This window comes from Burkholderia puraquae, from assembly GCF_002099195.1.
In the GTDB taxonomy this organism is placed as follows: Bacteria; Pseudomonadota; Gammaproteobacteria; order Burkholderiales; family Burkholderiaceae; genus Burkholderia; species Burkholderia puraquae.
Window position 1 is genome coordinate 170,208 of record NZ_NBYX01000011.1, and the last position, 84,239, is coordinate 254,446.

The 84,239-nt window shown below is 69.2% G+C and carries 79 protein-coding genes and 4 pseudogenes (1 of these 83 only partly in view); 31 read left to right on the top strand and 52 right to left on the bottom strand.

Annotated features, from left to right (window positions below):
• Both ctlX and B7G54_RS21655 read right to left on the bottom strand, forming a co-directional pair.
• A protein-coding gene (ctlX, locus tag B7G54_RS21650) for a citrulline utilization hydrolase CtlX (RefSeq protein ID WP_085040938.1) crosses the window boundary here: on the bottom strand, positions 1-76 show its 5' portion. Its footprint begins 926 nt before the window's first position; only the first 76 of its 1,002 coding nucleotides appear in the window; the start codon lies at positions 74-76; its stop codon lies beyond the left edge, outside the window.
• 59 nt (positions 77-135) lie between these two features.
• Positions 136-1,215 carry an ornithine cyclodeaminase gene (locus B7G54_RS21655; RefSeq protein ID WP_085040939.1) on the bottom strand — a complete coding sequence of 360 codons (1,080 nt, stop codon included), beginning with the start codon at positions 1,213-1,215 and terminating at the stop codon, positions 136-138.
• Positions 1,216-1,616: 401 nt separating this feature from the next.
• On the opposite strand from B7G54_RS21655, the gene B7G54_RS21660 reads away from it, so the two are divergent.
• Positions 1,617-2,048 (top strand): Lrp/AsnC family transcriptional regulator, encoded by a 432-nt coding sequence (locus tag B7G54_RS21660; RefSeq protein WP_006479718.1) that lies wholly within the window; start codon positions 1,617-1,619, stop codon positions 2,046-2,048.
• A 49-nt stretch (positions 2,049-2,097) separates the two neighbouring features.
• On the opposite strand, the gene B7G54_RS21665 is transcribed toward B7G54_RS21660, so the two are convergent.
• From B7G54_RS21665 to B7G54_RS21680, 4 genes are read right to left on the bottom strand one after another with little or no spacing between them, the layout of a single operon-like run.
• Positions 2,098-2,691, bottom strand: coding sequence for a peroxidase-related enzyme (locus tag B7G54_RS21665; RefSeq protein WP_085040940.1), 594 nt, complete (start codon positions 2,689-2,691; stop codon positions 2,098-2,100).
• A complete protein-coding gene (locus B7G54_RS21670; RefSeq protein WP_085040941.1) occupies positions 2,688-3,218 on the bottom strand; it encodes a CMD domain-containing protein in 531 nt (176 codons plus the stop codon). The genes B7G54_RS21665 and B7G54_RS21670 overlap by 4 nt, the downstream gene beginning before the upstream one ends.
• A gap of 45 nt (positions 3,219-3,263) precedes the next feature.
• On the bottom strand, positions 3,264-4,688 hold the full coding sequence (locus B7G54_RS21675; protein WP_085040942.1) for an NAD(P)-binding domain-containing protein: 1,425 nt from the start codon (positions 4,686-4,688) through the stop codon (positions 3,264-3,266).
• The gene (locus B7G54_RS21680) at positions 4,685-5,701 is read right to left on the bottom strand and encodes a LysR family transcriptional regulator (RefSeq protein WP_085040943.1); all 1,017 of its coding nucleotides are present in this window, start codon (positions 5,699-5,701) and stop codon (positions 4,685-4,687) included. Before B7G54_RS21680 ends, B7G54_RS21675 begins: the two co-directional genes overlap by 4 nt.
• A gap of 355 nt (positions 5,702-6,056) precedes the next feature.
• On the opposite strand from B7G54_RS21680, the gene B7G54_RS21685 reads away from it, so the two are divergent.
• From B7G54_RS21685 to B7G54_RS21705, 5 genes are all read left to right on the top strand, one after another.
• Complete coding sequence (locus B7G54_RS21685; protein WP_085040944.1) at positions 6,057-7,250, top strand: ABC transporter substrate-binding protein; 1,194 nt, start codon at positions 6,057-6,059, stop codon at positions 7,248-7,250.
• Between the two features lie 38 nt (positions 7,251-7,288).
• The gene (locus B7G54_RS21690; protein ID WP_085041022.1) at positions 7,289-9,100 is read left to right on the top strand and encodes an ABC transporter permease; all 1,812 of its coding nucleotides are present in this window, start codon (positions 7,289-7,291) and stop codon (positions 9,098-9,100) included.
• An 11-nt stretch (positions 9,101-9,111) separates the two neighbouring features.
• On the top strand, positions 9,112-9,969 hold the full coding sequence (locus B7G54_RS21695; protein ID WP_085040945.1) for an ABC transporter ATP-binding protein: 858 nt from the start codon (positions 9,112-9,114) through the stop codon (positions 9,967-9,969).
• Positions 9,966-10,730: an ABC transporter ATP-binding protein gene (locus B7G54_RS21700; protein WP_043178306.1), complete on the top strand. Its 765-nt coding sequence runs from the start codon at positions 9,966-9,968 to the stop codon at positions 10,728-10,730. Before B7G54_RS21695 ends, B7G54_RS21700 begins: the two co-directional genes overlap by 4 nt.
• Positions 10,731-10,881: 151 nt before the next feature.
• A complete protein-coding gene (locus B7G54_RS21705; protein ID WP_085040946.1) occupies positions 10,882-11,328 on the top strand; it encodes a hypothetical protein in 447 nt (148 codons plus the stop codon).
• A 37-nt stretch (positions 11,329-11,365) separates the two neighbouring features.
• Here B7G54_RS21705 and B7G54_RS21710 read toward each other — a convergent pair whose 3' ends face one another.
• On the bottom strand, positions 11,366-12,787 hold the full coding sequence (locus tag B7G54_RS21710; RefSeq protein WP_085040947.1) for a sensor histidine kinase: 1,422 nt from the start codon (positions 12,785-12,787) through the stop codon (positions 11,366-11,368).
• Positions 12,774-13,439 carry a response regulator transcription factor gene (locus B7G54_RS21715; RefSeq protein ID WP_011356119.1) on the bottom strand — a complete coding sequence of 222 codons (666 nt, stop codon included), beginning with the start codon at positions 13,437-13,439 and terminating at the stop codon, positions 12,774-12,776. The genes B7G54_RS21710 and B7G54_RS21715 overlap by 14 nt, the downstream gene beginning before the upstream one ends.
• Before the next feature lie 289 nt (positions 13,440-13,728).
• Between B7G54_RS21715 and B7G54_RS21720 the strand changes: the two genes are divergently transcribed.
• Positions 13,729-14,745: an ABC transporter substrate-binding protein gene (locus tag B7G54_RS21720; RefSeq protein WP_085040948.1), complete on the top strand. Its 1,017-nt coding sequence runs from the start codon at positions 13,729-13,731 to the stop codon at positions 14,743-14,745.
• Positions 14,746-14,857: 112 nt separating this feature from the next.
• Positions 14,858-16,168: an MFS transporter gene (locus B7G54_RS21725; protein WP_085040949.1), complete on the top strand. Its 1,311-nt coding sequence runs from the start codon at positions 14,858-14,860 to the stop codon at positions 16,166-16,168.
• Between the two features lie 12 nt (positions 16,169-16,180).
• On the opposite strand, the gene B7G54_RS21730 is transcribed toward B7G54_RS21725, so the two are convergent.
• The 3 genes from B7G54_RS21730 to B7G54_RS21740 all read right to left on the bottom strand — a co-directional run bounded on the left by B7G54_RS21730 (position 16,181) and on the right by B7G54_RS21740 (position 19,599).
• Entirely contained in the window at positions 16,181-16,861 is a 681-nt protein-coding gene (locus tag B7G54_RS21730; protein WP_085040950.1) for a hypothetical protein, read from the bottom strand.
• A gap of 306 nt (positions 16,862-17,167) precedes the next feature.
• On the bottom strand, positions 17,168-18,958 hold the full coding sequence (locus B7G54_RS21735) for a sensor histidine kinase (protein ID WP_085040951.1): 1,791 nt from the start codon (positions 18,956-18,958) through the stop codon (positions 17,168-17,170).
• Complete coding sequence (locus tag B7G54_RS21740; RefSeq protein ID WP_085040952.1) at positions 18,955-19,599, bottom strand: response regulator; 645 nt, start codon at positions 19,597-19,599, stop codon at positions 18,955-18,957. Before B7G54_RS21740 ends, B7G54_RS21735 begins: the two co-directional genes overlap by 4 nt.
• A 322-nt stretch (positions 19,600-19,921) precedes the next feature.
• Between B7G54_RS21740 and B7G54_RS21750 the strand changes: the two genes are divergently transcribed.
• Together B7G54_RS21750 and B7G54_RS21755 are read left to right on the top strand one after the other, a co-directional pair.
• Positions 19,922-20,374, top strand: a complete 453-nt coding sequence (locus tag B7G54_RS21750) for a hypothetical protein (protein ID WP_085040953.1) — start codon at positions 19,922-19,924, stop codon at positions 20,372-20,374.
• A 102-nt stretch (positions 20,375-20,476) separates the two neighbouring features.
• Positions 20,477-22,495 carry an LssY C-terminal domain-containing protein gene (locus tag B7G54_RS21755; protein ID WP_085040954.1) on the top strand — a complete coding sequence of 673 codons (2,019 nt, stop codon included), beginning with the start codon at positions 20,477-20,479 and terminating at the stop codon, positions 22,493-22,495.
• Between the two features lie 16 nt (positions 22,496-22,511).
• On the opposite strand, the gene B7G54_RS21760 is transcribed toward B7G54_RS21755, so the two are convergent.
• The 5 genes and pseudogenes from B7G54_RS21760 to B7G54_RS21780 form a co-directional block, all read right to left on the bottom strand.
• Positions 22,512-22,841: a helix-turn-helix domain-containing transcriptional regulator gene (locus B7G54_RS21760; RefSeq protein ID WP_085040955.1), complete on the bottom strand. Its 330-nt coding sequence runs from the start codon at positions 22,839-22,841 to the stop codon at positions 22,512-22,514.
• Positions 22,838-23,137: pseudogene (locus tag B7G54_RS21765) on the bottom strand (type II toxin-antitoxin system RelE/ParE family toxin); the annotation flags it as partial. The pseudogene B7G54_RS21765 and the gene B7G54_RS21760, both read right to left, overlap by 4 nt.
• A 3-nt stretch (positions 23,138-23,140) precedes the next feature.
• Positions 23,141-23,695: an arsenate reductase/protein-tyrosine-phosphatase family protein gene (locus tag B7G54_RS21770; protein ID WP_085040957.1), complete on the bottom strand. Its 555-nt coding sequence runs from the start codon at positions 23,693-23,695 to the stop codon at positions 23,141-23,143.
• A 212-nt stretch (positions 23,696-23,907) separates the two neighbouring features.
• A complete protein-coding gene (locus B7G54_RS21775) occupies positions 23,908-26,358 on the bottom strand; it encodes a flavin-containing monooxygenase (RefSeq protein WP_085040958.1) in 2,451 nt (816 codons plus the stop codon).
• Positions 26,345-28,060, bottom strand: coding sequence for a GMC family oxidoreductase (locus B7G54_RS21780; RefSeq protein WP_085040959.1), 1,716 nt, complete (start codon positions 28,058-28,060; stop codon positions 26,345-26,347). Before B7G54_RS21780 ends, B7G54_RS21775 begins: the two co-directional genes overlap by 14 nt.
• Positions 28,061-28,373: 313 nt before the next feature.
• On the opposite strand from B7G54_RS21780, the gene B7G54_RS21785 reads away from it, so the two are divergent.
• Positions 28,374-29,405, top strand: a complete 1,032-nt coding sequence (locus B7G54_RS21785) for an AraC family transcriptional regulator (protein ID WP_085040960.1) — start codon at positions 28,374-28,376, stop codon at positions 29,403-29,405.
• A gap of 55 nt (positions 29,406-29,460) precedes the next feature.
• Positions 29,461-29,970 (top strand): GNAT family N-acetyltransferase, encoded by a 510-nt coding sequence (locus tag B7G54_RS21790; protein ID WP_085040961.1) that lies wholly within the window; start codon positions 29,461-29,463, stop codon positions 29,968-29,970.
• Positions 29,971-29,986: 16 nt separating this feature from the next.
• On the opposite strand, the gene B7G54_RS21795 is transcribed toward B7G54_RS21790, so the two are convergent.
• The 3 genes from B7G54_RS21795 to B7G54_RS21800 form a co-directional block, all read right to left on the bottom strand.
• The gene (locus B7G54_RS21795) at positions 29,987-30,940 is read right to left on the bottom strand and encodes a CgnE/CgnB domain-containing protein (RefSeq protein ID WP_085040962.1); all 954 of its coding nucleotides are present in this window, start codon (positions 30,938-30,940) and stop codon (positions 29,987-29,989) included.
• A 58-nt stretch (positions 30,941-30,998) separates the two neighbouring features.
• Positions 30,999-31,121, bottom strand: a complete 123-nt coding sequence (locus B7G54_RS40015; RefSeq protein WP_006766865.1) for a hypothetical protein — start codon at positions 31,119-31,121, stop codon at positions 30,999-31,001.
• A 404-nt stretch (positions 31,122-31,525) separates the two neighbouring features.
• Positions 31,526-31,981, bottom strand: a complete 456-nt coding sequence (locus B7G54_RS21800) for an Lrp/AsnC family transcriptional regulator (protein WP_085040963.1) — start codon at positions 31,979-31,981, stop codon at positions 31,526-31,528.
• Positions 31,982-32,104: 123 nt separating this feature from the next.
• Between B7G54_RS21800 and B7G54_RS21805 the strand changes: the two genes are divergently transcribed.
• Together B7G54_RS21805 and B7G54_RS21810 are read left to right on the top strand one after the other, a co-directional pair.
• The gene (locus tag B7G54_RS21805; protein WP_085040964.1) at positions 32,105-32,650 is read left to right on the top strand and encodes an RBBP9/YdeN family alpha/beta hydrolase; all 546 of its coding nucleotides are present in this window, start codon (positions 32,105-32,107) and stop codon (positions 32,648-32,650) included.
• 226 nt (positions 32,651-32,876) lie between these two features.
• The gene (locus B7G54_RS21810; protein ID WP_085040965.1) at positions 32,877-34,145 is read left to right on the top strand and encodes a YbfB/YjiJ family MFS transporter; all 1,269 of its coding nucleotides are present in this window, start codon (positions 32,877-32,879) and stop codon (positions 34,143-34,145) included.
• An 11-nt stretch (positions 34,146-34,156) separates the two neighbouring features.
• Here the strand turns inward: B7G54_RS21810 and hpaC are convergent, their stop codons facing one another.
• A complete protein-coding gene (gene hpaC, locus B7G54_RS21815; protein WP_085040966.1) occupies positions 34,157-34,702 on the bottom strand; it encodes a 4-hydroxyphenylacetate 3-monooxygenase, reductase component in 546 nt (181 codons plus the stop codon).
• 354 nt (positions 34,703-35,056) lie between these two features.
• Between hpaC and B7G54_RS21820 the strand changes: the two genes are divergently transcribed.
• Positions 35,057-35,689, top strand: a complete 633-nt coding sequence (locus tag B7G54_RS21820; protein ID WP_006479687.1) for a response regulator transcription factor — start codon at positions 35,057-35,059, stop codon at positions 35,687-35,689.
• A 39-nt stretch (positions 35,690-35,728) separates the two neighbouring features.
• On the opposite strand, the gene B7G54_RS21825 is transcribed toward B7G54_RS21820, so the two are convergent.
• The 5 genes from B7G54_RS21825 to B7G54_RS21845 form a co-directional block, all read right to left on the bottom strand.
• A complete protein-coding gene (locus B7G54_RS21825; RefSeq protein ID WP_085040967.1) occupies positions 35,729-36,472 on the bottom strand; it encodes an SDR family NAD(P)-dependent oxidoreductase in 744 nt (247 codons plus the stop codon).
• A gap of 59 nt (positions 36,473-36,531) precedes the next feature.
• Complete coding sequence (locus tag B7G54_RS21830; protein ID WP_085040968.1) at positions 36,532-37,656, bottom strand: amidase; 1,125 nt, start codon at positions 37,654-37,656, stop codon at positions 36,532-36,534.
• 38 nt (positions 37,657-37,694) lie between these two features.
• Positions 37,695-38,216, bottom strand: a complete 522-nt coding sequence (locus B7G54_RS21835; protein WP_085040969.1) for a nuclear transport factor 2 family protein — start codon at positions 38,214-38,216, stop codon at positions 37,695-37,697.
• Between the two features lie 8 nt (positions 38,217-38,224).
• The gene (locus B7G54_RS21840; protein ID WP_011356094.1) at positions 38,225-38,602 is read right to left on the bottom strand and encodes a hypothetical protein; all 378 of its coding nucleotides are present in this window, start codon (positions 38,600-38,602) and stop codon (positions 38,225-38,227) included.
• 101 nt (positions 38,603-38,703) lie between these two features.
• Positions 38,704-39,897 carry an acyl-CoA dehydrogenase family protein gene (locus B7G54_RS21845; RefSeq protein WP_085040970.1) on the bottom strand — a complete coding sequence of 398 codons (1,194 nt, stop codon included), beginning with the start codon at positions 39,895-39,897 and terminating at the stop codon, positions 38,704-38,706.
• 166 nt (positions 39,898-40,063) lie between these two features.
• Between B7G54_RS21845 and B7G54_RS21850 the strand changes: the two genes are divergently transcribed.
• Complete coding sequence (locus tag B7G54_RS21850; RefSeq protein WP_085040971.1) at positions 40,064-41,617, top strand: ATP-binding protein; 1,554 nt, start codon at positions 40,064-40,066, stop codon at positions 41,615-41,617.
• Positions 41,618-41,658: 41 nt separating this feature from the next.
• On the opposite strand, the gene B7G54_RS21855 is transcribed toward B7G54_RS21850, so the two are convergent.
• The 3 genes from B7G54_RS21855 to B7G54_RS21865 form a co-directional block, all read right to left on the bottom strand.
• Positions 41,659-42,045, bottom strand: coding sequence for a 2-hydroxymuconate tautomerase family protein (locus B7G54_RS21855; protein ID WP_085040972.1), 387 nt, complete (start codon positions 42,043-42,045; stop codon positions 41,659-41,661).
• Positions 42,046-42,110: 65 nt separating this feature from the next.
• The gene (locus B7G54_RS21860) at positions 42,111-42,614 is read right to left on the bottom strand and encodes an aromatic-ring-hydroxylating dioxygenase subunit beta (RefSeq protein ID WP_085040973.1); all 504 of its coding nucleotides are present in this window, start codon (positions 42,612-42,614) and stop codon (positions 42,111-42,113) included.
• Positions 42,611-43,894: an aromatic ring-hydroxylating oxygenase subunit alpha gene (locus B7G54_RS21865; RefSeq protein WP_085040974.1), complete on the bottom strand. Its 1,284-nt coding sequence runs from the start codon at positions 43,892-43,894 to the stop codon at positions 42,611-42,613. The genes B7G54_RS21860 and B7G54_RS21865 overlap by 4 nt, the downstream gene beginning before the upstream one ends.
• 140 nt (positions 43,895-44,034) lie before the next feature.
• Between B7G54_RS21865 and B7G54_RS21870 the strand changes: the two genes are divergently transcribed.
• Entirely contained in the window at positions 44,035-44,955 is a 921-nt protein-coding gene (locus B7G54_RS21870; RefSeq protein ID WP_085041023.1) for a LysR family transcriptional regulator, read from the top strand.
• 183 nt (positions 44,956-45,138) lie between these two features.
• On the opposite strand, the gene B7G54_RS21875 is transcribed toward B7G54_RS21870, so the two are convergent.
• Complete coding sequence (locus B7G54_RS21875) at positions 45,139-46,122, bottom strand: PDR/VanB family oxidoreductase (RefSeq protein WP_085040975.1); 984 nt, start codon at positions 46,120-46,122, stop codon at positions 45,139-45,141.
• A gap of 157 nt (positions 46,123-46,279) precedes the next feature.
• Positions 46,280-47,677, bottom strand: coding sequence for a spinster family MFS transporter (locus tag B7G54_RS21880; protein ID WP_085040976.1), 1,398 nt, complete (start codon positions 47,675-47,677; stop codon positions 46,280-46,282).
• A gap of 411 nt (positions 47,678-48,088) precedes the next feature.
• Here B7G54_RS21880 and B7G54_RS21885 point away from each other — a divergent pair, with 411 nt between their 5' ends.
• Positions 48,089-49,207, top strand: a complete 1,119-nt coding sequence (locus tag B7G54_RS21885; RefSeq protein WP_085040977.1) for a porin — start codon at positions 48,089-48,091, stop codon at positions 49,205-49,207.
• A 44-nt stretch (positions 49,208-49,251) separates the two neighbouring features.
• Here the strand turns inward: B7G54_RS21885 and B7G54_RS21890 are convergent, their stop codons facing one another.
• Entirely contained in the window at positions 49,252-50,286 is a 1,035-nt protein-coding gene (locus B7G54_RS21890; RefSeq protein WP_085040978.1) for a LysR family transcriptional regulator, read from the bottom strand.
• Positions 50,283-51,257 carry an AraC family transcriptional regulator gene (locus B7G54_RS21895; protein WP_085040979.1) on the bottom strand — a complete coding sequence of 325 codons (975 nt, stop codon included), beginning with the start codon at positions 51,255-51,257 and terminating at the stop codon, positions 50,283-50,285. Before B7G54_RS21895 ends, B7G54_RS21890 begins: the two co-directional genes overlap by 4 nt.
• A gap of 149 nt (positions 51,258-51,406) precedes the next feature.
• Between B7G54_RS21895 and B7G54_RS21900 the strand changes: the two genes are divergently transcribed.
• Complete coding sequence (locus B7G54_RS21900) at positions 51,407-52,522, top strand: NAD/NADP-dependent octopine/nopaline dehydrogenase family protein (protein ID WP_085040980.1); 1,116 nt, start codon at positions 51,407-51,409, stop codon at positions 52,520-52,522.
• Positions 52,519-53,529 carry a 3-hydroxybutyryl-CoA dehydrogenase gene (locus B7G54_RS21905; protein WP_085040981.1) on the top strand — a complete coding sequence of 337 codons (1,011 nt, stop codon included), beginning with the start codon at positions 52,519-52,521 and terminating at the stop codon, positions 53,527-53,529. Before B7G54_RS21900 ends, B7G54_RS21905 begins: the two co-directional genes overlap by 4 nt.
• Positions 53,530-53,657: 128 nt before the next feature.
• On the opposite strand, the gene B7G54_RS21910 is transcribed toward B7G54_RS21905, so the two are convergent.
• From B7G54_RS21910 to B7G54_RS21945, 8 genes are all read right to left on the bottom strand, one after another.
• The gene (locus B7G54_RS21910) at positions 53,658-54,995 is read right to left on the bottom strand and encodes an MFS transporter (RefSeq protein ID WP_085040982.1); all 1,338 of its coding nucleotides are present in this window, start codon (positions 54,993-54,995) and stop codon (positions 53,658-53,660) included.
• A 166-nt stretch (positions 54,996-55,161) separates the two neighbouring features.
• Complete coding sequence (locus B7G54_RS21915; RefSeq protein ID WP_085040983.1) at positions 55,162-56,208, bottom strand: ABC transporter substrate-binding protein; 1,047 nt, start codon at positions 56,206-56,208, stop codon at positions 55,162-55,164.
• Positions 56,205-57,356: an NAD(P)/FAD-dependent oxidoreductase gene (locus B7G54_RS21920; protein WP_085040984.1), complete on the bottom strand. Its 1,152-nt coding sequence runs from the start codon at positions 57,354-57,356 to the stop codon at positions 56,205-56,207. Before B7G54_RS21920 ends, B7G54_RS21915 begins: the two co-directional genes overlap by 4 nt.
• On the bottom strand, positions 57,349-58,782 hold the full coding sequence (locus B7G54_RS21925) for an FAD/NAD(P)-dependent oxidoreductase (protein WP_085040985.1): 1,434 nt from the start codon (positions 58,780-58,782) through the stop codon (positions 57,349-57,351). Before B7G54_RS21925 ends, B7G54_RS21920 begins: the two co-directional genes overlap by 8 nt.
• Positions 58,779-59,123: a (2Fe-2S)-binding protein gene (locus tag B7G54_RS21930; RefSeq protein ID WP_085040986.1), complete on the bottom strand. Its 345-nt coding sequence runs from the start codon at positions 59,121-59,123 to the stop codon at positions 58,779-58,781. The genes B7G54_RS21925 and B7G54_RS21930 overlap by 4 nt, the downstream gene beginning before the upstream one ends.
• Positions 59,124-59,125: 2 nt before the next feature.
• The gene (locus B7G54_RS21935; protein WP_085040987.1) at positions 59,126-59,920 is read right to left on the bottom strand and encodes an ABC transporter permease; all 795 of its coding nucleotides are present in this window, start codon (positions 59,918-59,920) and stop codon (positions 59,126-59,128) included.
• Positions 59,917-60,891 (bottom strand): ABC transporter permease, encoded by a 975-nt coding sequence (locus tag B7G54_RS21940; RefSeq protein ID WP_085040988.1) that lies wholly within the window; start codon positions 60,889-60,891, stop codon positions 59,917-59,919. Before B7G54_RS21940 ends, B7G54_RS21935 begins: the two co-directional genes overlap by 4 nt.
• On the bottom strand, positions 60,892-61,974 hold the full coding sequence (locus tag B7G54_RS21945) for an ABC transporter ATP-binding protein (protein WP_085040989.1): 1,083 nt from the start codon (positions 61,972-61,974) through the stop codon (positions 60,892-60,894).
• 294 nt (positions 61,975-62,268) lie between these two features.
• Between B7G54_RS21945 and B7G54_RS21955 the strand changes: the two genes are divergently transcribed.
• Together B7G54_RS21955 and B7G54_RS21960 are read left to right on the top strand one after the other, a co-directional pair.
• On the top strand, positions 62,269-63,156 hold the full coding sequence (locus B7G54_RS21955; RefSeq protein WP_047851761.1) for an IclR family transcriptional regulator: 888 nt from the start codon (positions 62,269-62,271) through the stop codon (positions 63,154-63,156).
• A 102-nt stretch (positions 63,157-63,258) separates the two neighbouring features.
• The gene (locus tag B7G54_RS21960) at positions 63,259-63,738 is read left to right on the top strand and encodes an amidohydrolase family protein (RefSeq protein WP_244289400.1); all 480 of its coding nucleotides are present in this window, start codon (positions 63,259-63,261) and stop codon (positions 63,736-63,738) included.
• Between the two features lie 48 nt (positions 63,739-63,786).
• Here B7G54_RS21960 and B7G54_RS21965 read toward each other — a convergent pair whose 3' ends face one another.
• Both B7G54_RS21965 and B7G54_RS21970 read right to left on the bottom strand, forming a co-directional pair.
• The gene (locus B7G54_RS21965; protein ID WP_085040990.1) at positions 63,787-64,308 is read right to left on the bottom strand and encodes a GNAT family N-acetyltransferase; all 522 of its coding nucleotides are present in this window, start codon (positions 64,306-64,308) and stop codon (positions 63,787-63,789) included.
• Between the two features lie 146 nt (positions 64,309-64,454).
• A complete protein-coding gene (locus B7G54_RS21970; protein WP_085040991.1) occupies positions 64,455-65,198 on the bottom strand; it encodes an SDR family oxidoreductase in 744 nt (247 codons plus the stop codon).
• A gap of 488 nt (positions 65,199-65,686) precedes the next feature.
• Here B7G54_RS21970 and B7G54_RS21975 point away from each other — a divergent pair, with 488 nt between their 5' ends.
• Positions 65,687-66,070, top strand: coding sequence for a hypothetical protein (locus tag B7G54_RS21975; protein WP_085040992.1), 384 nt, complete (start codon positions 65,687-65,689; stop codon positions 66,068-66,070).
• 177 nt (positions 66,071-66,247) lie between these two features.
• Here the strand turns inward: B7G54_RS21975 and B7G54_RS21980 are convergent, their stop codons facing one another.
• Positions 66,248-67,105: a helix-turn-helix transcriptional regulator gene (locus B7G54_RS21980; protein ID WP_085040993.1), complete on the bottom strand. Its 858-nt coding sequence runs from the start codon at positions 67,103-67,105 to the stop codon at positions 66,248-66,250.
• Positions 67,106-67,200: 95 nt separating this feature from the next.
• Here B7G54_RS21980 and B7G54_RS21985 point away from each other — a divergent pair, with 95 nt between their 5' ends.
• Positions 67,201-68,094 carry an SDR family oxidoreductase gene (locus B7G54_RS21985; RefSeq protein ID WP_085040994.1) on the top strand — a complete coding sequence of 298 codons (894 nt, stop codon included), beginning with the start codon at positions 67,201-67,203 and terminating at the stop codon, positions 68,092-68,094.
• 52 nt (positions 68,095-68,146) lie between these two features.
• On the opposite strand, the pseudogene B7G54_RS40135 reads toward B7G54_RS21985, so the two are convergent.
• The 4 genes and pseudogenes from B7G54_RS40135 to B7G54_RS22005 all read right to left on the bottom strand — a co-directional run.
• Positions 68,147-68,413 (bottom strand): annotated as a pseudogene (locus B7G54_RS40135) (helix-turn-helix domain-containing protein); the annotation flags it as partial.
• Between the two features lie 91 nt (positions 68,414-68,504).
• Positions 68,505-69,884, bottom strand: coding sequence for an FAD-containing oxidoreductase (locus B7G54_RS21995; protein ID WP_085040995.1), 1,380 nt, complete (start codon positions 69,882-69,884; stop codon positions 68,505-68,507).
• 240 nt (positions 69,885-70,124) lie between these two features.
• Complete coding sequence (locus tag B7G54_RS22000; protein WP_085040996.1) at positions 70,125-70,703, bottom strand: hypothetical protein; 579 nt, start codon at positions 70,701-70,703, stop codon at positions 70,125-70,127.
• A gap of 49 nt (positions 70,704-70,752) precedes the next feature.
• Positions 70,753-71,217 carry a GNAT family N-acetyltransferase gene (locus tag B7G54_RS22005; protein WP_085040997.1) on the bottom strand — a complete coding sequence of 155 codons (465 nt, stop codon included), beginning with the start codon at positions 71,215-71,217 and terminating at the stop codon, positions 70,753-70,755.
• Between the two features lie 151 nt (positions 71,218-71,368).
• On the opposite strand from B7G54_RS22005, the gene B7G54_RS22010 reads away from it, so the two are divergent.
• The gene (locus tag B7G54_RS22010) at positions 71,369-72,007 is read left to right on the top strand and encodes a LysE family translocator (RefSeq protein WP_085041024.1); all 639 of its coding nucleotides are present in this window, start codon (positions 71,369-71,371) and stop codon (positions 72,005-72,007) included.
• 87 nt (positions 72,008-72,094) lie between these two features.
• On the opposite strand, the gene B7G54_RS22015 is transcribed toward B7G54_RS22010, so the two are convergent.
• Complete coding sequence (locus B7G54_RS22015; RefSeq protein ID WP_085040998.1) at positions 72,095-73,306, bottom strand: DUF1444 domain-containing protein; 1,212 nt, start codon at positions 73,304-73,306, stop codon at positions 72,095-72,097.
• A 614-nt stretch (positions 73,307-73,920) separates the two neighbouring features.
• Here B7G54_RS22015 and B7G54_RS22025 point away from each other — a divergent pair.
• Genes B7G54_RS22025 through B7G54_RS22040 form a run of 4 tightly spaced genes read left to right on the top strand, consistent with a single transcriptional unit; the run spans position 73,921 to position 79,005 of the window.
• Positions 73,921-74,688 (top strand): DUF3348 domain-containing protein, encoded by a 768-nt coding sequence (locus B7G54_RS22025; RefSeq protein WP_085040999.1) that lies wholly within the window; start codon positions 73,921-73,923, stop codon positions 74,686-74,688.
• A 10-nt stretch (positions 74,689-74,698) separates the two neighbouring features.
• On the top strand, positions 74,699-77,746 hold the full coding sequence (locus B7G54_RS22030; protein ID WP_085041000.1) for a DUF802 domain-containing protein: 3,048 nt from the start codon (positions 74,699-74,701) through the stop codon (positions 77,744-77,746).
• Positions 77,747-77,749: 3 nt separating this feature from the next.
• Positions 77,750-78,394, top strand: coding sequence for an OmpA family protein (locus tag B7G54_RS22035; protein WP_085041001.1), 645 nt, complete (start codon positions 77,750-77,752; stop codon positions 78,392-78,394).
• Positions 78,391-79,005, top strand: a complete 615-nt coding sequence (locus B7G54_RS22040) for a DUF2894 domain-containing protein (RefSeq protein WP_085041002.1) — start codon at positions 78,391-78,393, stop codon at positions 79,003-79,005. The genes B7G54_RS22035 and B7G54_RS22040 overlap by 4 nt, the downstream gene beginning before the upstream one ends.
• A 32-nt stretch (positions 79,006-79,037) precedes the next feature.
• Here the strand turns inward: B7G54_RS22040 and B7G54_RS22045 are convergent, their stop codons facing one another.
• Together B7G54_RS22045 and B7G54_RS22050 are read right to left on the bottom strand one after the other, a co-directional pair.
• Entirely contained in the window at positions 79,038-79,610 is a 573-nt protein-coding gene (locus B7G54_RS22045) for an NADPH-dependent FMN reductase (protein WP_085041003.1), read from the bottom strand.
• Between the two features lie 73 nt (positions 79,611-79,683).
• On the bottom strand, positions 79,684-80,274 hold the full coding sequence (locus B7G54_RS22050; protein WP_085041004.1) for a histone acetyltransferase: 591 nt from the start codon (positions 80,272-80,274) through the stop codon (positions 79,684-79,686).
• A 537-nt stretch (positions 80,275-80,811) separates the two neighbouring features.
• On the opposite strand from B7G54_RS22050, the pseudogene B7G54_RS22055 reads away from it, so the two are divergent.
• Positions 80,812-81,075 (top strand): annotated as a pseudogene (locus tag B7G54_RS22055) (CmlA/FloR family chloramphenicol efflux MFS transporter); the annotation flags it as partial.
• A 201-nt stretch (positions 81,076-81,276) separates the two neighbouring features.
• On the opposite strand, the gene B7G54_RS22060 reads toward B7G54_RS22055, so the two are convergent.
• On the bottom strand, positions 81,277-82,560 hold the full coding sequence (locus B7G54_RS22060) for an isoprenylcysteine carboxylmethyltransferase family protein (protein ID WP_085041005.1): 1,284 nt from the start codon (positions 82,558-82,560) through the stop codon (positions 81,277-81,279).
• Between the two features lie 120 nt (positions 82,561-82,680).
• Positions 82,681-83,973 (bottom strand): collagen-like triple helix repeat-containing protein, encoded by a 1,293-nt coding sequence (locus B7G54_RS22065; RefSeq protein ID WP_085041006.1) that lies wholly within the window; start codon positions 83,971-83,973, stop codon positions 82,681-82,683.
• Here B7G54_RS22065 and B7G54_RS40140 point away from each other — a divergent pair.
• Positions 83,867-84,239, top strand: a pseudogene (locus B7G54_RS40140) (highly repetitive protein); the annotation flags it as partial. The gene B7G54_RS22065 and the pseudogene B7G54_RS40140 sit on opposite strands and share 107 nt — an antisense overlap.

Below are 84,239 nucleotides of genomic sequence, written 5' to 3' on the forward strand. Positions count from 1 at the left end.
TCTGCGGGTTCGGCAGGAAGCGGTGCGGCCGGATCATCACGACGGCGGCCGGCGCCTGGATCGATACGAGATTCATGGAAGGCGGGAGCGAAAGGCAACGGGCCGGGCGGTGCACGGGCCGCCCGGGCGTGACGATCAGCGCGCGAACGCGGCGACGGCGTCGGTCACGTACGCCGCGTGGCCGTGCGCGATCGCTGCCGGGTCGTCGATCAGCGCGAACAGGTTCTTCGGATCGACGGCTGGCGGAATCAGCGCGATCTCGACGCCCGCGTTGTGCTGCTGCGCGAGCGCATACAGGTAGCGCAGCGCCGAGTAATCCTCGAGCGCGAAGCCGACCGAGTCGAACACCGTCACTTCGTCCGCGCGTTCGCGGCCGGCCGTCTCGCCTTGCAGCACGCGCCACAGCTCGGTGACGGGGAAGTCGGCCGGCATCTGCTGGATCTCGCCCTCGATACGCGATTGCGGCTCGAATTCGACGAACACGCGGCCCGCATGCAGCACGCCCGCCTCGAGTTCGGTCTTGCCTGGGCAATCGCCGCCCACGGCGTTCAGGTGCATGCCGGGCGCGATCATGTCGGCCGTGACGATCGTCGCGTACGCCTTGTCGGCGGTGACGGTCGTCACGATGTCGGCGCCGCGCACGGCGTCGGCGGTCGATGCGGCGCGCACGACGCGCAGCGCCGGGTACGCGGCGAGGTTTTGCACCAGCTTGTCGGTCGCGCGCGGATCGACATCGAACACGCGGATTTCGTCGATGCCGAGCAGCGTGTGGAATGCGATCGCCTGGAATTCGCTTTGCGCGCCGTTGCCGATCAGCGCCATCGTGCGCGAGTCGGGGCGCGCGAGCGCTTGCGCGGCGAGCACCGACGTGGCGGCCGTGCGCAGCGCGGTGGTCAGCGTGAGCTCGGCGAGCAGCAGCGGGTAGCCGGTATCGACTTCGGCGAGCGCGCCGAACGCCATCACCGTGTGCATCCCGCGCGCGGCGTTGACGGGGTGGCCGTTCACGTACTTGAACGCGAATAGCGACGCGTTCGCGACGGGCATCAGTTCGATCACGCCGTCGCGGGAGTGGCACGCGATGCGCGGCGACTTGTCGAAATCGGCCCATTGCAGGTAATCGGCGCGCAGCGTGTCGACGAGCTCGCGGAGGAACGTCGTGACGCCGGTCTTGGCGATCAGTCGGGCGGTGGCGGGAACGTCGAGGAAGCGGGTCATAAGTGTGTCTCCTGTCGACCCGAGTTAGCGCTTTAGCGCTTACTCGGGTCCCATGCCTTGCGCGGTCGACCCGAGTTAGCGCCTTAGCGCTTACTCGGGCCCCATGCTTTGCACTGTTCTCTCGGTGCCGGTATGGATGTCCCCGGCGTCCTGGTCGACCGGGCGGTGCTTCGACGCGCGTCCGAGCTTTCTGAAAAGCGGCGGCGCGGCTTGTTCGGCCGGTCGATAGAGGCATTATTTCCGCGAGTCGAGCCAACAAAAAGACAGCAAAAGTGGCAGATTTATCGATAGACTTGTCAAATTGCCAGCCAGATCCGGCAATTTGCCCAGTTTGTGCAGGTCGGAATGCGCAGCCTCCGGCTCGCTGGCGGCCGGTTCACGTTCAACAGGAAGCTCAGCACATGATCACGCTCGACGACGTCGACCGGCAGCTCATCGCACTGTTGCGCGACAACGCGCGGCTGCCCGTCGTCGCGCTGGCGAAGGAATTGCGCGTCGCGCGCGCGACCGTGCAGAACCGGCTGACGCGGCTGGAGAAGAACGGCGTGATCGTCGGCTATACGGTGCGGCTCAAGCCGGCGGCGGAACGGCACCGGATCCGCGCGCTGATGTCGATTGCCGTTCAAGGCAATCGCGGCGCCGAAGTCGTGAAGGTGCTGCGCGGGCATCCGAACGTCGCGTCGATCCACAGCACCAACGGGCGCTGGGATCTCGTCGCCGAGCTGCATGCCGATTCGCTCGAGCACTTCGATCGCGTGCTCGGCGCGATCCGGTTGATCGACGGGATCGCGAATACGGAGACGAGTATTTTGTTGTCGACGCACAAGGCGTGACGCGGGCGGCGGCGCCCGCGTCACGCCTGCGTTCAGGTTTGCCCGGGCATCAGGCGCTGGCCGCCGGCTCCGGAAACACCGGTTCGCCGAGCGTCAGCATCAACCGGTTCGCCCATGCGAAGATCGCGATTGCGTGCGACAGGTCGAGAATTTCTTCATGCGTAAGCCCTTCGGCTTCGAGCGCGGCGATATCGCTCGCGTCGACCGTATCGGGCCGTTCCGTCAACGCGATCGCATAGCGGACGATCGCGCGTTCGCGCGGTGTCGTACCGGCCGTCGCCGGATCGTCGAACACCTGCTCGATCGTGTCGGTGCGTTTCGCCAGCTGCGCGAAGCGCTGCGCGTGCACGGACGCGCAATACACGCAGCCGTTCACGCGCGACACGGCCGTGCTCGCGAGTTCACGTTCCGCGCGCGACAGCCCGCCAGGGCCGTACATGATCGCGTTGAATACGCCCGAGCGTTGCCGCAGGATCTCGGGAAGATGGACGAGCAGCAGGTAATAGTCGGACGTCTTCGCGTGCGGGTGGCTGGCTTCGAGCACGGCAAGCTGGTCGGGCGTCGCGGCATCGAGCGAAACGGTGTCGAGCCAGGCACGCCAGCCGAGCGTGTCGGACGTGAAGCCGTGGGGTGTCGTCGTCATGCGGCCTCCCTGGTCTTGCGTGCCTGAAGCGCCCGGGCGGCAATGGCGACGCGCAACTGATACGCGACGAACGCCACGAGCTGCGACAGCGCAACGATCGCGGGTGTCGTGAGGCCAGCCGACTTCAGCGCGTCGAGATCGGAAGCGCGTGCATCGACGGGGGAGCGCGTCAGCACGCGTGCATGCGCGAGGATCGCACCGATGCGTCGAGGCAGCGCGTCGAATGCATCGGCGTCTGCGTGCGCGATATCGTCGAGCGCGCCGCCTGCGTCGACCAGTCGATTGCGATAGGTGTCGGCCAATTCCCGTGCATTCGATTTTTGTGCGACATACCGAGCCGCGTGCAATCGTTCGGTTAGCGAAAGATCGGGCAGTGCGGGATCGAACAGCGCAGCTTCGCTCAGCCGCGTATGAAGCAGCACCTTGTCGCGTGCGCGGCGCAGCGCGGCGACCGCATCGCCTTCGCGCAGGCCGGCCACCGCATCGATCGTGTCCGGCGCATCGGCCGGCGTGATGGGTTCAATCATGGTTTCGGATTCCCTTCGTCGTCAATGTGATCGATGCACGCGCGCTCACGCGTCGGCATCGCGCCATTCGTCGCCTTGCAATTCGGCGTTCGCATACGCGACGAGCGCGTCGTAGTGGCGATCGCGGTCCGCGTCGAACAGCCGGCTCGCGATACCGCGCGCCAGCCGCTTCGCGCCCGCACTGATCGCCGGGATGTCGCCGGACAGCTTGCCGTGGCTCAGGCTCGCCGCATGGTTGAAGCAGTGGATCCGCGTGATGGCCGCACACGCGCCGGGCTCACGCTCCCGGAATGCGAACGCGGGGCCGAGATCGGGCGACTCGGCGAGTTCGTCGAGCCACATGCCCGGCTCCGGGCGATAGCGGTCCTTCCAGCGCCGAACCTGCGAGCCGAACGATGCGAATTCCGCGCGGGTCGTCCAGTCCGAATGAAAGCCGGTCGCGAAGATCAGGAAGTCGACCGTGTAGCGCCCGCGCGGCGTCGTCACGTCGAGGCCATCCGCGTGGCCGGCGAGCGTCTCGATCGGGCTGCCCGCATGAAAATGCGCATGTTCATGACGCGATACGCGCAGCACGCTGTCGCGCGGCGGCGGCGTCTGCGACGTCAACGCGTAGTGCATGAAGCGCCACTTCGTCGCGTCGTCGAGATCGGCATAGCCATGCACGAGCCCCGGGCTGCCGATGCCGGTCAGCTTGTTGATGCGCGGAATGTCCGCGCGGCGGAAGAACAGGTCGACACGCGCGGCGCCGGCCTCGAGCGCGGTACCCGCGTTGTCGAACGCGGACGCGCCCGCACCGACCACGCCGATGCGCTTGCCCGCGAGCGCCGCGAAATCGATCGGCTCGGACGAATGAGCCCAGCGCGTGCGCGGCGCGCGTTGCGCGACGGGTGGTACGTACGGGCCGCCGAGCCCGTCGCGGCCGGTGGCGAGGACGACGTGTCGCGCGAGCAGCGTCTGCGCTTCGCCGTTGCCGCGCACGTCGAGCGCGAGTAGCCCGTCGTCGCGCGGGCGCAGCGCGACGAGCGTCGTGTCGTTGCGCACCTGCAGGTCCAGCACGCGCCGGTACCAGCGCAGGTAGTCCATCCATTGCGTGCGCGGAATCTTGTAGAGCGCGTCCCACGCATCGCGGCCGTATTGCGCTTCGAACCATGCGCGGAACGTCAGCGCGGGCAGGCCGAGCGCGGGGCCCGCGAGCTGTTTCGGCGAGCGCAGCGTCTCCATCCGCGCGAACGTGACCCACGGGCCTTCGTAACCGGCCGGCGCGCGATCGATCACGCACTGGTTGTCGACGCCGAGCAGGCGCAGTTCGGCGGACGCCGCGAGCCCGGCCATGCCGCCGCCGACGATCGCGACGTCGAGCACGCGCGTGCCGTCGGCCTCGCGCGGCGGCACCCACGACGGTGCAGGCAGGTCGAGCCAGCGCAGGTCCTGCGCGAGCCGTGCTTCGAGTGCGTCGAGCGGGGACGTCATGCGGCCTCCGGGCGCGTGCGGCGCGCACGTGTCGTGCGGGCTGCACCACGCGGCGCGCGGTCGCTGCGCAGCCGGTCGCCGCGCAGCAGCGCGTCGTGCGCGGCGGCGTCGTGAAAGATCACGTCGTCGAGCAGTGCGCGCGTCGTGCGGTGCAGCGCGTCGAGCAGCGCATCGACGGCTGCCGTGCGCGGCTTGCCGGCCGGCGTCGCGACTCCGAACGCAAACGGGATGTCGACGTCGAGCGGGCGCGCGACGACGCCGTCCACCGGCAGCGCGACGCCCGTCGCCGGATCGACGATGCCGATCCCGATGCCCGCGCGCGCGGCCATCACCGCATTCAACGACGCATTGGTTTCGATGAATACACGTGCGTCGACGCGCGCGGCGGCAAACGCCGCATCGATCCGCTGGCGCAGCCGGTGCCGGTTCGCGACCGTCACGATGCGGCGGTGCGCGAGATCGCGCAGCGCGATGCGCGGCTGCGCCGCGAGCGGGTCGCCGGCGGGCAGCACGGCGACGCACGGCGTCTGCGCGATCCAGTGCACGTCGAGCCCTGCGTGTGCCATCGGCAGCGTGACGACGCCGAGGTCGGCCGTGCCGGCCAGCACTTCGTGCACGACGTGCTCGGCCGATTCGCTGCGCAACTGGTAGTGCGGTGCCTGTGCGCCGTCGGGCAGCGCGGCGAGCGCGGCCGGCACGAGCGTGGCGGCGAGCGAAGGCGTCGCTGCGATCCGCACGGGTTCGGCGGTTTCATCGCCGAGCGCCCGTGCGCGTGCCTCGATCGCACGCAGGCCGACCAGCGAGCGTTCGACCTCCTCGTACAGCAGGAAGGCGCGCCGCGTCGGCGTGACGCGCGGGCCGTTCCGGTCGAACAGCGCGTAGCCGAGATCGGCTTCGAGCTCCTGGATCTGCCGCGTGACGGCCGGCTGCGAGCGGCCGAGCAGTTCGCCCGCGCCGGTCACGCTGCCGGCCGACATGACCGCGGAAAAGGCTTCGAGTTGATGCAGCTCCATGACACCTTCCGATGATGCGATTTGCGCATTGTAGGAGGTCGACCATGCACGATTCATATAATGATTTTTGCTATCGACAGCGCAAAAACTGCGTAGCGCACGATCGGCGCGGCGGCTGATCGTGCGCGCATGCACATCGGTTGCGAGCGTCGCCGTGACGGAAACGCCAATCGAATCAACGCGATGCGACGCGTGCCGATGCTTCGTGCATGGCGGTGCGAACGGATGGCCCTTCGCAAGCGTGATCCGCTTCGCGCCGCGCACGATAACGATATGCGCAAAACTTCGTTGGATCGTCCTGAACCGGATGGTTACATGCCCTCACTCTTTTCGACTGACTGAAGCTGGGGGACGCATGAACGTTTCGGGGAACGACGCACGCGGCGCATGGCGGCGCGTGCTGGGCACGGTGGCGGCGCTCGCGGCCGCATGGGGCTTGTCGACGGGCGGTGCGCTTGCGGCAGGTGTGTCGGGCGAGCCGGTGGTGATCGGCGTGAGCGGGCCGCTCACGGGCCAGGACGCGCAGTACGGCGAACAATGGAAGCGCGGCTTCGATCTCGCGCTCGACGAGATCAACGGCAGCGGCGGCATTCACGGCCGGCCGCTCGCCATTGACTTCCAGGACAGCCGCAGCGACCCGCGCCAGGCAGTCGCGATCGCACAGAAGTTCGTCGCCGATCCGCGCATCGCGATCGAGCTGGGCGATTTCTCCAGCGCGACGTCGATGGCCGCGTCGCCGATCTACCAGCGCGGGCAGCTGATCCAGTTCGGCTTCACGAACTCGCATCCGGACTTCACGAAGGGCGGTGACTATCTGTGGAGCACTGCGCTGAGCCAGGCCGAGGAGCAGCCGCTGCTCGCACGCTACGCGGTGAAGGAACTCGGCTTCAAGCGGATCGCGGTGCTGTACCTGAACACCGACTGGGGCCGCACCAGCAAGGACATCTTCGCGAAGGCGGTGGCCGGGCTCGGTGCGCAGGTCGTCGCGGCCGAAGGCTACCAGCCGGCGGAGAAGGATTTCCGCTCGACGCTCGTGCGGGTCGGCGCATCGAAGCCCGACTCGATCGTGCTGATCTCGTACTACGCGGACGGCGCGCAGATCGTGCGGCAGGCGCGTACGTCGGGCGTCACGCTGCCGATCGCGGCGGTCGGCTCCGTATATTCGCCGAAATTCCTCGAGCTGGGCGGCGCGGCCGTCGACGGCGTCTATACGGAATCGAACTTCTTCCCGGCCGAGCCGCGCCCCGAGGTGCAGGCGTTCGTGCAGCGCTATCGCGCGAAATTCCACGCCGATCCCGATTCGTTCGTCGCGCGAGCGTACGACGCACTGATCCTGTCGGCCGAGGTGCTGCGCCGCTACGGCACGACGCGCCAGGCCGCTCACGACGGCTTCGCGAAAATCAGCGACGTGCCGAGCGTGATCTTCGGCAAGGTGCGCTTCGATCCGCAGACACGCCGCGTCGCGGGAGCACGCACCGTGTATCTGGTCGTGAAGCAGGGGCAGTGGGCGCTGTGGGATGGCGCGAAACCGCAGCTCGCCGCACGCTGAATCCGAATGAACCGCATGCACGTGACGGACGCATCGTGATGGCTTCCTGGCTCGACTACACGCTCAATGGCCTCATCGTCGGCAACATCTACGCGCTGCTCGCGGTCGGGCTCGCGCTGATCTTCGGCGTATCGCACCTGATCAACTTCGCGCACGGCTCGGTCTACATGGTCGGCGCGTTCATCGGCTGGCTGTGCCTGACGCGCTTCGGGCTGCCGCTGCCGGTCGCGCTCGCGGCAGTCGTCGTCGGCTGCGGTGCGCTCGGCGTCGCGATCGAGCGGATCGGGCTGCGGCCGCTGCGCCACGCGGCTCGCATCGCGCCGCTGCTCGCGACGATCGGCATCAGCTTCATCCTCGACCAGCTCGCACAGCTCGCGTTCGGCGCGGACCCGCGCGCGGTACCGACGCCGCTGCCCGACTGGCACCTGCGGATCGCCGGCGCGACGCTCGGCGCGCTCGACCTGCTGATCGCGGGCATCGGCATCGCGGCCGCTGCGCTGCTGTATGGCTTCCTGCGCTTTACGCGGCTCGGCTGGGCCGTGCGCGCGACCGCGCAGGATCGCGACGCGGCGCTGCAGATGGGCGTCGACGTCGACCGCGTGAACCAGACTGTGTTCGCGATCGCGTGCGCGCTCGGCGGCGTGAGCGGGCTGCTGGTCGGCATGTACTACAACAGCATCGATCCGGCGATGGGCTTCCAGGCGACGCTGAAGGGCGTGGTTGCGCTGCTGATCGGCGGGCTCGGCAACGTGCCGGGCGCGATCGCGGGCAGCCTGCTGCTCGGCCTCGTCGAAAGCTACGGCGTCGCGCTGTTCGGCACCAGCTATCGCGACCTGTTCGCGTTCGGGCTGCTGATCGTGTTCCTCGTATGGCGGCCGAACGGGCTGTTCAGCGCGAACCGCGCGCTGCCGCCCGAGCCGATGACGGGTACCTTCCTCGCGGCCGCGAAGGCCGTGCGCGTGCCGCGTCCGGCACTCGTCTTGCTGATCGCGCTGGCGGCCGTGCTGCCGTGGCTCGGCGCGTCGCCGTACGTGCTGCAGACGCTCACCAACGCGTGGCTGTACGGGCTGCTCGCGCTGAGCCTCACGCTCGTCGCGGGCACGGTCGGCCAGATCTCGCTCGGCCACGCGGCGCTGCTCGTGATCGGCGCGTATGCGTCGGCGCTGCTGTCGTCGGATCTCGGCTGGCCGCCGGCCGTGACGATCCCGTGCGCGGGCGTCATCACCGCCGTGCTCGGCACGCTGCTCGTCTATCCGGCGTTCCGGCTGCGCGGGCATTACGTGTCGATCGCGACGCTCGGCATCGGCGAAGTGGTGAGCCTCGTGATCCTGAACTGGGACGGCCTCACGCGCGGCCCGCTCGGCATCACCGGCATTGCGCCGCTGCCGTGGGCGACGACCGCGCGCGCCGCGTACTGGTTCACGTTCGCGGTACTCGTCGTGTTCGCGCTCGTGCAGGTGCGGTTGCTGCGCTCGCATCTCGGCCGCACGCTGCGCGCGGTGCGCGAGGACGACGTTGCCGCGCGCGCACACGGCATCGCGCCGAACCGCTACAAGGCGATCGCGTTCGCGGTCGGGGGCGTCGCGGCCGGCGTGAGCGGCGGAATCGCCGCGCACCTGTACAGCTACATCAATCACCAGACCTTCGATTCGCAGGTGTCGATCCTCGCGCTCACGATGGTGATCCTCGGCGGGCTCGGCAACGTGCTCGGCGGCATCGCCGGCGCGATCGCGTTGATCGGCCTGCCCGAGCTGTTCCGCTGGGCGGCCGACTACCGGATGCTGATCTACGGCCTCGTGCTGCTGCTGCTCGTCCGGTTCCGGCCGCAGGGCCTGCTCGGCACGGTGTGAGGAGACAGGCGATGACCACGACCCGACCCCTGCTCGACGTGCAGGGCCTGACGCGCCGCTTCGACGGCGTGACCGCGCTCGACGGCGCGAGCCTGACACTTGCCGACGGCGAACTGCTGAGCGTGATCGGGCCGAACGGCGCGGGCAAGTCGACGCTGTTCAACCTGATCGCGGGCGCCGACCGGCCCGATACCGGCCGCGTGACGTTCGACGGCCGCGACATCACGGGCACGGCGCCCGAACGGCTTGCGGCGCTCGGCATCGCGCGCACGTTCCAGCACGGCCGCGTGTTCGGCAACCTGAGCGTGCTCGACAACGTGCTGATCGGCGCGCATGCGCGGCTGCGCGCGGCGCGGCCGGGCTGGCCCGCGCTCGGCGCGGCGGCGGAGGTGTGGCGCGCGCTCGTGCGGCCGGCGTCGGTGCGGCGCGAGGAAGCCGCGCTGCGCGAAGAGGCGCGCGCGATCGTTGCCGGGTTCGGCGAACGGCTCGCGCCGCGCATCGATCATCCGGCACACAGCCTGTCATATGCGAACCGGCGGCGCGTGGAGATCGGCCGCGCGCTCGCGCTGCATCCGCGCCTGCTGCTGCTCGACGAACCGACGGCCGGGATGAACGAGACGGAAACGGCCGAGATGCTGCAACTGATCCAGTCGCTGAAGGCGCGCGGCCTGACGATCCTGCTGATCGAGCACAAGCTCGAACTCGTGATGCGCGTGTCCGATCGCGTGATGGTGCTCGACAACGGCGTGAAGATCGCCGAAGGCGCACCGCGCGACGTGCGGCACGATCCGCGCGTGATCGAGGCCTATCTCGGCCGCCGCCATGCGGGTGGCGCGCCGGCCAACCGCACAGCACCGGCGGCTGCATGACCGCACTTTCTTCCGGGCCCGACACGACCATGACCGATGCGCTGCTGAAACTCGAACATCTCGACACGTTCTACGGGCCGGTGCAGGTGCATTTCGACGTGAACTTCGAAGTCGGCCGCGGGCAGATCGTCAGCCTGCTCGGCGGCAATGCGAGCGGCAAGTCGACGACGATGAAGCTGATTCTCGGGCTGATGCGGCCGCGTCGCGGCGTCGTGCGCTTCGACGGCGACGACGTGACGGCGCTCGCGACGCCGCAGCGCGTGCGGCGCGGGATCGCGGCCGTGCCCGAGGCGCGGCGGCTGTTCGGCGACATGAGCGTGCGCGAGAACCTGCTGATGGGGGCGTACACGCGTGGCGACCGCACGGCGGTGGCGGAAGACTACGAGCGCGTGCTCGACCTGTTTCCGCGTGTGCGCGAACGGCTGACACAGCGCGCGGGCACGCTGTCGGGCGGCGAGCAGCAGATGCTTGCGATGGCGCGCGCGCTGATGGCGCGACCGAAGCTGATCTGCATGGATGAGCCGACGATGGGGCTGTCGCCGCTCTACGTCGACAAGGTGCTCGAACTGATCGACGCGATCAACCGGCAGGGCGTGACCGTGTTCATGGTCGAGCAGAACGCGAGCCTCGCGCTGGAGATCGCGCATTACGGGTACGTGCTGCAGACGGGGCGCGTCGTGCTCGAAGGGCCTGCGAAGGCACTGCTCGACGATGAGCGTGTGCGCGATGCGTATCTCGGCGGGGAGGCGGTGGCGGCGTAGCTGGCACAGGGGCACCGGGGACACAGGGGGCATAGTAGGCGTGGCTGATGGCGGCACCCGAGTGCGGGCATCGCGAAAAAGTGCGATGTACACCGAATTGTCGGGTAGATTAGCGCTCAGTCACCGTCACTGCCATCGGGAGCGCCGCGCCATGTTGACCTACGCCATTCAGAAAGCCGGCTACGAATTCGATCGACTCGATCCGCAAGGTGCGACGGACTATGCGTCGTTCGTGCGTGCATTCGACGCATTCCCGTGGGCGGCGCAGCATGCCGAACGGGACGACACGCAGGAAGGCCCGCTGCCGGCCCTCGTGCTGCAGCACGCTGGCGACCAGCGGGAATTATGGGTGACCGCGCTGAGCGACGCGCACGCGGACGGTTTCCAGCTGAATGCCGTATCGATGCGGATGAAGAAGGGGCTTTTCGGGATCGGCAAGGGAAAGCTGGAGCAGCATGTCGACACGATCGACGTCGGCTCGCGCGCGGACGTCAACACGTTGTGCCGGCTGTTTTGCGATCGTCAGTACGACGAGCTGGACCTGCTGGTGGCGCGGCATGTGGAGCGCAACCGCTTCGACGGCGGCAGCGGCGAGTGATTGCCTGCCGCGCATGAGCCCGAGCGGGTTCGCCGGTTTATGCCTTTTCTGCTTCAGCCCCCGCCGCGCGCGGAAACGTCAGCACTACCGCAAACCCGCCCGCCTCCGGAAACGCAAACCCGATGCGTCCGCCGTGCGCCTTCATCACTTCCTGCACGATCGCGAGCCCGAGGCCCGACCCGGTGCGCCGCTCGCTGCCGTCCGGTGCGATCCGAACGAACGGCTGCAGCGCCGCGTCCCAGTGTTCGCGCGGAATGCCGCGGCCGTTGTCGGTGACGGTCAGCGTCACGCTATCGCCGGCGTTGCCCTGCGTTGCGACCGACACGACGATGTCGTCCGCATGACCGTGCAGCAGCGCATTGTGCAGCACGTTCGACAGCGCTTCCTGCAGGCTGATCGCATCGCCGTCGATCCAGGCGAGCGGCGCGTCGCTCGCGAACGCGACGGCCACGTCGCGCTCGCCCGCGAGCGGAATCGTGCGGCCGAGCACCTCCTTCGCGAGTGCGACGAGTTCGACGGGTTGCAGCGGCACGGCCTCGGTACGATGGATCACCATCGCATGATTGAGGAGCTGCCCGGTGAGCCGCCCGACGTCCGAGCTGGTCGCGCGCAGCGCGTCGAGCCTTGCCGCGTGACGCGCGGGATCGGCTTCGCCGTCGAGCAGCTCGATCTGAGCGTCGAGCCGCGCGAGCGGCGTGCGCATCTGGTGCGCGGCATCGGCGATGAAGCGCTGCATCGCGTTGATCCGCTCGGCGAGGCGGTGCATCAGCCCGTTGATCGACCCGATGATCGCGTCGATCTCGCTCGGGGTGTCGACGGCCACCGGCCGCAGGTCGGCCGGATCGCGCGCGGCGATGATCGTGCCGATCTGCGCGAGCGGCCGCAGGCCGCGCCGGATCGCGAGGCCGCTCGCGCCGATCGCGAGCACGCTCATCAGCAGGATCAGCGTCCATACCTTGAAACTCATGTCGTTCGTGAGCTGCTGGCGCGCATGGGTGGTTTGCGCCACCGTCACGAGCGCCCAGCCCGGCGTGCTCTCCTCGGGCATGTAGCGTGCGATGGTCGCGGTGCGGATCCGGTGCCCCTGGTAGATGCCGTTCGCGAACGCCGGGCCCTGTTTCGCGGCGGCGAGCGTCGCGGGGCTCGCGAGATCGTTGTAGCCGGCCACGACGACGCCGCGCGAATCGACGACCTTGTAGTAGACGAGGTCGTAGCGTGACAGCGTCGACAGCGCGGCCACCGGCGGATTCAGCGCGAGCACGCCGCCTTGCACATAGAGGTTTTCCGCGACCTGGATCGACGCGCCGGCAAGCAACTGGTCGTACGCGCGGTCGGCCGCGACGCCCGCGTAGTAGCGCGCGATCGCCGCGAGTGCAAGCGCGCCGGTTGCGACGACGAGCGCGATGAAGAGCAGCGTGCGCCCGAACAGCGTCTTCGGGAACCAGTCAGTGCGCGGCAATCTGATACCCCATCCCGCGTGCGGTGCGGATTTCGACCGAGCTGCCCTGCAGCTTCTTGCGAACGCGTGTCACGTACTGCTCGACCGCGTTCGCGGTCGGTTCGTTGCCGAAGCTGAACAGCTGGTTCAGCAGTTCGTCCTTCGAGAAGATCCGCTGCGGGCGGCTCGCGAGGATTTCGAGCAGCGCGAATTCCTGGCGCGACAGCGACAGCGGCTGGCCGTCGAGTTCCGCGAGGCGGCTGCTGCGGTCGATCACGAGGCCGCCGAGCGTCAGCACGTCGTTCGCGTGGCCGCTATTGCGGCGCAGGAGCGCCTGCACGCGCGCATCGAGCTCGCGGTAGTCGAACGGCTTCACCAGGTAGTCGTCGGCGCCGAGGCCGAGGCCGCTCACGCGGTCGTCGATCGCCGAGCGCGCGGTGACGAGCAGCACGGGCGTCGTGCTGCCCGACGCGCGCAGGTGGCGCAATACCGTGAAGCCGTCCATGCCGGGCAGGTTCGCGTCGAGCACGACGAGGTCGAAGCGCTCCACGCGCAGCAGCCCGTTCGCGGTCGCGCCGTCGGTTTCGAGATCGACGGCGTGGCCGAGCCGCGCCAGGCGGTTGCGGATCGCCGCGCCGATTTCGGCATCGTCCTCCACGACGAGAATGCGCATGGTGCCGTTTCGCAGGTGGGTGGGTTAGGGGTTTTCCCGGGGCCGGGATGTCAGCATTTTCTCAGACTCGGTCGATAACCTGTGTCGAGCCGGATGTAGCGAAGACGGCCATTAATACCAGAACCACAGGAGACGGCAACATGCAGCAGCAAACGGGCGCGACGAACGCGCGGCGGCGCAGCGCGCCGCCGGCTTGCGCTCGCCGGTGCGGCGAAGCGGGCCGCAGCCGCATGGCGGTCGATGCGATGGCGTTCGCCGTTCATGCCGCGCGTGCCGGGAAGGCCGGCGCATGACGACGTCGCCGCGCCGCCGCGCATTGATCGCCGCCGGGCTCGGCGTGCTGGCCGCGCCGTCGCTCGTGCGCGCGAAGCCGCGCACGGTGCGGATTTCCAAAGGCTATGGCGTGCTGTACCTGCCGCTGCTCGTGATGGAGAAGCAGCGGCTGTTCGAGCGGCATGCGGCGCGCCACGGCGTGCGCGACGTCGCGGTCGACTGGGTGCTGCTCGACGGCGGCAATTCCGTCAACGACGCGATGATGGCCGGCACGCTTGATTTCGCAGGTGCCGGCGCACCGGGGTTCATCGAGCTGTGGGCACGGGCGCGCGGCATTCCGAATGTCGAGGTGATCGGCATCAGCGGGCTATCGACCACGTCGCTGTCGCTGAACGCGAACCGGCCGGGCCTCGTGTCGCTGCGCGACTTCACGCCGTCCGACCGGATCGCGGTGCCGGGCATCCGCACGTCGCTGTCGGCGGTCGTGCTGCAGATGGTCGCGAGCCGGCAGCTCGGCCCGAAGCATTTCGCGCAGCTCGATTCGATCACCGTGAACCTGCCGCATCCGCAGGCGATGCAGGCACTGATCCGCCGCGAGAACGGCGTCACCGCGCACTTCACGTCGCCGCCGTTCTCGACGCTCGAGCTGCGGCAGCCGGGCATACACCGCGTCGTGAATTCGGTCGACGTGCTTGGCCCGATGACGCTCGATGTCGTGTTCGCGCCGAAGCGGCTCGTCGATACGGAGCCCGCGCTGGCCATCGCGTTTCTCGGTGCGCTCGACGAAGCGAACCGCCTGATCGCGCAGGACCCGCGCGCGGCCGCCGCGCTCTATGCGGCCTCGTCGGGCGTCGGCGTGTCGCACGACGACGTGATGCGGATGCTCGCCGCGCCGGACACGCGCTTCTCGGTGCTGCCGACCCAGCTGATGGACTACGTCGAATTCCTGTACCTGGCCGGCACGATCAAGGCGAAGCCGCGCGCGTGGCACGAGATGTTCGCGCCGATGCTCGACGGCTACCGGTCGGGCTGATGCCGGCCGCTTCCTTTCATCGAAACACCCCGCGCCCGCCCGATCGTCGCGCGCGGCGCCGATTCAACCGCCATGCAACCGCTGTGCAACCGATTCACGCAAGGAGCCTGAAGTGAACGCTACCGATACCCTGGACCCCGCGTCCGCCGAAGAGCAGCGCATCATGTCGAAGATGGCGCGGCGCCTGATGCCCATCCTCGTCGTGATGTTCCTGATCGCGTTCATCGACCGGCAGAACGTCGGCTTCGCGAAGCTGCAGATGGTGCACAGCCTCGGCATGACGGAAGCCGCGTTCGGGCTCGCGTCGTCTCTGTTCTTCATTGGCTACCTGCTGTTCGAGGTGCCGAGCACGCTCGCGCTGCATCGCTACGGCGCACGCGTGTGGCTCGCGCGGATCATGCTGACGTGGGGGCTCATCACCGTGCTGATGGGCTTCACGACGTCGATGCCTGCGTTCTGCGCGCTGCGCTTCGTGCTCGGCATCGCCGAGGCCGGCTTCTATCCGGGCGTGATCTACTACCTGACGCTGTGGTTTCCGCAGAGCTATCGCGCGAAGGTGCTCGGCATCTTCACGCTCGGCAGCGCGCTCGCGAACATGCTCGGCTCGCTGGTCGGCGGCGTGCTGCTGAGCCTGAACGGCGTGTGGGGGCTCGCGGGCTGGCAATGGGTGTTCGTGGCGACGGGCATCCCGGCGGTGATCGTCGCGATCGTCGTGTTCCGCGTGCTGCCCGCGTCGGTGCGCGACGCACGTTTCCTCGACGACCGCGAGAAGCAGATCGTCGAGGCCGCGCTCGAACGCGAGAAGCCTGCGCAGGCCGAGCACGGCCAGCCGTGGAAGGCGTTGCTCGATCCGCGCGTGATGCTGTTCGCGGCGACCTACATGCTGATGTCGACGTCGCTGTACGGCGTCACGTACTGGCTGCCGACGCTCGTGAAGTCGTTCGGCGTGTCGAGCAGCACGAACGGCTTCCTGAGCATGCTGCCGTGGGCGCTCGCGGTGCTGCTGCTGGTGTGGCTGCCGGCGAAGCTGCGCCGCGCGAAGAGCATCCTGCGCACGATCGCGATCGTCGCGGCGCTTGGCGCGCTCGGCTTCCTGCTGAGCCTCGTGCTGCCGTCGACGCCGCTGCGCTTCATCGCACTGGTGCTCGGCGGCGCATGCATCCCGCTGCTGTATCCGTGCTTCTGGTCGATGCCGCCGCGCTACTTCACCGGCGCGCGGGCGGCGGCGAGCGTCGCGGCGATCAACTCGATCGGCAACCTCGGCGGCTTCTTCAGCCAGAACCTGATGCCGTTCGCCGGCAAGGTGACGGGCACCGCGTTCGGGCCGATGATCGTGCCGATCGTGTGTCTTGCGCTGCTCGGGATCGGCGCGCTGGTCGCGTGGACGCGGTCGGAGCGGGGGATGGTGGCGGCGCGGGCGTAACGGAGCGCGGCGTTACCGCTTCATCAACCGGTTTCCGACGATCGAGAAGTTGGCCGATGCGTGCGTGTTCGACAGCAGGTACTTGAGCGCGTGGATGTCGGGTGCAGTCGTCGTGAAGTGCCTGTCGCCGTCGAAGATGAAGTTCCACGTGACGATGCCGCGGCTGGTGCCGGGGTCGTCCACGTGGATCGCCTGCAGCGATGCGAGCGGATATGCGCGCTCGTGCCAGTCGAACAGGTGTCGTACGTAGAGGTGATCCGGCGTGACGATTTCGTAGCGCCGCAGGAAGGGCGTCGCGATGAGGAGGAGCACCGTCGTGAAGATCAGCCACGAGCGGGCGCCGCGCCACAGGACGGCCCGCGCCGAAGGGCGGCCGCGCACCATGACGCGGTAGCGCGCGTAGGTGGGCTGCACGATGACTGCCGTGCCGAACCACCAGGCGATCGCGATGAACCCGAGCGGCACGTTCATGAACGGCACCGAAAACGCGCCGACGAAGCTCGTCGGAAAATCCACGAGCCGCGCGGTCGATACGAACCCGAGCCCGACGTAGCTGCCGGCCGGATGCGGGATGAACACGGCGGTCGTCAGGGCCTGCAGCGCGAGCAGGACGGGCCAGCACAGCAGCGATACGGCAAGCCAGCCGGCTGCGACTGCGCAGAAGATGAGTACGTAGCTGCGGAGTGTTTTCATCGTGGCGAAGGGGAACGCGATCGGCTCGCGCGTTGGCGCGCAAGGAACGCAGGACGGTGATGGCGAAGGATTGTAGCGCCACGCCGATGCTGTCACCGGGCGCGGCCCGCGGGGATTTGAGGATGGGTCGAAAACGACTTCGTAGGCCGACCATCCGAACGGCCGACTGCTCGCGAGGATGTCTGCGCGGTACCGGGCATTACATCTGTCATTCCTCGCCGTCCGCCATCGACGCGAAGACGACTACCCCTGACGCGTAGGCGGCGGGGCATCGCGGCAACCGCTGGCACCACCGCCTTCGCCGGCCTACCCGCGCGCACCGCGATCCCCGCCATGCGCAACCGTCACCTGCGCATGCGACAGCGGAATCTCCACCTCGACCGTCGTCCCCTCGCCGAGCGTCGTCGCAATCCGCAGCGTGCCGCCGACGAGATACGCGCGCTCGCGTAACCCGACCAGCCCGAACGATCCCGACTTGCGCGGCACGCCGGGATCGAATCCCGCGCCGTCGTCGCGAATCGTCAGCTCGATCGCATTGTTCGCATGCACGAGTTCGACGTTCGCATGCGATGCGGCCGCGTGCCGCGCGACGTTCGCGAGCGCTTCCTGCGCGATGCGGAACACCGCCGTCGCATACGGCTCGTCGAGTTGCAGCTCGGGCGGGTCGACATGCAGCGTGCATTCGATGCCGTGACGGTGCCGGAAATCCTCCACGAGCCATTGCATTGCCGCGGCGAAGCCGAGATCGTCGAGCATCAGCGGGCGCAGGTCCGACGCGATGCGGCGCGTCGCGGCCACCGCGCCGCGCGCCAGCGCGTGCATCGCCGCGATCTTGCGCGCCAGTTGCGCATCGTCCTGCGGCACGCGGTCGATCAGCCATTCGAGGTCGTTCTTCAGCGTCGCGAGCGTCTGCGCGAGTTCGTCGTGCAGCTCGCGTGCGATGCGGCGCTGCTCGGCTTCGCGTGCGCTCGCACTGATCGCGGCGATCTCGCGGAGTTCCTCGCGCGACGACTGCAGCGCCCGCTCCGCGCGCACGCGGTCCTCGACTTCGCGCCGCAGGTCGCGGTTCGACGCGCTCAGTTGCGCGGTGCGCGCGGCGACGCGTTGTTCGAGCCGCTCGTTCGCGTCGTTCAGCTGCGCACTCTTCTGCACGACGAGCAGATGCTGGTAGCGCGCGCCGGCCAGTGCGCGCACCGTCTGCGCATGCAGCCGGCCGTTCTCGAACAGCATCGCGAACAGTACGACGCCGGACGCGACGAGGCCGTACGCGCGCCCCGCGTAGAAGCCGAGATCGTAGCGCCCGTGATTCAGCATCGACGACAGCGCGATGTCGAACAGCCACGCGACGAGCACCGTCATCACCCACAGGTCGAGCACGGAATGGCGCCGCCGCCGCTGCCACATCAGCATCAGCGCCACCAGGTTCAGCCCCCAGACGACCGTGATCGCGTTCGTCATCGTCGCGGCCATCCGGTTGCCGTTCATGATGCGCGGCAGCAGGTCGTGGCCGGCCGTCGCGAGCAGGGCGAGCGCGACCGTCGCGCCGACTGCGGCCGCGATGCACAGCACCACGGGAATCGCTGCACGGCGCCGTGGGGCCGGGATCGGGTCCGTGGCACGCGATGTCGCGCGCAGCAGCGCGTACGCGGCGACCGCCAGCGGAAAGCCGCCGTGCCAGAACAGGTACAGCCAGGCGGTGGTCTGGTCGCCGGCGCCGAGCAGGCCGGTCGGCGCGAACAGCCCGGGAAAGGTCAGCATGTGGGTGCCGGCCATGAAACCCGTGAACAGGTAGCCGCCCGCGAGCACGAGCAGCGGTTTCTCGCGCAGGATCGCGTACTGGCCGAGCAGCAGGCCGGCCGTCACCATGTCGTTGACGACGATCGCCGACTGGTACACGGGGATGAACGCCCAGCCCGGCGCGAGCGGCCTGCCCGCGAACGGCGCAAGCGCGGCGAAGATCACGGCGGACACGAGCACGGTCGCGAGCGCGAGCCGCCGCTCGCGGCGGCCCGGCGGCAGCGACGACATGAACAGGCGCGATGCGTCCGGGTGATCGTCGTCCGGGGGCGACGGCGGGAAGCGGAAGACGGCCGTCATGCGTCACCGCCGAGGTCGAGGTCGTGGCGCACCGCGTAGCGGACCAATGCGGCGTCGTGCGGCAGCGCCATCTTCTCGAGGATCCGTGTCTTGTACGTACTGACCGTCTTCGCGCTCAGCGCGAGTTCGGTCGCGATCTGTGTGACGGTCTGGCCCGCGACGATGCGGCGCATCACGTCGAGCTCGCGCGCGGACAGCCGTTCGTGCGGCAGCGCCGCGGCCGGCGCGCGCAGCGTCAGCGCGAGGCTTTCGGCCGCCGACGGGCTCACGTAGACGCCGCCCGCCGCGACCTTGCCGACCGCTTCCACGAGCTCGGCGGTCGCGCTGTCCTTCGTCAGGTAGCCGGTTGCGCCGGCCTTGAACGCGCGCGCGGCGTACTGCGCCTCCGCATGCATCGTCAGCACGAGCGTGCGCAGCGACGGTGCATGGTGCTTCACCAGCCGGATCAGCTCGATGCCGGTCGGCGCGGGCATCGACAGGTCGAGCAGCAACACGTCGGCGGCGCTGCGCTCGACCAGCGCGAGCGTGCCCGAGCCGTCGCTCGCCTCGCCGACGATTTCGAAACCGCCGGCCGTTTCCAGGATGTAACGCAGTCCGTCCCGCATGACTGCGTGATCGTCAGCCAGAATTACCCTGATCATCTAGCGATCCTCTTCGGGACGACGCCGCGCACGGTTTGTTCGATGGTCGCCGCGACCGTTCTTCTGATCAATATATTCCGCCGAATCGGAAAACGGTACACATCCGGGAAATTTTCGAGATGGCCGATCGCGGAATGTGCACTGAAGCGAAATAATCCCGGGGAAAAAGTATGCGGCGGAGCAGGCGTGAATCAGGGTATTCCCCGATGACGACGACGGCCGGAACAGGGCGGCGGCGCGGGTCGCGAGCTGCGCCGCGAACCGTCCCGATTCGGGGCTAAACTGGTTCCCGATGCCACGACACCACCCGAGGAGCCCCGCGATGATCGATCTTGCCGATATCCTGGCGTCCGCACTGCCCGCCGCCGTCGCATGGGCCGAAGCGGAGGCGGCGCGCGGGATCGCGCAGGGCGAGCCACTGACGCCCGCGCAAGCCGACGACGCGCGCACGGTGGGCGTCGCGCAGCCGGAGCGGATCCGCGTGGTGATCGTCGACCGCATGCCGTTTCCCGAGGTGCCTTCGCTCGCCGCGATCGCCCGCGACACGGGGCTCCTGTCGCCGGGGACGATCGGGCTCACGCTCGGTCATGCGGTGTACGTGCTGCGTGGCCAGGACACGCGCCGCCTGCTGACCCACGAATTCCGCCACGTACATCAGTACGAGGCCGCCGGATCGATCGGCGCTTTTCTCGCGCGCTATCTGCAGGAGATCGCAACGCTCGGCTACCACGACGCGCCGCTCGAGGCCGACGCGCGGCATCACGAGTTCGATTGACCCTTCACGCCGGCGCGACCGCGCGCACCTCCCGATGAACGTTCCCCATGCCATCGCCGGCCCGGTGTTCGCACGCCGGGTCGCCCCGCCGTGGAGCGTGCAATGAGCAACACGATCCACGCGTGGATCGGCGCGATCGGCGCGCATCCGCTGCTCGTGCTCGCGATCGTGTTCATGGCCGCCTGTGCCGAGGCGATCGCGCTGATCGGCACGGTCGTGCCGGCCGGCGCGGTGATGTTCGCGGCCGGTGCGCTGATCGGCGCGGGCGCGCTCGACGGCTGGACGACGATCGGTGTCGCGGCGGTCGGCGCCGTGGTTGGCGACGGGATCAGCTATGAACTCGGGCGGCACTACCGCGGGGTGATCCGCAACGCGTGGGCGCGCTTCGGCTATGCGGCTGCCTACTCGCGCGGCGAGGAGTTCGTGCTGCGTCACGGCATGAAAAGCATCGTGCTCGCGCGCTTTCTTGCGCCGGTGCGCGCGGTCGTACCGGTCGTCGTCGGCTGTGCGACGCTGCCGCGCCGGTCGTTCTATCCGGTCAACGTCATCTCGGCGCTCATCTGGGCGCCCGTGCACGTCGCACCGGGCATCCTGTTCGGGGCATCGGCCGTGCTGGCCGCGGCGATCAGCGTGCGGGTCGCCGTGATCCTGCTGGTCGTCGCGGCGCTGGTCGCGCTCGTGTGGATCGGCGTGCGCGTCGCATTGCGGCGCGGCTGGCCGCTGCTGCGTCGCGCGCTCGTCGAAGGCGTGCACGCATGCGCGCGCCGCTGGCCGCGGGTCGGCGCGCGGCTGCACGACGCGATCGCTTACGTGCGCGGCCTGCCGGGCGCGGTGCCCGTCCTCGCGCTGCTGTTCATCGGCTGCGTGTGGCTGTTCGCGGGCCTCGTGCAGGATGTCGTCGCGAACGATCCGCTGATGCAGGCGGACATCGCGCTGTACGCGTTCCTGCAGAACCTGCGCACGCCGCCGGTGGACGCCGCGATGCGCGCGCTTGCCGTGCTGCACGGGCACGATACGGGGCTGATCGTCGCGGCCGCGTTTCTCGTCTGGCTGCTGATCCATCGCTGCTGGCTGACGGCCGCCTGGTGGCTCGTGACGGTCGGCGCTGCCGTCGTGCTCGTGCCGGTGTTCGGCGCGGGCGTGCCCGGCGCGACGCCCGCGAGCCTGCCGCCCGGCGCGCTGCACGTGGCGCTGCCCGATGCCGAAGCCGCGTTCGCGATTCTCGCAAGCAGCGGCCTCGGCTGGGTGCTGACGCGCGACCGGCCCGTGCGGTGGCGGATTCCGGTCGTGACGGCGGTGGTGCTGTGGATCGTGCTCGGCGGCTTCGCGCGGCTGTATGTCGGCGACACGTGGCTGTCGGGCCTGCTTGGCGGCTGGAGCCTCGGGCTGGCGTGGTTCGCGGTGCTGGCCGGCGCCTATGCATACTGGCGCGTGCGCGAGCATGTGCAGCCACGGGGCGCGCTCATCGCAGTGATCGTGGTGCTCGCAACGGCCGGCGTATGGACGGTTCCCGCGCAATGGCAGCTCGACCGTGCGGCGCACCCGCATGTCGGCGACGTGGTCGCGATGACCGTCGACCAGTGGCTGCGCGGCGGCTGGCAGCGCGTGCCGGTGCGGCGCACCGAGATCGGCGGCGACCGCGAGGAATATCTGCCGCTGCAGTGGAGCGCGACGTCGGATACGCTCGACCGGCATCTCGCGCAGGCCGGCTGGCAGCGTGCGGTGCCATGGTCGCCGGCCACCGCGCTGCGCTGGCTGTTGCCGCAGGCGCCGGCCGATGCGCTGCCGGTGCTGCCGCGCTACACGCACGGCGAAAGCACGCATCGCGTGTTCGTCCGCGTCGATCCGGGCCAGCCGGAAAGCCGCCTCGTGCTGCGGCTGTGGCGTTATCCGTACGTATTGCAGGACGCGCTCGGCATGCGGCCGCTGTGGTACGGCGCGCTGTATCGCGAGACGCTGCACCGGCCCGCGCGGCTGATGACGATCGTGCGCACGACGACGATCGACGATGCGGGGACGATGGCGAAGGCGCTGGCGGTCGAGCCGACGATCGAGCATCCGCCGGCGGGGATGACGGCCGCGCCGGCAGAGGTGCTGCTGGTGTGGATGGTTCGGCCGTGAGGGGGTTGTGAGCCGCTTACGCGTGCGCCGGCTGTGCGGGGACGACGGACAGGCGCAGGCCGATGGTCTTGAGCACCGCGAGCAGGGTTTTCAGCGTCGGGTTGCCGTTGGGGGACAGCGTGCGATACAGCGATTCGCGGCTGATGCCGGCTTCGGCCGCGACGGCGCCGAGCCCGCCGTACGCTTCCGCGACCGTGCGCAGCGCGAGCAGGCCGGCCGCGCGGTTGTCGGGATCGTCGAGCGACTCCATCGCGACGCGCAGGTAGGCCACCGCGAGTTCGCGGTCGGCGCCGAGTTCGGCGACTTCCGCGTCGTGGTGCGATACCGCACCTTTGAGCTTGGTCATGTGTTCCTCCGTTTCCAGTTCGCCCCGTGTTCCTTTGCGCGCCTGATGTCGTCGGGTTGACTGCGCTTGTCGCCGCCTGACAGCAGCAGCACCAGTGCGCTGCCGTACCGCCCGAAATACACGCGATAGCCGGCGCCGATGTGGACGCGCAGTTCGATCACGCCTTCGCCGACAGGCTCGCAATCGCCGAAATTGCCTGTCTGCACGCGGCGCAGGCGTTCACGAATCCGAGCCTGTGCAAGCTTGGCGCGCACGGCGTTCAACCATTCGGTGAAGGGTTCGCGACCGTCGTCGCGCTATTACGGCTTCGCCGGCGCAGCGGTCGCGACCTTGTCGAGCGCGGCCGGGATGTACGTATCGAGCTGCGCGGTCACCGATTCGTAGAAGGCGATCGGCTTGCCCCACGCGTCGGGCACATCGACGTGCTTCCCGGACGCATACTCGGCGAGCGTGAACACCTTGCCGGCGGCCGACGGATAGAGCGCGAGCACCTTCTCCTTGTGTTTGTCAGTCATCGTCAGGATCACGTCGGAATGCTTGACGTCGTTTGCGTTCAACTGCACCGAACGGTGCGCGGACGTGTCGATGCCGCGGCGCTTCATCAGGATCACGCCGTTTTCTTCGGGCTTTTCGTCGTACGGATCTTCGTCGACCGCGCGCGAAATCACCGCGACGTGCGCGTGGCGCTGCGCGATCCACTGGCCGGCGATCGCCTCGGCCATCACGCTGCGCCCGGTGTTGCCGGTGTCGACGAACGCCACCTTCTTCGGCTCGTCGGCGAACGCCGAAGTTGCGCACTGGATGCCGACGCAACAGAGCAGTGCAAGCGTGTTGAGGGTGTGCCTTCTTTTCATGATGTCTCCGCGATGGTGGGGGAGCCCCGGCGGTGCGCCAGGGCTTGCGGGAGATCATGACGGCCGCATGCGACGGAAAAAAATAATCGGCTGGTTTTCGCAAGACGGCGTCGCTTCGCGGCAAGCGGGCCCGGTGGCCACGCATGCGCCGTGCGCCCGATCGGGGAAGCGGCGAGCCACGCCCCCGGTCGCGGCGCGTTACTGCTTCATCGTCATGCCGTCACCGCCACCCTCTCCGCCGCAAACCCCGCCAGCGTCCGCAACGCATCCCGCGCCGACCGCAGGTAAAACGCCTGCAGATGAAACACATGCCAGCGCGCCGCGTGAATCTCCAGCCGGCACGGCACGCCGCAAGCTTGCGCATGACGGGCCAGCCGCTGCGCATCCGACAGCAGCACCTCCTGGTCGCCGGCCTGGACGAGCATCGGCGGCAGGCCGCGCAGGTCGGTATCGAGCGGGCCGCGGGCGGCAACCGAACCCGCGCCGTGATACCAGCGCAGCCCCTGTTCGAGCCAGCCGCGACGGATCATCGGATCGTCGTGGCGGCGCGAAGCCAGCGTCGCGCCCCCCAGCGCGGGATCGGTCACGGGCGAGATCAGCAGCAGCGCGGCGGCGGCTGGCTCGCCGCGCTCGCGCAGCGCGATGGCCAGCGCGAGCGCCAGCGCACCGCCGGCCGAATCGCCGGCGATCACGATCCGGTGCGGCGCATGGCCCTGCGCGCGCATCGCGCCATAGACGGCCAGCGCATCGTCGAGTGCGGCCGGGCTCGGATGCTCGGGGGCCAGCCGGTAATCGGGCACCCACACCGGCAGGCCGGCGTCGTTCGCGAGCCGCGTCGTCACGCCGCGATGCGTATGCGGCCCGCCGAGACAGAATGCGCCGCCGTGCAGATAGAGGATCGCGCCGCCCGTGTCGCCGCGTTTCGGCGCGACCACTTCGACCGGCACGCGGTGCGCGGACGTACGGTAGCGCAGCGTGCCGCCCGTGCCCGGCATCAGCGGCGACAGCAGCGCGACGACGCGCCGCTGCATGCGCGCGCCGAACGGCGGCCCGATCAGCGGCCGGAACGCGACGCGCAGGAAACCGCGCAGCGAGGCGGCCGTGAGTGCCTCCAGCCGGCCGGCGGGCGGCGCGACCACCACGTCGCGCGCCGGTGCGGCCGACTCGGGCACCGGATGCGTGAAGCGGTAAGCGGACATCCCGGTGAAGCGCGTGCTCCACCGGTAGGTCAGCGTGAAGCCCGGCCAGTTCGTGCTGTTGTGTCCCGCCGCATCGACGTACCAGCTCTTGCAGTTGTTCCACACCGATCCTTCGAGCCGCTGCTGCACATGCGTGTTGAAGCGCCGGTAGCGGCCTGCGTCGACGTCGATCTCGCGCGCGCCGTGGCGCCGCATCGTGCGCAGGCAGCGCATCACGTGCGCGATCTGGCTTTCGAGCATGTAGACGATCGAGTTGTGGCCGAGGTTGGTGTTCGGGCCGTACAGCATGAAGAAGTTCGGAAAGCCGGGCACGGTGAGCCCGAGATACGCCTGCGCGCCACGTCGCCATGCGTCGTTCAGGTCGAGCCCGTCGCGGCCCGTGATGCGCATCGGCGACAGGAACTCGGTCGCCGCGAACCCCGTGCCGTAGACGATTGCATCGACCGGATGGTGCACGCCGTCGACGGTCTCGATGCCGTCCTCCGTCACGCGCCGGATCCGCTGCGTGACGAGCTCGACGTTGTCGCGGCTCATCGCGGCAAGGTAGTCGCTCGACAGCAGGATGCGCTTGCAGCCGATCGGGTAATCGGGCGTGAGCCGCGCACGCAACGCGGCGTCCGGCACGTCGCGTGCGAGCAGCCTGCGGAACGGCCGGCCGACTGCGACCTTCATCAACTTGTGCAGGCGCGTGAACGCGATCGCGCGTGATTCGTAGCGCAGGTAGATCGATGCGCGATGCAGCTTCATCGCCCACGGCAACCGGCGGAACAGCGCCTTCTCCCACGGGCGGTACGCGCGATCGGGGCGCGGCATCACGTAGGCCGGCGAACGCTGGAACACGACCAGGCGCTGCACGTCGCCGGCGATCGCCGGGACGAACTGGATCGCCGACGCGCCGGTGCCGACCACGGCCACGCGCTTGCCGGCGAGCGAATAATCGTGATCCCAGTGCGCGGAGTGGAATGCGCGGCCGCGAAACGTGCCGATGCCGGGCAGGTCGGGCATCGCAGGGCGGCTCAACTGGCCGGTGCCGCTGACGAGCAGCGCGGCGCTCAGCGTCGTGCCGTCGGCGAGCATGACGTGCCACAGCGCGGCGGCTTCGTCGTAGCGCGCGTGCACGACTTCGGCGCCGAAGCGCAGGTAGCGCGCGAGGCCGTACTTGCGCGCGCAATGCTGCAGGTACGCATGGATTTCGGGCTGCGGCGCGAACACGCGCGACCAGGCCGGGTTGGGCTCGAACGAGAACGAGTACAGGTGCGAGGGCACGTCGCAGGCGGCGCCCGGGTAGCTGTTGTCGCGCCACACGCCGCCGACGTCGTGCGAGCGTTCGACGATCGCGAAATCGTGGATGCCGGCGCGTTGCAGCGCGATCGCCATGCCGAGGCCGGCGAAGCCGGCGCCGATGATGATCGCCGCAAGCGGGGCGGCGGAATCGGTCAGATGGGTTGCGTCACGCGACGACATGGCGGGTCTCCTCCGGCTGGGCGGCATCGTGCGCGGCGCACGTGGCAGGAACGGTGTCGCGATCCGTCGCTGTCCTGACGGTTTCGCGCTGCGGCTGCGCGGGCGTGCGGCATACGCCGCGGATCAGGTCGACGGCCTTCTCGGCGATCATGATCGTCGGTGCGTTGGTGTTGCCGCCGATGAGCGTCGGCATGACCGATGCATCGACGATGCGCAGCCCCTGCAGGCCGCGCACGCGCAATTGCGGATCGACGACGGCGAGTGCGTCGTGCCCCATCCGGCACGTGCCGACCGGGTGATACACGGTGTCGGTGCGCCGCCGCAGCACGTCGCGGATTTCATCGTCGGTGTTGACGTTCGCGGTGAACAGGTCGCGCGTGGTCCAGCCGGCAAGCGCCGGCGCTTCCATCAGCCGTCGTGTGAGGCGGAAGCCCGCGACCATGTCGTCGAGGTCGCGCGGATCGTCGAAGAACGCGGGATCGATGCGCGGCGCCGCGAGCGGATCGGCGCTGTCGAGCGTGACCGAGCCGCGGCTGCGCGGCCGCAGCAGGCACACATGGCACGACAGCCCGTGGCCGGCGTGCAGCTTGCGCGCGTGATCGTCGACGAGCGCGACGACGAAGTGCAGCTGGATGTCCGGTGCGTCGAGCTCGGCGCGGGTCTTCAGGAAGCCGCCGCCTTCCGCGAAATTCGATGTCAGCATCCCGCGCCGCTCGCGGCGAAAGCGCGCGAGCTCGCGCAGCATCCGCAGGCCGCCGCGCGCGGACACGCCCATCGTGTCGACGCTGCGCGTGCGGTAGCCGAAGATGAAATCCGGATGATCCTGCAGGTTGCGGCCGACGCCGGGCAGGTCGGCGTGCACGGCGATACCGAGCTGCTGGAGCGCGCGGCCCGGGCCGACGCCCGACAGCATCAGCAGTTGCGGCGTCTGCAGCGCACCGGCTGCGAGCACGACTTCACGCCGCGCGCGCAGCGTGCGGATTTCGCCGTGCTGCCGCACTTCGACGCCGATCGCGCGCGTGCCGTCGAACAGGATGCGCAGCACCTGCGCGTGCGTCTCGACCGTCAGGTTGTCGCGGCGGCCGACGTGCGGCAGCAGGTACGCGCGCGCCGCGCTCCACCGTTCGCCGTGCTTCTGCGTGACCTGGTAGATGCCGATGCCTTCCTGCTGCGCGCCGTTGAAATCGTCGGTGAGCGGCAGGCCGGCCTGTTGCGCGGCTTCGAGGTAGCGTGCATGGAACGGGTTGCCGGTGCGCAGGTCGCTCACCCACAGCGGGCCGTCGCGGCCATGCCACGCATCGTCGAAGCGCTCGTTGTGCTCGCTCAGGCGGAAGTACGGCAGCACGTCGTCGTAGGCCCAGCCTTCGTTGCCGAGCGCGGCCCAGCCGTCGTAGTCGACGCGATGGCCGCGGATGTAGACCATCGCGTTGATCGCCGACGAACCGCCCAGCACCTTGCCGCGCGGCTGGTAGCCGATGCGCCCGCCGAGGCCCGGCTGCGGCACCGTGTCGAAGGCCCAGTTGTTCACGCGGGTCGGCATCATCGCGACCGCGCCGGTCGGCACGTTGACGAGCGTGCCGTCGCCGCGGCCGCCGGCCTCGAGCACGCAGACGGTCACGGCCGGGTCCTCGGTCAGCCGCCCGGCGACGACGCAGCCGCCCGAACCGCCGCCAACGACGATGTAGTCGAAAGTCTTGCTCATGGAGCGTCTCCTGGTTCTTTAGTCGATGGATCAGGCGGGGCGCGGCAGCGCGCACAGGCGGCCGGCGCGTGGCAGGCGGAGCGCGCGCGGCGGGGCCGGGGCGCGGGCGAACGCGGCGCGATGGCGTGCGAAGCGGGCTGCGGGATCGGTCGGGCGACTCGGTCGCATGGTGTCTCCTCCGGAGGGCGGTGGCGTCGTTCGGACGACGACTGGATGACGCCGATGGTGCTGGCCGCATGGGAAAACACCAATGCTGCTTCGGGACAATTGTTTTAGTATTTGGGCCAAATCGGCGCTTCGAGGGTTTCTCCGCATGAGCTTCTGGGATTTCACCCGGAGTCCGGCCAGCGCCCGGCTGCTGGTCGATTTCGGCGACGAACGCGGCGTGCCGCACGCGACGCTGCTGGCCGGCACGGGGCTCGCGGACGCGCAGCTCGACGATCCGAAGGTCGAGGTGACGGCCGCGCAGGAACTGCGGCTGACCGGCAACCTGCTGCGCGCGCTCGGGCGCGCGCCGGGCCTCGGGTTCGAGGTCGGCCGGCGCTACCACTTCTCCGCGTACGGCGTGTGGGGTTACGGGCTGATCGCGAGCGCGACCGCGCGCGACGCGCTCGCGCTGGCGCTGCGCTTCCTGCCGCTCACCTACGCGTTCACCGTGATCACGTACCGCGAGGAAGACGGAACGTGCGTGCTCGGTTTCGGCGCGCCGGAGCTCGATGGCGCGCTGAGCCGGTTCCTCGTCGAGCGCGACATGACCGCCGCGGCCGTGCTGCTGCAGGAAATCGGCGGCGACGCATTCGCGTTGTCGCGCTTCACGGTGCAGGCGACACGCGCGCCGTCCGTGCCGGTGCCGCGCATCGCCGGCGTCGAACCCGTTTTCTCGGCGCGCGCGAACAGCCTCGTATTCGACCGCGTGCTTCTCGACCGGCTGCTGCCGCACGCGAATCCGCTCACGGTGTCGATGTGCGAGCAGATGTGCGGCCAGCTGCTCGAAGCGCGGCGTGCGCGCGTGGGCACGTCGGAGATGGTGCGCCAGTACCTGAGCGCGACACCGGGCTCCGCACCGTTCTCGCTCGAGGACATGGCGCGGCTGATGAACACGAGCCCGCGCACGCTCAAGCGCCGGCTGCAGGAAGAGGGCACGACGTTCCGGGCGCTGCTCGCGCAGGCGCGCGGCGCGCTGGCCGAGACGCTGCTCGGCGACGCGCGCCTGTCGCTCGCGGAAGTGGCCGAGCGGCTCGGCTTCAGCGACCTGTCGAGTTTCTCGCAGGCGTTCAAGCGCTGGTACGGCGTGCCGCCGGGCGCGTATCGCAGCGCGGCGCAACGGGACGGCGGCCGTTCCTGAATCACGGTACGATCGCTGGCTGTCCTGCCGACCTTCCAATCACGAGAGAACCCGCATGATCACGATTCGCCCGATGACCGACGACGATTTCCCGCGCTTCTGGCCGACCTACCGCGCCATCGTCGCTGCTCAGGAAACCTATGCATTCGATCCGGCGCCGACACAGGAAGCGGCGCGCGCGCTGTGGCTCGATGCGCCGCTGTGCACGTGGATCGCCGAAGAGGACGGCGTGGTGCTGGGTTCGTACTATCTGAAGGCGAATGCGGCCGGCCCCGGCAATCACGTGTGCAATTGCGGCTACATGGTGAGCGAGGCCGCGCGCGGCCGCGGCGTCGCGCGCCTGATGTGCGAGCACTCGCAGCAGGTCGCGCGCGAGCGCGGCTTCCTCGCGATGCAGTTCAACTCGGTCGTCTCGACGAACGAGGTGGCGGTCGCACTGTGGCAGAAGCTGGGGTTTGAAATCGTCGGCCGCCTGCCGCGTGCGTATCGTCACGCGCGGCTCGGCTTCGTCGACAGCCTCGTGATGTTCAAGTGGCTCGGCGACACGGGGGCCGCCGAAGCCTGAGCGCGCAGCCGCTTCGTCAGACGGCGAACGCGCCGTCGAACACGATCCGGTCGTCGAGCGCGAGCGTGCCGCGCGCGAAGATCAGGTCGAGATGGTGGCTGCCGTTTTCGCCGCCGCCGAGCCCGAGGTGCAGGCCCGGATGACGTTCCTCGAACCCGGCGTTGCGGCCGTACAGCCCGCGAATCCCGAGGTTCGTGCCGATGCCGAATTCCTCGATCCGACGGTGATTCTCATGCCGGTCGAGATAGGTCGCGAAATCGCGCCGGAAGCCTTCGTTGTCGGTGTCGAACCCGACGATCATGCTGTTCTCGACATGCAGTGTTGCCAGTCGTTCGGCCACCTTGTACTTGATCGCGAACGGCACGGTGCCGAGAAACGTGCCGCTGAAGACGACCGAGCCGTTGAGATCGGTGACGTGCGTCGCGATCTCGCCGGGCACGACATCGAGGTTTCCCATGCCATCCACGCTCGTCCATTTCTGGTCCGGCGCGAGCGAGCCTGTCAGTGTGTTGCCGGCTTCGTCGGTGAAGCGGATCTGCGATGCGTGCGCGGCCGCGTCGATCAGCCGGCCGTTGCGTGCCGCGATGTCGTCGAGCGATTCGGCGAACGCCTCGTCGAGATGCGGGCCGTAATCCTTGAACAGTACCGACTTGCTCCAGTGCTCGACGATCGCGGGGCGGATCGCGGCGAGGAACGGCGGCCCGCTGGGCGACGGCGTCGGCAGGCACGACGAGTCGTACAGCAGCACGAACAGATCGGCGCGATCGAGCGCGGCGGCAATGTCGGCTGGCGGGGTGCTTTCGAGGCAGAGGGTGGTCGCGTCGAGCGAATCGGGCAGGGCGGAAAACGCGCGCAACGCGATGTCGCGATTGCGGGTGTCATGGCCGACCAGCAGTTTTCCCGACTCGCCGCGCGCAAGTTTCTCGCGCAGCGCGGGATGGAAGCCCAGCGCGCGGTGCAGGTTCAGCATGCGTGTCTCCGGAAGCGGCGGAAGGGCCGCGGCCCTTCCGCGAGAACGGGTGGCCCGCTCAGACCGGCCAGAGCGCGGTGCCGAACGGCACCACGGCGTCCTCGACCATCATGTCGACGGCCTCGGGGTGCGTGTCTTCCTGCATCCAGTCAAGCAATTCGATCTGCTGGGTGTCCTGCATGTCAATTCTCCTGTGGTGAACATGAGTGATTCAACATGAAAGCGCGGCTAAAAAGTTGCCACTCCTCATCAGGCATTTCGTGAATATCCGATGAGTGGCGTTGATATTAGTCTGAGGAATTTACGAATGCAATGCGTTGCAAGGTTTTTAGCCAAGGCGTGCTAAACACGGGGGATTCTTGAGTCGCGCGCCGTAAAACACGGATAAAGAGAAAGACGGATTCGATGTCATTTTTTCAATGACCGGAATCGGGATCGATGCATGGCTTTCGGCGATTTTTCATCGGAAATTAATTCGCCGCGATCGACGCGATCGACGCGATCGACGCGATCGACATCGTTCGCGGCGGCCGTGCGTGCGAACGTGTCGTCGGTCGGCGGCGCATCGGCGGGTCGATGCCCGTGTCAACCGAGCAGCGCCTTGCCGAGCGGTTTGGCCGGCTCGGACCGGAGCACCAGTGACGTCGTGACCGCGCCGAAGCGGGCGATCGCGTCGATGATGGTTTCGAGTTGGCCCGGTGTCGGCACCAGAACCTTCAGCAGGAAACAATCCTCGCCGGTCATGCGGTGGACCTCGATGACGTGCGGCATCTCGGCGAACGCGCGCAGCGCAGGCTTGATGTGTTCGTGCGTCGTCTTCAACCGGATGATGGCCATCATGCCCAACCCCAGCGCGGCCGGGTCGATCCGTGCGCCGTAGCCCGCGATGATGCCGCGCTCTTCCAGCCGCTTGACGCGCTCCGACGTGGCGGGCTGCGACAGCCCGATGCGCCGGCCCACTTCGGACAGCGGCATCCGCGCATTTTCCTGTAGCGCCTCGAGGATCGAAAGATCCAGGCGATCGAGCTCTTCGTTCGGCATGTCCGCTTTCCCGCTCCGTTAATTCATCGGCATATTGTCTCAATAACCGATGATTTGCCATTCCCGGCCGTTTTCCGGCAGGCCAGACTGCGAGCTTGCCTTTTCATGGAGAGGGAGACGGAGATGGACCAAACGATCGTGATCGTGCCGGGGATCGGCAACTCGGGACCGGATCATTGGCAGAGCTACTGGGAGGCCGCGCTGCCGGGCGCCGTGCGCATGGCGCCTGCGTCATGGGATGCGCCCGACCTGCGTGACTGGATGGCGGCGCTCGATGAAGCCGTTGCGCAAGCCGCGACACCGCCGGTGTTGATCTGTCATTCACTGGGTTGCCTGTTGTTCGCGCACTGGCATGCGGCGTCGACGCGCGTCGTGCGCGGCGTGTTGCTCGTTGCGGTGCCCGATCCGGGCGGCCCGCGTTTCCCGGCCGTGGCCCGTGCGTTCGCGAATGTGCCGGATGGCGATTTCGGTGGCTTGCCGGTGCTGGCAATCGCCAGTTCGGATGACGGGTACGACCCGTCCGGGCACGGCGTAGCGTGGGCGAGCGAGCGTGGTGCGACGCCGCTGCTGCTCGGCCCGCGGGGCCATCTGAATGCGGAAGCGGGATTGGCGCAGTGGCCCGAGGGACGTGCATTGTTCACGGCCTTCGCGGCTGGATTGCGGGGGTAGGGCAGGCCAGCGGCTGCCCTTCGTCCGCGCTTGCCCTCTGTCGGCGAGGCAGGGGCAAGCTGACCGATGCGGCCGGTTTCCTGTTGCCGGCGCATCCCGGCCCGGGGCGGCTCAAGTATGATCGCTCGACAGTCGCGGAAGCCGCGACGGCCGGGAATGACGCAGGCGGGCATCCGGTTCCGTCGCGACGACATGTCCCGAATTCGAACGACCAAGGAGACACTCGATGCGCACAGCGCCGCAACCGGAGCGTGCCGGCCCGTCGCGGCCGGACACCGGCGCCATCCGCCCCTACCGCGATCGTGATCCCGACCGCATGGCCGCGTGGCGGCTCGCGATCGGCCTGTCGCTCGGCAGTGCGATCGCGCTCGGCCTCGCGCGCTTTTCGTATGCGCTGCTGCTGCCGCCGATGAAGGCCGATCTCGGCTGGACCTTCGCGCAGGCCGGCGCGCTGAATACGGCGAACGCGGCCGGCTACCTGATCGGCGCGCTCGCGTTTCCGCTGCTGTCGCGCCGCTGGCGCGTGGGCACGCTGCTGGCGGCCGGCTGCGCGTTGACCGCATTGCTGATGGCCGCGTGCGGGCTCACGTCCGGCATGCACGCGCTGCTCGTGCAGCGGCTCGCGACCGGCGTCGGCAGCGCGCTGATCTTCATCAGCGGCGGCGTGCTGGCCGCGCGGCTCGCGTCGGCGTCGCCGCGCGATGCGGGGTTGCTGCTCGGCCTCTACTACGGCGGCACGGGGTGGGGCATCGTCGCATCGTCGCTGCTCGTGCCGGCGACGCTCGTGCAGGGGGACCATGGCTGGCAGCCCGCGTGGTTCGCGCTCGCGTTCGCCTGCGTGCTGTTCTCGGCGGTGGCCGTATCGGCCGCCCGCCGCATCGAGCGCGTGCACGCGGCACCGAGCGCGCCGCGCGACGGCGCGGTGCCGGCCGCGACCGCGAGCCCCGCGCGTTTCGCACTCGCGCTGGCCGGCTACGGCCTGTTCGGCGTCGGCTACATCGGCTACATGACGTTCATCGTTGCGCTGCTGCGCGGCGCGGGGATGAGCGGCACGGTGGTCGCCGCGTTCTACGTGATGCTCGGCGTCGCGACCGTCGTGTCGGCGCGGCTGTGGTCGGGGCTGCTCGACCGGATGCGCGGTGGCCAGGCGCTCGCCGTGCTCAACGCGCTGCTCGGCATCGCGACGCTGATGCCGGCGATGTTCGTGCATCCGGTGGCCGCGTTCACGTCGGGCGTGCTGTTCGGCGCGACGTTCCTGTCGGCCGTCGCGTCGACGACGGCTTTCGTGCGCCACAACCTGCCGCCCGACGGCTGGGCGAAAGGGATCAGCGCGTTCACGACGGTCTTTGCCTTCGGGCAGATCGCCGGGCCGGTCGCGATCGGCTGGGTGTCGGACAGTGCGGGGCTCGCGCGCGGGCTCGTGTATTCGGCGCTGACGCTGTTCGCGGGTGCCGCGCTCGCGGCGGGGCAGCGCGCGTTGCGGGCCGCCGCGTAGTCACGCGCCATTCACCGGACGCACGCTGCGCGCGACACGCGATGAAACGCACGGCTGAAGTAGATCAGGCTGTCGCCGTCGTCGCGCACGCGGATCGACGTCGCCTCGATGAACATCACCGAATGCGAGCCGACTTCCTTCATGTCGGCGATCGTGCCCTGCAGGCTCGCGAGCGCGTCGCGCAGCACGGGCACGTCCTGCTCGCCGCGATCCCACACGGGCAGTTCGAAGCGTCGCTCCATCGGCAGGTCGGTGAGCCCCGCGAAATGCCGCGCGAGCAGTTCGTGTTCGGCCGGCAACACGTTGATGCAGACGTGGCGATTGCGTTCGAACGTCGCACGCATCGCGCTCGACCGGTTGAGGCACACGAGCAGCGTCGGCGGCGTGTCGGTGACGGAGCACACGGCGCTTGCGGTAATCCCGCAGCGGCCGTGCGGCCCGGCGGTGGTGATCACGTTGACTGCTGCACCGAGGTGGGCCATCGCTTGCCGGAAGGCCTTCTGCGCGTCGGTCGGCTCGACGCGTGCCGGTCGCTGGATATCGGTCGTGGAAGACATGGGCGCTCCTGAGTGGACGAAAGCGGCGAACCGCGCAGCGCCGCCGGTGCAGCGCCGGATCGCCGACGACGACCCAAGCGTACGTCGCGAAAATGCGGACGACCATTCGCACGATTGACGATGAAGATGGCGTTCTCGCCAACGCATCTAAAGGTTCTACCTAGATGCGCGGCGCACCGCGTGAAAAAAAGCGTGATTGCGCGTTCGTGCGGCCCGTGAAGGGGTTCTCAGCGGGTTTTCGGCTCGTTATGATGTGCCGCACACCCCCAGCGAACGACGTGCGCGACGTGCCGGCAACCGGCCCCGTATGCGGCGCGTGCGATACCGATACCGATATTCAGTGAGACACCCGCGATGACGTCACCCGCACCGATCGTATACATCGTCGACGACGACAGCGGCATGCGGACGTCGCTCGCATGGTTGCTCGAATCGGTCGGCATCGCGTCCGAAGGGTTCGCGAACGCCGCCGATTTTCTCGCGCGCTTCGACGTGAACCTGCCTGCGTGCCTGGTGCTCGACGTGCGGATGCCGGAGAAGAGCGGCTTCGACGTGCAGGCGGAACTGAATGCGCGTGGCGCGACGCTGCCGGTGATCTTCGTCAGCGGGCACGGCGATATCCCGATGTCCGTGCGCGCGCTGCAGAACGGTGCGATCGATTTCGTCGAGAAGCCGTACAACTCGCAGCAGATGCTCGAGCGCGTGCAACGCGCGTTGCGGCTCGCGCAGCAGCGGCATGCGGTGAGCCAGCGTCATCGCGAGCTGCGCCAGCGGCTCGATGCGCTGACCGCGCGCGAGAAGGAAGTGCTGCGCGGCGTGGTGGACGGCAAGGGCAGCAAGCAGATCGCGTCGGATCTGTCGATCAGCGTGAAGACCGTCGACGTGCATCGCGCGAGCATCAAGGAGAAGCTCGGCGCGACGTCGATCGCCGCGCTCGTGCGCGACGTGATGGTCGTGTGGGGCGACGACGGGGAGTCGTCGCGATAGGGCCTCGCCGGGGCTTCGGCGAGGTGCCGCACGCAGTGCTCAGCGCATGTACAACCCGCCGTTGATGTCCCAGCACGCGCCGTTCGCGAAATGCGCGTCGCCCGACGCGAGCAGCACGGCGGCATCCGCCACGAAGCCGGCCGAGCCGAGCTTGCCGCCCGGCAGGCTCGCGAGCACCTGGCGCAGCTTTTCCGGCGCGACGCTTTCATACACGATCGGCAGATCGAGCGGGCCCGGCGAGATCGCGTTGACGGTCACGCCTTGTGCCGCGAGATCGCGCGCGAACACCTTGGTCAGGGTCAGCGTGCCGCCCTTCGCGGCCGCGTAGTGCGCGCCCGTCGCCGAGCCGCCGTTCTGCCCGGCAAGCGACGCGATGTTGACGATACGGCCGGCGCCGCGCGTCGCGAAGTACTGGCCGAACACCTGGCAGCCGAACAGCACGCTGCGCAGGTTTACGTCGATCACGTGGTCGAACTGCTCGGCCGTGATCTCCATCGCGGGCACGACCTTCGATGCGCCCGCATTGTTGACGAGCACGTCGATCGTGCCCCAGCGTGCGACAAGCGCCTCGCGGGCGGCTTCGAAATCGCGTTTCGACGTGACGTCGAGCGGCAGCGCGATCGCGCGTTCGCCGCTCGGGTCGAGTTCGCGCGCATGCGCTTGAATGGCGTCGGCGGCGATATCGGCCAGCGCGACGCGGTAGCCGGCCGCATGAAAACGTTCGGCGATGACGGCGCCGAGCCCGCGCGCGGCGCCGGTGACGAGGACGACTCGGTCTGACATGGTGCGTGTTTCCCTGGTTCGCGAGCGCGTGCGTGGTGCAGCTGCGCCCGCATCGTGGTTCATGCGGCGAGCGCCGCTTCGAAGTGTGCCGCGATCGCGCAGACCTGCTCGTCCGCGCCCTTGCGCCCGACGATCTGCAGGCCCGCCTTCAGCGGCGAACCGGCCAGCGGCAGCGGCAGGCTGAGTGCCGGATGGCCGCTCAGGTTGAACGGCCGGATCAGCGACGACATTGCGATCACCGATACACCGTCGCGCGCTTGCTGCAGCGTGATCGGCAGCGCGGGCAGCGTCGGCAGCACGAGCACGTCCGCGTGTTCGAGCGCGGCGTCGACCTGCGCGGTGAAGCGTGCGCGTACGGCTTCGGCTTCCGCGAGGGCGGCGGGTGTCGTCGTGGCGGCCGTGCGCAGTCGCGCATCGAGGTCGGCACCGAGCTTGCCGGTCGCGACCAGATGGCCGAACGCGCGCGACGTTTCTGCGTTGATCACCGTGAGTCCGGCGGCGAACGAGGCCGGCATTTCGTCGAGCACGACTGCGTGCGAACGCAGGCCCGACGCGCGCACGGCCGCGTCGAGCGCGGCGGCGATTGCCGGATCGGCGTCGACCGTGATGTGCGCGACCGCGCAGCCTGCCGCGGAGGCTGCCGCTTGCGCATGATCGAAGCCCGGTGCGATCGCAGCCATCACCGCAACCAGCGTGCGGATATCGCGTGCGAACGGCCCGACGCAATCGAGCGTGGTATCGGCCGGCGCGACGCCGCGCCGCGACACGCGGCCGAATGTCGGCTTCAGCCCGGCCACGCCGCAGCAGGCGGCCGGCCCGCGGATCGAGCCGCCTGTATCGGTGCCGAGTGCCGCATCGACCGTGCCGAGCCCGACGAGCGACGCGGAGCCGCTCGACGAGCCGCCCGGAATGCGCGTCGCGTCCTGCGGATTGACGGGCGTGCCCGTGTGGTCGTTGATGCCGGTCATGCCGAACGCGAGCTCGTGCATGTTCGCCTTGCCGGCAATCTGCCAGCCCGCGTCGAGCAGCAGGCGGACCACGTCCGCGTGCCGAGCGGCCGGCGGGGCATCGGCGAGCGCACGGCTCGCCGCGCGGGTCGGATGGCCCGCGATGTCGATCGTGTCCTTGATCGCGATCGTGGGGCCGGGGCCGCCGAGCGTGAAGGTGCTGATGAAGCCTGTCATGGTCGGTATCGTGCGGAAGCAGTGGAAAGCAGCGGGAATCAGGACCGTGGCGCGGCAGCGAGCGGCCACGGGCCGTCGAGCACGCGTTCGGTGCGGAAATGGCGGATCAGCCACGCGGCGCCGTGAGCGGCCGGCGCGAAATCGACGGTCAGCCGCGCGGCGATCAGCTCGGCCGTGCCGTCCGCGTAGCGCGATGCCTGCAGCATGATCCAGCGGCCGCACGCGCTCGCGTGGCCGGTGCCGAACTCGATCGACTCCGACGTCAGGAAGTGCAGGTTGGCCGAGAAATGCGGATCGGGCGGCAGGTAGCGGCCCAGCATCGCGACGATCGCAGCCGTGCCTTCGAGTCGGCCGAACTTGCGCGCGTACTGCGGGCCGATGCCTTCCCACACGGCATCGGCCGTGAACAGCTCGGCGAGCGACGGGCCGTCGCCGGCATCCTCGGGCACGTCGCACAGCGCCATGTAGCGCGTGATCGTCGCGCGCACCGCGCGCTCGGCATCGAGCGCCGCCACGCGCTGCACGAGCGCGTCGATCAGGCCGGGAGACAGGTCGGTCATCGCGCGCCTCACGCCGCGGGCTTCGCGGCCGGCGGCACGGTCAGCGCACGGCCGACCCGCGCTTCGATCTTGCCGTAGCGCCACAGGTTGTATTCGCCGACGGGCGTCGTGCGATACAGGTTGCACACGGCGACCGTCGTGTCGAAGTCGGCGACGTCGGCCATGATGTAGAAGGTCCACGGCGCGCCATCGGCCTGGCCGACCACGAGGCGGTCGTCGTCCATCACGCCGAGCACGCGCACGCCGGGCATCGCTTCGACGGCGGCGAGCATCGCGCCGTATGCCTGCCACACTTCGCCGATCTTCTCGCGCGGCAGGTCGAAGAAGTTTTGCGACACGCCGCAGCAGAACAGGACGCGCAGCGGCAGCGGATTCGAATCGGACATGTGAGGTTCTCCAGAGGAATCGGTTGGGCGCATGAACCGGCCGGCGAGGGCGCTTCGGCATCGGCTTCGTGCGCGTTCAGGAAAGCTTCGGTTGGCGCAGGTTACAGATAGCCGGGAAACGGCGTGACGCCGGTGAACACCGCGCCGGCGCCGTCGAAGTTGCCTTCGGCAAGGAATGCGTGCTGCGTGACGACCATCGCGTCGCGCAGCAGCCGCTGCAGCGGATGCGACCGGTAGATCGCTGCCGTGCCGCCGAGGCGGTAGGCGCGTTCGACGACGCTCGCGCCTTCGCGTGCGATCTGCGTGGCCGCGAGCCGCAGCAGGCTGACCTGGTCGGGCGTCACGGGGTTGCCCGCGAGAATCGATTGCCACACCGTGTCGGTCGCGTCGTAGAAGAACGCGCGCGCCGAGCGCAGTTGCGCCTCGGCCTTCGCGAGCTCGATGCGGAAATACGCGCGATCGGCGAGGCGCGGCGCGCCGGTCGTCGTCTGGCGGCCGCCCGACATGCGGTTCGCGACGTCGAGCGCCGCCCGTGCGAGGCCGAGATTCACGACGGCCAGCACCTGCGCCGCATACGCGACGGTCGGATAGCGGTACAGCGGCTCGTCGACGGTCGGCTCGCCGCCGCGCACGAAGGTCCACGCTTCGGGCACGAAGCGGTCGTCGACGCGCAGGTCGTGGCTGCCGGTGCCCTGCATGCCGACCACGCTCCAGTTCTCGACGATCTCGACGTCGGCTGCGCGGAACACGGCCGTGCGCGGCTTGTTCGGCGCGGCGTCCTGCGCGCCCGGCACGGCGATGCCGACGCCGAGCCAGTCGGCGCCCTTGCAGCCGCTCGCGAATTTCCACGTGCCGTTCACGCGCCAGCCGCCCGGCGCGGGCTGGGCCGGCTGCACCGGGAACAGGCCGCCCGCGAACACCTGGTCGGGGCCGCTCGCATACAGCTCGGCCTGGGTCTCGAGCGGCAGCGCGGCGAGATACACGTTCGCGGAGCCGAAGCTCGCGACCCACGCGGCCGAGCCGTCGGCGGTCGCGATCCGTTCGATCATGTCGAGGAACGCGGTCGGTGCGAGCGCATCGCCGCCGAAACGGCGCGGCGTGCCCGCGCGATAGATGCCGGCCTGCTTGAACAGCGCGATCACGTCGCGCGGCACGTGCGACAGGCGGTCGAATTCTTCGCGGCGCGCGGCGACGGTCTCGATCACCGCGTCGAGCGGCGACAGCCGGGCGGCCGGTTCGCTGGCCGCATGGGGGGCGCTCGGTGCGGTGTCGAGGGCGAGGGCGGCGTGGGGCATGGCTGTCTCCTGGGGCGGATTGGGGTTCGAATGCGGGGTGGCATGCGTGCCGGGCGGAAAGCGGCACGACGATGCAACCAGTCTAGAAACGCCGAAAACGCGCAGCAATTGGTGCGTTGGGCCGTGCGACTGGTGACGTTCCGTGCCGCACTAAAGAAATCTTCAGATGCGGGCGGCGCGTGCCGGTGCTATGTTGGGTTTCCGGCCGCGCGATGCCGCGCGGCTTCATCCGAAGCCGATCATGAGTTTCCCCGACGAAGACGATTTCCACCGGCTGCTCGACGCGCTGACGACCTGCGTGCTGCTGCACGACGCGCATACCAAGGCGATCGTGTGGGCGAACCGCGCCGCGTGCATCGCGCTCGGTTTTTCCGTCGAGGAACTCCTGCCGCTGAAGGCGCCGGACATGACGCGCCCCGAACCGAAATACCAGCGCGAGATCGCCGTGAGTGCATGGGATCGCGCGCTCGTCGACGGGCCGCAGGTGTACGAGTGGTGCTACCGGTCGCGCACGGGTGTCGACATGCTGTCCGAGGCGACCGCCACCTACGTGCCGCTGCGCGGGCGCGACGTCGTGATGGTGCAGTTCCGCGACATCAGCGCGGAAGAGGCGGTGCGCCAGCAGTTGCGCCGCTACGAGGCGCGGCTGCGCGAGTTCATGCAGGATCTCGACGAAGGCATCGCGGTCGTCACGCCGCACGGCGGCGTGCAGTTCATCAGCGAGTCGGGCCGCCGCGTGCTCGGGCTCGCGCCCGGCGAAGCGCTCGGCGAGGTGCTCGACTACTGCTCCGAGGCCGACCGCGACCGGCTCGTCGCGCAACTGCGCGATGCGCCGTCCGCGTATCCGTCCGCGCCGCAGCGCTACCGGATCGTGCGGCGCGACGGCTCGCCGTGCTGGCTGCGCATCCTGTGCCGGCAGGTCGAGATCGAAGGCGATCTCGACGGGCTGCTCGTGCAGTTCCGCGACGTGAGCGACGAAGTCGCGATCGAGGATGCCCGCCGCGCGGAAGCGCGCATGCTCGAACACGCGGGCCGCTACAACGCGATGGGCGAGATGGCGAGCGTGATCGCGCACGAGCTGAGCCAGCCGCTCGCGGCCGTGCGCAACTTCATCGAAGGCGCGGTGCGGCGGCTGAACGCGCGCGGCGCCATCGACGACGCGATCTGGGGGCTGCGCAGCGCGGACCGGCAGGCCGAGCATGCGGCGCTGATCATCAAGAGCGTGCGCGAATTCATCGTGAAGCGCGAGCCGGTCGTCGCGCTCGCCGACCTGCGCGACATCCTCGCGGACGTCGCGTACTTCATCGAGCTGCGTGCGAAGGAGGCCGGCGTGACGGTCACGATCGTGCAGGCCGATACGCCGCTGCCGATCCGCTGCGAGCGCGTGCTGATCGGGCAGGTGATCCTGAATCTCGCGTTCAATGCGATCGAGGCGTTCGCCGGTTGCGAACGCGTGCCGCGCACGCTGATGCTCGGCACCGCGAACGTGGCCGGGCATGCTGAGCTGCGCGCGATCGACAACGGCCCGGGCATTGCAGACGATGCGCACGACCGGCTGTTCGACGGCTTCTCGTCGTCGAAGGCCGGCGGCAACGGGATCGGGTTGTCGCTGTGCAAGAGCATCGTCACGCGCCACGGCGGGCGGATCGCCGCGAGCCCGGCCGACGGCGGCGGGCTCGACTGCCGCGTGACGCTGCCGCTCGCCGGTTCGCACGCGTAGCCGCTGCGTCGCGTCACGGCGGGGCGACGCGCGTTGCACGATCAGCGCCCCAGCGCCCGCGCGGTCTGGCCGCCGATGCCGAAGTCGGTATTCGGAATGTCCTTGATGATCACGCGCGTGGCCTGCAGCGGCGCATCGAGCACGTTCGCGCCGGCATCGGACAGCGCGGCGATCAGCGCGCGCTTCTGTTCATCGGTGCGGCCGGCGATCAGGATCGCGACGATCACGGGCAGCGACGGCGGCGCGCCGTCCGCGGCGCTGCGGCCGCCGAGGCCGATGTGCGTCGCGGGCAATTCGGTGAGCAGCACGCGCACCGATTCGACCGGTGCGCCGATCGAGTCGACGGTCGCACCGGTCAGCCGTGCGATCAGTTCGGCCTTGCGGGCGTCGTCATGGCCGGCCGGCAGGAAAACTTCGAGTGTGGGCATGGTCGTCCGGAAAGGTGAAGGTGACCGGTTCACCGTTGCACTTGCAGCGGCGAACCGGCCACGGCTTACAGCAGGAAGCCGATCGCGCTGAGCGCTTCGGTCGAATCGATCAGGCGCACGACCTTTTCGGCGATCCGCATCTCGCCTTCGGCATCGACGTGCAGCTTGTGCGTGACGTCGGCCGCGAACAGCGTCGCGGCCCCGCGCTTGTACGCGACGACGACCTGCGCCGACTTCAGCTCGACGGTATCGGCGCTGCCGCTTTCCAGCGTGAAGCGCGACACGGTGCGCACCGTGCGTGCCGCGTCGGCGGCCGACGCCGAGTAGCCGGACACCATCCGCTGCACGCGCTTCTCGCGCATGTCCTGGTCGTCGAACACGTAGTTCAGCGTCGCGGCGAAGTCGGTCGAATCGGGATCGATCGGCACCACGTAATGGCCGGCCGGTTCCCACAGGTCGAGCCACGCGCGATAGTCGCGGCGGTCGAGCATCTCGGCTTCGCGCCACACGAATTCGACCGCGCGGGCGAAGGTCTGCTCGGAAAAGAGGGCGTTGCGGTCGTCCATCATTGCTGCTCCATCATCGTGCGCCATTGCTGGTAGGCCTCGCGCATGCCGGTCTCGTCGGTCGCATGCGCGGTCTTTTCGCCGTTCGCGGCGGTCGTCTCGCGGTTCAGCCCGCGATTCACGAGGATCGGCACGTCGGGGCCCGCGTGCGCGCCGCGCTGCACGCGCTCCCATGCTTCGGCGTCGTCGGGGCTGCCGAAGCCGAACGGGCCCTGGAAGTGCTCGTGGATGCGCAGCCGCTCGCGGTTCGCTTCGTCGGGGCCGCCGTCCATCGCGAGCGCGACGTGGCGGATCTCGGTTTCGTTCGCCGAGATCGGCCGCAGCACGCGGAAGAACGCCATCGACAGCGCGAGGTTCGGGAACAGGTTCAGGTTGAAGCCGACGCCCATCAGCGAGCGCACGATGCGGCGCACTTCGTCCGGCGTGTGGCGCTCGGCGAGCTTGGCCGCGAGCGGCGCGAAGCGCTCGGGCAGCGGCGCGCCGTCGTCTTCGTCGAGATCGATCAGCTCGGGCATCAGCACCGCGAGGCTGTGGCCGTTGCCGAGCCCGCGGCAGAACGCGTCCTCGCTCGTCATGAAGCTCGTGATCGCGGCGGCCGTCTCGTCGTCGATCGACTTCATCCACGACTTGTGCACGACCGGGAAGTGATAGAGGTCGGTCGTGTTCTCGAGCTGGATCTTCCAGTTGCCCTTGAACTTGAACTTGTGCTCGCCGTTCGCCTTGATCGGGTAGCCGGCGCCCTGTTTCATGAACAGGTCGATCCACGGCTTTGCACCGCCGAGGAACTCCTCGAGCGGTTCGATTGCATCGTTGAAGCTCGCGAAGATCAGCCCCTGGTACACGCCGACGCGCAGCTTCACGAGCGGCAGGTCGCCTTTCTCGCACACGCCTTCGTAGCCGTCGCCGTACGGCAGCGCGCGCAGCGTGCCGTCGAGCGCATACGACCAGCTGTGATACGGGCACGTGAAACCCTTCGCGTTGCCCTTGTGCGATTCGCACACGGTTGCGCCGCGATGGCGGCAGCGGTTCTGCAGCACGTTGATTTCGCCGGTCTTGTCGCGCACGACGATCACCGGCTGGCGGCCGATCGTCGTCGTGATGAAGTCGCCCGGGTTCGGCAGCTCGCTCTCGTGCGCGACCCAGATCCAGGTGCGGTAGAAGATGCGGTCGAGCTCGGCTTCGAACAGCGCGGGATCGTGATACATCGCGGGCGCGATGCGGTCGGGTTGCGCGAGGCCGTGCAACGCACGGGTGTCGATCGTCTGGTAGGGAATGTCGCTCATCGTTGTCGTGGGGAAAGAGTCGCGAAATCGGGGCCGCGCCGCGCGCGGTATCGAGTACCCAGTCTCGTCCCCTGCTACATATCCGTCAAATTGATCTAAAATTGGCCAGTTAATAAATGCGGCAAATAATGGAGGCTACGATGACATCGGTCGATCATCTCGATCTGAACCTGTTGCGCGTATTCCAGGCGATCGTCGAGGAACGCAGCCTGACGAAGGCCGGCGAGCGGCTCGCGCTGTCCCAGCCGGCCGTCAGCTATTCGCTCGGCCGGTTGCGCACGCTGTTCGACGATCCGCTGTTCGTGCGTACGCGCTCGGGCATGCAGCCGACACCGGTCGCGCTCGAACTCGCGGGGATCGTCGGCAAGGCGCTCGACATGGTGCGCGTCGCGCTGCGCTACGCGGAGCGCTTCGATCCGGCCACCAGCACGCGCACGTTCAGGCTGTCGTTGTCGGATGCCGGCGAGATGGCGTACCTGCCGGCGATCTGCCAGGCGTTGCGCGAGCGCGCGCCGCGCGTGACGCTGAGCGTGCAGCCGCTGCCGGTGGAGGAGATCGAGGAAGCGCTGCGCGCGAGCCGGCTCGATTTCGCGATCGGCAACCTGCCGGAACTGATGCCGCGCACGCGTCATCAGGTGCTGTTCGAGGAAACCTACGTGTGCATGACGGGCCGCCGGCGCGGGGTGCCGAGCGGTGCTGCGCTGAGCCTCGACCAGTTCGTGCGCGCCGCGCACGTCAACGTGAAATCGGTCGAGCACAGCCATCACGCGCTCGACGATGTATTGCGCGCACAGGGTGTCGGCCGCAACATCGCGCTCGAAGTGCCGCACTTCGTCGCGCTGCCGAGCGTGCTGTCGGTCACCGATCTGTATGCGACGCTGCCGAAGCGGCTCGCGCAGATCCTGAACCGCGACAACGCGTTTCGCCTGTATGACTTGCCCGTCACGCTGCCGCCCGCGCCGGTGACGATGCACTGGCACGAGCATTTTCATGAGGACGAGGGCAACGCGTGGATGCGCACGCTGCTGACCGAGCTCGTCGAGCGATTCGACGACGCGTGACCCGTGAGGGCGAGGGCAGCGCGCTGGATGTGCGCGTTACTGGCCGAGCTCGTCGAGCGATTCGACGACGCGTGACCCGTGAGGGCGAGGGCAGCGCGCCGGATGCGCACGTTACTGGCCGAGGTCGCCGGGCAGTTCGACGACGCGCGACGTCTTGAACGGGCGCCGTTCGTGCCGTGAGTGTCAGAGATCGAGCACCAGCACTGCCGAACGCGCACGCGACACGCAGCAGCAGATCACCGTGTTGCTCGCGCGCTCGGCCTTGCTGAGGCAATGGTCGCGATGATCGGGCTCGCCGTCGATGACAGGCACCATGCAGGTGCCGCACACGCCTTCGCCGCATGACGTGTCGACCTCGATGCCAATGCGCGCGAGCGCGTCGACGATCGACGTGTCGGGCGTGACGCGTACCGATTGCCCGCTGCGCTGCAGGCGCACTTCGAATCCGTCGGCCGGGCCGGCGTCGGGATTACCCGCATCGGCGGCGGCCGGTTCCGCCGCGAAGCGTTCGAGATGGATCGAATCGTCGGGCAAGCGCGTCGCGGCCGCCGCGACGACCGCGTCCATGAACGGCCCCGGGCCGCATGTATAGACGTGCGCGTGTGCGTCGACCGATTCGACGCAGCGGCCCAGCTCGGCCGCGAGCGCGTCGGGTGCGATGCCGTAGTGGAACGTCACGTGCGACGCGAACGGCTCGGCCGACAGTTCGGCGACGAAGGCCGCATGCTCGCGGCTGCGTGCGAAGTAGTGCAGCCGGTAGCGCGCGCCACGCTTGTGCAGCGCATACGCCATCGACAGCAGCGGCGTGATGCCGATGCCGGCCGCGATCAGCACGTGCTCGCTCGCGTCATCCGTCAGACGAAACAGGTTGCGCGGCGCGCCGATCGACAACTCGGCGCCGACGGTCACGTCGTCGTGCAGCGAACGCGAGCCGCCGCGCGACTGCGCTTCCTTCTTCACCGCGAACAGGTAGCTGCCGCGCTCGTCGGGGTTGCCGCACAGCGAGTATTGCCGCGTGATGCCGGACGGCGCGGTGACGTCGATATGGGCACCCGGTTCGTATGCGTCGAACGGCTGGCCGTCGACGCGCGAGACCCGGAAACAGCGGATGTCCTGCGCCGCGTCGATCAGCGCGTCGATCCGGACTTGGTGGCGGTTCACTTGCATCGGTCAATCCGTGGGGTAGGGGAAACGCGGCGCGGCAGACACCGCGCCGTCATGCGATCGAGAATAGGGACGGGCATCGCATAAATCAAATCGATAAAAAAGCGATGCCTGAATCAGTCGGATGGATGATGGTCGGGCGACGGATCGCGCCCGGTGTTCAGCGCGCGGCGATCGCGTTGCCTGCCTCGGCCGCCTGCGGCGCCGCTGCCGACGCATGGCCGCGTTCGCGATCGAGGCTGCGGCGATAGTGCCGGCACCCGGCGGCGAGCAGCAGCGCGGCGAGCGTGGCGGCCGCGACGTTGACGATCGACATCGAATGACCGACCGCCGCCGGCGCGCCGAACACGCGATCGGTGAACAGCGCGACGACCGTCGTCCCGATCCCGAGTGCGATCAGGTTCGACACGAGCAGGAACAGCGCGGAAATCTGCGCGCGCATCTGGTTCGGCGCGAGCGTCTGCATCGCGGCGGTCGACGTCGGCATCGGGAACGACGCGAAGAACATCGCGACGACGAGCATCGCGAGCGACGCGGGCAGCGAGTCGAGCTGCGTGAACAGCGTCGCGGGGATCACCATGCATGCCGCACCGATCGCGCCGGCGCGCATGGGCGCATCGTCGCGGCCGCGCCGCAGCAGCCAGTCGTTGAGCCAGCCGCCGCAGAACACGCCGGCCGTGTTCGCGACCAGCAGCACGATGCCGAGCGTGTAGCCGGCTTCGACGGCCGTCATCCCGAAGCGGCGGATATAGAACGCGGGCGTCCAGCTCAGCAGGCAGTACAGCGTCATCGCGTAGAACGAGAAGCCGAGGTAGTGGCATGCGAAGGTCGCGCGATGCGTGCCGACGAAGCGCAGCGAATCGCGCATCGACACGCGCCGCACGGCGCCCGAGCGATCCTGCGCCAGCCCCTTGCGCTGCGGGTCGCGCACGGTCGCGGCGAACAGCAGCGCGACCAGCAGCCCCGGCAGCCCGACGATCAGGAACGTGACCTGCCACGCATGCACCTGCCCGACCACCGGCAGCGTGAACGCGCTCGCATGCTTGAGCAGCGCGATCACGTAGCCGCCGATCAGGAACGCGACGCCGCCGCCGATGAACGACCCGAGCGAATACACGGCGATCGCGCGCCCGAGCTTCTCTTTCGGGAAGTAGTCGGCGAGCATCGAATACGCGCCCGGCGACAGCGCGGCCTCGCCGACGCCCACGCCCATGCGCGCGATGAACATCTGCACGAAATGCTGGCTGAGCCCGCACGCGGCGGTCGCGACGCTCCACAGCGCGATGCCGATCGAGATGATCCGCGGGCGCGCGTAACGGTCGGCGAGATACGCGACGGGCAGCCCCATCACCGCATAGAACAGCGAGAACGCGAAGCCGTTCAGCAGGCTGAACTGCGTATCGGACAGGTGCAGGTCGCGCTTGATCGGCTCGATCATCAGCACGAGGACCTGGCGGTCGACGAACGAAAAGACGTAGGCGAGCATGCAGATGACGACGACATACCATTCGTACGTATAGCGCTTGCCGTCGGCAGCGCGGGCCGTGGATGCGGACATGCGGATTCTCCAGGAGCGGGCGGTGGAAACGCGCGGCAGCGGCCTGGCGGGCCGGGCGCCGTCGCGGCGCGAAAGCGTGCGGGGCGCACGTGTCGGAGACGCAGCGTAGTCGGCCAAATTCGGCCGCCATAGCCGGAGTGACAGCCGCGCCACACGGGCATTTACCGACCCGTATAAAGAAAACACCGGGGTCTTGCGCGCCGGCGGCCGCGCAGCGTGCTTGCGGCGGGGCGCGCGCGCATCATGCGGCGCATCTATAAGCGTTATAGAGCGCATTGCGTCGACGTCCGAAATTGTCGTTCCTAGACTCGGCCCGGTTTTGATCGGCAGCGTTGGCCCTTCGCGGCGAACGCGCTTCACACCACGCGGCGCGACGCCGACAGGCGCCGGAAACTCTACGGGACGACGACGATGAACCAACCGAACGGGCGGGCCGACCGGCTTGCCGTACCGCTTGCCGCACTGCTTGCCTGCGCGGCGCTGCCCGCCTTCGCACAATCGAGCGTGACGCTCTACGGCCGCGTCGACACCGCGATCGAATACGCGAACGCCGGGCCGAACCACGTGACGCGCATGGGCAGCGGCAACCTGTTCGCATCGCAGTGGGGGCTGAAGGGCGTCGAGGATCTCGGCGGCGGCTACGCGACGATCTTCAAGCTGGAGGATGGCTTCAACGCGGGAAGCGGCGCGCTGTCGAACAGCAGCGCACTGTTCGGCCGCGAGGCATGGGTCGGCATCACGGGGCCGTTCGGCGGCGTGCAGTTCGGCGAGCTTTACACGATCCTGCACACGACGCTCGTCACGTACAGCCTGCCGGGCCTCGGCGCGGGGCTCGCCTGGGGCAACGCGACGAACAACTTCGTCGGGCCCGCGTTCCTGCGCGTGCGCAACTCGATGCGCTACACGTCGCCGCGTTACGCGGGTTTCATGCTGCGGGCGATGGCCGCGCGCGGCACCAACGGCGCGGCCGGGCAGCCGGCGACGCTCGGCGACACATACGGCGTGGGGCTCAACTACGTGCGCGGCGGCCTGTCGATCGACGTCGACACCATGCAGCAGAAGTTCAGCCCGGTCGCGGCATCCGCGCTCGGCGCCACGAGCCCGGCCGCGAACGGCAACTACACGCTGGGCGCGATTTCGTACGATTTCAGCGTCGTGAAGGTTGCCGCGCTGTACCTGCGCCATCGCGGCGGCCCCGACGTCGCGACCGCGATCGACAGCCAGGGCGCGTATCCGCACAGCGACATCGTGGAGCTGAGCGCGACGGTGCCGATCGGGCGCGCGTCGCTGCTGCTGAGCGTCGGCCACTACCGCAAGGTCGCGGACAGCGACGGCAACGCCGATTCGTACGGCATCCGCTTCGACTATCCGCTGTCGAAGCGCACGGTGCTGTACACGGGCGCCGCGATGGTGCGCAACGGCGCGCATGCGCGCTTCGTCGTCAACGGCGCGGCGGGCGGCGGCGTCGCGGTTGCCAAGCCGGGCGCGACCGCCAGCTCGATCGTCGCGGGCATCCTCACGTCGTTCTGACCGTTTCGGCCGCCCCGCGCCCGTATGCGTGCCCGCTTGCGTCGTCAAGCGCAGGCGGGCGGCTGCGGCGCGAGCCATGCGTCGAACGGCGCCAGCTCGCCGATGTTGAACAGTTCGAGCAGCAGCGCGCGCAGCCAGCGATGGCCGGGGTCGGCGTCGAAGCGCCGGTGCCAGTAGGCGTTGACGGCCCATTCGCCGGCGCCGGCGATCTCGTACAGCGCGCACGGCTGCCGCGCCGCGAACGTGATCGCGATCGTCTCCGGCAGGATCAGCGCATAGTCGCCGTCCTGCAGCAGCGCGGGCACCACCATGAAATCGGGTAGTGCCGCACGCACGCGCGGCATCAGCCCGTGCCGCTCCAGCAACTGCATCGATTGCGGATGCGACGTGACCGCGACGAAGCGCAGCGTGTCGGGCGCCGCGCCATCGAGCACGTAATCGTCGGGCAGCCCGACGCGCTGCGCGGTGCGGCGCGGCATCAGCAGCACGCAGCGCTCGTGCAGCAGCGCTGCGCGCTGGAAGTGGCTCGACGCGTCGGCGAAATGCCCGAGCGCGAAGTCGATACGCCCCGATTCGAGCGCGACGTTGAGCTGGCATTCGTCGACGTGCAGCGTCTCGATCACCGCGCCCGGCGCGCGACGGTCGAATTCGGCGAGCAGCGTCGGCAGGAACGCGCTCGCCGCGAAATCGCTCATGTGCAGGCGGAACACGCGCTGCGTGCTGTCGGGCGTGAAGCGCGAGCCTTCGTCGAGCACGTGCTGCAGGATCGCGAGCGCCTTGTCGACCGACAGCGCGAGCCGCTGCGCGCGCGGCGTCGGCTCGACGCCGGTGCCGGTACGCACGAACAGCGCGTCGCGGAACATCAGCCGCAGCCGGCCGAGCGCGTAGCTGACGGACGGCTGCGTGACGCCGAGCCGCAGCGCGGCGCGGCCGACGTGCCGCTCCTCGTAGACCGCGCGAAACGTCTTCAGCAAGTTGAGATCGAGATCCTGCACGCGCAGTTCGGACGGGTCGCCGTCGTGCGGCGCGGATTCGGCGCGGGCCGGGGCCGCCGGGCGGCCGGTTGCGGAGAGCGTCATCGGGGTTGCCTCGCGGTGACGGAAGGCGCGTGGCCATAACGCCGCGCATACGCCTTCGCGAAATGGCCGAAGCCATGGATGCCGTGCGCGATCAGCACGTCGGTGACGCTGCGCGCGTCGCCGTGTTGCAGCGCCGCGTGCACGGCGGCGAGCCGGCGCTCGCGCACATAGGCGGCCGGCGTGGTGTGCAGGAACGCGCGGAACGCGTGCTGCAGCGTGCGCGGCGCGACGCCCGCGACGGCCGCCAGCGCGGCGAGTGCGAGCGGTTCGCCGAGGTGCGCGTTGACGTGATCGCACGCATGTCGCACGTAGGCTGGCAGCGGCGGCGTGCCGCGCGCGAGCGCATCGCTGTACGAATGCGGCAGGTGCGTGAGCAGCAGCGACATCAGCCACGCGGTGAGATCGGCGCCGAAGGCCGTCGCGGCCGTGCCGATGGCCGGCTGCGCGCCGAGCCGGCACAGGTACTCGAAGGTCGGCGGCACGAGCGCCGCGCCCGCGCCGGCACCGCCGGCCGCGAGATCGAACTGCAGCGGCCGCGTGAGCGTGGCCTGCAGCATGTCCTGCAGCTTGCATTCGAGCGCGCCGCGTTCGAGCCGCAGCACGAGGTTGCGGCAATCGGGGCTGGTGCTCAGGCGGCTCGCGAGTGCGGGCGACGACACCGTCAGCTCGCCGGGGCCGGTGCGCGCGACGACGCTGCCGGCCTGCAGCTCGCATGCGCCGGCGAGCGTCAGCCTGAACAGGAAGTGGCCGGTATCGCCGCCGAAATCGATGCGCGTTTCGCGGCCGTAGCAGAGTTCGAGCAGCGCGCCGTGATGCAGCGGCACTTCATACAGCTCCGCATGAAACGGATCGCGGCCGTGCGCGGCCATCCGGTGCGGCCCGAGCCGGTGCGCGACCGCGCGTTCGACTTCGTCGGGGGCGTGCAGCGTGCCGAGCCGGTTCGGCGCATGGCGGGAAAGGGCGATATCCATTCATGGACCTCGTAACGGGTGCAGGGGCGCGGCGGCCTGCGCATCGCCGCGATTGCGTTGCGCGAACGGGCGTGCCGTTGCGCGTTTTGAAGCGACGCGGTGGAGGCGGCCGCGTAGTCTCGGAGGCACTCAATCACCGGGAGAAGACGATGAAGGTAAGTGTTCTGGGCGGCGGCCACGGCTGCCATGCGGCGGCCATCGACCTGCTCGAGAAGGGCCACGACGTGACGTGGTGGCGGCGCGACCGCGAGCCGCATGCGCGGCTGCGCGAACTCGGCGTGCTGAACGTGACCGACTATCGCGGCAAGCGCGCGGTGCCGCTCGGCGATGCGCCCGGCGCGATCCGCCTGACCGGCGATCTCGCGGCGGCACTGCGCGGCGCGCAGCTTGTCGTGGTGCCGCTGCCTTCCACGTCGCACGATGCGCTCGCCGCGCAGGTCGCGCCCTTGCTGGAGGACGGCCAGGTCGTGTTCCTGCCGCCCGGCACGTTCGGCAGCGTCGTATTCGCGCAGGCGGCGGCCGCCGCCGGCAACCGTTCGCGCGTCGCATTCGCCGAGACGGGCACGCTGCCGTACCTGGTGCGCAAGCATGGCGACAACGAGGTCGTGATTAGCGCCTACGCGACGCGCTTGCCGACCGGCATATTGCCGGCGAATGCGGCCGGCTGGGCGTTCGACGTGCTGCGCGCGGGCTATCCGTCGGTTGAACCGGTCGAGGATGCGTTGTCCGGCGCGTTGATGAACGCGGGGCCCGTGATCCACCCGCCGCTGATCCTGATGAATGCCGGGCCGCTCGAACACTTCGACGCGTGGGATATCCACAACGAAGGCACACAGCCGTCGATCCGCCGCGTGACGAACGCGCTGGATGCCGAACGCATCGCGGTGCGCGAAGCGCTCGGCTACCGGGCGCCGCATTTCCCGCTCGCGGATCACTACGGGACGGAAGGCGACGAATGGATGTACGGGCGCGGCGCGCACGGCAAGCTGACCGATAGCGGCGACTGGCGCGAGAAGATCGATCTGCGCGCGCATCGCTACATGCTCGAGGACACCCGGCTCGGGCTGTCGTTCATCGTGTCGTGCGGGCGCTGGGCCGGTGTGCCGACGCCCGTCGCGCAGGGGCTGCTGAGCATCGCGAGCGCGGTCGCGGTGCGCGACCTGTATGCGGAAGGCCGCACGCTGGAGCGGCTTGGGCTGGCGGCGCTGTCGAAGGACGCGATGCGCGCGCTGCTCGACGCGGGCGTCGCGGGAGTTTCAGCATGAGCACGGCCGCCGAGGTGACGCGCGTGCACGTGCTCGGCGCGGGGCGCATGGGGCAGGGGATCGCGCTCGTGTTCGCGTTTGCCGGGATCGACGTGACGCTGATCGACTTCAAGCGGCGCGATGCGGCTGGCCGAAGCGCCTTCGACGATCGCACGCGCGACGAGATCGCACGGCCGCTGCACGCGCAGGTCGCGCTCGGCCGAATCGATGCCGCGCAGGCCGATGCGGTCGTCGCGCGCATCGCGATCGTCGCGCGGGACGGCGGTGCCGAAGCCGTGCGCGATGCAGACGTCGTGTTCGAGGCACTGCCCGAAGTGCTCGACGCGAAGGCCGACGCGTTGCGCTGGCTCGGCGAGCATGTCGACGCGCAGGCAACGATTGCGTCGACTACCTCGACGTTCGTCGTCACCGAATTGCAGCGGCATGTCGCGCACCCGGAACGGATGCTGAACGCGCACTGGCTGAATCCCGCGCTGCTGATGCCGCTCGTCGAGATCAGCCGCAGCGATGCAACCGACCAGCCGGTGGTCGACGCGCTCGCCGCGCTGCTCGAACGCGTCGGCAAGAAGCCGGTGATCTGCGGGCCGGCGCCCGGCTACATCGTGCCGCGCATCCAGGCGCTCGCGATGAACGAGGCCGCGCGGATGGTCGAGGAAGGCGTCGCGAGCGCGGAGGATATCGACACGGCCATCCGCACGGGCTTCGGCCCGCGCTTTGCGGTGCTCGGGCTGCTCGAATTCATCGACTGGGGCGGCTGCGACATCCTGTACTACGCGTCGAAGTACCTGGCCGGCGAGATCGGCCCGCGCTTCGCGCCGGCCGCGAGTGTCGTGCGCAACATGGAAACCGGGCGCGATGGCGTGCGCACGGGCGCGGGCTTCCACGACTATGCCAACGTGGATGTGCCCGCGTACATGCGGCAGCGGCTCGGCGAATTCGCGCAGCTGCTCGATCACCTGGGACTGGCGCCGGTGTTCGACGGCGCGCGGCGCAACCAGGGCGCGTAGCCCGGACGTCGCGGCTGCGTGCGCTCGCGGTGCCGCGCAGGCGTGCATGTGGCGCCGTGAACCGGTGTGTCGCTCATCCGCCTGCAAGGGCAATGGCACGGGCGTGGCGGCCGGCGAGGGCCGCGTGCTCATGCCGTATCGCCGCGCGTGCCGGCCGCCGGTGCGGCACGCGTCTCGCGCATCACGCACAGCGTCGCGACGGTCACGAGGCCGAGCGCGATGAGGAACAGCGATACGGGCCACGACGCGTGATAGCGCGCGAGCAGCGCGGTTGCGATCAGCGGCGACATCCCGCCCGCGAAGATCGACGCGACTTCGTGCCCGAGCGCGACGCCCGAGTAGCGCACCTCGGTGCTGAACAGCTCGCCGACGAGCGCGGGCAGCGTGCCGATCATCGCGCCGTGGCTCACGGCCGTGCCGACCGTGAGCGCGAGCCACACGAGCGGCGTCGCGCGCGTGTCGAGCAGCCAGAAGAACGGGAACGCGCACGCGACGAGGCTCAGCGCGCCGATCAGGTACACGGGCTTGCGGCCGATCCGGTCGGACAGCCGGCCCCACGCGAGCATCGCGCCCATCTCGACGATCATCGCGACCATCACGCCGGTCAGCATCACGCCGTTCGGGATGCCGACGTATTTGCCGTAGACGAGCGAGAACGCGAGGAAGATGTACGCGCCGCCGTTCTCGGCCACGCGCAGCCCCATCGCGAGCAGGATTTCCTTCGGATGGCGGCGGAGGCATTCGACGATCGGCAGGTGCGTGTGCGCGCCGCGCTTGCCGGCCTGCTCGAAGTCGCGGCTTTCCGGCAGATGGCGGCGGATGTAGATGCCGATCGCGAAGATCACGACGCTCGCAAGGAACGGCAGCCGCCAGCCCCACGTGCGGAATGCGTCGTCCGGCAGCGCCTGCGCGGCGAGAAACGCGGCCGACGACAGCACGAAGCCGCCGCCCACGCCGAGCTGGCTCCATGCGGCGTAGTAGCCGCGCTGTTCCGGCGGCGCGTTTTCGCTGATCATCAGCACGCCGCCGCCCCATTCGCCGCCGGACGCGATGCCTTGCAGCAGGCGCAGCACGACGAGCGCGGCCGGCGCCCACACGCCGACCTGCGCATAGGTCGGCAGCAGGCCGATCGCGAAGGTCGACGCGCCCATGATCAGCAGCGTCCACACGAGCGACGCCTTGCGCCCGTAACGATCGCCGACGTGGCCGAACACGATCCCGCCGAGCGGCCGCGCGACGAACCCGAGCGCGAAGGCCGCGAACGCGGCGAGGCTGCCCGCGAGCGGCGACGCACCGGGCGGGAAGAATACATGACCGAACACGAGGGCGGCGGCCGTGCCGTACACGAAAAAGTCGTACCACTCCATCGCGTTGCCGGCGACGGAGGCGATGACGATCCGGCGCAGTTGCCGGTCGGCGAGCGGCCGGGCGGCGCTCGGGGATTGCACGGTGTCGGTCGGGTACATGGCGGACTCTGAAGGGGGAGGCAGGCGCGTGCCGTCTTTGCAGCACTGCGGGCTAGTGTTGTCGGCACCGCGCCCCCGGTCAAATCCGCAGAAAAAGGGGAGTGTCATCACTCCGGCTGATGATGGGCGTGCGGCGCGCGACCCTGCCCGCGCGCCCGGCACGCCATTACCGCTCGATCTGCCGGTTCCAGCGCGTATCCCACTGCGCGCGGCGCGCGTTGATCGCCGCCCAGTCGACCACCGTCACCTTGCGCACGAGGTCGTCGACGTTGCCGAGGCTCTGCTGCATCGCGGCGGGCATCTTCGCGAGGCGGTTGGTCGGGATCTGCTTGCCGGCCTCGGCTGCCTTCGTCTGCGCGGGCGCGGACAGCAGGAACTGCGCGAGCTTCTGCGCCAGCTGCGGATCGGGATTGTTCGCGACCACGCACAGGTCGACGAGCAGCAGCACGGGGCCTTCCTTCGGGTTCGCGTACGCGACCGGGATGCCCTTGTCCTGCAGGTCGCCGACGCCGGTCGGCGTGAGCGGGAACAGGCCGGCTTCGCCGGTCTGCACCATCTCGGAGATCTTCGCCGAGTTCGGGATGTACTCGACGACGTTCGGCCCGACCGTGCTCGCCCACTTGCTGAAGCCGGGCTCGACGTTCTGCTCGCTGCCGCCGAGCAGCCGGTTGATCGCGAGGAAGCCATGCAGCCCGAACGTGCTGCTCGACGCCGACTGGAACACGACCTTGCCCTTGTATTTCGGATCGGCGAAATCCATCCACGACGTCGGCGGCGCCCAGCCCTTTTCCGCGAACAGCTTCTTGTTGTATGCGATGCCGGTCATCCCGAGCTGTACGCCCGCGCCGACGTCGTCCTTCATCCGAGCGAACGGGTACAGCTCCTTCAGCACCGGCGAATCGTCGAGCTTCTGGCACACGCCGAGGCTGACCGCGCGCGCCATCACGCCGTCGTCGAGGAACGCGACGTGGATCTGCGGCTTGTTGCGGTTCGCGAGCAGCTTCGCGAGCACGTCCGACGACGTGCCGGGCACGACGACGACCTTCACGTTGTTCGCCTTCTCGAAGTCGGGCAGCACCTGGCTCGTATAGGCCTTTTCCATCGGGCCGCCGTTCATGCCGACGTAGATCGTCTTCGTTTGGGCGAACGCGGGCGCACTCGCGCCTGCGATGCAGAGGGCGGCGGCGGCCGCGATCGTTCCGGGCAGTTTCACTTGTGGGTCTCCTCTTGACGGAAAGGGGCGGTCGGCGCGGCTTGCGGCGCAAAGCGGCCGATCGTGAATGCATCGAGTGGCGTGGCGGTTTCGCCGGTCGTGACGAGATCGGCGAGCACGTCGCCGACGCCCGGCGCGAGCAGGAAGCCGCCGCCGGAAAAACCGAATGCGTGCAGCAGGCGCGGCGTCGTGCGGCTCGCGCCGATGATCGGGTTGTGGTCGGGCGTGCAGCCTTCGACGCCGCTCCACGTGCGGATCAGCAGCGCGTCGCGCAGCGCGGGCAGCAGCGCGCATGCGTCGCGCATCACCGCGCGCGTCGTATCGACCGACGGCTGGGCGAACTCGCCGTCGCCGCGGCCGCGCCCGCCGCCGATCACGCAGTTGCCGCGCGCGACCTGCCGCGCGTACACGCCGCCGCCGTAGACGCCGAGGTTGTGCGTGATGAACGGCGGCAGCGGCTCGGTCACCCACATGTTCGGGTAGATCGGCTCCATCGGCACGGCTTCGCCGAACCGTTCGGCGATGGTGTTCGCCCAGGCGCCGGCCGAATTGATCAGCCACGTCGACGTGCACGCGCGGCCGCCTGCGTGAAAGTGGAAGCGCGTGCCGTCGTGGTGAACGTCGCCGACCGGCGTGTGCTCGAACACGTCGGCGCCCGCCGCGCGGGCCGCGCGCGCGAACGCGGGCGACACGAGGCGCGGGTTCGCATGGCCGTCGGTCACGCACAGCGAACCGCCGAGCGCTGCGCGGCCGAGCCACGGATAGCGGCGGCGGAACGCGTCACCGCGCATCACCTGCAGCGGCAGGCCGTGCTCGCCGGCGAGCGCGGCGTACGCGTCGAGCGCGTCGAGATCGGTGTCGCTGCGCGCGAGCCGCAAGTGGCCCGACACGACGAATTCGCCGTCGACGCCGATCAGCTCGGGCAGGCGATCCCAGATGCGCCGCGCGCGCAGCGCAAGCGGCAGTTGCTCGGCCGGGCGGCCCTGGCAGCGTACGCCGCCGTAGTTCACGCCGCTCGCCTGCGCGCCGCAGTCGCGCCGCTCGAACAGCCCGACGCGCAGGCCGCGTCGCGTCAGCGCCAGCGCGGCCGATGCGCCGACGAGGCCGCCGCCGACGATCGCGACGTCGTAATGCCGGATCTCACTCATCGCGTGCCTCGTCGGGAATCGCCGCGACGTCGTCGCCCGCGAGCGCGGCCGAGATCGGGAACGGCTTCACCGGCGGTTGCACGCGCAACCGGCCGACGTCGGCAAGCGGGCGGCCGGTTTCGGCGGCCAGCACGAGCGCGGCCGCGTCGCCGCACATGCGGCCCTGGCAGCGGCCCATCCCGACACGCGTCAGCGCTTTCAGCCGGTTCAGTTCGGGCGCTGCGCCGCCACGGATACAGCGGCGCAGCGTGCCCGCGTCGATCTCCTCGCAGCGGCACACGATCGTGTCGTCGGCGCAGCGCGCGGCTTGCTCAACCGGCAGGGCGAATGCCGCTTCGAGGCCCGCGCGGAAGGCGCCGATGCGCGCGAGCGTGCGGTCGAGCGTCGCTGCATCGGGCTTGCCGGACGGCGATCGCGGCGCGATGCCCGCATCGTCGAGCAACGCGAGCGCCGCGCGCCGGCCCGATGCTTCGGCCGCGTCGGCACCCGCGATGCCCGCGCCGTCGCCCGCGACGTAAATCCCGCGCACCGACGTGCGGCCGGCCGCGTCGCGCTCGGGCAGCCATGCGCGATTGACCGGGTCGAAACCGAACCGGCAGCCGGCAAGATCGGCGAGCTGTGTTTCCGAACGCAGGCCGAAGCCGAGGCCGAGCGCATCGCAGTCGAGCACGCGCGGCTGCGCATCGGCGCCGGCCGCGCACCACGCGAGGCCCGTCACATGTTGTTCGCCGAGCACGCGCTCGAGCGTGACGCCCGTTTCGATCGCGACACCCTGCGCGCGCAGCCAGCCGATGTAATAGAGCCCCTTTGCGAAGATCGACGGCATGCGCAGCAGCGCGGGCGCGGCGGCGGCCTGGCGGCGCAGCGGGCTCGTGTCGAGCACGGCCGCGACTTGCGCGCCGGCCTTTGCATACTGGTACGCGACGAGATACAGCAGCGGCCCCGTGCCCGCGAACACGATGCGCCGGCCGATCGCGCAGCCCTGCGCCTTCAGCGCGACCTGCGCGCCGCCGAGCGTATAGACGCCCGCGAGGGTCCAGCCCGGCACGGGCAGCATGCGGTCGGTCGCGCCGCTCGCGACGATCAGGTGCGAGTACGGCACGGTTACTTCGTGGCCGCCCTGCAGCGTATCGACGCGGCCCGCGCCGCATGCCCACGCGAGCGTGTCCGGCCGGTAGTCGACGTGCGGCAGCAGCGCGGCCATGGTCCGGTGCACGGCGTCGGCTTTCGCGGCTTCGAAACCGTACAGCGCGCGCTTGCCGCGCGCGAACGCGCCGTCGGCCGGCGGTTGCCGGTAGATCTGCCCGCCCCAGCGCGCGTTCTCGTCGATCACGACGGGGCGCAGCCCCGCGTCGACCAGCGCCTCGGCCGCGCGCACACCGGCCGGGCCCGCGCCGACGATGACCGGTTGCAGTGCGTCGGTCATTGCGTGTCCCCGGTTACAACGGGCTGCATGCCGGTGAGGATCCGCATGCCTTCGGCAATCGGTGTCGAGCATGCGCGCACGCGTGCGCCTGCCTCGGTGCGCACCCAGCAATCCTGGCATGCACCGATCAGGCAGAAACCCGCGCGCGGCAGGCCGCTGAATTCGCTGACGCGCACGCGGCGCTGCGCGACGAGGATCGCGGTGAGCACGGTGTCGCCGGCAAGCGCATGCGCGGGGCGGCCGTCGAGCGTGAACGCGACGGCGGCACGCTCGCGCTCGGCGATGCGCACGAACTGCGCGCCTTCGTCCACGGGTTCGGTTGAGCGGGAAACGGAAGTCATCGTCAGTGTTGGCCGATCAGGATGCGGTTCAGGCCGTACACGCGATCGAGCAGCAGCATCGCGCCGGCAGTGATGAAGATGACGAGCGCCGACACCGACGCCATCATCGGGTCGATCGACTCGGTCGCGTACATGTACATGCGCACGGGCAGCGTGACCGTCTGCGGCGACGTGACGAAGATCGACATCGTCAGTTCATCGAAGCTGTTGATGAACGCGAGCAGCCAGCCGCCGGTGATGCCGGGCACGATCATCGGCAGCGTGATGCGGCGAAACGTTGTCCACGGATCGGCGCCGAGCGAGCACGCGGCCTGCTCGATGCTGCGGTCGAGTCCGGCGACGGATGCGAGCACGAGCCGCATCACGAACGGCGTGACGACGATCATGTGCGCGAGCACGAGCCATGCGAACGAGCCGGTCGCGCCGATCAGCGCGAAGAAGCGCAGCAACGCGATGCCGAGCACGAGGCCGGGGATCACGAGCGGCGACAGCAGCAGCCCGTTCAGGAACGCGCGGCCGGGAAACGTCGCGCGGCCGATGGCGAGGCCCGCCGGCAGCGCGATCGCGAGCGACAGCGTCGCCGATGCGAATGCCAGCTTCACGCTGTTGAAGAACGCGGTGACGAAGTCGGGATAGTCGAGGATCGCGCGGAACCAGCGCAGCGACAGCCCGTGGGTCGGCAACGTCAGCGTTTCGTCCGGCGTGAACGCGACCAGCACGACGATCGCGAGCGGTGCGAGCACGAACACGATCACGAGCGTGTGGAACGCGAGGGCGAAGGGGCCGTTCTTTCTCATCGGGATGCGCCTCCGAGGCTGCGCGCGTAGCGGCGTTCGAGCACGCGGTAGTAGGTGAGCATCACGACGAGGTTCGCGACCAGCAGCAGCACCGCGATCGTCGCGCCGAGCGGCCAGTTCAGCGAGCCGAGGAATTCGTCGTAGACGGCCGTCGCCGCCACCTTCAGCCGGCGTCCGCCGAGCAGGCCGGGAATCGCGAACGCGCTCGCCGACAGCCCGAACACCATCAGGCTGCCCGACAGCACGCCCGGCATCAGCTGCGGCAGCACGATGCGGCGCAGCGTCGTGAACGGCGACGCGCCGAGCGACAGCGCCGCGTGCTCGGTCTGCGGATCGAGCCGTTGCAGCGCAGTCCACACCGGAATCACCATGAACGGCAGCATCACGTGCACCAGTGCGATCACGATCGCGAAGGTCGTGTATTCGAGCTTGTACGGGCCGAGGCCGACGAGCCCGAGCGTCCGGTTCACGAGCCCGCTCGTGTTCAGCAGCATGCTCCAGCCGAACGCGCGCACGACGATCGACACGAGCAACGGCGCGAGGATCGCGAGCAGGAACAGCGAGCGCCACGGGTCGCGCATTTTCGACAGCACGTACGCTTCCGGCGTGCCGACCGCGACGCAGATCGCGGTCGTGAGCATGGCGATCCCGAACGTGCGCAGGAAGATCGTGTGGAAGTACGGCGAGCCGAGCACTTCCGCGTAGTTGCCGAACTGGAACGCGGCGATCGCGCCGGTGGCCGGATCGAAGCGGTAGAACGTCAGCACGAACGTCATCGCGAGCGGCACGAGCACGAGCGCGGCAAACAGCGCGAATGCGGGCGCGCACATCAGCCACATCGGCGCATGCGCGCGCCATGTCGCGCGCGGCGCGCGTCCGGCGGCGCGTGTCTGCGTGGCGTCCGGCGCGTCCGGCTGCGCGAGACCGGCCGGCATGGCGTCGGTGGCCAGCGGGCGGGAGGGCTGTCGCATTCAGGCCTCCCGGCGCATCACGCGCACCGCGTCGCTGTGCCAGTCGATGCCGACCGGCGCGCCTTCCGCGAGCGGCTCCGCGCCTTCGTTCTGGCAGCACACGAGCACTTCGCCGAGCGCGCTGTCGACGCGGTACAGCCACTGGCTGCCGAGAAAGAAGCGGCTCGTGACGGTCGCGGCGACGCGGCCGGCGTCGGGCGTGCACAGCCGCAGCTTTTCCGGACGGATGCAGACCGACACCGCGTCGCCGACGCGCATGTCGCGCTCGCGCGGCGGCAGGTGCGCGGTGCGCCCCGTCTCCGTGAGGTCGTGCCCGAGGTCGATGCGGATCGCGTCGCCGTCGTGCGCGACGATCGTGCCGGGCAGCAGGTTCGCCTTGCCGATGAACTGCGACACGAAGCGGTTTTCCGGGCGTTCGTACGCACGGTACGGCGTGTCGGTCTGCGTGATGCGGCCGGCTTCCATCACGACCACGCGGTCGCTGATCGACAGCGCTTCCGATTGATCGTGCGTGACCATGATCGTCGTCGTGCCGATCTTGCGCTGGATCGCGCGCAGCTCGAACTGCATGTCCTCGCGCAGCTTCGCGTCGAGGTTCGACATCGGTTCGTCGAGCAGCAGCACCGGCGGCTCGATCACGACGGCGCGCGCGATCGCGACGCGCTGCCGCTGGCCGCCCGACAGCTCGCGCGGAAAGCGGTGCGCGAGCGCATCGAGGCGCACGAGCGCAAGCGCCGCGCGGATGCGCTCGGCGCGCTCGGCCTTGTCGACGCCGCGCATGTCGAGGCCGAAGCCGACGTTCTCCGCGACGCTCATGTGCGGAAACAGCGCATAGCTCTGGAACACGATGCCGAGCCCGCGCCGGTTCGGCTTCAGGTGCGTGATGTCCTGCCCGTCGAGCGCGATGCGGCCGCGCGTGACGTCGACGAAGCCGGCGATCATCTGCAGCGTGGTGGTCTTGCCGCAGCCCGACGGCCCGAGCAGCGACACGAATTCGCCTTGTTCGACCGACAGGTTGACGTCGGCGACGGCGGTGAGGTCGCCGAAGGTTTTCGTCAGATCCGTAAGCGTGAGAAACGACATGGGAAGCTCCGGGTTCGCACACCGCGTGGCCGGTGTGCCAATGACGCGGACTCTAGCCAGCCATATTTCGGAGCGTCAATTTGGAATTCTGCTCAACGGGATGAATTTCTGAAAAATTCCGATGAACGGAATGGATGGCCGAATCGCACGCAAATCGTTCCGCTGGATGAGGGGCGGCCGAACCGCGAAACGCACGCGTCAATCCCGTGCACACCCGGATGCCCGCGGAATTTCGGCCGGACGACAATGGCGGCTACCGTATTCCGTTCAGTGAAATTCTCGAGGAGAGCCGGCATGCAGGAACCCCATTCGCCCGGAACGTCGCCGGCCGCACGCGCGGCGCACCCGGACGAGGACGCCGCCGATCCTGCCGGCGCGCCGGGCACCGGCATGCTGCAGCGCGCGTTCGCGATCCTGCGTGCGCTGGCCGGCATGCAGCAGGACGGTGTGCGCGTCACGCATCTCGCGAAGGCCGTCGGCCTCACGCAGGGCACCGCGCACCGGATCCTGCAATCGCTGATCGCCGAAGGGATGGTCGAGCAGGACGAGCAATCGAAGCTGTACCGGCTGAGCGTCGACTTCTTCGCGCTCGCCGCGCAGGCCGGCAACCCGAGCAGCATGCGCACGCTGTGCCGCCCCGCGCTGCTGCGATTGTGCGCGAGTCTCGGCGAGACGATCTTCCTGCTCGTGAAAAGCGGCTTCGACGCGGTGTGTCTCGACCTGTGCGAAGGGCCGTTCCCGATCCGCTCGTTCACCGGCGACATCGGCGGGCGCATCGCGCTCGGCGTCGGGCAGGGCAGCCTTGCGATCCTCGCGTTCCTGCCCGAAGCCGAACGCGAGGAAGTGATCCGCTTCAACGTGCCGCGCATTCGCGGCTATGGCGTGCTCGACGAGGTGTACCTGCGCACCGAAATCGAACGCGTGCGGCAGCTCGGCTACGCGGGGCGCAACAGCGGCGTGCTCGACGGGATGGCCGGCGTCGCGGTGCCGATCCTCGATCGCACCGGGTATCCGGTAGGCGCGCTGAGCGTCGGCACGCTTGCGTCGCGCCTCGGCGACGATCGAATGCCGATGGTCGTCGAACTGCTGCGGCGCCAGGCCGATGCGATCGGGCCGCGCACCAACCCGTTCGACGCCGCGCTGCGGCGGCCGATGCACGGGCTATCCGGGAAAACCGCATAGGCGCTTCGCGCGTTGCCGTTTCGTCAGCTTGCTTACGCGAGCCATTCACGTCTGAGCAGAGCGCGCCGCGTCCAGCGGACTTGCGCGCTTTCGTTTCTCTGCGTGACGGTGGCGATCGCGTCGGACGGCGCGGCGCCCGATCGCGGCTACGACATGTTCCGCCACATGTGGCAGTGCATGCATTACCACCGCCGGCATTGCCGCGACCCGGACGTGCTGCCGCCCGGCAAGGTGCTGGAGAGGGTGACGATCGACGCAGCGAAGGCGCTGTCGGTCGATCACGAGGTCGGTTCGCTCGAAGCCGGCAAGCTCGCCGACGTCATTCTCGTCGACCTGTTCCGGCCGCACATGATGCCGATGAACATGCCGGTGTATCGCGTGACATGCCTCGCGAACGCGGCCGACATGTGCATGACGATGGTCGGCGGACGGGTGCTGATGGAGGATCGGCGCGTGTTGTCGGTCGACGAAGGCGCGGTTCTCGAACGGGTGAACGAAGCCGCGGAAATCACGATCGGGCGCAGCGGGTTGCGTCATTTGCTCGACGAGCCGAAGACGCTGTGGGGGCGGAGTCGCTACTGAGCGATCGGCGCGCGGCGCGTCAACCGCACGGGTTCTCGATCCGTGGCATCAGCGACGGTAGATGAATTCCAGGTCGGTCGCATCACCGACCTTGAAATCGTACGTGCCGACGCGCTTGAACCCGGCCTTCTCGTAGAAGGCGATGGCTTTCGCGTTGCCGGACCACACGCCAAGCCATACCGGGCCGGGGCGTTCCGTTGCCAGATACTCCAGTGCGGAGTCGAACAATGCGCGCCCGGCGCCGGTTCCTTGCGTCCCCCGCCGAAGGTAGATTTGATGGATCTCCCCTGAACCGTCGGCAACTTCCGGGTGCGGAAGCTTGCATGGGCCCACGTGCGCATAACCGACCAGCCGGCCGTCGCCGCTCTCGGCGACCCACGTGCGGCACTGGGGATCGTTGAGCTGGCCCGTGATCGTTTCGACCGAGTAGGTTTCGGCCTCGTACGCAGCCAGATCGTTCGGCGGGTAGTCGATGCCGAATCCATCGTGCAGAAACGTTTCGCGAAACGTGTCGCGCTTCAACTCGGCAAGCGGAATGGCATCGGACAGTGTTGCAACGCGGATCAACATGGAGGACGGCTCGGTTCGTGGGTCGGGCAGACAGTTTATCCCGGGTGACATCAGGCCGGCGTGTGCGCGGTCGATCTGCTGGCGTAACGCCGCTCTCCGCGCCAGCCGGCCCTGCGCCCACGCCCACGCCCATGCACCCCTCGCCGTTACCCGGTGGTCGTCGCGGTCGGGCGCACGACGATCTCGTTCACGTCGACGTCGGCCGGTTGCGCGATCGCGTACGCAATGGCCGCTGCGATCGCTTCGGGCTCGAGCGCGATGCTGCGGTATCGCGTCATCGCTTCGGCGGCGACCGGGTCCGTAATGGTGTCGGCCAGCTCGGACGTGACGACACCCGGACAAATGCTCGTGACGCGCAGCTTGTCGTTCTCTTGCCGCAGGCCGTCGGAGATCGCGCGCACCGCGTACTTCGTCGCGCAATAGACGGCGGCCGTCGGCGACACCCGCAGCCCGCCGATCGACGACACGTTGATGATCTGGCCGAAACCCTGGCGATTCATCACCGGCAGTGCAGCCGCGATACCGTACAGCACGCCCTTGATGTTGACGTCGACCATGCGGTCCCACTCGTCGACTTTCAGCGACGCCATCGGCGAGAGCGGCATGACGCCCGCATTGTTGACGATGACGTCGACCCGTCCGTACTCGGCGAGCGCGGCTTCGACGAAGGCGATGTTGTCGTCGCGACGCGTCACGTCGAGCGGGCGCCATGCCGCGGTGCCGCCGCTGGCACGAATGTCGCCGGCAAGCGCGGCCAGACGTTCGGTGCGGCGCGCGCCGAGCATGAGACGGGCGCCGCGGGCGCCCAGATAGCGGGCGCTGGCCTCGCCGATGCCGCTGCTCGCGCCCGTGATCAGTATCACTTTCTGTTCGATGTTGTGGCTCGTCATGTCCGTTCCTCGGTTCGGGGGCAAGAGTCGACAGCATCTCGCGGAACCCGCCGTCGCCGTTATCCTGCGAGTCCGCATTTCTTGCACGATTCTCCGAACATGCAGCGGATGCGATGCGGGCCGCGCTCGCGGACATGAGCGCGTCGAGTTTCCAAACGCCATTCAAGCCCGCCACGCACAGGAGTCCGCTGCGCTTTCGCGCGCAGATCCGCTTGCAGGCGCGCGTCGTCCGATGCAGACGAAAGGGCTGGGGGCGGCGGACGCCGGGTTTCGCATCGGCCATGAAAGCCCGTCCCGGTTCAGCAACGCGTATGGGCGCCTGTTCGGCATGCCGCCCATGCGCGATGCAGCAAAGCGAAAGGTATCGTCGCCCGCCTGACCGGGCTGTTGCGGCGGCCGGATGGACGCGCACCGCAACAATGCCGATGCCGATGGTTGATCGTTCGCCGACATGCTAGGATTTTCCTCAAACAACTTCGGAGACTGCGATGCCGTTTATCTGCGAAAACGTTGAATGTCGTGCCGTGCTGGCTCGCGGGCAGGTCAGGCCCCATCAGGACGACACGGGGTGGTGCTTCTACTGCCCGGACTGCAACACGAGGAACGAGTTGATGAATCTCGGCACGGCCGGCGGCTCCGTCGAGTTGATTCAGCCGGAGAGAGCCAGCCCGCCGCACAAGGTCATTGCGACGGCCCGACCGCTGGAGGATGGCAAGTACGCAGCGCAGTTGAGCGTTCAGCGGGCGCTTGCCGTGAAGGGAACGTATGCGGCCGAAGAACACTGGGACCAGCTCGGTGTATTCGGCGACGCGCAAGAGGCCGTCGCGCATGCGAAGTCTTTCGCAACGGACCTGTTGCAACGAGCAGCGTAGTCGATATTTTTCCGCCGGCGAAGAAAGGGCGTCGCGCGTTCGCACGACGCCCCTTCGCGTTTTCTGGCGCCATCCGTCAGTTATCGATATCGAACGAGAAATACTTCTTCGCGATCCACTGGTAAGTCCCGTCCCGGGTCAGGCGCTGCGAGTGCCTGGTTGGTCGGCGTGCGGCCGTTACACGACCGGCGTCTGCCGCGCGCCGGCCTGTTCGCGGGCCGCGACCAGCGCCCGGATGCGCTCGCGATCGGCGGGCGTCGCCGGCGTGAAGATCACGAGGCTCAGGTCGGCGCGGCCCGTGACCGAGAACGCCGAATATTCGAGCGCGATCCGGCCGGCCTGAGGATGGCGGATTTCCTTCGTGCCTTCGTCGTGCGTATGGATATCGTGATCGCGCCACATCGCGTCGAATTCGGCGCTCGTCGCGCGCATCTCGTCGACGAATGCCTGCACGGCCTGCGTCGCGCCGCCGCGTGCGACGTCCGCGCGAAACGCGCCCACCGCGAAGCGCGCGACGCGTTCCCAGTTCGGCTGCGCGTTGCGCACGCCGTCGTCGATGAAGATCAGCCGCAGGATGTTGCGCGCGGGCGGCGGCAGCGTCGCGTAGTCGGTCAGCGTCGCGGCGGCCGCGACGTTCCATGCGACGACGTCCCAGGTTGCCGTGCGCACGATCGCGGGGCTCGCCTCGAGCGAATCGAGCACGTGCTGCAGGCGCGGTGTCACGGTGGCCGGTGCGTGATAACGCACCTCGGGCAGATGGCCGACGCCGATCAGGAACAGGTGCTCGCGCTCGGCATCGTTCAGCAGCAGCGCACGCGCCAGCCGGTCAAGCACGTCGGCCGACGGCGCGCCGCCGCGCCCCTGTTCGAGCCACGTGTACCACGCGGCGCTCACATGCGCGCGTTGCGCGACCTCTTCGCGCCGCAGGCCGGGCGTGCGGCGGCGCGTGGCCGGCAGACCGAGCGCGGCCGGGTCGAGTTTCTCGCGGCGGTCCCGCAGATACGCGCCGAGCAGGTTGTCGGGGGCGTCAGCCATGTCCTGTTAGTTCGTTTACCGGTAAACCGTCACGACTTCTCCGCGAGCGGCCGTCGACAGATAGTAAGCCTCCATGCCATCCGGAGGTGTTGAACATGCGTGTCTTTGTTACTGGAGCGTCGGGGTTCGTCGGCTCTGCCGTCGTTGCCGAACTCATTGCTGCCGGCCATGCGGTGCTCGGCCTTGCGCGTTCCGATGCGGCTGCCGCATCGGTCGCGGCGGCGGGCGCCGACGTCCATCGCGGTTCGCTGGAGGATCTCGACAGCCTCACGCGCGGCGCCGAAGCCGCCGACGCGGTGATCCATACGGGATTCAATCACGACTTCTCGCGTTTCGCGCAGAACTGCGAGCTCGACCGTCGCGCGATCGAGACGATCGGCGCGGCGCTGGAAGGTTCGGCGCGGCCGCTGGTCGTCACGTCGGGCCTGGCGCTCGTCGCGCCGGGGCGCGCGGCAACGGAAGACGATCCGCATGTGCCGGTGTCGTCGTCCTACCCGCGTGCGTCGGAAGCAACCGCGGTCGCGCTGGAAGCACGCGGCGTGCACGCGTCGGTCGTACGCCTGCCGCCGTCCGTGCACGGCGACGGCGATCACGGTTTCGTGCCGCGCCTGATTGCATTCGCGAGGGAGAAGGGCGCGTCGGCTTATCTCGGCGACGGCGGCAACCGCTGGCCGGCCGTGCACCGGCTCGACGCCGCGCGCGTGTACCGGCTCGCGGTCGAACGCGGTGCGGCCGGTGCGTGCTATCACGCGGTCGACGATACCGGCGTGCGGTTCCGCGAGATCGCGGAAGTGATCGGCCGGCGGCTGAACGTGCCGGTCGTCGCGAAAACGGCGGCGGAAGCCGGCGAACACTTCGGCTGGTTCGCGATGTTCGCCGGGATGGATGCGCCGGCAACGAGCGAGCGCACGCGTGCATTGCTCGACTGGGCGCCGACGCAGCCGGGGCTGCTGGCCGATATCGACCGGCCGCGGTATTTCGACAGTTGAGCGGGGGCGGCGGGCGTGCCGTCGTTTTCAAACGATACGCCCGCCTTGCCCGCATCGCGCGCTGCTTCGGGAACGACGCAAACGCGCCGTCGATGCTGCCGAGCCGCTGCACGCAGCACGCATGGAATGCCTCGCCTTCGGCGGTCACGCTGACGCGGCGCGTGCTGCGGTTCAGCAGCCGGACGCCGAGTTCCTGTTCGCGCTGCCGCACGGCTTTCGTCACGACCGGCCGATGCAGTGGCAGCGCGTCGGCGGCCTGCGTGAAGTTGCCGCGTTCGACGATCTGTCCGTAGATCTGCATCGCCTGCAGCCGGTCCATGGCGTTCCCGGGTGTCGTCGCGAGCGGCCGTCTGCGCATGCCGCCCGACACCGATGCGACACCCGTGCGCGGCCGCCCGTCAGGCCACGCGTCATTCGACCGGATGCAGATCCTGCAGCAGCGTCGGCACGAGCTCCGACACGGTCGGGTGGACGTGCATCGCGCGGCTGATCGTCGTGTAAGGCGCGCCGGCGGCCATCACGTCGAGCATCCCGTGCACGACTTCGTCGCCCGTCACGCCGAGGATCGACGCACCGAGGATCGCATGGCTGTCCGCGTCGACGATCACCTTCATGAAACCCTGGCTCTCGCCTTTTTCCACCGCGCGGCCGACGCGCGTCATCGGGCGCGTGCCGACCAGCAGCCGGCGGCCCGTCTGCTTCGCTTCCGCGAGCGTCATGCCGACGCGGCCGAGCGGCGGATCGACGTACAGCGCGTACGCCGCGATGCGATCGGACACCTTGCGCGGATCGTCGTCGAGCAGGTTGGCCGCGACGATCTCGAAGTCGTTGTACGCGGTGTGCGTGAACGCGCCGCGCCCGTTGCAGTCGCCGAGCGCCCAGATGCCGGGCACGTTCGTGCGCAACTGGTCGTCGACCTCGATATAGCCGCGCGCGTCGGTCGTGACGCCCGCGCGGTCGAGCCCGAGATCGTCGGTGTTCGGCACGCGTCCGACCGCCAGCAGCAGGTGCGAGCCCGCGACCTCCCGGCCGCCGCCCGCGCAGTCGAGGCCGACCGCGATGCCGTTGCCGTCGCGCCGCGCGCTCAGGCAGGTCGCGTCGAGCTGCACGTCGATGCCTTCCTTCTCGAGGATTTCGCGCACGGCCTGCGACACGTCTTCGTCCTCGCGGCGGATCAGGCGCGAACCCTTTTCGACGATCGTGACGCGCGACCCGAAGCGGCGATACATCTGGCCGAACTCGAGCCCGATGTAGCTGCCGCCGACGATCACGAGATGCTCAGGCAGGAAATCGACATCCATCATCGTCGAGTTGGTCAGGTACGGCACCGTGTCGAGGCCCGGCATGGCCGGTACTTGCGCGCGCCCGCCGACGTTGATGAAGAGGCGGTCTGCTTCGAGCAGGTCGTCGCCGACGCGCACGGCGTGCGCGCCTTCGAAGCGTGCATGACCCTGGATGACGGTCGCGTTTTTGAGCCCGCGCACCCATTGCTCGACGCCCTGGTTCGAGCGGCCGGAGATCTGGTCCTTGCGCGCCTTCACGGCTTTCATGTCGACGGTGACGGGGCCGCCGACCGACACGCCATATTCGCCGGCGCGCCGCGCGAGGTGTGCGGCGTATGCGCTCGCGATCAGCGTCTTGGTCGGGATGCAGCCGGTGTTCACGCAGGTGCCGCCGAAGCGGCCGCGCTCGATGATCGCGACCTTCATCCCGGCGGCGGACAGCCGCGCGGCGAGTGGGGGCCCGGCCTGCCCGGTGCCGATGACGATCGCGTCGAAGTGTTGCGTCATGAGGTCCTCCAGTGCGGGGGCAGCGAGGGAACGCGTGCGGACGAGCCGCGTGCGAGGCCGGCGCACGGTCGCGCGACGGCGAGCGCTTATGGTAGTCCTGTTGGCGTGCGCTCGCGAGCGCGGGCGGGGGGAGGCGGGCGGGGCGGGAGAAGCGGGAGAAGCGGGAGAAGCAGGGTGTGACGGACGCCCGCGCCGGCCGGAGCACGATGCAGCCGGTCTCAGCGCGTTGCATCGGGTGCGTCAGTCCTTGCGTTGCCATTGACCGAACGACACCGGCCGGTGCGCATCGGCGCGCGTGACGGTGACGTGGTCGGGCTGGTCGTCGAGCGGAAACGATTCGGTGACGATCCGGTTCGAAAACAGCCACCCATGCGTGCGCGAGTCGTAGCGGAACGTCACGTAGTCGCTCCAGTGCTGCCCGCACGCGACAAAGTTCTGCACGGTGAAATAGCGGCCCTTTACCGCGAAGCCGTTGTCGGCGGCATCGTCGGGATCGAACGGATCGCATTGGCCGCCTTCGTTCGCACGCAGCACGACCTGGTCGTTGCGCGCGGCGAGCCGATAGGTATGGTCGGCCTGCTCCTCGTAGATCAGCAGCGGACGCGGCGACGGCTGCTCGCGCGTATCGACCGCCCGATGCGCGACGACGAGGAAGCTGTGCCGTCCGTTGTCGAGATCCGGCCCGGCATGCGCGAGCAGCGGCTGGTAGCCGGGCGGCAACTGCGCGGCGATCGATTTGGGCAGGTTGTCGGCCCATGCGTTGAACGAGAGCGCGGCGAGCAGCGGGAGGAGCACGATGGGCAGGCGGAGAACGCGCATGACGGGGTGTCCGGTCGAAAGGAAGAAAGAGGTGCCGATGGCGTGGATGTTACAAATCCCGCCCAAGAAACTCGGTGCCTTGCACCGGATTGAACGCGACGGGCGGCGCGGGCGTGAAGCCGAGCGACGCATACAGTTGCCTGGCGGCCACGAACTCGGGCAGCACGTCGAGGCACATGCGCGCATAGCCGGCCGCCTTCGCGTCGCGCAGCAGCCGTTCGACGAGCTGGCGGCCGACGTTCAGCCCGCGCGCTTCGGGGCGCACGTAGACGCGCTTCATCTCGCACGTCGTGTCGTCGATCTCGCGAAACGCCGCGCAGCCCACTGCGCGCTCGCCATGCCACGCGAGCAGCAGCAGCCCGCGAGGCGCGGCGTATTTGCCGGGCAGCGCGGCGATCTCGGGCGCGTAATCCTGGAATTCGAGGCTGACGGTCGGGCTTGCGATGTACTCGCGGAAGATCGCCTCGACGACACGGGCGTCGTCGGGATAGCGGGCGGCGCGGATCTCGATCATGGTGGGCGACGCGAATGACGGGAAAGAGGGCCAGCATAGCAGCGCAACGCGGCTTTCGGCCATGCGCGAAGCGTGCCAGAATCGGCGGCGCGTCCGTCGGAAACGACACGCAGGCGTCGGCGATTCGGCGTCGCTCACCAAGGAGACTTCGATGACTGCATCCGCTTCCGTACTCGCCATTCTGGCCGCGCTGTTTCTCGGCGCGATGATTCCGGGCCCGAGCTTCGTGCTGGTTGCCCGCAATTCGATCGGGCTGTCGCGCCGCGACGGGCTGGCCACCGCGCTCGGCATGGGCATCGGCGGCATCGTGTTCGGCGGCGTCGCGCTGGCCGGGCTCTATACGCTGCTGCAGGCTGTCGAATGGCTGTACGTGGGCCTCAAGGTGGCGGGCGGTGCATACCTGATCTACATGGCGTCGAAGATCTGGCGCGGTGCCGACCGGCCGATCGCGATGGACGATCCGCAGGCGATGGCCGGCGGCAGTGCGCGCAAGTCGTTCTGGACGGGCCTCACGACCCAGCTCAGCAACCCGAAGACGGCGATCTGGTACGGCAGCATCTTCGCGGCGCTGCTCCCGCAGCATCCGCCGGTGTGGTGCTATCTGGCGCTGCCGCCGCTCGTGTTCGGCGTCGAGTTCGGCTGGTACACGATCGTCGCGCTGTGCTTTTCCACGCGCCGGCCGCGCGAGCTCTACCTGCGCGCGAAGAAGTGGGTCGACCGCGTCGCGGCCGGCGCGATCACGCTGCTCGGGCTGCGCCTGATCCTGAACGCGCCGAAAGCGGGGATCTGACCGCTTCCATTCCCGATCTGCATCGCACGGCGGCCGGTCATTCCTTTGGCTGGCCGCCGGCGCACAACGCGCGAACGCGCATCGGCATCAGGCTTCCCTGAACCGTTCCAGCAGCGCCGCGAACCGCGTGTCGTCCGGAAACACCTTCACTTCATAACGCACCGGGCGATGCCCGGTGGCCGTCATCAGGTCGCCGCACGTGCGCAGCAGCTCGGCCATCGGCACGTAGGCCGACTGTCCGGTCGACCCGCGATGGAGCGCGACGATATCCGTCTCGGGCAGCAGGGTAGGCACGCCGTCGCTCCATACGCCAACGCTGAACAGGCTGCCGTCCTGGCGCTTGTACACCGAGTAGGTCGCCACGAAGATGTCGGTGCCGTCGCGTTCATGCACGTCGTTGAGCAGCATCCGCTGGTCCTGGTAGTCGCCCGCGAGCTCGCCGACGCGCAGCGCGTGCAGCTTCGATTCGAGCCCTTCCGGCACGAAGCGCCGCCAGGCGGCGCCATCCCAGCGCAGCATCAGCGGCGGCAGCGGGCGCGGCTGTGCCTGCACCTGTTCGGCGAGGTCGACCATGGCTGCCAGCCCGGCCGGATTGCGGTCGCCGGTGAGCAGCAGCACCGCGCGGTTCGGTGCCATCACGACCGGCGCGCCGGCGATCGGCTGCCGGTGGAGCAGGTCGGTCAGCAGCAGCCGTGCCGCGTCGTAGGCGTCGTCGAATTGCGACAGGAATACCCCGTTCGGCAGCGCGGCCCACGGCGTCGACGATTCGGCTCGCAGGTTGTCGATCGCGATCTCGCAGGCTTCGTCGAACGAGACGCCCCATTGGTCGAGCGTCGCGGTCGGCAGGCGGGCGATGTTGAACTCGCCGTCGTACGCGATGCCGATCTCGATGTTCTCGCACAGCGGCCGGAACGCCAGCGCCGTGATGCCGGGCTGCCCGGCCAGTTGCAGCGCGGCCACGCAGCGCTCGGTCGCGCTGCGGATCACGGGGCGCAGCTTCGCGCGCGCGGCGGAGAACTCCGCCGGGATCTCGTGCTGCATCATCGCGCTCGCCTGGCGTTTCAGCACGATGTCCCGCTCGGACGGCTTCGCGGCCGCGTAGTCGCGGAACAGGTTGTTCAGGTTGATGATGTTCGACGGGGCATCCGACTGGACGAGACAGCCCTTCTCGTCCTCGTGGCGCCAGGTGCGCGTGTCGCCCGATGCGCGCAGCGTGGCGATCAGGCGTTCGGCGAAGGCCTGCGGGGTCGGCGGTTTGCCGAAACGGTCGCGCAGGCGCGTGACGAGATTGGCAAGCATCGTGTGCGGTCGGGCCGGGCCCGTCTGGTGTCGTCGTGGGTCGGTGGCGCCCGGTCTCCGGGGCGCAGCCCGCGGCCGGCACGCGTGGCTCGACGGGTGCTTGCGATGGTAGCGCAACGCGACAGGTATCGTCCGACGATATTCGCGACCGGCGACCGGCGACCGGCGACCGGCGACCGGCTACCGGCTACCGGCTACCGGCTACCGGCTACCGGCTACCGGCTACCGGCTACCGGCTACCGGCTACCGGCGACCGGCGACCGGCGACCGGCTACCGGCTACCGGCGACCGGCGACCGGCGACCGGCGACCGGCGACCGGCGACCGGCGACCGGCAACCGGCAACCGGCAACCGGCAACCGGCAACCGGCAACCGGCAACCGGCAACCAGCGACCGGCAACCAGCGACCGGCAACCAGCGGGCAAGGGCAAGGGCAAGGGCAAGGGCAAGGGCGCGGCTGGGCCGTCGCCGCAGCAGCCCTCGAACGCTCGCCGAGCCTTGCGCGGCGGGCGTTCGCGTGTGTCGCACGGCGCGCCGGACGGCGCCGCTTCCCCGATTCTGGCGGCCGACCTCCCGGCGACGTGTAAACTGCTGCCTTTTTGACGGTTTGCAGCATGGTGCAAGCACCTCCGCGCCCGGCGCTGAGCGGCCCGTCGCTCGTCCGGCTGCTCGCGCGCCTGGCCGATGCCGACGTCGCGGAATCCCGCCAGACGCTGTCCGACCGGCTGAGCCAGTGGCTCGGCTGGACCGACGCGATCACGCTGTCATCCGCGCTGAACGCGAGCCCGCCCGGCGTCGCGGCCGGCGTGCGCGGCTACGACGCGGAGCGCGACTGCGCACGTGTGCGCCACGAGCTCGCGCAGGCGATCACGGCCACCAACCGGCCGCGTGCGCGGCGCCGGCCCGGCGATCCGCCGCCGCCGGCCGCCGACACGGCCGATTTCGCGGACTTCCGCCAGCGCTATCTGTCCCTGCAGCAGGACATGGAAACGGCGATCGGCCAGTTGCGCGGCCGCCTGCGGGTCGCGGTCGCCGCGCGCTCGTCCGGGATGGCGCGGCTCGCGACGCTCGACGCGATCATGGAGCGCGTGCTCGGCGCGCGCGAGCGCAGCCTGCTGTCGGCCATCCCCGCGCTGCTCGGTACGCGTTTCGCGCGGCTGCGCGACGCGGAACGGCAGGCGCTGGCCGATGCCGAATCCGCAGCCGCAGCCGATCCGGCGGATGACGGCGCGGTGGCGGCCGACGGCACGGCCGTCGCGGCGATTGCGCCCGGTGCATGGCTCGATACGTTTCGCGACGAGATGCAAAGCATCCTGCTTGCCGAACTCGAAGTCCGGTTTCAAACGGTAGACGGGCTGCTCGCGGCCCTTCGCACCAGCTAATCAACACGCTATGTCCAGAATTCGCCTTGATCTCGTTGTCTTCGTCGCCGGTCTGCTTGCTGTGTGCTGGATCGGTGTCGGCTATGTCGCGTCGAACCCGCTGGCGGCGGCCGTCACGCTGCTGATCGCCGCGTGCTACGTCGCCGGCGCATGGGAGCTGCTGCGTTACCGGCAGGCCACCGCCACGCTGTCGCACGCGGTCGCCGGCCTGACCGAGCCGCCCGCGAAGCTCGACACGTGGCTCGACACGCTGCACCCGGGCCTGCGCGGCGCCGTGCGTGCGCGGGTCGAAGGCGCGCGCGTCGCGCTGCCGGGCCCGTCGCTCACGCCTTACCTCGTCGGCCTGCTCGTGCTGCTCGGCATGCTCGGCACGCTGCTCGGGATGGTCGTCACGCTGAAGGGCACCGGCGCCGCGCTCGAAAGCGCGACCGATCTCGACGCGATCCGCGCATCGCTGATCGCGCCGGTGAAGGGCCTCGGGTTCGCGTTCGGCACGTCGATCGCCGGCGTCGCGACGTCCGCGATGCTCGGGCTGCTGTCCGCGCTCGTGCGCCGCGAGCGGATCGACGCGGCCCAGCAGCTCGACGCGAAGATCGCGACGACGTTGCGCGTGCATTCGTCCGCGCACCAGCGCGACGAATCGTTCCGGCTGCTGCAGCGCCAGGCCGACGTGATGCCGGCGCTGGTCGACCGGCTGCAGACGATGATGACGACGCTCGAGGCGCGCAGCGTCGCGCTGCACGATCGCCAGATCGAGAGCCAGCAGGCGTTTTTCGACCGAACCGAGCGCGCGTATGCGGGCCTCGCGTCGAATGTCGGCGACGCGCTGAAGGAAAGCGCCGCCGAAAGCGCACGCGTGGCCGGTGCCGCGCTGCAGCCGGTCGTCGCCGCAACGATGACGGGGCTCGCGCAGGAGATGGCCGCGCTGCGCGACACCGTGACGGGCGCCGTGCAGCGTCAGCTCGACGGGCTGACGGACGGCTTCGAGAAGACCACCGGCAACGTGACGGCCGTCTGGACCCGCGCGCTCGACGAACAGCGCCGCGCGGGCGACGCCGTCGCGCAGCAGCTGCAGACGACGCTCGGCCAGTTCACCGACACGTTCGCGCAGCGTTCGACGGACCTGCTCGACGGTGTTGCGACGCGCCTCGAATCGACCGAAAGCCGCTTGTCGGACGCCTGGCGCGATGCGCTGTCGCGCCAGGAGCAGGTCGGCGAGACGCTGGCCGGCCAGCATGCGCGCGCACTGGGCGAGGCCGCCGCGACGTTCGAACGCCATTCGAGCGCGACGCTTGCCGCGATGCGCGAGTCGCACGCGGGGCTGCAGACCGACCTGGCGGCGCGTGACGAACAGCGCGTCGCCGCGTGGAACGATTCGCTGGCCGCGATGGCCGCGAAGCTCGGCGACGAATGGCAACGCGCAGGTGTACACAGTGCGACCCGTCAGCAGGAAATCTGCGACGCACTGGCACGAACGACGCGCGATCTCACGGCACAGGCTTCGACGTTCGAGCAACGCTCGAACGAACTGCTGTCGACGATCCGCGATTCGCACACGGGCTTGCAAACGCAGCTTGCCGCACGCGATGAAGAACGCCTCACCGCGTGGAACGATTCGCTGGCCGCGATGGCCGCGAAGCTCGGCGACGAATGGCAACGTGCAGGCGTGCACAGTGCGGGCCGTCAGCAGGAAATCTGCGACGCACTGGCACAAACGACGCGCGATCTCACGGCACAGGCTTCGACGTTCGAGCAACGCTCGAACGAACTGCTGTCGACGATCCGCGATTCGCACACGGGCTTGCAAACGCAGCTTGCCGCGCGCGACGAAGAACGCCTCACCGCGTGGAACGACTCGCTGGCCGCGATGGCCGCGAAGCTCGGCGACGAATGGCAGCGCGCGGGCGTGCACAGCGCAGGCCGCCAGCAGGAAATCTGCGATGCGCTCGCACAAACGACGCGTGACCTCACCACGCAGGCTTCGACGTTCGAGCAGCGCTCGAACGAACTGCTGTCGACGATCCGCGATTCGCACACGGGCCTGCAGACGCAACTGGCGGCGCGCGACGAAGAACGCCTCACCGCGTGGAACGACGCGCTGGCCGCGATGGCCACGAAGCTCGGCGACGAATGGCAGCGCGCGGGCGTACACAGCGCAGGCCGCCAGCAGGAAATCTGCGATGCGCTCGCGCAAACGACGCGCGACCTGACCACGCAGGCTTCGACGTTCGAACAACGCTCGAACGACCTGCTGTCGACGATCCGCGAATCGCATGCCGGCCTGCAGACGCAACTGGCGGCGCGCGACGAAGAACGCCTCGCCGCATGGAACGACTCGCTCGCCGCGATGGCGGCCGCGCTGCGCGACGAATGGGCGCAAACGAGCGCGCAGGCTGCGACGCGTCAGCAGGATATTTGCGACACGCTGGCTCGCACCGCGAACGAGATCACCGCGCAAGCGCAGGTGCACGCGAGCGACACGATCAACGAGATCGCGCGCCTCGTGCAGGCCGCATCGGAGGCGCCGAAGGCCGCGGCCGATGTCGTCGCCGAGCTGCGCCAGCGCCTGTCCGACAGCCTGGTGCACGACACCGCGATGCTCGAGGAACGCAGCCGCCTGCTCGCGACGCTTGAAACGCTGCTCGGCGCGGTCAACCACGCGTCGACCGAACAGCGCACCGCGATCGACGCGCTCGTCAGCACGTCGGCCGACCTGCTCGATCGCGTCGGCGCGCGCTTCAACGACACCGTCGATGCCGAAACGCGCAAGCTCGACTCGGTGGCCGCACAGGTTACGGCAGGCGCGGTCGAAGTCGCGAGCCTCGGCGACGCATTCGGGATGGCCGTGCAGGTATTCGGCGAGTCGAACGACAAGCTGCTGACCCATCTGCAACGCATCGAGGCCGCGCTCGAGAAATCGCTCGCGCGCAGCGACGAGCAGCTCGAGTATTACGTCGCGCAGGCGCGCGAGGTGATCGACCTGAGCATGATGTCGCAGAAGCAGATCGTCGAAGACCTGCAGCAGCTCGCCGGCCGGCGGGCGCCCGTCGGAGCGTAACGCATGCACGACGAAATCGACGGCGGCGCGTCCTCCGCGCCGGTGTGGCCCGCGTTCGCCGACCTGATGTCGGTGCTGCTCGGCGCGTTCGTGCTGATCCTCGTCGGCGTGATCGGCATGCAGCTGCAGCTCACGTCGAAGCTCGAGGAGGCCGTGCGAGCACGCCAGCTCGAAGCGCAGCAGCGCAAGTCGCTCGAGCAGGCGCTCGCCGGGCCGCTCGCGGCCGGCCGCGTGACGCTTGTCAACGGTCGCATCGGCATCAGCGGCAACGTGCTGTTCGCACTGAACTCCGACCAGCTGCAGCCCGCGGGCCGCGACCTGCTGAAGACGCTGGCCGTGCCGCTGGGCACCTACCTGAAGACGCGCGACGAGATCCTGATGATCAGCGGCTTCGCCGACGACCAGCAGGTGCATGCCGGCAACCGCCAGTTCGCGGACAACTGGGAACTGTCGGCCAAGCGTGCGTTGACGGTCACGCGTGCGCTGATCGACGCCGGCGTGCCGGCGTCGTCGGTGTTCGCGGCCGCGTTCGGCTCCGAACAGCCGGTCAGCTCGAACGCGGACGATGAAGGCCGCGCGAAGAACCGCCGCGTGGAAATCGCGCCGGTGCCGCGCAAGTCGGCATCGAACGGAGGGAAGGCGCAGTGACCGGCGACGCGACGCACGTTCGCGCAACGCTCGACGCATGGCGCGAGCAGGGCGCCGACCGGCTCGATCCGGTGCGCTTTCACCGGATCGACGCGCTCGAACGGCGCGCGGCCGCGCTCGAAGGCGACGCGCGCGCGTTGCTCGACGCGCGTCTGGCGACGCTGATCGAAGGCTTCGCGGAGGTGGTGGCGCGTGCCGGTGAAACGGCTACCGCGCGCGGCGCGGCAGGTGCGCCCGTGCGCGGCGCGCTTGCGGAGCTCGTCGAGCGGCTCGCGCGCGATGCGCAGGCCGACCGGCGCGGGCTCGATCCCGAGCTGGTCGACTACTTCCGTACGATGTGGTCGAAGGTCCGCACGGAACAGCAGTACCGTCAGTCGCTCGACCAGGTGCCGCGCAATGCGGGGCCGCTCAATTCGAACAGTCTCGTGCACCGGTCGCTCGCGACGATGCGCGAGTTGTCGCCGGCCTATCTGCAGCAGTTCCTGTCCTATGTCGACGCGCTCGCATGGCTCGAGGATCTTGCCGGCGGCGGTGCGCAGCCCGAGAAGGAAGCGCCGCGCGCGAAGGCGGCCAAACCGGCGAAGAAGGTGACGCGCGCCAAGGCGCGGTAACGCTGCGCGCGTTCACGCACGAACGCAGGTTGCTACCGGCCCGGTTCTGCGTCCTGGATTGCCGTGCGCAGCGCGTGCAACGCCTTGGCCAGCGTCGACGCGAACGGCGGATGCGCGGCGATGCCTGCCGCGTCGAGCTGGCTCCCGAGAATCGGCAGCGTGATCGACGCGTGCTCGACGATGTGCGCCGACATCACCGACAGCGTTTCGCGCAGTGCCGCGTCCGCATGCGTGGCGCGCGGCGACGCATTCAGCACAGCGACCGGCTTGTACACGACGGCCTCGCATCCCACGATCCAGTCCAGCGCGTTCTTCATCACGCCCGTGACGCCGTGCGCGTATTCCGGGCTTGCGATCAGCAGGCCGTCGGCGGCATTCACGCGGTCGATCAGGTCGCGCACGGCGGCGGGCGACGGATATTCGGCATCGGGATTGAACAGCGGAAATTCGCCGAGACGGTCGAAGCGCACGATGCGCATGCCGCGCGGCGCGACGAGCGCGGCCGCATCGAGCAGCGCGGCGTTGTACGACTGCGCGCGGAGGCTGCCGCACAGCGCGACGATGTCGAGGTGGCGGCCGGCGTAGGTTCGGGGATCGGTGGTCATCAATGTGCGTGTCGGTGAGCGCGTTGCGTAGCGCTGCGTTGCGTAGCGGCGAGCGTCGCGCGGGTCGCACGGATTATCGCATCGGCGTTCGGGCGATGTCGGCCATTCCGGCTACGCGCGCGAATTCCCCGATCTCCCATCCATGACCGAGCAATAGCCGCCGCGTATGCAGCGCGCCGTGCACGTCGTCGGCGACGGTTTCGCCGAGATAACGCAGCGCACGCCCGTCGATATCGACGAAGCCGTGCCGGTAGTCCTGCGCGAGCGCCGTCCACAACTGCGCGGCGCCGACCGACTGTCGCGCGCCGCTGATCAGGCACAGGCCCGCGTCGAGGCCCCAGCGATACAGCGTCGTCGCGACGCCTTTGCGCTGCGCCGAGCCGCGCAGCCGCGTATGCGGCGCGCGCAGGTAGCGGTCGGCACGGCGCGGGATTTCGGGCAGGCGGTTGAACACCGTATAGCCGGCGAGCTGGCGCGCGGCCGGATCTTCGACATACAGGAAGTATTCGCCGTCCGCTTCGCGGTGGCGGACGATCAGCCCGGAGCGGCCGAGCGCGACGGCCGGCAGGCCGTGCAGGCGATGGCCCGGCTGGTGGAGACGCGCATAGAGCGTGTCGAGTTCGTCGTCGATGTCGTGCTGGGAATGCTGTACGTCGATGCGCATGGCAAAGGTCGCCCGTCCCGGGCGGTCCGGGAAAGTGGTTCATCGCAAAAGGGGAGCGGAACGGGTGCGGCCCCCGGGCTCGGCGAAGCGAGCCGGGGCCGCGAATCAGCTGGGGATGTGCTGGAAACCGGCGGCAATCGCGGCGAGGCCCGCGATGCAGAGTGCGAACAGGATCAGGACTTTGTGGATCACGTCTCTCTCCTCATGAATGTGCGGCGCCGGAGGGCGGCATCGCGGAGACGGTGAGCGGCGGGCAAGGCCCGCGCGGCCATCGTGCGTGACGACGGTCGAAGGTCCGGGCGGCAAGCGCGCAGGTCGGGCGCCGTATCGCACGCGGACGGCCAGCACCATACGCGACGCGATCCGGGCCGGCAATCGGACAGCAGGAGAAAAGCGACGAAAAGCAGAGAATCGCGTCGTTTCGCGACAATTGGCCGCAAGGTGCGTGCCGCTGCCGACGCGGCAGACGATGCGGGCCGGCCGGACCGCAGCCACGGGGCGGTGCGCGCACGGCTGGTGCAGGCCTGACGAACCGGCAGCCGGTCCTTTCAGGTTCACACGTTTGCATTTGCCGCCGCGATGGGGGCGTTCTTCGTGTTTTTCTCCACTGCGCCGCGCGTGCTGGTCGGCGCTGCCGGCTATTCCCGCGTGGCGTTCAGCGCGGCCTTTGCGACCGTCGCGATCGTGATGATCGTGATGATCGTCGTGTCGCGCTTCGCCGGGACGTTCGTGTCGAGGTGGGGCGAGGCAGGCTGCGTTGCGCGAGGGGCGCTCACGATGATGACGGGCGCGATCGTGCTGGCGGCCTGCTGCTTCGGCATGGGCCTCGCGAGTTTCGTCGCGATCAAGGGGCTGATGCGCGCGACCGGGCGCGCGCGTGACGGGAGCGCCCGCGGCGTCTCGTTCGACTGAACGCGCGCGTAGCGACGCGCGGTGGTTTTTCGGGCCGCGCGGTGCCCCGGTGAAGTCGTGTGCGCGGCCGGCCCCGCTTCACGCGCCGCGTCAGGCCGGCGCGCGCTGTCCGAATGCCTGCCTGACCCGCGCGAACAACCCGTGTTGCGCGATCCATTCGGCATACGCGCGATAGTCGGGGTCGCGCATCAGGTGGCGCTCCTCCGTCTTCGCCCGCGTGTAGTAGATCAGGTTGACCGCGACGAGCCCCGCGCAGTGCATGAGCCCGACCTGCCAGCCGAGCGGTTCGACGAAGGGCACCGACACCATCCAGTACGACAGGTTCTTCGTGATGTACGCCGGATGCTTCGTGAAACGGTACGGGCCCGACGTGATGATCCCGCGGTTTGTGAGGTTCGAGAAACGCAGCCCGAACGAGATCGTGCACAGCGCGTAGGTCAGCAGCAGCAGGATGATCACCGTGCCCCAGATCACGCGCAGCGTCGGGGCCGACAGCAGCCAGTTGTCCCAGAATATCGAACCTTCGTAGCGGATGTAGTTGTTCGAGAACAGCGACCAGAACGGCTGGTAGCACATCAGCGCGGCCACCCAGCCGAGCGTCGTCGGCTCGACGGTACGCACGTGGCTGTCGAGGATGCGGAACGTGCACAGGTAGCCGACGGTGCCGAACATCAGGTCCATCGTGAACGACAGGTCGTACATGAACACGAAGGTCGCGATCGTCATCGGCGCGTGCATCGCGTTCGCAAGCGACGCGGTCAGGTGATCGGCGTCCTTCGACAGGTAGACGGTCATCAGCGGCAGGAAGAAGGCCTTCACGCCCCAGCCGGCCAGCATCTCGCGCACGGGTTTCCAGCTCGCCGGCTGCTCGCGGCGGAACAGGAAGCGGCCCAACAGCAGGTACGCGTCGTCGGTCTCGCGCTGGTGGCGGTCCATCCACGCGAAGTAGAACGGCGCGGCGACGATCACGTATGGCGCGAGCGAGCGCAGCAGCGACCAGAACGGCAGGTAGAACGCGCCGTGGTATTCGGGCAGCAGCCAGTAGATCACGCCGATGCCCGCGTAGATCGACGTCAGCGCGCCGAGCCGCGTCGCGACGCGCGCGATGCCGAGCGGCCGGACGGCCTGCCGCGACAGGCCCGCGCTCGGGCGCAGGTAGACGCGCGAGATGAAGATTTCGTGCAGCGCGATCGTGCCGATGATCGCGAGGCTGGCGACGACCGCGCGCGTGGCTGCATCGAGCGTCGGCTGGTCGCGCGTGATCCACAGCGCGAAGAGCCCGGCGGCGATGCCGAGCAGGCCGGCGCGGAGGGGCGTGGCGGAACGGGGCGGGCGGTCCTGGACCGCGGCGATGCCGTCGAGCGTGGAATTCATGATCGGATCCTCGTACGGATGAGGGCCGGCGCCCCCGCTTGGCGGGTGACGCCGGCCGTCGGCCGGGCTTGGTATGGATGCGCGCCCGGCCATTGGCCTGTGGTTCTGATAGGTACAGCGTTACTTCTTGGTGCCGCCGCCGAGCAGACCGCCGAGGAGGTTCGTCACCGGCGACAGCAGGTTGCCGGCGCCGCCCGCGGCACCGCCGTTCGAACTGCCGGTCAGGCCGCCCACCACGGTGCCGCCACCCGCCGGCGTCGTGACCGTGCCGGTCGCGCCGCCGGGGCTGGCCGTGCCGGTGGCGCCCGCGGCGCCTGCCGGCGTCGTCAGCGCACCCGTCACCGTGCCGACCGGGCCGCTCGACAGCAGGCCGCCGAGCGTGCCCGTCACGTTGCCGCCCGGCGTCGTGACCGTGCCGGTGAGGCTGGCGCCGAGCGGCGTCAGCGCGTTGACGAGGTTCGTGACCGGCGCCAGCAGGCCGCCGACACCCGCGCCACCGGTGCCACTGGTGCCGCTCGTTCCGCCAGTGCCGCTCGAACCGAGGCCGCCGAGCGCGCCCGTCAGCGAACCGAGCAGGCCCGTGACCGGCCCGAGCGGGCCGCCGCTGCTCGTGCCGCTGGTGCCGCCCGAACCGCTCGAGCTGCCGCCGCCCAGGCCGCCCGTCAGCGTGCCGAGCAGGCCCGTGATCGGGGCGAGCGGGTTGCTGCCGCCCGTGCCGCTGCTGGAGCTGCCCGCGTTGTTGCTGTTCACGAGGCCGCCCACGGACGTCACCGTGTTGCCGAGCTGGGTCACGGATCCGCCGAGACTCGTACCAGTCGGGTTGCCGGTTGCGCCGCTCACCTGCGAGCCGACGAGGCCCAGGCCGCTGCCGAGCGTGCCCAGCAGGTTGCTGAGCGGCGCGCCGAGCTGGGTCACGCCACCGAGCGTCTGCGTGGCGCCCGGCGTCGTGACACCGCCGGTCAGCGTGTTCGTGATCGGGTTGATCACCTTGCCGAGCTGCGTCTCGAGCTGCTGGACCGGCGAGCTGTTCAGTGCCGTGTTGAGGCCCGACGCAGTCGAATTGACGGTGCCGCCGACGGTGTTGACGAGATCGCCGACGAGCGTCGTGACCGGCGACAGCGGCGACAGCGGGCCGGAGCCGAGGCTCTTCACCGCGTTGCCGAGGTTGTTGACCGCGCCGCCGGCGCCGGTCAGCAGGCCGGTAGTCGACGTGAGCGTCGGTCCGAGCGGGTTCGCCGACACGCCGATCGAGCCGAGGCCGGCCGCGACGCCGTTGCCGAGCGCCTGCACACCGTTGCCGAGGCTCGTGACCGCGTTGCCGACGCTGGTGGCCGTCGTCGGGTTCGTGCCGGGGATCTGCACGCCGCCGATCTGCGCGCCGCCGTTCGCGACCGTCGTGCCGAGTGCCGTCACGAGGTTGCCGGAATTCTGGAGGACATTGCCGAGCGGGGTGACGCCGGTGCCGGAGGTGCCCGAAGTGCCGGAAGTACCCGATGTGCCGGAAGTACCGGAAGTACCCGAGGTGCCCGAGGTGCCCGAGGTGCCCGAAGTGCCCGAAGTGCCCGAAGTACCCGAAGTACCCGAAGTACCCGAAGTACCCGAAGTACCCGAAGTACCCGAAGTACCCGAAGTACCCGAAGTACCCGAAGTACCCGAAGTACCCGAAGTACCCGAAGTAC

Excerpts from the sequence above, each read along its gene's own strand:
- B7G54_RS21655 (WP_085040939.1), bottom strand. The coding sequence starts at position 1,215 with ATGACCCGCTTCCTCGACGTTCCCGCCACCGCCCGACTGATCGCCAAG.
- B7G54_RS21660 (WP_006479718.1), top strand. The coding sequence starts at position 1,617 with ATGATCACGCTCGACGACGTCGACCGGCAGCTCATCGCACTGTTGCGC.
- B7G54_RS21665 (WP_085040940.1), bottom strand. The coding sequence starts at position 2,691 with ATGACGACGACACCCCACGGCTTCACGTCCGACACGCTCGGCTGGCGT.
- B7G54_RS21670 (WP_085040941.1), bottom strand. The coding sequence starts at position 3,218 with ATGATTGAACCCATCACGCCGGCCGATGCGCCGGACACGATCGATGCG.
- B7G54_RS21675 (WP_085040942.1), bottom strand. The coding sequence starts at position 4,688 with ATGACGTCCCCGCTCGACGCACTCGAAGCACGGCTCGCGCAGGACCTG.
- B7G54_RS21680 (WP_085040943.1), bottom strand. The coding sequence starts at position 5,701 with ATGGAGCTGCATCAACTCGAAGCCTTTTCCGCGGTCATGTCGGCCGGC.
- B7G54_RS21685 (WP_085040944.1), top strand. The coding sequence starts at position 6,057 with ATGAACGTTTCGGGGAACGACGCACGCGGCGCATGGCGGCGCGTGCTG.
- B7G54_RS21690 (WP_085041022.1), top strand. The coding sequence starts at position 7,289 with ATGGCTTCCTGGCTCGACTACACGCTCAATGGCCTCATCGTCGGCAAC.
- B7G54_RS21695 (WP_085040945.1), top strand. The coding sequence starts at position 9,112 with ATGACCACGACCCGACCCCTGCTCGACGTGCAGGGCCTGACGCGCCGC.
- B7G54_RS21700 (WP_043178306.1), top strand. The coding sequence starts at position 9,966 with ATGACCGCACTTTCTTCCGGGCCCGACACGACCATGACCGATGCGCTG.
- B7G54_RS21705 (WP_085040946.1), top strand. The coding sequence starts at position 10,882 with ATGTTGACCTACGCCATTCAGAAAGCCGGCTACGAATTCGATCGACTC.
- B7G54_RS21715 (WP_011356119.1), bottom strand. The coding sequence starts at position 13,439 with ATGCGCATTCTCGTCGTGGAGGACGATGCCGAAATCGGCGCGGCGATC.
- B7G54_RS21720 (WP_085040948.1), top strand. The coding sequence starts at position 13,729 with ATGACGACGTCGCCGCGCCGCCGCGCATTGATCGCCGCCGGGCTCGGC.
- B7G54_RS21730 (WP_085040950.1), bottom strand. The coding sequence starts at position 16,861 with ATGAAAACACTCCGCAGCTACGTACTCATCTTCTGCGCAGTCGCAGCC.
- B7G54_RS21735 (WP_085040951.1), bottom strand. The coding sequence starts at position 18,958 with ATGACGGCCGTCTTCCGCTTCCCGCCGTCGCCCCCGGACGACGATCAC.
- B7G54_RS21740 (WP_085040952.1), bottom strand. The coding sequence starts at position 19,599 with ATGATCAGGGTAATTCTGGCTGACGATCACGCAGTCATGCGGGACGGA.
- B7G54_RS21750 (WP_085040953.1), top strand. The coding sequence starts at position 19,922 with ATGATCGATCTTGCCGATATCCTGGCGTCCGCACTGCCCGCCGCCGTC.
- B7G54_RS21755 (WP_085040954.1), top strand. The coding sequence starts at position 20,477 with ATGAGCAACACGATCCACGCGTGGATCGGCGCGATCGGCGCGCATCCG.
- B7G54_RS21760 (WP_085040955.1), bottom strand. The coding sequence starts at position 22,841 with ATGACCAAGCTCAAAGGTGCGGTATCGCACCACGACGCGGAAGTCGCC.
- B7G54_RS21770 (WP_085040957.1), bottom strand. The coding sequence starts at position 23,695 with ATGAAAAGAAGGCACACCCTCAACACGCTTGCACTGCTCTGTTGCGTC.
- B7G54_RS21775 (WP_085040958.1), bottom strand. The coding sequence starts at position 26,358 with ATGTCGTCGCGTGACGCAACCCATCTGACCGATTCCGCCGCCCCGCTT.
- B7G54_RS21780 (WP_085040959.1), bottom strand. The coding sequence starts at position 28,060 with ATGAGCAAGACTTTCGACTACATCGTCGTTGGCGGCGGTTCGGGCGGC.
- B7G54_RS21785 (WP_085040960.1), top strand. The coding sequence starts at position 28,374 with ATGAGCTTCTGGGATTTCACCCGGAGTCCGGCCAGCGCCCGGCTGCTG.
- B7G54_RS21790 (WP_085040961.1), top strand. The coding sequence starts at position 29,461 with ATGATCACGATTCGCCCGATGACCGACGACGATTTCCCGCGCTTCTGG.
- B7G54_RS21795 (WP_085040962.1), bottom strand. The coding sequence starts at position 30,940 with ATGCTGAACCTGCACCGCGCGCTGGGCTTCCATCCCGCGCTGCGCGAG.
- B7G54_RS40015 (WP_006766865.1), bottom strand. The coding sequence starts at position 31,121 with ATGCAGGACACCCAGCAGATCGAATTGCTTGACTGGATGCAGGAAGAC.
- B7G54_RS21800 (WP_085040963.1), bottom strand. The coding sequence starts at position 31,981 with ATGCCGAACGAAGAGCTCGATCGCCTGGATCTTTCGATCCTCGAGGCG.
- B7G54_RS21805 (WP_085040964.1), top strand. The coding sequence starts at position 32,105 with ATGGACCAAACGATCGTGATCGTGCCGGGGATCGGCAACTCGGGACCG.
- B7G54_RS21810 (WP_085040965.1), top strand. The coding sequence starts at position 32,877 with ATGCGCACAGCGCCGCAACCGGAGCGTGCCGGCCCGTCGCGGCCGGAC.
- hpaC (WP_085040966.1), bottom strand. The coding sequence starts at position 34,702 with ATGTCTTCCACGACCGATATCCAGCGACCGGCACGCGTCGAGCCGACC.
- B7G54_RS21820 (WP_006479687.1), top strand. The coding sequence starts at position 35,057 with ATGACGTCACCCGCACCGATCGTATACATCGTCGACGACGACAGCGGC.
- B7G54_RS21825 (WP_085040967.1), bottom strand. The coding sequence starts at position 36,472 with ATGTCAGACCGAGTCGTCCTCGTCACCGGCGCCGCGCGCGGGCTCGGC.
- B7G54_RS21830 (WP_085040968.1), bottom strand. The coding sequence starts at position 37,656 with ATGACAGGCTTCATCAGCACCTTCACGCTCGGCGGCCCCGGCCCCACG.
- B7G54_RS21835 (WP_085040969.1), bottom strand. The coding sequence starts at position 38,216 with ATGACCGACCTGTCTCCCGGCCTGATCGACGCGCTCGTGCAGCGCGTG.
- B7G54_RS21840 (WP_011356094.1), bottom strand. The coding sequence starts at position 38,602 with ATGTCCGATTCGAATCCGCTGCCGCTGCGCGTCCTGTTCTGCTGCGGC.
- B7G54_RS21845 (WP_085040970.1), bottom strand. The coding sequence starts at position 39,897 with ATGCCCCACGCCGCCCTCGCCCTCGACACCGCACCGAGCGCCCCCCAT.
- B7G54_RS21850 (WP_085040971.1), top strand. The coding sequence starts at position 40,064 with ATGCGGGCGGCGCGTGCCGGTGCTATGTTGGGTTTCCGGCCGCGCGAT.
- B7G54_RS21855 (WP_085040972.1), bottom strand. The coding sequence starts at position 42,045 with ATGCCCACACTCGAAGTTTTCCTGCCGGCCGGCCATGACGACGCCCGC.
- B7G54_RS21860 (WP_085040973.1), bottom strand. The coding sequence starts at position 42,614 with ATGATGGACGACCGCAACGCCCTCTTTTCCGAGCAGACCTTCGCCCGC.
- B7G54_RS21865 (WP_085040974.1), bottom strand. The coding sequence starts at position 43,894 with ATGAGCGACATTCCCTACCAGACGATCGACACCCGTGCGTTGCACGGC.
- B7G54_RS21870 (WP_085041023.1), top strand. The coding sequence starts at position 44,035 with ATGACATCGGTCGATCATCTCGATCTGAACCTGTTGCGCGTATTCCAG.
- B7G54_RS21875 (WP_085040975.1), bottom strand. The coding sequence starts at position 46,122 with ATGCAAGTGAACCGCCACCAAGTCCGGATCGACGCGCTGATCGACGCG.
- B7G54_RS21880 (WP_085040976.1), bottom strand. The coding sequence starts at position 47,677 with ATGTCCGCATCCACGGCCCGCGCTGCCGACGGCAAGCGCTATACGTAC.
- B7G54_RS21885 (WP_085040977.1), top strand. The coding sequence starts at position 48,089 with ATGAACCAACCGAACGGGCGGGCCGACCGGCTTGCCGTACCGCTTGCC.
- B7G54_RS21890 (WP_085040978.1), bottom strand. The coding sequence starts at position 50,286 with ATGACGCTCTCCGCAACCGGCCGCCCGGCGGCCCCGGCCCGCGCCGAA.
- B7G54_RS21895 (WP_085040979.1), bottom strand. The coding sequence starts at position 51,257 with ATGGATATCGCCCTTTCCCGCCATGCGCCGAACCGGCTCGGCACGCTG.
- B7G54_RS21900 (WP_085040980.1), top strand. The coding sequence starts at position 51,407 with ATGAAGGTAAGTGTTCTGGGCGGCGGCCACGGCTGCCATGCGGCGGCC.
- B7G54_RS21905 (WP_085040981.1), top strand. The coding sequence starts at position 52,519 with ATGAGCACGGCCGCCGAGGTGACGCGCGTGCACGTGCTCGGCGCGGGG.
- B7G54_RS21910 (WP_085040982.1), bottom strand. The coding sequence starts at position 54,995 with ATGTACCCGACCGACACCGTGCAATCCCCGAGCGCCGCCCGGCCGCTC.
- B7G54_RS21920 (WP_085040984.1), bottom strand. The coding sequence starts at position 57,356 with ATGAGTGAGATCCGGCATTACGACGTCGCGATCGTCGGCGGCGGCCTC.
- B7G54_RS21925 (WP_085040985.1), bottom strand. The coding sequence starts at position 58,782 with ATGACCGACGCACTGCAACCGGTCATCGTCGGCGCGGGCCCGGCCGGT.
- B7G54_RS21930 (WP_085040986.1), bottom strand. The coding sequence starts at position 59,123 with ATGACTTCCGTTTCCCGCTCAACCGAACCCGTGGACGAAGGCGCGCAG.
- B7G54_RS21935 (WP_085040987.1), bottom strand. The coding sequence starts at position 59,920 with ATGAGAAAGAACGGCCCCTTCGCCCTCGCGTTCCACACGCTCGTGATC.
- B7G54_RS21940 (WP_085040988.1), bottom strand. The coding sequence starts at position 60,891 with ATGCGACAGCCCTCCCGCCCGCTGGCCACCGACGCCATGCCGGCCGGT.
- B7G54_RS21945 (WP_085040989.1), bottom strand. The coding sequence starts at position 61,974 with ATGTCGTTTCTCACGCTTACGGATCTGACGAAAACCTTCGGCGACCTC.
- B7G54_RS21955 (WP_047851761.1), top strand. The coding sequence starts at position 62,269 with ATGCAGGAACCCCATTCGCCCGGAACGTCGCCGGCCGCACGCGCGGCG.
- B7G54_RS21965 (WP_085040990.1), bottom strand. The coding sequence starts at position 64,308 with ATGTTGATCCGCGTTGCAACACTGTCCGATGCCATTCCGCTTGCCGAG.
- B7G54_RS21970 (WP_085040991.1), bottom strand. The coding sequence starts at position 65,198 with ATGACGAGCCACAACATCGAACAGAAAGTGATACTGATCACGGGCGCG.
- B7G54_RS21975 (WP_085040992.1), top strand. The coding sequence starts at position 65,687 with ATGCCGTTTATCTGCGAAAACGTTGAATGTCGTGCCGTGCTGGCTCGC.
- B7G54_RS21980 (WP_085040993.1), bottom strand. The coding sequence starts at position 67,105 with ATGGCTGACGCCCCCGACAACCTGCTCGGCGCGTATCTGCGGGACCGC.
- B7G54_RS21985 (WP_085040994.1), top strand. The coding sequence starts at position 67,201 with ATGCGTGTCTTTGTTACTGGAGCGTCGGGGTTCGTCGGCTCTGCCGTC.
- B7G54_RS21995 (WP_085040995.1), bottom strand. The coding sequence starts at position 69,884 with ATGACGCAACACTTCGACGCGATCGTCATCGGCACCGGGCAGGCCGGG.
- B7G54_RS22000 (WP_085040996.1), bottom strand. The coding sequence starts at position 70,703 with ATGCGCGTTCTCCGCCTGCCCATCGTGCTCCTCCCGCTGCTCGCCGCG.
- B7G54_RS22005 (WP_085040997.1), bottom strand. The coding sequence starts at position 71,217 with ATGATCGAGATCCGCGCCGCCCGCTATCCCGACGACGCCCGTGTCGTC.
- B7G54_RS22010 (WP_085041024.1), top strand. The coding sequence starts at position 71,369 with ATGACTGCATCCGCTTCCGTACTCGCCATTCTGGCCGCGCTGTTTCTC.
- B7G54_RS22015 (WP_085040998.1), bottom strand. The coding sequence starts at position 73,306 with ATGCTTGCCAATCTCGTCACGCGCCTGCGCGACCGTTTCGGCAAACCG.
- B7G54_RS22025 (WP_085040999.1), top strand. The coding sequence starts at position 73,921 with ATGGTGCAAGCACCTCCGCGCCCGGCGCTGAGCGGCCCGTCGCTCGTC.
- B7G54_RS22030 (WP_085041000.1), top strand. The coding sequence starts at position 74,699 with ATGTCCAGAATTCGCCTTGATCTCGTTGTCTTCGTCGCCGGTCTGCTT.
- B7G54_RS22035 (WP_085041001.1), top strand. The coding sequence starts at position 77,750 with ATGCACGACGAAATCGACGGCGGCGCGTCCTCCGCGCCGGTGTGGCCC.
- B7G54_RS22045 (WP_085041003.1), bottom strand. The coding sequence starts at position 79,610 with ATGACCACCGATCCCCGAACCTACGCCGGCCGCCACCTCGACATCGTC.
- B7G54_RS22050 (WP_085041004.1), bottom strand. The coding sequence starts at position 80,274 with ATGCGCATCGACGTACAGCATTCCCAGCACGACATCGACGACGAACTC.
- B7G54_RS22060 (WP_085041005.1), bottom strand. The coding sequence starts at position 82,560 with ATGAATTCCACGCTCGACGGCATCGCCGCGGTCCAGGACCGCCCGCCC.